This window comes from Kitasatospora sp. NPDC059646, from assembly GCF_042734615.1.
Classification (GTDB): Bacteria; Actinomycetota; Actinomycetes; order Streptomycetales; family Streptomycetaceae; genus Kitasatospora.
This window is the reverse complement of record NZ_JBHWDS010000022.1, coordinates 1-94,629: the sequence shown is the minus strand read 5'-3', so window position 1 is coordinate 94,629 and position 94,629 is coordinate 1. Positions and strand designations below refer to the sequence as shown.

84 protein-coding genes and 5 tRNA genes are annotated in these 94,629 nt (G+C 73.3%); 53 read left to right on the top strand and 36 right to left on the bottom strand.

Features of this window, described 5'->3' with window-relative positions:
- Positions 1 to 89 precede the first annotated feature (89 nt).
- Positions 90 to 1,016 (bottom strand): hypothetical protein, encoded by a 927-nt coding sequence (locus tag ACFV1L_RS18070; protein ID WP_380366940.1) that lies wholly within the window; start codon positions 1,014 to 1,016, stop codon positions 90 to 92.
- A gap of 573 nt (positions 1,017 to 1,589) precedes the next feature.
- On the opposite strand from ACFV1L_RS18070, the gene ACFV1L_RS18065 reads away from it, so the two are divergent.
- Together ACFV1L_RS18065 and ACFV1L_RS18060 are read left to right on the top strand one after the other, a co-directional pair.
- Complete coding sequence (locus tag ACFV1L_RS18065; RefSeq protein ID WP_380366938.1) at positions 1,590 to 2,069, top strand: hypothetical protein; 480 nt, start codon at positions 1,590 to 1,592, stop codon at positions 2,067 to 2,069.
- 58 nt (positions 2,070 to 2,127) lie between these two features.
- Entirely contained in the window at positions 2,128 to 4,311 is a 2,184-nt protein-coding gene (locus ACFV1L_RS18060) for a bifunctional polysaccharide deacetylase/glycosyltransferase family 2 protein (RefSeq protein ID WP_380366937.1), read from the top strand.
- A 112-nt stretch (positions 4,312 to 4,423) separates the two neighbouring features.
- Here ACFV1L_RS18060 and ACFV1L_RS18055 read toward each other — a convergent pair whose 3' ends face one another.
- Both ACFV1L_RS18055 and ACFV1L_RS18050 read right to left on the bottom strand, forming a co-directional pair.
- The gene (locus tag ACFV1L_RS18055) at positions 4,424 to 5,383 is read right to left on the bottom strand and encodes a pirin family protein (RefSeq protein WP_380366935.1); all 960 of its coding nucleotides are present in this window, start codon (positions 5,381 to 5,383) and stop codon (positions 4,424 to 4,426) included.
- A 125-nt stretch (positions 5,384 to 5,508) separates the two neighbouring features.
- Positions 5,509 to 5,997: an SseB family protein gene (locus ACFV1L_RS18050; protein ID WP_035864619.1), complete on the bottom strand. Its 489-nt coding sequence runs from the start codon at positions 5,995 to 5,997 to the stop codon at positions 5,509 to 5,511.
- Positions 5,998 to 6,208: 211 nt separating this feature from the next.
- On the opposite strand from ACFV1L_RS18050, the gene ACFV1L_RS18045 reads away from it, so the two are divergent.
- The gene (locus ACFV1L_RS18045; RefSeq protein WP_380366933.1) at positions 6,209 to 8,038 is read left to right on the top strand and encodes an acyl-CoA dehydrogenase; all 1,830 of its coding nucleotides are present in this window, start codon (positions 6,209 to 6,211) and stop codon (positions 8,036 to 8,038) included.
- 229 nt (positions 8,039 to 8,267) lie between these two features.
- Entirely contained in the window at positions 8,268 to 9,569 is a 1,302-nt protein-coding gene (locus tag ACFV1L_RS18040) for a M18 family aminopeptidase (protein ID WP_380366931.1), read from the top strand.
- 43 nt (positions 9,570 to 9,612) lie between these two features.
- Here the strand turns inward: ACFV1L_RS18040 and ACFV1L_RS18035 are convergent, their stop codons facing one another.
- The gene (locus tag ACFV1L_RS18035; protein ID WP_380366929.1) at positions 9,613 to 11,433 is read right to left on the bottom strand and encodes an NHL domain-containing thioredoxin family protein; all 1,821 of its coding nucleotides are present in this window, start codon (positions 11,431 to 11,433) and stop codon (positions 9,613 to 9,615) included.
- 67 nt (positions 11,434 to 11,500) lie between these two features.
- Here ACFV1L_RS18035 and ACFV1L_RS18030 point away from each other — a divergent pair, with 67 nt between their 5' ends.
- A complete protein-coding gene (locus ACFV1L_RS18030; RefSeq protein ID WP_380366927.1) occupies positions 11,501 to 12,181 on the top strand; it encodes a hypothetical protein in 681 nt (226 codons plus the stop codon).
- A gap of 6 nt (positions 12,182 to 12,187) precedes the next feature.
- On the opposite strand, the gene ACFV1L_RS18025 is transcribed toward ACFV1L_RS18030, so the two are convergent.
- Entirely contained in the window at positions 12,188 to 12,850 is a 663-nt protein-coding gene (locus ACFV1L_RS18025) for a phosphotransferase (RefSeq protein WP_380366925.1), read from the bottom strand.
- 146 nt (positions 12,851 to 12,996) lie between these two features.
- On the opposite strand from ACFV1L_RS18025, the gene ACFV1L_RS18020 reads away from it, so the two are divergent.
- From ACFV1L_RS18020 to ACFV1L_RS18010, 3 genes are all read left to right on the top strand, one after another.
- Positions 12,997 to 13,785, top strand: a complete 789-nt coding sequence (locus ACFV1L_RS18020; RefSeq protein ID WP_380366923.1) for an aminoglycoside 3'-phosphotransferase — start codon at positions 12,997 to 12,999, stop codon at positions 13,783 to 13,785.
- 65 nt (positions 13,786 to 13,850) lie between these two features.
- Complete coding sequence (locus ACFV1L_RS18015; RefSeq protein WP_380366921.1) at positions 13,851 to 14,342, top strand: LURP-one-related/scramblase family protein; 492 nt, start codon at positions 13,851 to 13,853, stop codon at positions 14,340 to 14,342.
- Positions 14,343 to 14,432: 90 nt separating this feature from the next.
- Positions 14,433 to 14,855, top strand: coding sequence for a DUF350 domain-containing protein (locus ACFV1L_RS18010; protein WP_380366919.1), 423 nt, complete (start codon positions 14,433 to 14,435; stop codon positions 14,853 to 14,855).
- A 22-nt stretch (positions 14,856 to 14,877) separates the two neighbouring features.
- Here the strand turns inward: ACFV1L_RS18010 and ACFV1L_RS18005 are convergent, their stop codons facing one another.
- Both ACFV1L_RS18005 and ACFV1L_RS18000 read right to left on the bottom strand, forming a co-directional pair.
- On the bottom strand, positions 14,878 to 15,471 hold the full coding sequence (locus ACFV1L_RS18005; protein WP_380366917.1) for a GNAT family N-acetyltransferase: 594 nt from the start codon (positions 15,469 to 15,471) through the stop codon (positions 14,878 to 14,880).
- Between the two features lie 124 nt (positions 15,472 to 15,595).
- Positions 15,596 to 16,879, bottom strand: a complete 1,284-nt coding sequence (locus ACFV1L_RS18000; protein ID WP_380366915.1) for an adenylosuccinate synthase — start codon at positions 16,877 to 16,879, stop codon at positions 15,596 to 15,598.
- 126 nt (positions 16,880 to 17,005) lie between these two features.
- On the opposite strand from ACFV1L_RS18000, the gene ACFV1L_RS17995 reads away from it, so the two are divergent.
- The 3 genes from ACFV1L_RS17995 (at position 17,006) to purM (ending at position 20,741) form a co-directional block, all read left to right on the top strand.
- On the top strand, positions 17,006 to 17,818 hold the full coding sequence (locus ACFV1L_RS17995; protein WP_380366913.1) for a diacylglycerol kinase: 813 nt from the start codon (positions 17,006 to 17,008) through the stop codon (positions 17,816 to 17,818).
- A 173-nt stretch (positions 17,819 to 17,991) separates the two neighbouring features.
- A complete protein-coding gene (gene purF / locus ACFV1L_RS17990) occupies positions 17,992 to 19,572 on the top strand; it encodes an amidophosphoribosyltransferase (protein WP_380366911.1) in 1,581 nt (526 codons plus the stop codon).
- Between the two features lie 92 nt (positions 19,573 to 19,664).
- Positions 19,665 to 20,741, top strand: coding sequence for a phosphoribosylformylglycinamidine cyclo-ligase (gene purM, locus ACFV1L_RS17985; protein ID WP_380366909.1), 1,077 nt, complete (start codon positions 19,665 to 19,667; stop codon positions 20,739 to 20,741).
- 132 nt (positions 20,742 to 20,873) lie between these two features.
- Here the strand turns inward: purM and ACFV1L_RS17980 are convergent, their stop codons facing one another.
- Positions 20,874 to 21,113: a DUF3073 domain-containing protein gene (locus tag ACFV1L_RS17980; RefSeq protein ID WP_035864640.1), complete on the bottom strand. Its 240-nt coding sequence runs from the start codon at positions 21,111 to 21,113 to the stop codon at positions 20,874 to 20,876.
- Between the two features lie 371 nt (positions 21,114 to 21,484).
- Positions 21,485 to 22,627, bottom strand: a complete 1,143-nt coding sequence (locus tag ACFV1L_RS17975; RefSeq protein ID WP_380366907.1) for a Glu/Leu/Phe/Val dehydrogenase dimerization domain-containing protein — start codon at positions 22,625 to 22,627, stop codon at positions 21,485 to 21,487.
- A gap of 171 nt (positions 22,628 to 22,798) precedes the next feature.
- On the opposite strand from ACFV1L_RS17975, the gene ACFV1L_RS17970 reads away from it, so the two are divergent.
- Together ACFV1L_RS17970 and bldC are read left to right on the top strand one after the other, a co-directional pair.
- Positions 22,799 to 23,701 (top strand): hypothetical protein, encoded by a 903-nt coding sequence (locus tag ACFV1L_RS17970; RefSeq protein ID WP_380366905.1) that lies wholly within the window; start codon positions 22,799 to 22,801, stop codon positions 23,699 to 23,701.
- Between the two features lie 497 nt (positions 23,702 to 24,198).
- Positions 24,199 to 24,405 carry a developmental transcriptional regulator BldC gene (gene bldC, locus ACFV1L_RS17965; protein WP_030459248.1) on the top strand — a complete coding sequence of 69 codons (207 nt, stop codon included), beginning with the start codon at positions 24,199 to 24,201 and terminating at the stop codon, positions 24,403 to 24,405.
- Positions 24,406 to 24,746: 341 nt separating this feature from the next.
- On the opposite strand, the gene ACFV1L_RS17960 is transcribed toward bldC, so the two are convergent.
- Together ACFV1L_RS17960 and hrpA are read right to left on the bottom strand one after the other, a co-directional pair.
- A tRNA-Asp gene (locus ACFV1L_RS17960) sits at positions 24,747 to 24,820 on the bottom strand.
- Between the two features lie 94 nt (positions 24,821 to 24,914).
- Positions 24,915 to 28,886 carry an ATP-dependent RNA helicase HrpA gene (hrpA, locus tag ACFV1L_RS17955; protein WP_380366903.1) on the bottom strand — a complete coding sequence of 1,324 codons (3,972 nt, stop codon included), beginning with the start codon at positions 28,884 to 28,886 and terminating at the stop codon, positions 24,915 to 24,917.
- A gap of 202 nt (positions 28,887 to 29,088) precedes the next feature.
- Between hrpA and ACFV1L_RS17950 the strand changes: the two genes are divergently transcribed.
- The 5 genes from ACFV1L_RS17950 (at position 29,089) to ACFV1L_RS17930 (ending at position 32,942) form a co-directional block, all read left to right on the top strand.
- Positions 29,089 to 29,454: a hypothetical protein gene (locus ACFV1L_RS17950; protein WP_035864646.1), complete on the top strand. Its 366-nt coding sequence runs from the start codon at positions 29,089 to 29,091 to the stop codon at positions 29,452 to 29,454.
- 67 nt (positions 29,455 to 29,521) lie between these two features.
- On the top strand, positions 29,522 to 30,628 hold the full coding sequence (locus ACFV1L_RS17945) for a hypothetical protein (protein WP_380366901.1): 1,107 nt from the start codon (positions 29,522 to 29,524) through the stop codon (positions 30,626 to 30,628).
- A gap of 138 nt (positions 30,629 to 30,766) precedes the next feature.
- On the top strand, positions 30,767 to 31,900 hold the full coding sequence (locus ACFV1L_RS17940; RefSeq protein ID WP_380366899.1) for a hypothetical protein: 1,134 nt from the start codon (positions 30,767 to 30,769) through the stop codon (positions 31,898 to 31,900).
- Positions 31,901 to 32,095: 195 nt separating this feature from the next.
- Positions 32,096 to 32,464 (top strand): VOC family protein, encoded by a 369-nt coding sequence (locus ACFV1L_RS17935; protein WP_380366897.1) that lies wholly within the window; start codon positions 32,096 to 32,098, stop codon positions 32,462 to 32,464.
- 43 nt (positions 32,465 to 32,507) lie between these two features.
- The gene (locus ACFV1L_RS17930) at positions 32,508 to 32,942 is read left to right on the top strand and encodes a PGPGW domain-containing protein (RefSeq protein ID WP_380366895.1); all 435 of its coding nucleotides are present in this window, start codon (positions 32,508 to 32,510) and stop codon (positions 32,940 to 32,942) included.
- An 89-nt stretch (positions 32,943 to 33,031) separates the two neighbouring features.
- On the opposite strand, the gene ACFV1L_RS17925 is transcribed toward ACFV1L_RS17930, so the two are convergent.
- The 4 genes from ACFV1L_RS17925 to ACFV1L_RS17910 form a co-directional block, all read right to left on the bottom strand.
- Entirely contained in the window at positions 33,032 to 33,721 is a 690-nt protein-coding gene (locus tag ACFV1L_RS17925) for a DUF2236 domain-containing protein (protein WP_380366894.1), read from the bottom strand.
- Complete coding sequence (locus ACFV1L_RS17920; RefSeq protein WP_380366892.1) at positions 33,718 to 34,950, bottom strand: MAB_1171c family putative transporter; 1,233 nt, start codon at positions 34,948 to 34,950, stop codon at positions 33,718 to 33,720. The genes ACFV1L_RS17925 and ACFV1L_RS17920 overlap by 4 nt, the downstream gene beginning before the upstream one ends.
- The gene (locus ACFV1L_RS17915) at positions 34,943 to 35,419 is read right to left on the bottom strand and encodes a hypothetical protein (protein ID WP_380366890.1); all 477 of its coding nucleotides are present in this window, start codon (positions 35,417 to 35,419) and stop codon (positions 34,943 to 34,945) included. Before ACFV1L_RS17915 ends, ACFV1L_RS17920 begins: the two co-directional genes overlap by 8 nt.
- Positions 35,420 to 35,514: 95 nt before the next feature.
- Positions 35,515 to 35,952: a helix-turn-helix domain-containing protein gene (locus tag ACFV1L_RS17910; protein ID WP_380366888.1), complete on the bottom strand. Its 438-nt coding sequence runs from the start codon at positions 35,950 to 35,952 to the stop codon at positions 35,515 to 35,517.
- A gap of 571 nt (positions 35,953 to 36,523) precedes the next feature.
- Here ACFV1L_RS17910 and ACFV1L_RS17905 point away from each other — a divergent pair.
- Positions 36,524 to 37,558 carry a glycosyltransferase family 2 protein gene (locus ACFV1L_RS17905; RefSeq protein ID WP_380366886.1) on the top strand — a complete coding sequence of 345 codons (1,035 nt, stop codon included), beginning with the start codon at positions 36,524 to 36,526 and terminating at the stop codon, positions 37,556 to 37,558.
- 474 nt (positions 37,559 to 38,032) lie between these two features.
- On the opposite strand, the gene ACFV1L_RS17900 is transcribed toward ACFV1L_RS17905, so the two are convergent.
- From ACFV1L_RS17900 to ACFV1L_RS17870, 7 genes are all read right to left on the bottom strand, one after another.
- The gene (locus ACFV1L_RS17900; RefSeq protein WP_380366885.1) at positions 38,033 to 39,190 is read right to left on the bottom strand and encodes an NADAR family protein; all 1,158 of its coding nucleotides are present in this window, start codon (positions 39,188 to 39,190) and stop codon (positions 38,033 to 38,035) included.
- Between the two features lie 34 nt (positions 39,191 to 39,224).
- The gene (locus ACFV1L_RS17895; RefSeq protein WP_380366883.1) at positions 39,225 to 39,938 is read right to left on the bottom strand and encodes an SMI1/KNR4 family protein; all 714 of its coding nucleotides are present in this window, start codon (positions 39,936 to 39,938) and stop codon (positions 39,225 to 39,227) included.
- Positions 39,935 to 40,759 (bottom strand): hypothetical protein, encoded by an 825-nt coding sequence (locus tag ACFV1L_RS17890; protein WP_380366881.1) that lies wholly within the window; start codon positions 40,757 to 40,759, stop codon positions 39,935 to 39,937. Before ACFV1L_RS17890 ends, ACFV1L_RS17895 begins: the two co-directional genes overlap by 4 nt.
- A gap of 224 nt (positions 40,760 to 40,983) precedes the next feature.
- Positions 40,984 to 41,057 (bottom strand) — tRNA-Phe (locus tag ACFV1L_RS17885).
- A gap of 27 nt (positions 41,058 to 41,084) precedes the next feature.
- Positions 41,085 to 41,158 (bottom strand) — tRNA-Asp (locus ACFV1L_RS17880).
- Between the two features lie 42 nt (positions 41,159 to 41,200).
- Positions 41,201 to 41,273: transfer RNA gene (locus ACFV1L_RS17875), tRNA-Glu, on the bottom strand.
- Positions 41,274 to 41,379: 106 nt separating this feature from the next.
- Positions 41,380 to 41,721, bottom strand: coding sequence for a metallopeptidase family protein (locus tag ACFV1L_RS17870; RefSeq protein ID WP_380366974.1), 342 nt, complete (start codon positions 41,719 to 41,721; stop codon positions 41,380 to 41,382).
- 180 nt (positions 41,722 to 41,901) lie between these two features.
- Between ACFV1L_RS17870 and ACFV1L_RS17865 the strand changes: the two genes are divergently transcribed.
- From ACFV1L_RS17865 to ACFV1L_RS17855, 3 genes are all read left to right on the top strand, one after another.
- Positions 41,902 to 42,423, top strand: coding sequence for a hypothetical protein (locus tag ACFV1L_RS17865; RefSeq protein WP_380366879.1), 522 nt, complete (start codon positions 41,902 to 41,904; stop codon positions 42,421 to 42,423).
- A gap of 249 nt (positions 42,424 to 42,672) precedes the next feature.
- Complete coding sequence (locus ACFV1L_RS17860) at positions 42,673 to 44,793, top strand: DEAD/DEAH box helicase (RefSeq protein ID WP_380366877.1); 2,121 nt, start codon at positions 42,673 to 42,675, stop codon at positions 44,791 to 44,793.
- A 113-nt stretch (positions 44,794 to 44,906) separates the two neighbouring features.
- Positions 44,907 to 45,722 (top strand): TIGR02452 family protein, encoded by an 816-nt coding sequence (locus tag ACFV1L_RS17855; RefSeq protein ID WP_380366875.1) that lies wholly within the window; start codon positions 44,907 to 44,909, stop codon positions 45,720 to 45,722.
- 7 nt (positions 45,723 to 45,729) lie between these two features.
- Here the strand turns inward: ACFV1L_RS17855 and ACFV1L_RS17850 are convergent, their stop codons facing one another.
- The 3 genes from ACFV1L_RS17850 to ACFV1L_RS17840 form a co-directional block, all read right to left on the bottom strand.
- On the bottom strand, positions 45,730 to 46,029 hold the full coding sequence (locus tag ACFV1L_RS17850) for a hypothetical protein (RefSeq protein ID WP_380366873.1): 300 nt from the start codon (positions 46,027 to 46,029) through the stop codon (positions 45,730 to 45,732).
- A 116-nt stretch (positions 46,030 to 46,145) separates the two neighbouring features.
- Positions 46,146 to 46,847, bottom strand: a complete 702-nt coding sequence (locus tag ACFV1L_RS17845; protein WP_380366871.1) for a tyrosine-protein phosphatase — start codon at positions 46,845 to 46,847, stop codon at positions 46,146 to 46,148.
- Positions 46,848 to 47,033: 186 nt separating this feature from the next.
- Positions 47,034 to 47,786 (bottom strand): SDR family oxidoreductase, encoded by a 753-nt coding sequence (locus tag ACFV1L_RS17840; protein ID WP_380366869.1) that lies wholly within the window; start codon positions 47,784 to 47,786, stop codon positions 47,034 to 47,036.
- Between the two features lie 101 nt (positions 47,787 to 47,887).
- Here ACFV1L_RS17840 and ACFV1L_RS17835 point away from each other — a divergent pair, with 101 nt between their 5' ends.
- Entirely contained in the window at positions 47,888 to 48,502 is a 615-nt protein-coding gene (locus tag ACFV1L_RS17835) for a transglutaminase family protein (protein WP_380366867.1), read from the top strand.
- On the opposite strand, the gene ACFV1L_RS17830 is transcribed toward ACFV1L_RS17835, so the two are convergent.
- Positions 48,469 to 49,683 carry a DNA glycosylase AlkZ-like family protein gene (locus tag ACFV1L_RS17830; RefSeq protein WP_380366865.1) on the bottom strand — a complete coding sequence of 405 codons (1,215 nt, stop codon included), beginning with the start codon at positions 49,681 to 49,683 and terminating at the stop codon, positions 48,469 to 48,471. The genes ACFV1L_RS17835 and ACFV1L_RS17830 overlap by 34 nt on opposite strands.
- A 180-nt stretch (positions 49,684 to 49,863) precedes the next feature.
- On the opposite strand from ACFV1L_RS17830, the gene ACFV1L_RS17825 reads away from it, so the two are divergent.
- Positions 49,864 to 50,535: a DNA polymerase beta superfamily protein gene (locus tag ACFV1L_RS17825; protein WP_380366864.1), complete on the top strand. Its 672-nt coding sequence runs from the start codon at positions 49,864 to 49,866 to the stop codon at positions 50,533 to 50,535.
- Positions 50,536 to 50,655: 120 nt separating this feature from the next.
- Positions 50,656 to 50,728: transfer RNA gene (locus tag ACFV1L_RS17820), tRNA-Lys, on the top strand.
- 421 nt (positions 50,729 to 51,149) lie between these two features.
- On the opposite strand, the gene ACFV1L_RS17815 is transcribed toward ACFV1L_RS17820, so the two are convergent.
- Both ACFV1L_RS17815 and sigK read right to left on the bottom strand, forming a co-directional pair.
- The gene (locus ACFV1L_RS17815) at positions 51,150 to 51,893 is read right to left on the bottom strand and encodes an anti-sigma factor domain-containing protein (RefSeq protein WP_380366862.1); all 744 of its coding nucleotides are present in this window, start codon (positions 51,891 to 51,893) and stop codon (positions 51,150 to 51,152) included.
- Complete coding sequence (sigK, locus tag ACFV1L_RS17810; RefSeq protein WP_380366860.1) at positions 51,890 to 52,474, bottom strand: ECF RNA polymerase sigma factor SigK; 585 nt, start codon at positions 52,472 to 52,474, stop codon at positions 51,890 to 51,892. Before sigK ends, ACFV1L_RS17815 begins: the two co-directional genes overlap by 4 nt.
- 332 nt (positions 52,475 to 52,806) lie before the next feature.
- Between sigK and ACFV1L_RS17805 the strand changes: the two genes are divergently transcribed.
- The 22 genes from ACFV1L_RS17805 to ACFV1L_RS17700 all read left to right on the top strand — a co-directional run bounded on the left by ACFV1L_RS17805 (position 52,807) and on the right by ACFV1L_RS17700 (position 78,709).
- A complete protein-coding gene (locus tag ACFV1L_RS17805) occupies positions 52,807 to 54,345 on the top strand; it encodes a molybdopterin-dependent oxidoreductase (RefSeq protein ID WP_380366858.1) in 1,539 nt (512 codons plus the stop codon).
- A gap of 61 nt (positions 54,346 to 54,406) precedes the next feature.
- Positions 54,407 to 55,054 carry a fasciclin domain-containing protein gene (locus tag ACFV1L_RS17800; protein WP_380366856.1) on the top strand — a complete coding sequence of 216 codons (648 nt, stop codon included), beginning with the start codon at positions 54,407 to 54,409 and terminating at the stop codon, positions 55,052 to 55,054.
- A gap of 401 nt (positions 55,055 to 55,455) precedes the next feature.
- Positions 55,456 to 56,985: an LCP family protein gene (locus ACFV1L_RS17795; protein WP_380366854.1), complete on the top strand. Its 1,530-nt coding sequence runs from the start codon at positions 55,456 to 55,458 to the stop codon at positions 56,983 to 56,985.
- A gap of 210 nt (positions 56,986 to 57,195) precedes the next feature.
- Positions 57,196 to 58,173, top strand: coding sequence for an ABC transporter ATP-binding protein (locus ACFV1L_RS17790; protein ID WP_380366852.1), 978 nt, complete (start codon positions 57,196 to 57,198; stop codon positions 58,171 to 58,173).
- Positions 58,173 to 58,967, top strand: a complete 795-nt coding sequence (locus ACFV1L_RS17785) for an ABC transporter permease (protein ID WP_380366850.1) — start codon at positions 58,173 to 58,175, stop codon at positions 58,965 to 58,967. The genes ACFV1L_RS17790 and ACFV1L_RS17785 overlap by 1 nt, the downstream gene beginning before the upstream one ends.
- Positions 58,968 to 59,043: 76 nt before the next feature.
- On the top strand, positions 59,044 to 59,985 hold the full coding sequence (locus ACFV1L_RS17780) for an ACP S-malonyltransferase (RefSeq protein ID WP_380366848.1): 942 nt from the start codon (positions 59,044 to 59,046) through the stop codon (positions 59,983 to 59,985).
- Complete coding sequence (locus ACFV1L_RS17775; RefSeq protein ID WP_380366846.1) at positions 59,972 to 61,516, top strand: class I adenylate-forming enzyme family protein; 1,545 nt, start codon at positions 59,972 to 59,974, stop codon at positions 61,514 to 61,516. Before ACFV1L_RS17780 ends, ACFV1L_RS17775 begins: the two co-directional genes overlap by 14 nt.
- Positions 61,497 to 61,745 (top strand): acyl carrier protein, encoded by a 249-nt coding sequence (locus tag ACFV1L_RS17770; RefSeq protein ID WP_035864761.1) that lies wholly within the window; start codon positions 61,497 to 61,499, stop codon positions 61,743 to 61,745. The genes ACFV1L_RS17775 and ACFV1L_RS17770 overlap by 20 nt, the downstream gene beginning before the upstream one ends.
- Before the next feature lie 13 nt (positions 61,746 to 61,758).
- Complete coding sequence (locus ACFV1L_RS17765) at positions 61,759 to 62,964, top strand: PLP-dependent aminotransferase family protein (protein ID WP_380366844.1); 1,206 nt, start codon at positions 61,759 to 61,761, stop codon at positions 62,962 to 62,964.
- Complete coding sequence (locus ACFV1L_RS17760) at positions 62,961 to 65,303, top strand: lantibiotic dehydratase (RefSeq protein WP_380366842.1); 2,343 nt, start codon at positions 62,961 to 62,963, stop codon at positions 65,301 to 65,303. Before ACFV1L_RS17765 ends, ACFV1L_RS17760 begins: the two co-directional genes overlap by 4 nt.
- Complete coding sequence (sbnA, locus tag ACFV1L_RS17755; protein ID WP_380366840.1) at positions 65,300 to 66,355, top strand: 2,3-diaminopropionate biosynthesis protein SbnA; 1,056 nt, start codon at positions 65,300 to 65,302, stop codon at positions 66,353 to 66,355. Before ACFV1L_RS17760 ends, sbnA begins: the two co-directional genes overlap by 4 nt.
- Positions 66,352 to 67,380: a 2,3-diaminopropionate biosynthesis protein SbnB gene (sbnB, locus tag ACFV1L_RS17750; RefSeq protein ID WP_380366838.1), complete on the top strand. Its 1,029-nt coding sequence runs from the start codon at positions 66,352 to 66,354 to the stop codon at positions 67,378 to 67,380. Before sbnA ends, sbnB begins: the two co-directional genes overlap by 4 nt.
- Complete coding sequence (fabG, locus tag ACFV1L_RS17745; RefSeq protein ID WP_380366837.1) at positions 67,377 to 68,129, top strand: 3-oxoacyl-ACP reductase FabG; 753 nt, start codon at positions 67,377 to 67,379, stop codon at positions 68,127 to 68,129. The genes sbnB and fabG overlap by 4 nt, the downstream gene beginning before the upstream one ends.
- A gap of 52 nt (positions 68,130 to 68,181) precedes the next feature.
- Positions 68,182 to 68,472, top strand: coding sequence for an acyl carrier protein (locus ACFV1L_RS17740; RefSeq protein ID WP_380366835.1), 291 nt, complete (start codon positions 68,182 to 68,184; stop codon positions 68,470 to 68,472).
- 2 nt (positions 68,473 to 68,474) lie between these two features.
- The gene (gene fabZ / locus ACFV1L_RS17735; protein ID WP_380366833.1) at positions 68,475 to 69,002 is read left to right on the top strand and encodes a 3-hydroxyacyl-ACP dehydratase FabZ; all 528 of its coding nucleotides are present in this window, start codon (positions 68,475 to 68,477) and stop codon (positions 69,000 to 69,002) included.
- Between the two features lie 43 nt (positions 69,003 to 69,045).
- Complete coding sequence (locus tag ACFV1L_RS17730) at positions 69,046 to 71,079, top strand: GNAT family N-acetyltransferase (protein ID WP_380366831.1); 2,034 nt, start codon at positions 69,046 to 69,048, stop codon at positions 71,077 to 71,079.
- Between the two features lie 36 nt (positions 71,080 to 71,115).
- A complete protein-coding gene (locus tag ACFV1L_RS17725; protein WP_380366829.1) occupies positions 71,116 to 72,153 on the top strand; it encodes an aminomethyl transferase family protein in 1,038 nt (345 codons plus the stop codon).
- Positions 72,153 to 74,474, top strand: a complete 2,322-nt coding sequence (locus ACFV1L_RS17720; RefSeq protein WP_380366827.1) for a beta-ketoacyl synthase N-terminal-like domain-containing protein — start codon at positions 72,153 to 72,155, stop codon at positions 74,472 to 74,474. The genes ACFV1L_RS17725 and ACFV1L_RS17720 overlap by 1 nt, the downstream gene beginning before the upstream one ends.
- Complete coding sequence (locus tag ACFV1L_RS17715) at positions 74,474 to 75,580, top strand: hypothetical protein (protein WP_380366825.1); 1,107 nt, start codon at positions 74,474 to 74,476, stop codon at positions 75,578 to 75,580. The genes ACFV1L_RS17720 and ACFV1L_RS17715 overlap by 1 nt, the downstream gene beginning before the upstream one ends.
- The gene (locus ACFV1L_RS17710; protein ID WP_380366823.1) at positions 75,577 to 75,819 is read left to right on the top strand and encodes a hypothetical protein; all 243 of its coding nucleotides are present in this window, start codon (positions 75,577 to 75,579) and stop codon (positions 75,817 to 75,819) included. Before ACFV1L_RS17715 ends, ACFV1L_RS17710 begins: the two co-directional genes overlap by 4 nt.
- Entirely contained in the window at positions 75,816 to 76,985 is a 1,170-nt protein-coding gene (locus tag ACFV1L_RS17705; RefSeq protein ID WP_380366821.1) for a hypothetical protein, read from the top strand. The genes ACFV1L_RS17710 and ACFV1L_RS17705 overlap by 4 nt, the downstream gene beginning before the upstream one ends.
- 41 nt (positions 76,986 to 77,026) lie before the next feature.
- Positions 77,027 to 78,709 carry a DHA2 family efflux MFS transporter permease subunit gene (locus ACFV1L_RS17700; protein WP_380366819.1) on the top strand — a complete coding sequence of 561 codons (1,683 nt, stop codon included), beginning with the start codon at positions 77,027 to 77,029 and terminating at the stop codon, positions 78,707 to 78,709.
- 24 nt (positions 78,710 to 78,733) lie between these two features.
- On the opposite strand, the gene ACFV1L_RS17695 is transcribed toward ACFV1L_RS17700, so the two are convergent.
- The 6 genes from ACFV1L_RS17695 to ACFV1L_RS17670 form a co-directional block, all read right to left on the bottom strand.
- A complete protein-coding gene (locus ACFV1L_RS17695; RefSeq protein ID WP_380366817.1) occupies positions 78,734 to 79,732 on the bottom strand; it encodes a LuxR C-terminal-related transcriptional regulator in 999 nt (332 codons plus the stop codon).
- Between the two features lie 156 nt (positions 79,733 to 79,888).
- Positions 79,889 to 81,727, bottom strand: coding sequence for a BTAD domain-containing putative transcriptional regulator (locus ACFV1L_RS17690; protein WP_380366973.1), 1,839 nt, complete (start codon positions 81,725 to 81,727; stop codon positions 79,889 to 79,891).
- A gap of 56 nt (positions 81,728 to 81,783) precedes the next feature.
- Positions 81,784 to 82,086: a hypothetical protein gene (locus ACFV1L_RS17685; RefSeq protein ID WP_380366815.1), complete on the bottom strand. Its 303-nt coding sequence runs from the start codon at positions 82,084 to 82,086 to the stop codon at positions 81,784 to 81,786.
- 169 nt (positions 82,087 to 82,255) lie between these two features.
- A complete protein-coding gene (locus tag ACFV1L_RS17680) occupies positions 82,256 to 82,459 on the bottom strand; it encodes a hypothetical protein (protein WP_380366814.1) in 204 nt (67 codons plus the stop codon).
- Between the two features lie 233 nt (positions 82,460 to 82,692).
- Positions 82,693 to 83,904, bottom strand: coding sequence for an ROK family protein (locus ACFV1L_RS17675; RefSeq protein ID WP_380366812.1), 1,212 nt, complete (start codon positions 83,902 to 83,904; stop codon positions 82,693 to 82,695).
- 181 nt (positions 83,905 to 84,085) lie between these two features.
- The gene (locus tag ACFV1L_RS17670; RefSeq protein WP_380366810.1) at positions 84,086 to 85,792 is read right to left on the bottom strand and encodes a carbohydrate binding domain-containing protein; all 1,707 of its coding nucleotides are present in this window, start codon (positions 85,790 to 85,792) and stop codon (positions 84,086 to 84,088) included.
- 310 nt (positions 85,793 to 86,102) lie between these two features.
- Between ACFV1L_RS17670 and ACFV1L_RS17665 the strand changes: the two genes are divergently transcribed.
- A complete protein-coding gene (locus ACFV1L_RS17665) occupies positions 86,103 to 86,987 on the top strand; it encodes a phosphotransferase family protein (protein ID WP_380366808.1) in 885 nt (294 codons plus the stop codon).
- A gap of 7 nt (positions 86,988 to 86,994) precedes the next feature.
- Here ACFV1L_RS17665 and ACFV1L_RS17660 read toward each other — a convergent pair whose 3' ends face one another.
- Together ACFV1L_RS17660 and ACFV1L_RS17655 are read right to left on the bottom strand one after the other, a co-directional pair.
- Positions 86,995 to 88,239, bottom strand: coding sequence for an LCP family protein (locus ACFV1L_RS17660; RefSeq protein WP_380366807.1), 1,245 nt, complete (start codon positions 88,237 to 88,239; stop codon positions 86,995 to 86,997).
- A 29-nt stretch (positions 88,240 to 88,268) separates the two neighbouring features.
- Complete coding sequence (locus tag ACFV1L_RS17655) at positions 88,269 to 88,808, bottom strand: SigE family RNA polymerase sigma factor (RefSeq protein ID WP_380366805.1); 540 nt, start codon at positions 88,806 to 88,808, stop codon at positions 88,269 to 88,271.
- A gap of 171 nt (positions 88,809 to 88,979) precedes the next feature.
- Between ACFV1L_RS17655 and ACFV1L_RS17650 the strand changes: the two genes are divergently transcribed.
- The 5 genes from ACFV1L_RS17650 (at position 88,980) to ACFV1L_RS17630 (ending at position 94,567) form a co-directional block, all read left to right on the top strand.
- Positions 88,980 to 89,531 carry a GNAT family N-acetyltransferase gene (locus ACFV1L_RS17650; protein WP_380366803.1) on the top strand — a complete coding sequence of 184 codons (552 nt, stop codon included), beginning with the start codon at positions 88,980 to 88,982 and terminating at the stop codon, positions 89,529 to 89,531.
- Positions 89,532 to 89,603: 72 nt separating this feature from the next.
- Positions 89,604 to 90,071 carry an SRPBCC domain-containing protein gene (locus ACFV1L_RS17645; protein WP_380366801.1) on the top strand — a complete coding sequence of 156 codons (468 nt, stop codon included), beginning with the start codon at positions 89,604 to 89,606 and terminating at the stop codon, positions 90,069 to 90,071.
- 73 nt (positions 90,072 to 90,144) lie between these two features.
- Entirely contained in the window at positions 90,145 to 90,891 is a 747-nt protein-coding gene (locus tag ACFV1L_RS17640; protein WP_380366800.1) for an HAD family hydrolase, read from the top strand.
- Positions 90,888 to 93,287, top strand: coding sequence for a glycoside hydrolase family 65 protein (locus ACFV1L_RS17635; protein WP_380366798.1), 2,400 nt, complete (start codon positions 90,888 to 90,890; stop codon positions 93,285 to 93,287). The genes ACFV1L_RS17640 and ACFV1L_RS17635 overlap by 4 nt, the downstream gene beginning before the upstream one ends.
- 113 nt (positions 93,288 to 93,400) lie before the next feature.
- A complete protein-coding gene (locus tag ACFV1L_RS17630) occupies positions 93,401 to 94,567 on the top strand; it encodes a peptidase S8 (protein ID WP_380366796.1) in 1,167 nt (388 codons plus the stop codon).
- Positions 94,568 to 94,629 lie beyond the last annotated feature (62 nt).

Genomic DNA, 94,629 nt, shown 5'->3' with positions numbered 1-94,629 from the left:
GACCAGAACACCCCCGCGCCCGCCTCCCCCCCCCCCCCGCCGCCCCGCCCCGGCTGCCGCCGGGGGGGCACGGCGGCCCGGCAGGTGGTTCACCGAGTGACGGAGAAGGGCGTCGACGGCAGCGGCTCGCCGTTCCCGTCGTGACCGGAGAGGTCGATGCCGACGACGGTCAGCCGTCCCCCGACCTCCATGACGGCGCGCGGGATGCGGCCGTCCGGGGCCGTGCCCTGCGGCTGCCAGCCGAGCGCCGTCGACCGGGCCCCGACCGGCCGGAAGCGGCCGTCGGCGTACACCGCGCCCACGACGGCGACTCCGCCCGCGGTGCGGGTGAGGCCGTTCGGCCGGCCGGCGCCGATGCCGGTCTCCTGGCGGGTCCGGCCGCGGCCGTCGTAGTGGACCACCAAGGCATGGTCGTCGGTGCGGGACATCCCGGTGTCCGTGCCGGACGCCCGGATGTCGTCCGGGCCCACCGCGACCACCTGGGTCAGCTCGCCGAAGCGCGAGTCCGGGTCCGGCGCGGCGACCTCGTTCCAGCCGCGGCCGTCGACGTGCAGCAGCAGCGGACGCGACCAGCCCTCCGGGGTGCCGATCCCGCCGACCGCCCAGACGTCGGAGGGGCCGGTGGCGACCACGTCGCGGAGCGTCCAGTAGTCGCTGTCGATCCTGGGGCCGTCGACCCGCTCCCAGGCCGTGCCGTTCCAGTGCTCGATCAGGCCGAGGAAGGTCAGGACGTCGTCCGGCTGGCAGTAGCCGACCGCACACACGTCGTCGGGGCCGCCGGCCGAGGCGACGGCGTTGATCCCGGCCGCCAGCGAGCGCTCCGGGGCGGGCGCGTCCTGCAACTGCCAGCGTCCGCCCCGGTAGCGGCCGGTCGGAATGCCGCCGGCGGTGCCGTACTTGAGACCTGTCGCCCAGGTGGCGCCGGCGCCGTCGGCGTCGACCGTGCGGGCGTGCAGGCCGTCCGGAAGGGCGAGTTCGGTCCAGTCCGCGCGGGTGCCGGCGCGGGCGAAGGCCACCGGCGGCCGCCTCCGGCGCGCTCGCCAGCGCCCCGATCCGCTGCGCCACCGACCACCGGCGCTGCTCCGCCCGGAAGGTGCGGGTCGGCACGGTGCGGGCGTCGGCGTCGAGGTTCTCCGTCCGGGACGCCCGCCGCCAGTGCGCGAACAGCTTGGCCGGCGTCGCCTGCGCCAGGTCCTCGGCCCGGTGCGCGTTCCCGCACAGCAGGTACGCCGTCCGGTACGGCCGCCGCGCCCGCGCCGCCGCGTACTCCTCGAAGCTCGACCCGCCGTGTCCGCGCATCCCACTCCTCCGCCCGTCTCGCGTCTCCCACCCGTCCTCAATGCGCGAGCCCGGCGAAAGGTTGAGCCCGGGGCGCGGATCGCTCCGGGGCACGGACCGGCCGCCCGTCGGCTGTGACACCACAGCGGGCACCGGCGCTGAAGGTCGTGAGATGAGCACTCGATCGGATCTTCGCCGGCGGGCCGGCCACCGCCCCGGACACGGCACCGCCGCCGCACACCCGCGGCGGCGCAGCGCGGCACGCGCCGCCGGCCCGAGAACCGGCGCCCTCCCACCGACCCGGAACCGCCATGAATGACGCCCCGCCGACGACCGCCCGGCACGCCGCCCCACCGCCCGCCGCCGGAGCGGGCGACCCGGCCGCACCGGTGTTCGTCGACAGCACCGGCCGCCGACAGCGCCGCTGGCGCCGGATCGGCCGGGTCCTGGCCGTGCCCGCCGCCGGCTACCTGGCGCTGGTGGCCAGCAGCGTGCTGGGCGGGCCGACCCTGAAGGCGCCGTTCCTGCCGCAGCCGGCCGCGCCCGCCCCCGCCGCCCCGGCGGCGCCGTCCGAGGCCGCCCCGAGCGCCGAGCCGGCCCGCTCCTCGGCCGCCCCCGGCCCGACGGCGCGGCCCGCCACCGCCCGTCCGCCCGGCCCCGCGACGCCGGCGGCACCGGGGACCGGCCCCGCGCCCACCACCGCCGCCGCCCCGCAACCGGACCCCACGGCCACCCACGGACGGCCCACCACCGCGCCGGGCAACAGCCGGAAGCCCACCAAGAACCCGTGAAGCCCGCCGGGACCGCCGAGCACCTCCCCGCACCCGCCTTCCGACCAGTGAGCCCCCGATGACACGACCCACCTCCACCCGCCGGCGCCCGGCGACGAACCCGCGCCCCCGCGGTCGGGGCCGCCGCGGCGTGGTGCGGCAGTCCGCGCCGCGCACCCACTGGCTGCTGCTCGCCGCGATGGTGGTCACCCTCGCCGCGGCCCTGCTGATGCAGGGGTACACCCGTCACACCTTCGGCACCGCGCCCGACGGCGCCCCACGGGCCGCCGCGGCCTCCGGCGCCGTCCCGCCGGAAGCCGCACACGGCGGACCGGTGATCGACGCCTCCGACGGGACTCCGCGCACCGCCCGGCCCGCCCCGCAGACCGTCGCGCTGACCTTCGACGACGGCCCGGACCCGGTCTGGACCCCGAAGATCCTGGACGTGCTGCGCCAGCAGGGCGTGCACGCCACCTTCTTCGTGGTCGGCACCCAGGTCGCCGACCATCCCGAGCTGGCCCGCCGGATCCTCGCCGAGGGCCACCAGCTCGGCATCCACACCTTCACCCACGCCGACCTCGGGCAGGCCGCGCCCTGGCGGCGCTCGCTGGAACTGCGCGAGACCCAGCTCGCGGTGGCCGGGGCGACCGGCACCACCACCGCACTGCTGCGGCCGCCGTACTCCTCGACCAACGACGCGCTGACCGACGCGGACTGGCAGGCCGTCCGGCAGGCCGGGCAGTCCGGCTACCTGACCGTGCTGACCACCCTCGACAGCGAGGACTGGCAGCGCCCCGGCGTCGAGCGGATCGTCGCCAACGCCACCCCCGGGGGCCCGGCCGGGCAGGTCCTGCTGATGCACGACGCCGGCGGCGACCGCTCGCAGACGGTGGCCGCGCTCGCCGAACTGCTGCCCCGGCTGAAGTCGGCCGGCTACCGGTTCGCGACCGTCTCCGAGGCCGCCTCGGCCCCCGGCGCGACCCGTCCGGCGAGCGGCGCCGAGCACTGGCAGGGCCGGGCGCTGATCCTCGCGCTGACCGTCGGCGACCGCGCGGTGGGCGCACTGGACTGGCTGCTGGTGGCCGCGGGCGCGATCAGCGTGCTGCGCGCCGCCGTCCTCACCGCGGCCGCCCGCCGGCACCGCCGCCTCCGGCGGCGCGGCTGGGGCCCGCCGGTGACCGACCCCGTCACGGTGATCGTGCCCGCGTACAACGAGCGGGCCGGCATCGAGGCGGCGGTGCGCTCCCTGGTCGCCTCCGACCACCCGGTGGAGGTGATCGTGGTCGACGACGGCTCCACCGACGGCACCGCGGACCTGGTCGAGTCGCTCCGGCTCCCCGGCGTCCGGGTGCTCCGGCAGGCCAACGCCGGCAAGCCCGCCGCGCTCAACAACGGCCTGCGGCATGCGAGTTGCGAACTGGTCGTGATGGTCGACGGCGACACCGTGTTCGAGCCGGACGCCGTCCGGCTGCTGGTGCAGCCGTTCGCCGACCGGCGGGTGGGCGCCGTCTCCGGCAACGCCAAGGTGATCAACCGCGGCGGTCTGCTGGGCCGTTGGCAGCACATCGAGTACGTGGTCGGGTTCAACCTGGACCGCCGCTTCTTCGACCTCGCCCAGTGCATGCCCACCGTGCCGGGTGCGGTCGGCGCGTTCCGCCGGTCCGCCCTGCTGCGGCTTGGCGGCGTCGCCGAGGAGACCCTCGCCGAGGACACCGACCTGACCATGGCGCTCTGCCGGGCGGGCTGGCGGGTGGTCTACGAGGAGCGCGCCATCGCCTGGACCGAGGCGCCCGCCTCGCTCTCCGCGCTGTGGCGTCAGCGCTACCGCTGGTGCTACGGCACCCTGCAGGCGATGTGGAAGCACCGCCGGGCGGTCACCCAGCGCGGCCAGGCCGGGAAGCTCGGCCGCCGGGGACTGCTGTACCTGCTGATGTTCCAGGTCCTGCTGCCGCTGCTCGCCCCGGCCGTCGACGTGTTCGCGGTCTACGGCCTGGTCTTCCTCGACCCGGTCCGGATCGCGGCCGTCTGGCTCGCCTTCCTCGCGGTGCAGACCGCCTGCGCCTGCTACGCGTTCCGGCTGGACCGCGAACGCCTCGGACCGCTCTGGTCGCTGCCGCTGCAGCAGCTGGTCTACCGCCAGCTGATGTACCTGGTGGTGATCCACTCGGTGTGGACGGCCCTGGCGGGCAATCGGCTGCGCTGGCAGCGGATGCAGCGCTACGGCTCCCTCCAGGCCCCGGCCGGCCGGGCCGGAGCCGCCTGACCCCGGGCCGGCGCGCCGGGGCGCGGGGCAGCACGGCGACGCCCCCGCCGCCCGCCCGCTGCGGCAGCGGCGTACGGGCGGCGGGGGCGTCGGCGTCCCGGGCGGGCGGCGGTCAGTGGCCGTCGGCGGGGACGGTGCCGAGGCGGCCGGCCTGGAAGTCCTCCATGGCCTGCTGGAGTTCGCGGTGGCTGTTCATCACGAACGGGCCGTACCAGGCGACGGGCTCGCGGATCGGCTGCCCGCCGAGCAGGACGAACTCGAAGCTGGCGGAGCGGGAGTCCTGCTTCTCGTCGGCGCGGATCGTCAGGCTGTCGCCGTCGCCGAAGACCACGGCCTGGCCCATGTGGAACGGCCGCTGCTCGGCGCCGGCCGAGCCGCTGCCGGCCAGGCCGTAGGCGAGCGCGTTGAAGTCGGAGCGCCAGGGCAGGGTGATCCGGGCGCCCGGGGTGAGCGAGACGTGGATCATGGTGATCGGGGTGTGCGTGGTGCCCGGGCCCTGGTGGCCGTCCATCTCGCCGGCGATCACCCGGATCAGCGCGCCGCCGTCCTCGGAGGTGAGGAGCTTGACGCTGCCGGAGCGGATGTCCTGGTACTTCGGGGTGATCATCTTGTCGGAGGCGGGCAGGTTGACCCACAGCTGCAGGCCGTGGAACAGGCCGCCGGACATGACCAGGGACTCCGGCGGGGTCTCGATGTGCAGCAGGCCGGAGCCGGCCGTCATCCACTGGGTGTCGCCGTCGGTGATGACGCCGCCGCCGCCGTGCGAGTCACGGTGGATGAAGGTGCCGTCGATGATGTAGGTGACGGTCTCGAAGCCGCGGTGCGGGTGCCAGGGGGTGCCCTTGGGCTCGCCGGCCTCGTAGTCCACCTCGCCCATCTGGTCCATCATGATGAACGGGTCCAGGAACTTGGTGTTGATCTTCGCGAAGGCGCGGCGGACGGGGAAGCCCTCGCCCTCGAAGCCCTCGGGTGCGGTGGCCACGGTGAGGACCGGCCGGGCGGTGCTGTGCACCGGGTCCGGCGTGGTGACGCGCGGCAGGGTCAGCGGGTTCTCGACGGTCACGGCGGGCATGTCGGCCTCCTTCGGCGGGTCTGTGGCCTACGTCCACCACAGTAGTTCAACTCTCAACCACTCGCAAGGTTGAACGTTGAACTATGTGGGCGCATTCCCGCCCGGGGGAAGAGGGGGAGCAGGCGTCAGCCGTACATCCGGCGCATGGTGAAGTCCACCATCTGCTCGACCGCACGGGCGTCGAACACCATCCGGTGCTCGCCCTCCATGTCCAGGGCGAAGCCGTAGCCGGTCGGCAGCAGGTCGAGCACCTCGGCGCCGGTCACCGAGAAGTGCTTGGACTCCTTGCCGGCGTACCGCTTCAGCTCCTTGAGCGAGCTGAACATCGGGATCACCGGGGTCGGGGTGTTGTGCAGCGCCAGGAAGCCGGGGCGGTCGCCGCGCGGGCAGTACACCTTCGAGGTGATGAAGATGGCCTGGAAGTCCTCCACCGGCATCGCGCCGGTGGTGAAGGCGCGCACCGCGTCGGCCAGCGAGGGCGGCGAGGGCTCGGGGTAGAGCGACTGCTGGGCGGCCTGCGGGTCGCCGTACCCGGGGCCGGGCATGCCGGGCATCCCCTGCTGCATCTGCTGCTGATAGGGGTCCTGGTAGGCGCTCTGCTCGTAGCCGTACACGGGACAAGGCTATCGGGCCGGGCCCCGCTTGGGGGCGGGTGATCCGCACAATCCGGCCGGGGGCCGCATTGTGGGACGTGACCACGTTCATAGCTGCTTCACGTTCGGGGGGTTGAACAAGTTACCAACGGGTAGCATCATGGGGCGTACTGGTGGGTAAGCGGTGCGCCGTAAGCGGCTCGCCCGTGGAAGACGAACCGGAGAAACGGTCATGGGTCACTACAAGTCCAACCTGCGGGACGTGGAGTTCAACCTCTTCGAGGTGTTCGGCCGCGACCAGGTGTACGGCACCGGTCCGTTCGCCGACATGGACGTCGACACCGCGAAGAACATCCTCAGCGAGATCTCCCGGCTGGCCGAGAACGACCTCGCCGCCTCCTTCGCCGACACCGACCGCAACCCGCCGGTGTTCGACCCGGAGACCAACACCGCTCCGATCCCGGAGACCTTCAAGAAGAGCTACCAGACCTTCATGGACGCCGAGTGGTGGCGCCTGGGCATCCCGGAGGGCATCGGCGGCCAGGTCACCCCGAACTCCCTGGTCTGGGCGTACGCGGAGCAGGTGCTCGGCTCCAACCCGGCGATCTGGATGTACTCCTCCGGTCCGGCCTTCGCCGGCGTCGTCTACGACGAGGGCACCGAGGAGCAGCAGAAGGTCGCCCAGCGCATGGTCGACGGCCTGTGGGGCGCCACCATGGTGCTGACCGAGCCCGACGCGGGCTCCGACGTGGGCGCCGGCCGCACCAAGGCGATCAAGCAGGAGGACGGCTCCTGGCACATCGAGGGCGTCAAGCGCTTCATCACCTCGGGCGAGCACGACATGTCCGAGAACATCATCCACCTGGTGCTGGCCCGCCCCGAGGGCGGCAAGCCGGGCACCAAGGGCCTCGGTCTGTACATCGTCCCGAAGTACGACTTCGACTGGGAGACCGGCGAGATCGGCGAGCGCAACGGCGCCTACGCCACCAACGTCGAGCACAAGATGGGCCTCAAGGCCTCCAACACGTGCGAGATGACCTTCGGCGCCAAGCACCCCGCCAAGGGCTGGCTGCTCGGCGAGAAGGTCGACGGCATCCGCCAGATGTTCAAGATCATCGAGTTCGCCCGGATGATGGTCGGCACGAAGGCCATCGCCACCCTCTCCACCGGCTACCTGAACGCGCTGGAGTACGCCAAGGAGCGCGTGCAGGGCGCCGACATCTCGCAGTTCATGGACAAGACCGCGCCGCGCGTCACCATCACCCACCACCCGGACGTGCGCCGCTCGCTGCTGACCCAGAAGGCGTACGCCGAGGGCATGCGCGCCCTGGTCCTCTACACCGCCTCGGTGCAGGACGACATGCTGGCCGCCCGCCTGCGCGGCGAGCACGACGCCGCCGCCGAGCGCCTGAACGACCTGCTGCTGCCGATCGTCAAGGGCTACGGCTCGGAGAAGTCCTACGAGCAGCTCGCCCAGTCGCTGCAGACCTTCGGCGGCTCCGGCTACCTGCAGGAGTACCCGATCGAGCAGTACATCCGGGACGCCAAGATCGACACCCTGTACGAGGGCACCACCGCCATCCAGGGCCAGGACTTCTTCTTCCGGAAGATCGTCAAGGACGGCGGCCAGGCGCTGACCGCGGTCAACGAGCAGATCCAGAAGTTCCTCGCCTCGAACGAGGGCGGCGAGGCGCTGGCCGCCGAGCGCGAGCTGCTCGCCAAGGCCGCCGGCGACCTGGAGGCCATCGTCGGCAAGCTGATCGCCGACCTGACGGCCGTCGAGCAGGACGTCAAGAACATGTACAAGGTGGGCCAGAACACCACCCGCCTGCTCATGGTCTCCGGCGACGTGGTGGTCGGCTGGCTGCTGCTCCGCCAGGCCGCCGTCGCGCTGGCCAAGCTGGAGGCCGGCGCCTCCGAGAAGGACGTCCCCTTCTACCAGGGCAAGGTCGCCGCGGCGAAGCACTTCGCCCGCACCGTGCTGCCGACCACCGCCCCGCAGCGCCAGATCGCCGAGGCCGTCGACAACGAGCTGATGGACCTCGCCGAGGAGGCGTTCTGATCCGGCACTGACCGACGCGGCCCCGATCCGGCCGCCCGATCGACCGCCTGACACACCCTCACACCGCGGGGCCCGGCTCACCACCGGGCCCCGCGGCGTTGTGTCGCGCCCCGCTCACTGTTGTGTCACCGTTGCGGACTTCACACGGCCCTGTCCGTGTACGGGCATATGCTCAGGGGGCGGGCCCGTAACCCCCATCAGGCCCGGCCGCCCTCAACCCAGGAGCAAAATGTCGACCGCCGCCCGCACGGCCCACTTCGACCGGAAGCACACGGACGACCTGATCGCCTTCCTCGCCGCGTCCCCCTCCCCGTACCACGCGGTGCAGAGCGCGGCCGAGCGGCTGGAGCGGGTCGGCTTCCGACGGGTCCGTGAGACGGACGCCTGGGACGGCGGCAGCGGCGGCCGCTACCTGGTGCGCGGCGGTGCCCTGATGGCCTGGTACGTGCCCGAGGGCGCCGGCCCCGCCACCCCCTACCGGGTGGTCGGCACCCACACCGACTCGCCGAACCTGCGGGTCAAGCCCGTCCCCGACACCGGCTCGGCCGGCTGGCGGCAGATCGCCGTCGAGATCTACGGCGGCGTCCCGCTCAACACCTGGCTCGACCGCGACCTCGGCCTCTCCGGCCGGCTCGCGCTCCGCGACGGCTCCACCCGCCTGGTCCACCTCGACGAGCCGCTGCTGCGCGTCCCGCAGCTCGCCATCCACCTCGACCGCGGCGTCAACGACGGCCTCAAGCTCGACCGGCAGCGCCACCTCACGCCGATCTGGGGCCTGGGCGACACCACCGAGGGCGCCCTGCTCGAGTACGTCGCCGAGAAGGCCGGCCTCGCCGCCGCCGACGTCACCGGCTGGGACCTGATGGCCCACGACGTCCAGCCGCCCGCCTACCTCGGCCGCGACCGCGAACTGCTGGCCGGCCCGCGCCTGGACAACCAGCTCTCCGTGCACGCCGCCACCGCCGCGCTCGCCGCCGTTGCCGAGGCCGGCGGCGACCTGCCGTACATCCCGGTGCTCGCCGCCTTCGACCACGAGGAGACCGGCAGCGAGTCCGACACCGGCGCGCAGAGCCCGCTGCTCGGCAACGTGCTGGAGCGCTCCTGCTACGCCCGCGGCGGCACCGCCGAGGACCGCGCCCGCGCGCTGGCCGGCACCGTCTGCCTGTCCTCCGACATGGGGCACGCCGTCCACCCCAACTACAGCGAGCGGCACGAGCCCGGCCACCACCCGCTGCCCAACGGCGGCCCCATCCTCAAGGTCAACGTCAACAACCGGTACGCCACCGACGGCGTCGGCCGGGCGGTGTTCACCGCCGCCTGCGAGAAGGCCGGCGTGCCCTGGCAGACCTTCGTCTCCAACAACGCGATGCCCTGCGGCACCACCATCGGCCCGATCACCGCCGCCCGCCTCGGCATCACCACCGTCGACTGCGGCATCGCGGCGCTGTCCATGCACTCCGCGCGCGAACTGTGCGGCGCCGAGGACCCGCACTACCTGGCCGGCGCCATCAAGGCGTTCCTGGAGGGCTGAGGGCACCTCAGGGTGTGGGCGGGGCCCACACCCTGACCGCGCGTCACTCCATCCCGGCCAGCACCAGCGGCAGCCGGCCCGCGCCCCCCGGCACCACCTTCACCGGCACGCCCCAGTCCTGCTGGTGCACGTGGCAGGCCGGGTACTCGATCGCCGGGTCGTCGTCGCAGGACGCCGCCATCGCCGACACGTGCAGCACGCCCTCCGTCACCTCGTCCGACAGCACCAGCTCGCGGTGCAGCGCGGTGTCCGCCCCCGCGCCGGAGACGAGCAGCTCCGGCGGGGTCGAGCTGACCAGCAGCCGGGTGGACGGGCCGTAGCGCTCGTCGAGCTTCTGGCCGGTCGGCGCGGAGAACACCACGTCCAGGCGCAGCGTGCCCGGGGCGACCTCGGTCGCGGCCCGCTGGGTGCGGTGCGCGACCGCCTCGACCCGGACGGCCTCCTCGGGCAGCCGCAGCCGGGTCAACCGGTGCCGGGCGGACTCCACCACCACGATGTCGCCGTCCACCACCACCGCGCCGGACGGCTCCCGCAGATCGGTGGCCAGCGTCGACACCTCGCCGCTCGCCGGGTCGAAGCGGCGCAGCGCGTGGTTGTAGGTGTCACTGACGGCGACCGAGCCGTCCGGGAGCACGGTGACGCCCAACGGGTGCTGGAACAGGGCCTGTTCGGCCGCCCCGTCACGGTGCCCGAAGTCGAACAGGCCGGTGCCGACGGCCGTGTGCACCTGGTGGCTCCCCCGGGCGACCCAGCGCAGCGCGGAGGTCTCCGAGTCGGCGACCCACAGCCGCTCGCCGTCCGCGGAGACCGCCAGCCCCGACGGCTGGGCGAACCACGCCTGCTCGGCCGGGCCGTCGACCAGACCCTCGTTGGTGGTGCCCGCCGCGACCCCGACCGTGCCCGCCGCCGGGTCGAACGACCACAGCTGGTGGACGCCCGCCATCGCGATCCACACCCGGCCGTCGAAGAACGCGACGTCCCACGGCGAGGACAGGTCCACGCCGGTGGCCGGCCCGGACGTCGGCGAGCCCTGCCACCACTGCCGGCCCGTGCCGGCCAGCGTGGTCACCGTGCCGTCGGCCAGCCGCACCCCGCGCAGCGCGTGGTTGACGGTGTCCGCCACCACCACGTCGTAGCCGAGGTCCAGCCCCGCCGGGACCAGCGCCAGACCCTGCGGCTCGCTGAACCGCGGCTCGGCGCCGTCCACCAGGCCGCGCACCCCGTCGCCGATCCGCCGCACCACCCGCTCGCCGTCCTCGGCGAGCTCCACCAGCGCGTGGTGCCCCGAGTCCGCGACCAGGTAGTGCCCGTTCGGCAGCCGCACCGCCTTCCCGGGGAAGCGCAGGTCACCGGCCTCCGGCTCGGGCGCCACGTACGGGCCGTCGCCGCGCCGCAGGGTGCCCTTCGCGGCGTGCTCCGCCTCCAGCTCCTCGACCAGCTTCCCGATCGCGTGCGCGTGCCCCTCGCCCGCGTGCTGGGCGACCACGTACCCCTCCGGGTCGATCACCACCAGCGTCGGCCAGGCCCGCACCGCGTACTGCTTCCACGTCGCCAGCTCCGGATCGTCCAGCACCGGGTGGTGCACCTCGTACCGGGCCACCGCGTCCACCACGGCCCGGTGGTCGGCCTCGTGCACGAACTTCGGCGAGTGCACGCCGACGATCACCACGGTGTCCCGGTGCTTCTCCTCCAACTCCCGCAGCTCGTCCAGGACATGGAGACAGTTGATGCAGCAGAAGGTCCAGAAGTCCGCGATCACGATCTTGCCGCGGAAGTCCGCCAGCGACAGGTCCTTGCCGCCGGTGTTCAGCCATCCGCCCCTGCCGACCAGTTCAGGGGCCCGGACACGTGCACGAGAAGTCATGACCCCAGTCAACCCCATCGGTCTGTGCCACCATTCCCCACGGCACCACGACCAGGGGGAGGCACCGATGGGCGCGGACGGCGACGGCAGGCCGGGCGCGGACGCCGCGGCACGCGCGCAGGAGAGCCGGAGGCGGTACGCGCAGGCGCTGGAGGACGTCGTGCGGACCCTCCGGCTGAGGGTCAGGGTCGGGCCGCGATACGACCTGACCAAGGACCGCCGCGTCATCATCAAGCTGGCCGAGGCGTGCCGGGCGGGCATGGAACTGCCCGAGGAGGCCTTCGACGTCCTCGTCCGGGCAGCCGTCCACGAACCGGATCCGAGCTACGACCGCTACTTCCTCGAACCGGCGCTGAGCGCGTTCGGGGTGCGGCGGGTCCGCACCGCGCTGTTCGACTACCTACGGACCGGCACCGACGAGGAACGCGCGGGCGCCGCACGGGCCTGGTACTGGGCGGCGGGACCGGGCCGCTACCCCCGGGTCACGGCCGCGGACCCGGCCTCGGCCCGGCGGAAGGAGGAGGACGACGCCTCCCACCTGGACCGCGAGTGGGACGAACTCGCGCTGCGGGAGTTCGTGGGCAACCCGGACGTGGGCGTCCGCCGCTGCCTCGTCCCGGGACTGACCCTCAGCAAGTCCGCGTACCCGCCGGAACTGCACGGGCTCGTCGACGAGGCGATGGCGATCGCCCGCTCCCACCCCGACCGCTGGATCCGCCACCGGGTGGAGGGCATGACCACCGAGTGACGGCTCCTAGCCCGCCGCGCAGCTGCGGACCAGGGCGACGGCGTCGTCGAGGAGGGCGGTCTCCTCGGGGGTCGTGGTCGGGTCGGCGGTGCGGCGGGCGCAGGCCTCGGCGAGGTGGTGGTCGGCGAGCGGGGGGAGGCCGCGCAGCAGGGGGACGAGGATCGCGGGGGCGGCCTCCGCGCCGCCCGGGCGGCCGAGCAGGGCCTGCGCCAGGATGACGGCGCTCATCGCGTCGTCGAGGCCCGGCTCGCCCTCGGCGGCGGTCGACCAGTCGATGACGACCGGGCCGTGCGCGGTCAGCAGGACGTTGTCGGGGTGCAGGTCGAGGTGGAGCACCCGGTCGCCGGGGCGGGCGGCGGCGCGCGGCGGGATCTCGTGCAGGCGGCGCAGCAGCTCGGCGAGCAGCTCCCCGGCCGCGGCCGGGCTGATCGCGCCGGAGACCAGCGACTGCAGCATGGTCGGGCCGCCGAGGCGTTCCATGATCAGGTCGCCGGGCCGTTCGGCGGCCCACACCGCGGGCACCGGGTAGCCGTGCTCGGCGAGGTGCATCATCGTGTCGGCCTCGCCGCCGGCGCTCAGCCCGTCCCGGTAGCGGCGCAGGACCCGCCCGTCGCCCAGTGCCCAGACGTCCGCGGTGCGGCCGGCCGCGATCAGTTCGCCGATCTCCATGCGAGCAGAAGCTAGCGCCCCCGGCCGATCCCCGGGAGGGGAACCGGAGGATCGTTGTGCGTCCGAGCCGTACCGCCGGCCGGATCCGGGCGCCGCCGCGGAAAAACCACGCGAACGCCGGCCGGTCGGTGCGCCACACTGGCCCGATGAGCGCCCCTGCCCCCGAGGACGTCGTCGCCGTTCCGCCCGCCGTCGCCGAACTGGCCCGCGGGGTGCCGCCGGTGCCCGTGTGGCGCAACCAACTGGGCGGGACGACGTTCCGGCTGGAGGACGGCCGGGGGCGGCGGTTCGTGAAGTGGGCGCCGACCGGCAGCGGGGCGGACCTCGACGCGGAGGCCGAACGGCTGCGCTGGGCGGGCGCGTTCACCACCGTCCCCGAGGTGCTCGGGACGGGCGGCGACGACACCGGGCGCTGGCTGCTGACGGCGGGTCTGCCGGGCCGCTCCGCCGTCGACCCCGGGCTGCGGGAGACGCCGGCGGTCGCCGTCCGGGCGATCGGCGAGGGGCTGCGCGCCTTCCACGAGGCGCTGCCGGTCGCCGACTGCCCGTACCGGTGGTCCGCGCGGGAACGGGTCGGCCGCGCCGTCGCCCTGCGCCGCGACCCGGCGGACTGGCATCCGGACCACCGCCACCACGGCACCGCGGAGCGGGCCCTCGCGCTGCTCGCCGACCCGCCGCCGGTGGACGTCGAAGTGGTCTGCCACGGCGACGCCTGCGCCCCCAACACCCTGGTCGGCGACGACGGCCGCGCCTCCGGCCACGTCGACCTGGGCGCCCTCGGCACGGCCGACCGCTGGGCCGACCTCGCGGTGGCGGCCTGGAGCACGGTGTGGAACTACGGCCCCGGCTGGGAGCGTCCCCTGCTGGAGGCGTACGGGGTCGACGAGGACCGTGAACGTCTCGCGTACTACCGCCTGTTGTGGGACCTCACGTAGCGCCGGCTGGCACCATGTCGAAGGCCGCCCGACGGCGGGCCGGCAAGCAGACGAGGAGTCGGGTCATGGGTCGCAAGTTCGTGGTCAAGGAGCGCCTGTTCGCGGTCGGCGACGACTACTGGGTCGAGGACGAGCACGGCGAGAAGTGCTTCCTGGTGGACGGCAAGGTGCTGCGCATGCGCGACACCTTCGAACTCCAGGACGCCGACGGCAACACGGTCGCCACCATCCGGGAGAAGGTGCTGACCGTCCGCGACGCGATGAAGATCGAGAACGCCGACGGGGACGTGGTCGCCACCGTCCGCAAGAAGCTGTTCACCCCGTTCCACGACAAGTACCGCGTGGAGCTGGAGAACGGCGGCGAGTGGGAGATCCACGGCGACCTGATCGACAAGGAGTACACCGTCAAGAGCGACGGGCACCGGCTCGGCGAGGTCTCCCGCAAGTGGTTCAGCATCCGCGACGCCTACGGCGTGGAGGTCGAGGACGGCGCCGACGTCCCGCTGATGATCGCCGTCGCGGTCTGCCTGGACCGCCTGGTCGAGCACAACGACTGAGCGACGCCGCGGCACCGCCTCCCGCCCCGTGCGCTATGTTGTGCCGGTCCTGGGCACGGGGCAGGCAGGCGGACAGAGGGGGCGGCACCGGTGAGCGACATCCTTCACCAGCTGGGCTACGCGGCGGCCTACGGCGGCATCGGCCTGGTCCTGCTGCTGCTCGGCGTCGTCCTGGTGGACGCGCTGACGCCCGGCCGGCTGCGCCACCAGATCTGGATCGAGCGCAACCGCAACGCGGCCGTGGTGCTCAGCTCCGCGCTGCTGTCGGTCGGCGCGATCGTGTTCACCGCGGTGATCTCCACCTACCAGGAGTTCGGCAAGGGCCTGGCCGCCGCCGCCGTCTTCGGCCTGTTCGGCCTGCTGCTGATGGCGGTCTCGTTCTGGGTGCTCGACCTGGTCACGCCCGGCCGGCTGGGCGAGCTGCTGGTCGACCCCGAGCCGCACCCGGCGGTCTGGGTGACCGCCGCCACCAACCTGGCCGTCGCGGCGATCGTCTCCGCCGCCATCTACTGACGGGCCCTCGGCACCCGTCCCGTCAGCCCGCCGCCAGCCGCTCGGTCAGCCGGGCCTTCGCGGCGGGCCACTCGTCGGCCAGCATCGAGAAGTACACGGTGTCCCGCCAGCTGCCGTCCGGGCGCTGCTTGTTGCGCCGGAAGGTGCCCTCGTAGGTCGCGCCGAGCCGGCGGATCGCGTTCTGCGAGCGCTCGTTGCGGATGTCGGTGCGCCAGGTGACCCGGCCCATGCCGAGGTCCTCGAAGGCGTGGGTGAGCAGCAGCAGCTTCGCCTCGGTGTTCACCGCCGTCCGCCACGCGGAGCGCGCGTACCAGGTCCCGCCGATCTCCACCTGCTCCTCGGCCGCGCTGGCGTCGAAGTAGCAGGTCACGCCGATCGCCCGCCCGTCGGCCGACGAGATCACCGCGTACGGCTCGCAGAGCGGGTCGGCCAGCCGGTCGTCGATCGTCCGCGCCATGTCCTCCAGGGTGCGCGGCAGCGGCACCGGCACCCAGCGCCACAGCTCCTCGTCGCCGCCGCCGGCGGCGAACAGGTCGGGGACGTGGGCGCGGGTCAGCGGCTCCAGGCGGAGGTGGCGGCCGGTCAGGACAACGGGGGCGGGCAGTTTCGCGGTCATGCGCACACCGTAGGGCCAGCTTTGAACTAGGCGCAAGCGATATCTGCACTAGTACAAAAGCCCGGCCGCATGCGAAAGGCCCGGCACCCCCGTGGCAGGGGCGCCGGGCCTCGCGGAGTCCGTCCTACAGGAAGGAGTTGATCTCGATGGTCTCGGTCCGGCCGGGGCCGACGCCGATCGCCGAGATCGGGGCACCCGACATCTCCTCCAGCGCCTTCACGTACGCCTGCGCGTTCTTCGGCAGGTCACCGAAGGTCTTCGCCTTCGAGATGTCCTCGCTCCAGCCCGGCAGGTTCTCGTAGATCGGCTTCGCGTGGTGGAAGTCCGACTGGTTGTACGGGAGTTCCTCGACCCGCCGGCCGTCGATCTCGTACGCCACGCAGACCGGGATCTGCTCCCAGCCGGTCAGCACGTCCAGCTTGGTCAGGAAGAAGTCGGTCAGGCCGTTGACCCGGGTCGCGTAGCGGGCGATCACCGCGTCGAACCAGCCGCAGCGCCGGTCGCGGCCGGTGGTCACACCGCGCTCGCCGCCGATCCGCCGCAGCGCCTCGCCGTCCGCGTCCAGCAGCTCGGTCGGGAACGGGCCCGAGCCGACGCGGGTGGTGTAGGCCTTGAGGATGCCGATCACCCGGTCGATCTTGGTGGGGCCGATGCCGGAGCCGGTGCAGGCGCCGCCCGAGGTCGGGTTCGACGAGGTGACGAACGGGTACGTGCCGTGGTCCACGTCCAGCAGGGTGCCCTGGCCGCCCTCCAGCAGCACGACCTTGCCGGCCTTCAGCGCCTCGTCCAGGACGAGCGTGGTGTCCGCCAGGTACGGCTTGATCTTGTCGGCGTAGCCCAGGTACTCCTCGAGCACCAGGTCGGCCGGGATCGCGCGGCGGTTGTACAGCTTGACCAGCAGCTGGTTCTTGTCGTGCAGCGCCGCCTCGATCTTCTGGCGCAGGATCGACTCGTCGAACAGGTCCTGCACCCGGATGCCGACGCGGTTGATCTTGTCCGCGTAGGCCGGGCCGATGCCGCGGCCGGTGGTGCCGATCCGGCGCTTGCCGAGGAAGCGCTCGGTGACCTTGTCCAGCGTCCGGTGGTACGGGGTGATCAGGTGGGCGTTGCCCGAGATCAGCAGCTTGGACGTGTCGATGCCGCGGTCGTCCAGGCCCTGCAGCTCGGAGAGCAGCACGCCCGGGTCGATCACCACGCCGTTGCCGATCACCGGCACCACGTTCGGGCTGAGGATGCCGGAAGGCAGCAGGTGGAGGGCGTACTTCTGGTCGCCGATGACCACCGTGTGACCGGCGTTGTTGCCGCCCTGGTAGCGGACGACGTAGTCGACGGAGCCGCCGAGCAGGTCGGTGGCCTTCCCCTTGCCCTCGTCTCCCCACTGGGCACCAACGAGCACGAGTGCCGGCACAGGCGTACACCCCTTCCGGTTGGGGCATCCTGCGAAGACCGCAGTCTGCCCCGAGATGGACGAAGCCCCTGGCGCAATGGCGCAAGGGGCTCTTGCACCGAGAGATTACCTGAGGAAGGACCGGTCGTGTCGTCGCTGTCCACGCCCGTATCCCGCCCCCCGGACGCCGAGGGGGCCGGGCCGCTCCTGGTGTTGCTCGACCCGTCGGCCAGGGAGGCGGACGGCGAATCGGTGCGGATCGCCAAGGATGTCCTGTGCGGCGGCGCCGACGTGAAGGTCACCCTGCCGGAGAGCCCGTCCGAGCTCGACCGGGTGCTGGCGCACCGGGGGAAGCGCCGCGCCGTGGTGATCGGCTCGGACCAGGCGCTGCAGCGGGTGCTGCAGGCCCTGCACCGGCAGCGGGAGCTGGACACCGACCCGGTCGGCCTGGTCCCGGTCGGCGGTCCGGTGGCCACCGCCACCGCCCGGCTGCTCGGGGTGCCGCCGGAGCCGGTCGCCGCCGCCAGGACGGTCCTGGCGGGCAGTGCCCGCCGGCTCGGCATGCTGCTCGACGACGGCGGCGGCGTGGTGCTCTCCGAGGTGCGGTTCACCGGCCCCCGGCAGGGCCGAACGGGTGGCTGGCGTTCGCTATGGGCGAAACTGGCTGCGGCCGAGCAGGCGAGCCCCACCGGATCGGAGGAGCTGCGCATCGAGGCCGACGGCCGGCTGCTGGCCGACGTCCACCAGCGGGTGCGCCACCTGCGGGTCGCCATGGTCGACGGCGCCATGGAGCTCGTCCTCGACCTGGACGGCCGCCCGCAGCGCCACCGGGCCGGCCGGCTGACCGTGGCCGGGCGCGGCTTCGGCTACGAGGCCGACGGCTGCCCGGTCGGCCCGGTCCGCCACCGCACCTGGACGGTCCGCCCGGACTCCTGGCGGCTGCTGCTGCCCGCCGGGTGAGCAGGCTCACAACACGTGCGCGCCCGGCCCGGCCGTCCGGCGTGCGAAGGCCTGATGACAAGGGCGTGAAGGCGGTCGCCGGCCCGGGGAAAAGCTGGTAAGGGGCGAGGTCTACGCGCGTACCGCGGGCCTGCCATCAGGGCGTTCCCGCCAACTGCCCTAGACTCGGAGACGTGCCACGTGGTGACGGACGACTCAACCACGATCTTCTTCCCGGCGAGAAAGGCCCCCAGGACGCTTGCGGCGTCTTCGGTGTCTGGGCTCCCGGCGAGGAGGTCGCAAAGCTCACGTACTTCGGCCTCTATGCCCTGCAGCACCGCGGACAGGAATCCGCGGGCATCGCAGTGAGCAACGGCTCCCAGATTCTCGTCTTCAAGGACATGGGACTCGTCTCCCAGGTCTTCGACGAGACCTCCCTGGGGTCGCTGCACGGGCATATCGCCGTCGGACATGCCCGCTACTCGACCACCGGGTCCTCGGTCTGGGAGAACGCCCAGCCGACCTTCCGGGCGACCGCCAACGGTTCGCTGGCCCTCGGCCACAACGGAAACCTGGTCAACACCGCCGAACTCGCGGCGATGGTCGCCGACCTGCCCGGCGAGGAGCACGTCTCCCGCTCCGGGCGCACCGCGGCGACCAACGACACCGACCTGCTGACCGCCCTGCTGGCCGGCCACCCCGAGCTGACCATCGAGGAAGCCGCGCAGCAGGTGCTGCCGGGCGTCAAGGGCGCGTTCTCGCTGGTCTTCATGGACGAGCACACGCTCTACGCCGCCCGCGACCCGCAGGGCATCCGCCCGCTGGTGCTCGGCCGGATCGAGCGCGGCTGGGTGGTCGCCTCCGAAACCTCGGCCCTCGACATCGTCGGCGCCAGCTTCATCCGCGAGGTGGAGCCCGGCGAGCTGATCGCCATCGACGAGAACGGCATGCGCACCTCGCGCTTCGCCGAGGCCAAGCCCAAGGGCTGCGTCTTCGAGTACGTGTACCTGGCCCGCCCGGACACCACCATCGCCGGCCGCAACGTGCACCTCTCCCGGGTGGAGATGGGCCGCAAGCTGGCCGCCGAGGCGCCGGTCGAGGCCGACCTGGTGATAGCGACCCCCGAGTCCGGCACCCCCGCCGCGATCGGCTACGCCGAGGCCAGCGGCATCCCGTTCGGCGCCGGCCTGGTGAAGAACGCCTACGTGGGCCGCACCTTCATCCAGCCCAACCAGACCATCCGCCAGCTGGGCATCCGGCTCAAGCTGAACCCGCTGCGCGAGGTCATCCGGGGCAAGCGCCTGGTGGTCGTGGACGACTCCATCGTCCGCGGCAACACCCAGCGCGCCCTGGTGCGGATGCTCCGCGAGGCCGGGGCGGCCGAGGTCCACATCCGGATCTCCTCGCCGCCGGTGAAGTGGCCGTGCTTCTTCGGCATCGACTTCGCCACCCGCGCCGAGCTGATCGCCAACGGCCTGTCGGTCGACGAGATCGGCCGCTCGCTGGGCGCCGACTCGCTGGCCTACATCTCCATCGACGGGATGATCGAGGCCACCAAGCAGCCGAAGGACAAGCTCTGCCGGGCCTGCTTCGACGGCGAGTACCCGATGGAGCTGCCGGACCCGGCACTGCTCGGCAAGCTGCTGCTGGAGGCGGAGATCGCCGGCGGCCAGGCCAAGCAGCCGGTCCGCGGCGGCAAGCAGACCAGCGACCTCGACGGCGTGCAGTCGCTGCTGGGCGGCGCCGGCGCGGCGGACGCGCTGCGACGCCCGTAACCGTGCGCACCGCCCCCGGCACGGGCCGGGGGCGCCCCGCCCCGGCTCCGGCCGGGGGAGGCAGCACCACCACATCGAAAGGGCCACACCAGGTGACCAGCAACGAGACCGGGGCGACCTACGCCGCCGCGGGTGTCGACATCGAGGCCGGCGACCGTGCCGTCGAGCTGATGAAGCAGTGGGTGAAGAAGACCAACCGCCCCGAGGTGCTGGGCGGCCTGGGCGGCTTCGCCGGACTGTTCGACGCCTCCGCCTTCAAGCGCTACGAGCGCCCGCTGCTGGCCTCCGCCACCGACGGCGTGGGCACCAAGGTGGCCATCGCCCAGGCCATGGACAAGCACGACACCATCGGCCACGACCTGGTCGGCATGGTCGTCGACGACCTCGTGGTGTGCGGGGCCGAGCCGCTGTTCATGACCGACTACATCTGCGTCGGCAAGGTCGTCCCGGAGCGGGTCGCCGCCATCGTCAAGGGCATCGCCGAGGGCTGCACGCTGGCCGGCTGCTCGCTGATCGGCGGCGAGACCGCCGAGCACCCGGGCCTGCTCGGCCCCGACGAGTACGACGTGGCGGGCGCCGGCACCGGTGTGGTCGAGGCCGACGCGCTGCTCGGCGCGGACCGGGTCCGGGCCGGCGACGTGGTGATCGCGATGGCCGCGTCCGGCCTGCACTCCAACGGCTACTCGCTGGTCCGGCACGTGCTGCTGAACCAGGCCGGCTGGAAGCTCGACCGCCAGGTCGAGGAGTTCGGCCGCACCCTCGGCGAGGAGCTGCTGGAGCCGACCCGGATCTACACCCTGGACTGCCTGGCACTCACCCGCGCCACCGAGATCCACGCCTTCTCGCACGTCACCGGCGGCGGCCTGGCCGCCAACCTGGCCCGGGTCATCCCGGACCACCTGCACGCCCGCCTGGACCGCGGCACCTGGACCCCGCTGCCGGTGTTCCGGACCGTCGCCGAGGTCGGCGCGATGCAGACCCTGGAGATCGAGAAGACCCTCAACATGGGCGTCGGCATGGTCGCCGTCGTCCCGCCGGAGTCGGTCGACGTGGTGCTGTCGGTGCTGGAGGACCGCGGCGTCGAGGCGTGGCTGCTCGGCGACGTGGTCGACCGCGACGCGGAGCACGACGGCGGCGCGGCGCTGTACAACGCCTACGAGGCGTTCTGATCCACGGCACGCTGAAGGGCCCCGCCGCGGCGGGGCCTTTCCCGTGCCCACCGGCACTGCTCGCGGAACAGGTACGCCGAAAACCGGCCCGGCGCCCACGGGGAGCGCCCGGACCGGTCCGGTCGAAGAACGTTACGCGCGGCGACGAGCCGGAGGGGTGTCCTCGTCGTCGTCATCGTCGTCGTTGTACATGTCCGCGTACGCCGCGTAGGGGTCGTCCTCGTCGTCGTCCTCGATCGGCTCAGGCTCGATCGCGGTGGACGGAGATACACCCAGCTCGTGAGACAGACGGTTAGCGTCGAACCCGCCGCTGTTGTACTTCAGCTCGCGGGCGACCTTCGTCTGCTTGGCCTTGGCCCGGCCGCGCCCCATGGGTCGACCCCCTCAACGGTGGGGCTCACGGCCCCGAGTCTGACACGTGTTGATGATCAGGTCCGGCCTGCCCGAAGTGGGAAACCGTCCCTTGGAGCATTAACGGTACCTGTTTCCGCCGCCGGACGGTACGTCGCCCGTGTGACGTGGCGCGCACCCAAGCCCCCTCGAACCAGGTCCGCCCAGGTCAGAGGGGAATTTCGGGGCTTTTGCAGGCTGTCCGGCGCGGGGCCGGTTCCGTCGTTCCTGCAGAGATTATCCCCCGAAGGAGGCGCTGCATCGCCCGATCGGGGGACAGACTGAGAATCCGGTTCCACATCGTGATGCGCGGGGCCCGGCGGTGCCGGCCCCGCGCACCACGATCGGCGGCGTCAGCCCCGGCGGGCGGCCGGCAGCAGGACGGAGCGCAGCGCGCTGATCTCCCGCATGCGCTTCTCGGCGAGCCGGTCGGCGGCGACCGCCGGCGGGATGCCGTCCGCGGCGGCCCGGGTGAAGATCTCCAGCGTGGTGTCGAAGATCTTCGTGGCCTTGTTCTTGGCCCGGTCGAAGTTGAAGCCCTCGATCTCGTCGGCGACCTGGATCACGCCACCGGAGTTCACCAGGTAGTCGGGCGCGTACAGGATGCCGCGGTCGGCGAGGTCCTTCTCGACGCCCGGGTGGGCGAGCTGGTTGTTGGCCGCGCCGCAGACGATCGAGGTGCCGGCCGCGCCGAGCGCCCCCACCGTCTCGTCGGTGAGCGCGCCGCCGAGCGCGCACGGCGCGTACACGTCCAGGTCGGAGGCGAGCAGGGCGGCGGTGTCGGCCACCACCTCGACCCCGGGGTGGGCGGCCCGGACCCGGTTCACGGCGGCCTCGGAGACGTCCGTGACCACCACGGTGGCGCCGTCCGCGACCAGGTGGTCGACCAGGTAGTGGCCGACCTTGCCGACGCCCGCCACGCCGACCCGCTTGCCGCGCAGGGTGGGCTGGCCCCAGCGGGCCTGGGCGGAGGCGCGCATGCCCTGGAAGACGCCGAAGGAGGTGAGGACGGAGGAGTCGCCCGCGCCGCCCTGCTCGGGCGAGCGGCCGGTGACGAACTCGGTCTCCCGGGCGATCACGTCCATGTCCTGGACGTAGGTGCCGACGTCGCAGGCGGTGATGTAGCGGCCGCGCAGGGACTGCACGAAGCGCCCGTAGGCGCGCAGCATCGCCTCGTTCTTGACCTTGTTCGGGTCGCCGATGATCACGGCCTTGCCGCCGCCGAGGTCGAGCCCGGCGAGGGCGTTCTTGTAGCTCATTCCGCGGGAGAGGTTCAGCGCGTCGGTCAGCGCCTCCTCCTCGCTCGCGTACGCGAAGAACCGGGTGCCGCCGAGGGCCGGGCCGAGGGCGGTGGAGTGGATGGCGATGATCGCCTTGAGGCCGGTGGAACGGTCGTGGCAGAGCACGACCTGCTCGTGCCCGTCGCCCTCCTGGCCGGTGCCGAAGACTCGGCCCAGCACGCCTGGTGCGGGGTGCGTGGTGTGTACGTCGGTCACTGTGGTGACTCCAGCAATGAACGGCCCGCGACGGTGGTGCGGGCGACTGGTCGAAGCCTAGCTCTGGACCTGCCTTCGAATCTGCCCTCGGGCGGCCCCTGCGGAATAACGATCGAAGCCGTCTTCACGACACCCTGACGCGTCCCTGAGGCGCATGCGAACATGCGGAGCGTGACCGTGCCGCGCACCTCCGTGCTCCCTCCGTACACCGCCCAGTTGCGGGTCTACGAGCCGCTGGCCGCCTACCCCGAGCCCGACCGGGCCCGCTGGCAGGCCTACGCCGCCGCGAACGGCCCGGACGCCGACGGCCCGGGCCGGCCGGTGACCGGCGCCGCGCTCGCCGAGCAGCGCGCCGCCCTGGCCGCGGTGGCCGCCCTGACGCCCCGTCCGCTGCCCGACCAGGAGGACGGGCAGGCCTACGTGCGGGTGGCGGACGGCGTCACCTACATCTGTCCGTGGACGACCCGGCTGCGCGCCTGGCAGGCCCTGCAGGAGCTGCGCCGGACGCTGCCCGCGCACCTGGTCGACACCGTGCTGCCGCCCGCCCTGCGGGCCGCCGCCGAGGCCGACCGGGCGCAGTGGCAGCAGGACCACCCCGACGCCCGGCCGTGGATCCTGGCCAGCCGCTGGGAGGTGCCGCTGCACTGGTTCCTGGCCTTCGGCGAGGAGGACCGCCACCACCAGCCGGCCGGCGAGTACGGCTCCGCCGGGGACGGCGAACGGTCGGAGCCGGCCGCGCTGTTCTACCTGACGCCGATGGTGCAGGCCCGCCGCCGGATCGCCCGGGCCTACCGGGCGCTGCGCGAGCGGGCGGCGGGCGCGGCGCTCGCGGAGGGCGCGGAGGAGGTCGGGCGCTGGCTGGAGGAGTTCCACCCGCGCTCCCTGGTGGAGCTGGACTACGGCGGCCTGGTGCAGCTGCTCGGCCCGCGGGCGCTGGCCGAGGAGCGGTCGGTGGGTCAACTCGCGGACGGCCTGGCGGCCTTGCGGGCCGGGGAGGCGACGGCCGCGCTGCGCATGTACGAGGACCTGGCGGCGCGCTGGCGGCGGGTGCTGGCACTGCGGCACGCGTCCTGAGCGTGATCGGCCCGGGGACGGGGGAGGCTCAGAGGGGCTGAGGGGCCGTCAGAAAATGCCCCCTGGTCGAAAACCGGTGCGACGGGAGAGGATGGTCCATACCATTGGGACAGTTTTTGGGACCATGGTCCCGGATCGGGTCAATAGCCGAGGAACGTGACACTACTCACCGTTGACGCGAACTCAGACCTATGTGCCAAAATGGGACAACCAGCCCAAGCTCACTCAGGCGTGCCGCACCGTGACCGGACGTCACCACTGCGTGACTGTCCGCTATGGGGTGGTCCATGGCCATCCGTCGCCCTTGAACCCGTGAGGGGTCAATTTTGACGGTTTGGCCGATAGGGCTGGACGGATGGTGTAGTTGTAGACACCAGGACAAGCCGTTCGTCCTATAACCGACTCGGCCCGTCCGTGCCATTTCGGGCATCGCGGGTCAAGGTGCAGAATTTGAAGGATAGAACCGCCCTGGTTCGGTTCTCCCGAGGAGGCCGCTCATGACCGCTCGTACCCCTGACGCCGAGCCCCTGCTGACGCCGGCAGAGGTCGCCACCATGTTCCGCGTGGACCCGAAGACGGTGACCCGCTGGGCCAAGGCCGGCAAGCTCACGTCGATTCGGACCCTCGGCGGCCACCGCCGCTACCGCGAGGCGGAGGTGCGTGCCCTGCTGGCCGGTATTCCGGCCCAGCGCACCGAGGTCTGATTCCCCGTTCTTCCCCGGGTTGCGCCCCCGACTCCGCCGGGTCGGGACCGCGTCCGGCAGGTCCGAAGGGCCGCCTCCCCGACTCCGCCGGGTCGGGGGTGCGGCCCTTCGGCGTGTCCGGACCCGGAATGCGGGATTCCCGTGGGGCCGGTGGGAGAGGGGGGAATTTCAGGGAATGGCAGTACAATTTTACATATTAAATAAGGGTGCTTTGCCGGGATGCTCCGGAAGTGGTCTTCCGAAAGGGCGTCAGTGACGGTGATCACAGCACCGTTATCTTGTGCCCGCGCCGGAAAATGCGATAGGGCCCGGAACTCGAAGTTCCGGGCCCTGCGCTCCTGCGATCCCGACGGGACTTGAACCCGCGACCTCCACCTTGACAGGGTGGCGAGCTAACCAACTGCTCCACGGGACCAGTGATCTGATCCTTGCCCGCCTGCTCTCGCCTGCGAACAAGACAGATCGTACTGCATCGCGACCCCCCAGGTCGAACCGGCTCCGGACCGGCCTCAGAGGGTCGCCGCGGCGGCGTCCATCGCCTTCAGGATGCGCTTCTCCGAGACCGGACTCGGCGTGCCGAGACCCTGCGCGAAGAAGCTCACCCGCAGCTCCTCGATCATCCAGCGGACCGCCTCGACCTCCGGCGACGGCTCCCGGCCGGCCGGCACCTTCGCCAGCAGCTCGCCGTACGCCTGCTGCACCGCCTGCACCTTCTGCAGGTTCTGCAGGTCGCGCTGCGGGTGGTCGGGCAGCGCCTCCAGGCGGCGGTCCACCGCGATCAGATACCGCTTCAGGTCGCCCAGTCGCTGCCAGCCGGTGTCCGTGACGAAGCCCGGGTGCACCAGCGACGCCAGGTGCAGGCGGACGTCGTTCACGGCGGACAGCAGCACCGGACTGGAGACCGACTTCAGCCGGTTCGACGCCTTGTGGAAGGCGATCAGCGCCGCCGCCGTCTTCAGCGTGGTGTCCGCCGACAGCTCGTAGAGGTCCGCCCGGACCTTGTCGTACAGCGCCGTGAACGCCTCCGCGTCCCAGGCGACGCCGCCCGCCAGCGTCATCAGCCGGTCGGTGGCCGCCGCCACCACGTCCTCGAACAGCGCCGGGATCGAACCGTGCGGGTTGTAGGACAGCGCCAGCTTCGCCTGGTTGCCCAGCCGACCCTGGATCGACTTGGCGGGCGAGTTGATCTGCAGCATCAGCAGCCGGCGGGTGCCCGCCCACATGGCGCGCTGCTGGGCCTCCGGAGTGTCGAACAGCTTGATGCCGACCGTGGTGCCCTCGTCCACCAGCGCCGGGTAGGCACGCAGCGAATGGCCTCGGGTGCGCTGCTCGAAGGTCCGCTGCAGGACCGGCAGATCGGCCGGCCAGGCGGTCAGGCCGGTGCGTTCGATGCCGCGGCCGGACGCCGCGCTGGACAGCGTCGCGGACAGCTTCGGGCGAAGCCCCTGGCGCAGCTCCTCCAGGTCCTTGGACTCGGCGAGCTTCCGCTTGCCGTCCACCACCCGGAAGGTGACCTTCAGGTGGTCCGGGATCCGCTCCTCGTCCCACGCCTCCGGCGGGATCGGCAGGCCGGACATCCGGTGCAGCACCCGCTCCAGGGTCGGCAGCAGCGGTTCCTGGCGGTCCGTCAGCTCGCGCATCGCGGCCCGCGCGTAGTCCGGGGCGGGCACGAAGTTGCGGCGGATCGCCTTCGGCAGCGAACGGATCCAGGCCGTCACCAACTCCTCGCGCAGGCCCGGGATCTGCCAGTCGAAGCCGTCCGCGACCACCTGGTTGAGCACCGCGAGCGGGATGTGCACCGTCACGCCGTCCGCGTCGCTGCCCGGCTCGAACTGGTACGTCAGCGGGAAGCGGAGCTTGCCCTGCTGCCAGACGTCCGGGTAGTCGGCCTCGGTGACGCCGTCCGCGGAGTCGTTGATCAGCATCGACTTCTCGAAGTTGAGCAGGTCGGGCTGGTCGCGCCGGGTCTTCTTCCACCAGGCGTCGAAGTGCCGGGCGGAGACGACGTCCTCCGGCAGGCGGGCGTCGTAGAAGTCGAACAGGGTCTGGTCGTCCACCAGGATGTCGCGGCGGCGGGCCCGGTTCTCCAGCTCCTCGACCTCGTCGAGCAGCTTGCGGTTCTCCGCGAAGAACCGGTGGTGGGTCTCCCAGTCGCCCTCCACCAGGGCGGAGCGGATGAACAGCTCCCGGCACAGCTCGGGCTCGATCCGGCCGTAGTTGACCTTGCGCTGGGCGACGATCGGCAGGCCGTACAGCGTCACCTTCTCGTAGGCCAGCACCGCGCCGGCCTTCTTCTCCCAGTGCGGCTCGCTGTAGGTGCGCTTGATCAGGTGCGGGGCGAGCGGCTCCACCCACTCCGGCTCGATCTTCGCGTTGATCCGGGCCCACAGCCGGGAGGTCTCCACCAGCTCGGCCGACATCACCCAGCGCGGCGGCTTCTTGAACAGGCCCGAGCCCGGGAACACCGCGAACCGGGCGCCGCGCGCGCCGGCGTACTCACGCTTCTCCACGTCGAACAGGCCCAGGTGGGAGAGCAGGCCCGACAGCAGCGCCTGGTGGATGCGGTCCGCGTCCGGCTCGGCGTCGTCGTGCGGCTCGTCGATCGTCACGCCGAGCTGCTTGGCGATGGTGCGCAGCTGGACGTAGACGTCCTGCCACTCCCGTATCCGCAGGTAGTTGAGGAACTCGGACTTGCACATCCGGCGGAACGCCGACGAGGACAGCTCCTTCTGCTGCTCCCTGACGTACCGCCACATCGCCAGGTAGGACAGGAAGTCGGAGGTCTCCGAGTGGAAGCGGCGGTGCCGCTCGTCGGCGGCCTGGCGCTTCTCCGCGGGGCGCTCGCGCGGGTCCTGGATGGACAGCGCGGCGGCGATCACCATCACGTCGCGGACGCAGCCGAGGCGGTCGGCCTCCAGCACCATGCGGGCCATCCGCGGGTCGACCGGGAGCTGGGCGAGCTTGCGGCCCAGCGGGGTCAGCCGCTTGCGGTGGTCCTTCTCGGCCGGGTCGAGCGCGCCCAGCTCGTGCAGCAGGTTGACGCCGTCCTTGATGTTGCGGGAGTCCGGCGGGTCGAGGAACGGGAACGCGGCGATGTCGCCCAGGCCCGCCGCGGTCATCTGCAGGATGACCGAGGCCAGGTTGGTGCGGAGGATCTCCGCGTCGGTGAACTCGGGGCGGGAGAGGAAGTCCTCCTCCGAGTACAGCCGGATGCAGATGCCGTCCGAGGTGCGGCCGCAGCGGCCCTTGCGCTGGTTGGCGCTGGCCTGGCTGATCGCCTCGATCGGCAGGCGCTGGACCTTGGTGCGGTGGCTGTAGCGGGAGATCCGGGCGGTGCCCGGGTCGATCACGTACTTGATGCCGGGGACGGTCAGCGAGGTCTCGGCGACGTTGGTGGCCAGCACCACGCGGCGCTGCGAGGAGCGCTGGAAGACCCGGTGCTGCTCGGCGGAGGAGAGCCGGGCGTACAGCGGCAGGATCTCGGTGGACTTCAGTTTCAGCTTGGTCAGCGCGTCGGCGGTGTCGCGGATCTCCCGCTCGCCGGAGAGGAACACCAGGATGTCGCCGGGGCCCTCGGCCTGGAGCTCCTCGACGGCGTCGCAGATGCCCTGGATCTGGTCGCGGTCGCGGTCCGCCGCTTCGTCGTCGCCGTCCGCGTCGTCGTCCTCGGCGAGCGGCCGGTACCGGACCTCGACCGGATAGGTGCGGCCGGAGACCTCGATGATCGGGGCGCCGTCGAAGTGCTCGGCGAAGCGCTCCGGGTCGATGGTGGCCGAGGTGATGATCACCTTGAGGTCGGGGCGGCGGGGCAGCAGCTGCTTGAGGTAGCCGAGCAGGAAGTCGATGTTCAGGCTGCGCTCGTGCGCTTCGTCGATGATCAGGGTGTCGTACTGGTGGAGGTCCCGGTCGGTCTGGATCTCGGCCAGCAGGATGCCGTCCGTCATCAGCTTCACCAGGGTGTCCTGGCCGGCCTGGTCGGTGAACCGGACCTTCCAGCCGACGGCCTCGCCGAGCGGGGTGTCCAGCTCCTCGGCGACGCGCTCGGCGACCGTGCGGGCGGCGATCCGGCGGGGCTGGGTGTGGCCGATCAGACCGCGGACGCCGCGGCCCAGCTCCAGGCAGATCTTCGGGATCTGGGTGGTCTTGCCGGAACCGGTCTCGCCCGCCACGATCACCACCTGGTGGTCGCGGACGGCCGCCAGGATCTCGTCCTTCTTCTGCGCGACCGGCAGTTCCTGCGGGTAGCGGATCTCGGGAACGGCCGCCCGGCGGTCGGTCACCCGCAGTTCGGAGCGGTCGAAGTCGGCGGCCAGTTCGGCCAGGATCTTCTGCCGGGCCTCGGCCGACCGGACCTTGCGGGTGCCCTCCAGTCGGCGGCCCAGGCGCTGCGCGTCGCGCAGCATCAGGCCGGGCAGCCGGGCGGCCAGCTCCGCGAGCGTGGGGGCGGGCTGCGGGGCTACGGGAGAACTCACTGCGGGCATCCCTCTAGGTTGCATAAAGGCGGGGCCGGGGCGCACCTCGGTTTTTGTTGCGGGCTTCCAGTGTCACAGGCGCGGCGGGCGGACCGCGAACAGCCGCCCGGACGGTCAACAGAAGGTATTGACGGGCACCCGCCCGTTTCGCTCGAACGCCGTACTGACTAGCCTGGGGGGAACGCTTTAACGGGGAACAGGGGGAGTTCTGATGGGTCTTCTGGACGGCGTGGGACACCTGATCAGCGACGTCGGTCACGTGGTCGGCGACGTGGTCGAGGTCGGCAAGGACATCGTCATGGCGCCCGCCGAGATCGCGCACTGGGCGCTCAGCAAGATGTTCGGGGACGCCGACGCCGAGCTGAACAAGATCGCGCAGGAGCTGGCCGAGATGGCCAAGCAGGTCGAGCAGCTGGGCGGCGAGGTGAACTCGGTCCTGTCGAACATGTCCTGGCACGGTGCGGCGGCGGACGCGTTCACCGCGCACGCGCAGGGCCGGGTGCGGGAGCTGAACGGGGTCGCGGACGAGCTCGGTCAGCTCGGCGACTCGGTGAAGCGCCTCGCCAACGTCCTGTGACCGGGGGCCGGACGGTGAAGAGCGTGCCGGGCCCGGCCGCGGGCGGAGAACGAGGGGGCGTCCTTCGATGACGGGGAACCAGTTCGGCTTCCATCCGGAAGAACTGCTGAAGATCCAGCGCGACTTCGAGCAGATCAACCAGCGCATGGAAGAGATGACCAGGCAGGTAGGGCACATCAAGGCGACGGTGGCCAAGGCCGCCGCCACCGACGTGTTCTCCGGCTCGATCCTCGGGATCGTCGGGGCCGGCGCGGTGCTGGCGGAGGTCCACCGGGACGTCTCCGAGATCAGCCAGCGCGCCGAGGCGCTGATGAAGACCAAGGAGAAGCTCACCCAGGAGCTCGGCCAGGACGCGGCCAAGATCAAGCAGGTCATCGCGCGGTACGCGGCGGCGGAGAAGAAGGTCGCCGAGGAGCTGAACAAGCCCAAGGGCGAGGGCAAGCCGCAGCCGAAGTCGCCGCACACCGGGATCGACAGCACCGGCGGTGGCGGTGGCAGCGGCAGTGGCAGCGGTTCGGGCGGTGGCGGAAGTCACACCCCGCAGCCGAAGTCCCCGCACACCGGCACCGACAGCACCGGCGGCGGTGGCGACGGCGGCACCGGCACGCCGTCGGGCGGGCCCGGCGGCAAGCACGACGGGCCGAAGCTCAAGGACCACTCGACCGGCGACTGGAAGACCAAGATCATCAACGGTAGTGGCTGGGACTCCTGGTCCGACCACCGCCACAAGCGCAACGGCGAAGGCCTCGGCGTGAAGGCACGGCCCAAGCTGGAAGGGCTGTCGCCGGAGCGCAGGGCCATGGTCGAACGCGCCCTGGAGCGCGCCGAGCACAAGCTCGGCTACAGCCAGGGCGCCGTCACCAACGGCTACCGGGTCGACTGCTCGGGCCTGGTGTCCTGCGCCTGGGGCCTGCCCGGCCCCGGCCTGAACACCATCGGCCTGATGAAGGGCAGCGTGTCGCACCACATCGGCAAGGGCGACCTGCAGCCGGGCGACGCGCTGATCTCCAACGACCACACGGTGCTGTTCGCGGGCTGGGCGGACGCCGCCCACACCCGCTACATCGGCATCGAGGACAGCGGCGACGCGGGCATGGTCTCCCGGGAGATCCCCTACCCGTACTTCCACGGCGGCTCCGCCTACCAGCCGTACCGCCGCAACGGCATCGACTGACGCCCACTCACCGCAACGGGCCCGGCCGGGGGTTGAGCACCCCCGGCCGGGCCCTTCGCCGTTCACCGGTGCGGTATTGAAATAGTCTTGGGACGACCGGCCAGGGGGGCCGTGGGTCGACGAGGGGGGCGAAACACGATGGCAGGCAACCAGTTCGGCTTCCATCCGGAAGAACTGCTGAAGATCCAGCGCGACTTCGCGCAGATCAACCAGCGGATGGAGGAGATGACCAAGCAGGCCGCGCACATCAAGGAGACGGTCGCGAAGGCGGCGGCCACCGATGTGTTCTCCGGCGCGATCCTCGGGATCGTCGGGGCCGGCGCGGTGCTGGCGCAGGTCCACCGGGACGTCGCCGACATCAGCAGCCGGGCGGACGCGCTGATGAAGACCAAGGAGAAGCTCACCCAGGAGCTCGGCCAGGACGCGGCGAAGATCAAGCAGCTCATCGAGCGGTACGCCGCGGTGGACAAGCAGATCGCCGACGACATGAACAAGCCCAAGGGCGAGGACAAGCCGCAGCCCAAGTCGCCGAGCACCGGCATCGACGGAGTCGGCGGCCACGGCGGCGGTGGCAGCGGCAGTGGTGGTGGCAGCGGCTCGGGCGGCGGCGGGAGCCACGCGCCGCAGCCGTCCTCGCCGAACACCGGCGGCAGCGACACCAGCGGCAGTGACGGCTCCGGGATCTCCACCCGGCCGGGCGGCCTGCACGACGGCCCGAAGATCAAGGACCGCTCCAGCGGCGACTGGAAGACCACGCTCATCAACGGCCGCAGCTGGGACGCCTGGGCGCACGGTCGGCCGCACCCCACCAACGGCCACGGCGTCGGCGTGGTGGACCGGCCGAACCTGGACGGTGTCTCCGACGAGCGCCGGGCGATGGTCGAACGGGCGATGGAGCGGGTCGAGCGCAAGCTCGGCTACAGCCAGGGCGCCGTCACCAACGGCTACCGGGTCGACTGCTCCGGCTTCGTCTCCGCGGCCTGGGGCCTGTCCACCGCGGGCGGCGGCACCTCCACCGGTCCGCTGATCAGCGAGAGCGCGGGCATCGCGCACCACATCAGCAAGAGCGACCTGATGCCCGGCGACGCCCTGGTCATCCACCACGAGGGCGGCGACAACAACCAGCACGTGGTGCTGTTCGGCGGCTGGGCGGACGCCGCCCACACCAAGGCGATCATCCTGGAGGACTCCGGCAGCAACGGCTGCATCTCGCACGAGGTGCCGATGTCGAAGCTGTCCGGCTACACCGCGATCCGCAAGAACGGCATGTGACCGGGTGGGCGGTCCCCCGGCCCGGCCGCCGGGGGACCGCCCGTCGCCGGGACCGCTCCCGCCGCCGGTACCGCCCCCCGCCGGGCGGTCCGTCGCCGGGTGGGCCTTGGCCTCCGCCTTGACCTCAAGCGCGCTTGAGGTCCTACCGTCGGGACGAGAGAGGTCACCCCGCCCCGGAACGAGAGGCAGTGCACCATGCCCGTCGAGCTCAACCACACCATCGTGGCCGCCACGGACCGGCAGGCCACCGCCGCCTTCCTCACCGAACTGCTCGGCCTGCCCGAAGCCGAAGTCCACGAGCCGTTCCTCGCCGTGCAGTTGGGAAACCGGGTGACGCTCGACGTGATGACCGCGACCGGCCCGATCACCCCGCAGCACTACGCCTTCCTGGTCTCCGAGGACGAGTTCGACGCCGTCCTCGCCCGCATCACCACCCGCGGACTGCCCTACTGGGCCGACCCGTTTTCCCGGCAGCCCGGCCGGATCAACCACTGGAACGGCGGCCGCGGCGTCTACGTCAAGGACCCGGACGGGCACAGCATCGAGGCGCTCACCAGGCCCTGAGCGCTGCCGCCGGTTCGCTCCGCGCCCCGGTTAGGGTGGAGCGATGAACGAGCAGCAGCGGCCGGACTTCGAAGCGGACCCGGGCAACGTCCACCCGGTGGCCAGGGTGGTTCTCGGAGTGGCCGGAGTCACGCTGATCGGCATCGGCGTGGTGCTGCTGGTGCTGCCCGGACCGGGCATGCTGCTCCTGCTGGCCGGAATGGTGCTGCTGGCCCGGGCGATCCCCGCGTTCTCCCGCTTCGTCGAACCGGTCCGGCTCAAGGCGATGCAGGGTGCGGAGGCGAGCGTCGCCTCCCGCTGGCGGATCGCCGGCTCGGTGCTCGCAGGGCTCGGACTGATCGGCGCGGGCGTCGTCGCCGTCCTGGTGCCCAGCCTGCCGCTGGCGGGCTGGGCGACCGGGCTCAGCCTGGTGCTGTCCGGCCTGATCCTGTTCGCCCTGCTGATCTGGAGCCACCGCCGGGTGCACGGCGGCCGCTGAGCCCGCGCCCCGCGCACGGCGGGCGCCGGATTCGCGCCCCGCGCACGGCGGACGCCGGGCCACGCCCCCGCGCCCGGCCTGACGTGCCGTCAGCGGGCCAGCCGGAACGCGGTGGCGGCGGCCGCCCGCAACGGCCAGGCGGGCCGGGGGACGTCGAAGGCGGCCCGCAGCGGGGCGTCCAGCAGGGCCGTGGCGAACGCCGGGGCGTGCCGGGCCAGCGGGCCGGGCAGGCGGGCCGCGAACAGGCCGGAGACGGCCCCCCACAGGGCCTGACCGGCCGGGCTCGGGGCGAACCGGGCGGCCTCGAACTCCCGCATCCAGGCAGCGACCGCGTCCAGTCCCGGACCGGGCAGCGCCGGCAGCTCCAGGGCGGCTGCCAGGGAAGCCTGGAAGGCGAACGCGGCAGCCCGCTCGGCGGGCGACACCCCGCCGTTGCGGGCGGTGAACTCCACCGGGCAGACGGTGAAGCAGGCCAGCACATAGCGCATCAAGTCCGCGTCCACGCCTGGCAGTCGGTGCAGCGCGGCGAGCTCGGCGACGATCGCCCGGCCCGCCTCGCTGTCCACCCCGTGCCCGATCAGGGCGAACATCATCGCGCCGGTGGCCTTGGCCCGGGCCTTCGGCGCGGACGCCAGCTTCCCGGTGCCGGCCAGCACCTCGGCGATCTCCGGGACGGCGAAGGTGCGCACGAACCCGAGCGTCAGCCCGACCCGGGACCGCTGCGGGGCCCGCTGCAGCACCAGCGCGGCGAACGCGTCCCGGGGCGGCCCCCCGGTCACGACTGCTCGGCCAAGGCCCGCTCCAGCAACGGCGAGTGCAGGAACGACGCGACCAGCACCAGGTGCGCGCGCTCCTCGGCCGGGTCGGTGTCCAGGCCGGGCAGCACCGGCTGCTTCTCGCGCGGCCGCGGCACCGCCCCCGCCGCCAGCCCGTCGACCGCGGAGCGCAGCGCGGCGGCGACCACCAGCGCGTCCCGTTCGCCCGGGCCCAGCGCGGCCCGCTGCGCGAACCGCTCCGCGCGGCCGACCGCGGCCGGGTCGATCCACGGACGGAGCGTCAGCTGGCCGTCCCGGATCTCCAGTCCGCGCCGGGTGGTGCGCCACTCCAGGTCGCGCAGTGCGGCCCGCTCGCGCCAGGCGGGGGACGGCGGTCCCTCCAGGGCGAGCCGCCGGTCCGCCCGGTACACCAGGTCCCACAGCGGTCGCAGCGCGCGGAAGTCGCTGCGGCGGCGGGTCCAGGCGGCGACCGCCGGGCCGGCGAAGCCGAGGGTGATGCCGACCGCGCCGAGCGCGGCGAACGCCGGGCCGAGCGCGGTGCTCAGCCACTCGGCGCCGCCGACGCCGACGTACGCCAGCGCGATCGCGGCCAGCTTGCACACCACGTAGCCGCAGGCGGTGAGCGCCCCGGCGGCCAGCAGCCGGATGCCGCGGCGCAGCCAGCCCGCCGGGAGCCGGGCGGCGTGCCCGAGGCAGACCCGGCCGATGTCGATCAGCGCGTAGGCGAAGAGGCCCTGATAGAGCATCAGGAACAGCGCGGTGGCGGCCCGCGGCGCGAACGTGGTGTCGAAGGTGAGCGGCGTCTCCGGCCGGTACGGGCCGCCGGCCAGGAACAGCGCCGCCAGCACCGGCACCAGCGCGACGAACACCGCGGTGCGGCGGCGCACCCGCTGCCGCAGCCGGTCGTCCAGCGGCGCCCACTTCTCGGCGCCGACCCGCTCCTCCGGCGGCGTCCAGACCAGCGCGAGCACCACCGCGGCGGCGGAGAACCCGACGATGCCCAGGTAGACGAAGAGGGTGGCCAGGTTGCCGACACCGGTGAGGTGACCGATCGCCCGGTACACCAGCGGCGCGGCCAGCAGGAACGCGGTGGACGGCGAGGCGATCGCCAGCGCGACCACCAGCAGGCCGAACGACGGGTCGCGCCGCCAGGCCCGCAGCTTCAGCCCGGCGACCACCCAGGCGGCGCTGCCGATACCCAAGTAGACCAGGTTGTACGGCAGTTCAGACATGCTGTCCCTTGCGGTGCTCCAGCGCGGGGGCGAGCTGCGAGGTGGTGCCGGCGCCCGGGGCGAGCACCAGGATGCGCATCAGCTCGGCGCCCAGCACCTCCGCCTCCTCCTCGGCGACGTCGTCGTAGTGCGAGCGGCCCAGCACCAGGCGGAGCATCTCCGGGTCGATCGTGGGCAGTTCGACCAGCGAGGGGTCCTCGTCCGGCGGCGCCGGCTCGCTCAGGTGCCCGCACAGCAGGTGCGCCAGCTCGTGGCAGACGATGTGCGCGCGGTGCAGCCCGGAGGTCTCCTGCTCGACGTGGATCACGTCCTCGGCGGGCAGCCGCTCCACGAAGCCGGACGGTTCGCCGACCCGCATCCGGCGCGGGGCGATCCGGATCGGCCGGTCCAGGTGCGCGGAGACCGCCCCGCACAGCTCCTCCACCGTGCTCAGCGGCGGCAGGCGCAGCTCGCGCGCGACCGCCCGCATCCGGCGGCGGGTCCGACCGAGCCCGCTTCCCACACCCCGCACGTCGACCCCCTCCGGAAGCCGCCAGTGTCCCAGCGGCACCTGTTGGCGCTCCGTCACGTCACCGGGCCGGCCTCGTCCGGCTGGCCGGCGGGCAGGCCGACCGCCCGCCGCAACTGCTCCACAATAGTGAGTGCGGCGTCCTGCATCTCGGGCGGCAGCCCGGCCGCCCGCATGGCGATCCGCTCCACCCGGGCGTCGCGCAGCGCCTCGATCTTGCGCAGGTCGCGCTCGACCGCGCAGGCGGTCTCCGAGTCGGAGAAGTAGTCCAGCGGGACACCGAAGAACTTGGCGATCCGGACGGCGTTCTCCAGGCTCGGCTTCTGGGTGCCCTTGCGCAGGTTGCCGATGTACGTGCCGCTCAGCCCGGTGCCTTCGGCGATCTCGGAGTCCCGCCAGGGCCGGCCGAGGTCCTTCGGGTAGATCACCGCTATCAGGCGCCGGAAACGACTGGCGAAGTCCGGTGCTTCGGCGCGGGAAGAGTCCGTGGGCATGTGCCGGATCATAGATGGTCCTTACCCCCGGGCGTATCCCTCGATCGCCCTGTTCTGCACGATCGTTGGGGAATTCGTGCCGAAATCGTGGGGGCAGGCCACTGGTCGCGCCCGCCCGTCACTCTCGAATCCACGATAGTTGACACACCGTGGCCGAGGTCGGCAGGATCGGCACCCTGATGCTCGGGCGCCGTTGCCCCACGGGGGTGGGCAGCGGCGCTCGTTCACTCGCGTGGGCGGCCGCAGTGCGGGGCCCTGCTGGAGCGCGGGGCCTTGCCGCGTCCCCGTGCCGTGCCGCTGTGCGGGGGCCGTGCCGCAGCGTGGGGCCTTCTCGGAGCGCGGTGCCTTCCGGGGCGGCGGCCGCAGCGCTCGTTCCTTCCGTCCTGTGCGCCGGGCGCGCGGAACCCCGGTGCGCACTCCCCCACGAAGCGGACGTCGCCGCCGCGCTGCCGGGGCGTCACCTTCCGTTTCCGGACCGGCCGTTCCGCGTCGATAGCTTTCCCGCGACCTCGCCAGGCGCCCGTCCGCCAGCACCACTCGGGCGCGCCCCGCCCGAAAGGCCGCGCAGCCGATGGCCCCCCGCCTCTCCGTCGTCGTCCCGGTGTACAACGTCGAGCGGTACCTCGCCGAATGCCTGGACTCGATCGCCGCCCAGAGCTTCACCGACTTCGAATGCGTCCTGGTGGACGACGGCTCCACCGACACCAGCGCCGACATCGCCGAGCAGTACACCGCACGCGACCCGCGCTTCCGCCTGGTCCGCCAGCCCAACCGCGGCCTCGGCGCCGCCCGCAACACCGGCGTGCGCCACCTCGCCGACGACACCGAGTACCTCGCCTTCGTCGACAGCGACGACACCCTCCCCCCGCACGCCTACCGGCTGATGATCTCCACCCTGGACGGGACCGGCTCCGACTTCGCCGCCGGCAACGCCCTCCGGCTGCGCACCACCGGACTCGAACCCTCGCACGCCCACCGCCGGCCGTTCGCCGAGACCCGGCTGCGCACCCACGTCTCCGAACTCCCCGCCCTGGTCACCGACCGCACCGCCTGGAACAAGGTCTACCGCCGCAGCTTCTGGGCCACGGCCGGCCTCGAGTACCCCGAAGGCATGCTCTACGAGGACGCGCCGGTCAGCGTCCCGCACCACTTCCTCGCCGAACACGTCGACGTGCTGTCCGAACCCGTCTACCACTGGCGGATCCGCGAGGACGGCGAACGGTCCATCACCCAGCGCCGCACCGACCCGCGCGGCCTGGCCGACCGGGTCCGCTCCATCGAACTCGTCCGCGGCTGGCTGCTCGACCAGCCCGACCCGGTCTTCCGCGAACACCTGCGGGCCTACGACCACAACACCCTGGTCGAGGAGATCCCGATGTTCTTCTGGACCGTCTCCGACGGCGACCGCGACTACCGCCACGCCTACCACCGGCACGTCACCCGCCTGCTCAGCGCCATCGGCCCCGACCGCCTGGCCACCCTCCCGCCGGTCCTCCGCCTCAAGTACCGCCTCACCGTCGCCGGCCGCCTCCACGCCCTCTCCACCGTCCAACGCGCCCACCGCCGCATCCGCACCACCCGCAAGGCCCTGCGCCGCACCCCGTAGACACAGAGAAGCCCCCGAGCGCTTCGCGCTCGAGGGCTTCCTCACTGCTGTGGCCAGGGCCGGGGTCGAACCGGCGACCTTCCGCCTTTCAGGCCAAGCCGTGGTGTCGAGATGCCCCATTTTGAGTGATTCTGCCATCCGTGGAAGGCTGCCGTCGGACGCCATCGTTCGGGCCGGTTGGGCCGTGCGACGGGTGAGGTTGCCTCTACGAGTCCTTCTGCGAAAACAGCCAGGTCTCAAAGCCGGACAGGAACTCACCCATCGCCCCGAGCGATGAGGGGTCCGCCTCCAGGAGTCTGATGCGGTCGAGGGTGGAGGTCGACGACCGGGACTTGGCCGCGTACCTGGCCATCCAGGCGTTCATCGAGATCCGATCCCTGGCCGGCCGCGCTCGGCGGTCGCCGGAGGAGGTCCCGTCCGCCGAGTCCCCTGAACGGGTACGCCCGGCTGCGGGTGATCTTGTGGACTTTCTGATCATTGCTGTGACAGCTCGGGATCACGGTGGCCGGTGAGCGATGGCCCGGCGACGAGTTCGGATCGGACCAGTTCGAGCAGGCGCCCCATCCAGTTCCGCCCCCGGCTGTCGGGGGCGTCCCGCCAGAAGGGGGAGTCCGAGAAGCCGGTGTAACTGATCCTCGCGTCTGCGGTGGAGCGAAGGACGTCGGCGAGCTCGGGGTGCTGGGTGAACTTCGCGCGCAGCAGTCCGGCCATGACCGCGAGCCGCAGGGTGGGCCAATCTGCCCGCTGGGCCGCCCGGCCACCCAGGTCGTGTGCTTCCCGACCGGACGGCGCCTCCCGGATCCGCAGACGATCGGTGTCGTCGGCTGCCGACAGGGCCCAGTAGCCGTGGAGTACAGAGGGGTAGGTCTCGCCGGCGAAGACGACCTGTACGGGGTAGTCGTTGCGCAGCACGAACAGGTCCAGCACCTCGGGCCAGCCCTGCGGATAGATCGTCTGGTGGGAGATCACGGCTGCTCGGCCGGGCCCGGTCGGATCATCGGCGTATTGGACAGCGCGCCGGTCTTCTTCGCGGGCGACACCGTCGTAAACGCGGTGGAAGTAGTCCAGCACTTCCCGGTGCATGGCCGCCGTCACCACCGGACCGTCGCCGTCCACGGCCTCACCCACGTCGGTGAGCAGGATCCGCAGGGGGCGGTCCTGGCGGTCCATGTCGCCGAGGATGTAGATCCTGCGGTGCGGCGGGACGGCCAGGTAGGCATCCCGCAGCAGTCCGCGGTTCGGCTCGCCGGGTTCCTGCTGGTAGCGCTGGATCGCCTCCCAGCAACGCTGAACGGCGGTTGGTCGGCCGTTGAGCTCCTCGATCTTGTCGGCGACCTCGCTCAGGAAGCCCTCCGGGGTCAACGGTTCACCGCGGCGGGAGCGCCACTTCGAGGGGTCGTCAGGAAGAGCGGGAGCACCGGGCCGTGTCACGGAGATTCGGCCCGAGGCCAGGAGCTTCTCCAGGCCGGCCAGGTCAGTCCGGTCCTGACACCTGACGGCGCCGTCCGCGAAGACGATCAGGTCGTCGACGTAGTACTCGGCATCCCATCGACTGCGCTGCCAGACGTGGCACCAGGCCCCGTCGATTCTCTCCCCGTCCACCGTTCGATACGTCGGCCCCCGCCACGTCATGGGTGCACGCTACTCGGTAGGGCCGTCTTGGTACTCACCGACCGCAAGCTTGGCTGGTTGCCATGGCCAGCCAGTCCAGGTACCACTCGCCGAAGCTGACGCGGTGACCGGCGGCGGAGAGCGGTTGGAGGAGGCCGTCGCAGGCCCGCAAGTCCTCCCAGAGGGTCCCACGTTCGGGCCCGGTCACGACGAGCCAGGTGTAGTAGCCGCATCCCTCATGGCTGAGGCATATCGCCCCGGCGGTCATCTCGTCGTTGAGCTCCTCCCACTCGTCGTCCCAGGCGCGGTACGCCGTGAGGTAGGACTGCTCGTCAGAGAAGCTGTCCTTGACGGGTTCGCGAGCGTCGAGTTCCTCCGACCAGCGGGCCCGCTCCTCCACGGAAGGGAACGGCTTGCCCAGGAGCGCATTGTCGCTTCGGACCTTGCCGTGCTTCGACCAGTGCCAGCCCTGCCCGTCCCGCCGCAGCGGGAAGAGCCCGTAGAAGGGGCCGGCCCCGCCCGCGCCCACTTTGAGGAGGAAGGTGCGGTAGTCGGACGGAAGGATGACGCCAAGCTGCTCCTCGACTTCTGTCAGCTCGGCCTCACTGAGCGACGGCTCCAGTAGGAAGTCATGCCCGGAGCCCTGCCAACGAGCCCCGAAGACCTTTTCCGCGAACGGGGCGTCCCGCAGGGCCGCTACCCGCTCACGAACTCCCGACCAGTCCACTCCTGAGCCGGAGGCCGCGAGCGCCTGCTCATCGCTTGTCATGCTCTTTTTTCCTCGTGATCTTTTGCCGAGTCAGGGCCGATCTGCCGAACTCCCGTACAGGCCACCAGCGAACCGCCGTCAGCGGCGAGCAAGACCACGAAGTGCCACGAGCCGTCCGGACTGTCGACGGACCCCAGCCGTACCGGCCGGTCACCGTAGTTGCTCAGGGCCGCCACGCTTTCCGACAGCCCGATGGTCTTGATGTCCTTGGCCCGTGTGAGCTTGAGCCGGACGGCGTAGGTGCCAGCCAGCGCCTCTGCGGGCACCGCCCCATCTCCGATCCGGCAAACGCCGCCTGCGAGCACCGCCTCCCGTGTCGCCCTACAGGCCGGAGTCTGATCCGAAAGGACGCGGAGCAGGGCCTTGGACGAGTGGATGGGATCCAGCGGATCAAGATCCAGGTCATCCTCCCAGCCCACAGACAGCCCGGTTGCTGTGACGACCAGGTCATCAGCCAGGGCGAGAATCCGAACGCTTCCCGCAGGGAATGTCGCCTGGAAGCCGACTCGGCTGTCGATGGACCGCTGTCGGATGTGCTGGACGGAGACGACCTTGCTGCCTGCGAACGGTGCCAGAGGGAACTCGTCCGGTGCGTCGCTGACCGTGACATGCCCGAGCATGTCCATGTCGTAGGAGTCGTGGGGCTCTTCGATCCGGAGATCGAGTATGTGGTCCAGCGTGTGGAATCGGACCGGGCCGAGGCCCTCCACGTGCAGCCACATGTGCAACAGCTCGGACTCACCACCGCCGTCGTGGGTGTGGAACCACGAGCACGTCACGCGTTGCACTTGCCGACCGACGAGGTCCTCCGGAGTTACCACCGGGCGATCGTGTCAGCCTTGGCTGGAGGGGATCAACGGGATTCTGCCGACGCCGGTCACCCCTGTAGAGCAGTGCCCTGTGATTGGCGGCACGTGCCCCCATTGCCGGTATCAGCCACGTTGGCTACTCAGATCCAGAGCGATTCGGGGCCGTTGGCGTCAAACAACGCGAAAATGCCCCCGAAGCGATCTGCTTCAGGGGCATCGTGCCTGGTCAGGCTATGTGGCCAGGGCCGGGGTCGAACCGGCGACCTTCCGCTTTTCAGGCGGACGCTCGTACCAACTGAGCTACCTGGCCGTACTGCACCGTCTCTTGCGAGACGAGCGATCCCGACGGGACTTGAACCCGCGACCTCCACCTTGACAGGGTGGCGAGCTAACCAACTGCTCCACGGGACCTCATGCGGATTGCTCCGCACAGGACCTTACTACGGTACTGCGTGCCCCCAACGGGATTCGAACCCGTGCTACCGCCTTGAAAGGGCGGCGTCCTGGGCCACTAGACGATGAGGGCTTGCGGCCCTTCCGGCCGGTTCATCCGGCGTTCGGGGACGTCGAGAAGCATATGGGATGCCGGGCGGGAACACCAAAACGGTTTCCGGAGGTGGGCGCGGCGGGGGTCAGGACCAGCCGAGCTCGTGGAGTTCGTCGTCGTTGAAGCCGAAGTGGTGGGCGACCTCGTGGATCACCGTGATGCGGACCTCCTCGACCGCCTCCTCGCGGGTGTCGCAGTGGCGGAGGGTCGGGCCCATGTAGATCAGGATGCGGTCGGGCAGGACGCCGGCGTACCACTCGCCGCGCTCGGTGAGCGGGATGCCTTCGTAGAGGCCGAAGAGGTCGGGCGTGGCGGGGTCCGGCTCGTCCTCGACGAAGATCGCCACGTTGTCCATCATCGCGGCCAGCTTCGGCGGAATCCGGTCCAGCGCGTCGGACACCAGCACCTCGAAGTCGTCCCTGGTCATCTCCACCCGCCCATTGTCGGAGGTCCGTTGACGGGACGCCAGATCATCCGGCCGGTGCGCCGGGCGGCAGGCGAAGAGGCTGATGGTGGGCGGCCACCCGTGTCCCGGCGGGGCGGACGCGCGTTGGGCACCCGAGAACGATGTGGCGGCCCTGGCGGCCGTGCGGGAGGTGGCTCGGTGATGGCGGTTGGGTCGGCGCAGCGGCGGGTGGCGGCGAGGGCGGCATGGGCGGCGGTCGCCCTGCTCGGACTGAGCGGCTGCATGTCGGTGGGCGCGCAGTCGCCCGACGGGTCGGACGAGGTGAAGCCGAGCGGCGCCGCGACGGCGACCACCCTCAAGGCCGGGGTCGGCACCGGGGGCCACCAGGGCGGGCCGCGCGGAGAGCACGGCGGCGCGCAGGGCTCTGACGGCGCGTCACCCGGTGCCGCGCCCTCCCCGGGCGGGCACGCGCCCGGTCCCACGCCGCCGGCCGCGGTCGTCCCGGGCACGCCGGTGCAGGTTCCGGGGTCGGGTGCGGGCACTCCCGCGCCGGCCACCACGCCCACCGGGCCGGCCGCGCCCGCTTCGACGCCGACCGGTGGCGGTGCCGCGTCCTCGCCGGCGCCGCAGCCCAGCAGCCCCGAGCCGTCGCGGTCGGTGAAGCCCTCGCCCACGCCCAGCGGAACCTCCGCGCAGCCGCACGAGTCGCCGTCCGCGCACTGACGCCGGGGGGAGGAGCCCCGCTCGGAGGGGGCGGTGGAGCCTTGGTTCACGGGCGCTGGCCAGGGGATTTGCCTCTGATCCGCAGGTTCCCCTATGGTGGTAGATCGTTCGTTTGATCCTATTTGGCTGGCGCTCCTCACACCTTTGAGCGCCCTTGGCGCGTTCCGGCGATCCGTGGCTGACCGCATAGAGGCGGTATTTCCAACAGACCCCCGGACTTTGGCGCGTGCCACTTCCGGAAGGTTTTGCATGTCTCTCGTTGACGACGCCCGCTTCGCCATGCCCGCGAACGGGTCCGACGCCGCCGACACCGACTCCCTCGACACCGACACGCTGGACGCGGAGCTCGCCGAGCTCACCGAAGGCGCCACCGACACCGACGCCGACACCGCGGACGCCGAGCCCACCATCACCTTCGGTGACCTGGGCCTGCACGACGAGGTCGTCCGGGCGCTCGCCAAGCGCGGCGTCACCACCCCGTTCCCGATCCAGGCCGCGACCATCCCGGACGCGCTGGCCGGCAAGGACGTCCTGGGCCGCGGCCGTACCGGCTCCGGAAAGACCCTGAGCTTCGGCCTGCCGCTGCTGACGCGCCTGGCGGGCGGCGAGCGCACCAAGGCCAAGCACCCGCGCGGCCTGATCCTGGTCCCGACCCGCGAGCTGGCCATGCAGGTCGCCGACGCGCTGGAGCCGTTCGGCTCGGTGCTCGGCCTGCGCCTGAAGGTGGTCTGCGGCGGCACCTCGATGTCCAACCAGATCTACGCCCTGGAGCGCGGCGTGGACGTGCTGGTGGCCACCCCCGGCCGCCTGCGCGACCTGATCAACCGCGGCTCCGCGAAGATGGACGAGGTCGAGATCGCCGTCCTCGACGAGGCCGACCAGATGGCCGACATGGGCTTCCTGCCCGAGGTCACCGAGATCCTCGACCTGGTGCCGGCCGGCGGCCAGCGCCTGCTGTTCTCCGCCACCCTGGAGAACGAGATCGACACCCTGGTCAAGCGCTACCTGAAGAGCCCGGTCACCCACGAGGTCGACCCGTCGGCCGGCGCGGTGACCACCATGACCCACCACATCCTGGTCGTGAAGCCCAAGGACAAGGCGCCGATCACCAACGCGATCGCCGCCCGCAAGGGCCGCACCATCATCTTCGTCCGCACCCAGATGGGCGCGGACCGGGTCGCCCAGCAGCTGCTGGAGGCCGGGGTGAAGGCCGACGCGCTGCACGGCGGCATGACCCAGGGCGCCCGTACCCGCGTCCTCGGCGACTTCAAGGACGGCTACCTGAACGTGGTCGTCGCCACCGACGTCGCCGCCCGCGGCATCCACGTCGACGGCATCGACCTGGTGCTGAACGTCGACCCGGCGGGCGACCACAAGGACTACCTGCACCGCTCCGGCCGCACCGCCCGGGCCGGCCGCTCCGGCACCGTCGTCACCCTGGTGCTGCCGCACCAGCGCCGCGGCGTGTTCCGGCTGATGGAGGACGCGGGCGTGGACGCCTCGCGCCACATCCTCGACCACGCCTTCGACGCCGAGGTGGCCCGGATCACCGGCGCCCGCTCGCTGGTCGAGGTCCAGGCCGAGAGCGCGTCCGGCATCGCCGGCGCCGCCGAGCGCGAGGTCGCCGAGCTCACCCGTGAGCTGGAGCGCGCCCAGCGCCGCGCCACCGAGCTGCGCGAGGAGGCCGACCGCCTGTCCGCCCGCGCCGCCCGCGAGCGTGCCGAGCTGGGCATCGAGGACGAGGTCGAGACGGACGAGGCGACCGCCGAGGCCGGCGCCGAGACCGCCGAGCAGCCGGCCGCCGAGGCCGCGCCGGCGGCCGAGGAGCGCGCCCCGTCCTACCGCGAGGCGCGCAGCGAGCGCCCCGCCTACAACCGTGACCGCGACCGCGACGACCGCGGTGGCCGTGGCGGTTTCAACCGTGACGACCGCGGTGGCCGCTCGTTCGGCGACCGTGACCGTGGTGGCTTCAACCGCGAGGAGCGGGGCGGCCGTTCGTTCGGCGACCGCGAGCGCGGCGGCTTCAACCGTGACGACCGCGGCGGCCGCTCCTTCGGCAGCCGTCCGCAGGGTGGCTTCAACCGTGACGACCGCGGTGGCCGCTCGTTCGGCGACCGTGACCGCGGTGGCTTCAACCGCGAGGAGCGGGGCGGCCGTTCGTTCGGCGACCGCGAGCGCGGTGGCTTCAACCGTGACGACCGCGGCGGCCGCTCGTTCGGCGACCGTGACCGCGGCGGCCGTCCGCAGGGCGGTTTCAACCGTGACGACCGCGGTGGCCGCTCCTTCGGCGACCGTGACCGCGGCGGCTTCAACCGCGAGGACCGCGGCGGCTACAACGGCGGCGACCGCAAGCCGCGTTGGAAGAACTGACGCTGCGGCAGTGACGCACTGACCGGGCCCGCTCCACTTCGGTGGGGCGGGCCCGTCCGCGTTCCCGGCAAATCCGTTGGTGGCAGCGGGAGCCGGGAGCTAGCGTGCCGGACATGACCAACAGGCAGCGGGCACTCGCCACGCAGAACGAGGAGATCGCCGACCGGGGCGAGTACCGGTGCGCCGACGGGACGCCGGTGCGGATCGCCGACGAACTGGCCGAGGCGCGTGCCGGAACGGTGTCGTACGCGCCGGACGCGGCCTTCGGGGCCGGCCCGGGGCCGCTCCGTACGGCGGCCGAGGTGACCGGCGAGGGCAGCATGCAGGCCGCCCAGCGGTTGGTCGAGGACGGCGGGAAGAGCGTCGCGGTGCTGAACTTCGCGTCCGCGCGCAACCCCGGCGGCGGGTACCTGCGCGGCGCGAAGGCCCAGGAGGAGGACGTGTGCCGCACCGCGCTGCTGTACCGCTGCCTGCTGGAGGCCCCCGACTACTACGAGGCGCACCGCGCCTCCACCGACCTGCACTACAGCCACCGGGTGATCTGGTCGCCCGGCGTGCCGGTGATCCGGGACGGGCGCGGAGAGCTGCTGGCCCGCCCGCACCGGGTCGGCTTCCTCACCTCGCCGGCCCCCAACGCCGGTCAGCTGGCGCTGCGTTCGCCCGGTAAGCCGCTCGACCTGCGGCCGGTGCTGGCCGAACGGGCCGCCCGGGTGCTGGCGGTCGCCGCCCGGCACGAGGTCCGCGAACTGGTGCTGGGCGCCTGGGGGTGCGGCGTGTTCCGCAACGACCCGGTCGAGGTGGCGGACGCGTTCGGGCAGGCCCTGGACGCGTGGGGCGCGGCCTTCGACCGGGTGGTCTTCGGGGTCTGGGACCGCAGCGTGCCCTCGGCGAACCGGGCCGCCTTCGAGGCGCGGTTCGCCGCCGCCTGACGGGCGGCTACTCGCCGGTGGCCAGCGCCGAGGCGGCGGCGACCACGCCGGTGACGGTGAGGACGGCCGGCCAGGCGCCGATCTTCTTCGCCAGCGGGTGCGAGCCGCCGAACGCCGCCAGGTACAGCACGGTCAGACCGGCCGCGGCCGGCGTGCCCGCGCGGCGGTGCCAGCGCACGGCGGCCGTCGTCCCGGCCGCGGCCAGGACGGCGCCGCCCAGCTCGCGCCGCCCACTGAACCGGGCGGTGGCGTAGCCGCCGATCAGACCGGCGGCGGCGACGGCGGCGGTGGCGGGGAAGCGGGCCATGGGAGGGACTCCTTACGACGGCTGGCGGCCGGTGCCCGGCCGGTGGGCGCACCGCCCACGGTAACCCGCCCGACGAGCCGGGCCGCCGGGAGGGAGCGGTACCGTCCGTCCCCGGCTCACTCCGGGCGCAGCGCACGGAGCGCGGCGAGCTCCTCCGCGGTCGCGCCGTGGTTGAGCAGGTAGGCGTCGAGGGTGCCGTGGAGCTCCACGATGCGGCGCAGCGCGGAGGAGAGGTGCCCGGCCTCGACCGGGCGGGAGAGTCGCTCCACGCCCGCCTGGTCCAGGTACGGGACGGGGCCCTTGTCCAGGCCGAGGCCGAGGTTGGAGCGGAGGAAGTCGGCGGTGACGGCGGCCTCCGGCAGGCCGGCCAGGGTCTGCAGGACGGCGATGGTCAGGCCGGTGCGGTCCTTGCCGACCGCGCAGTGCACCAGCACCGGGGCGCCGGTGGCGAGCGCGCGGACGGCGGCGGCGACGGCGACCCCGCCGGTCTCCGCCATGAACGGGTAGAGCGCCGCCTGGTCCTCCGGCCAGGCCCGGTCGGTGGTGGCCGGGTCCGGCAGCATCGGCAGGTGCAGGTACTGGACGTCCGGTCCGGCCGGGCGGTCCGGCCAGAACTCGGTCTCGGCGGCGCTGCGCAGGTCGAGGACCGTCCGGATGCCGAGTTCCGCCAGGCGCTCCGCGCCCTCGTCGGTGAGCCGGTTGAGGCTCGCCGAACGGTAGAGCAGCCCGGGGCGGTAGACGCCCGCTCCGGCGTCGCGGAGGTTGAGCACGTCGGGGATGTCGAGGAACGGCGCGACGGCGATTTCGGTCTCGGTCATGCCGCCCACCGTAGGGGCGGTGGGCGGCGGCACGCCGGGGCGTTGACCGAACCGGTATCGGTGCACCCCGTGATGTTCACGTCCGGGCGGCGGCCGCCGCCGGGGCGCGCGCCTGGTGTCCAGCAGCGTCGACGAGACGCTGATGGGCCGCGGGGCCGGCAGCCGCCGGGCCGACGTCGGTCGGGATCAGCGGCCGCCGGCCGCCTCCAGGAACGAGCCAGTGATGTACGAGGCCCCGGGCGAGAGGAGGTACAGGATCGCCTCCGCGACCTCCTCGGGCTGCCCGCCGCGCCCCATCGGCAGCTGGGGGCCGATCCGGTCGACCCGGCCGGGTTCGCCGCCGAGCGCGTGGATGCCGGTGTGGATCAGCCCGGGCCGGACGGCGTTGACCCGGATGCCCTCGGCCGCGACCTCCAGCGCGAGCCCGCGGGTCATCGAGTCCAGCGCGCCCTTGGACGCCGCGTAGTCCACGTACTCGCCCGGCGACCCGAGCCGGGACGCCGCCGAGCCGACGTTGACGATCGCCCCGCCGCGCCCGCCGTAGCGGGTGGACATCCGGCGGACCGCCGCGGCCGCGCACAGGAACGGGCCGGTGATGTTGGCCGCCCAGATCCGGTTCAGCCGGGCCTCGTCGAGCTCGTCCAGCCGGCACTGCTTCTCCAGCGTGCCCGCGTTGTTCACCAGGGCGGTCAGCGGCCCGAGTTCGCGTTCCGCGGTGTCGAACAGGCGGTCCACCTCGGCGGTGGTGCTGACGTCCGCCCGCACCGCGACGGCCGTGCCGCCCGCCGCGCGGATCCGCTCCACCACGCCGTCCGCGGCGGCGCTGTCGGCCCGGTAGTTGACGCACACCCGGTAACCGCGTTCGGCCGCGAGCAGCGCGGTGGCCGCCCCGATGCCGCGCCCGCCACCGGTGACCACCAGTACCTCGTCCTGCGTCATGCCGTCCGTCCCTTCGTCCACGGAACCCTGTCCCGCCGACGGTAGTCCATGGAGTGAAATCCCTTTGCCCGGAGGGGAGTCGGCGGCGCAGCATCACCGGCATGGACCCCTCCGTCTCCCCGCACGGCCCGCTCCGGCCCGACCAGTCCGACCTCGACGCGTACCTGGCCGCCGACGAGGTGATCGACCACCGGCACCCCGCCGTGGTGGAGCGCGCCGCCGCACTGCGGCAGGCCGACCCGGTGGCGACCGCCGAGGCGGTGTTCGCCTTCGTCCGCGACCGGATCGACCACTCGGCGGACGTCGGCCGCTGGTCCGCCGCCCACCGGGCCTCGGACGTGCTGGCCGCCGGCAACGCGATCTGCCACGGCAAGTCCCACCTGCTGGCCGCGCTGCTGCGCGCCAACGGCATCCCGGCCGGTCTGTGCTACCAGCGACTGGAGGTGCTGCACGGCCTCAACGGCGTGCTGCTGCCCGGCAGTTCGTGGTGGGTCCGGTTGGACGGCCGGGGCAACCGGAACGGCGCGGACGGGCAGTTCGCCACCACCCCGGCCGGCGAGCGGCCCGCCTGGGCCAACGACCCGGCACGCGGCGAGCACCACTACCCGACGGTGTACGCCGCCACGCCGCCGGTCCTGCTGGACGGCTTGCGCCGGGCCCGGCCGGGAGGCGTCGGATTCGGCTACCTGCCGCTCGAACTCCCGGGCATCGCGTAGCGGTTGGCGGTGCGCAGGGCCGTGAGCCGCGGGGCGCGGCTCTTCGGCGAGTCCGGGCCGAAGGCCCGGGCGTCGCCCAGGTCCTCGCGGACGAAGGCCTCGGTGGCGTCGATCGCGGCCCGCAGCGCGGCGTTCATCGGCACGAACAACTGGTGCACCAGCTCCCGCTGTTCGAGGTCGTACTCCCACAGGCCGACGATCCGGCCGCGGTCCACCACCAGGTGGGTCCGCGGGTCGGCCTCGCCGCCGAGGCTCCGCCCCGTCCGGGACGCCGGGTCGGGGCGGTCGGCGTCCTGCGGGTCGAGCAGCCGCGCCAGGTCGCGGTGCAGCAGGTGCAGGCCGTCGACCGGCGCGACCAGGGCGTACGCGGGCTCCGGCGGGACGGTGAACCGGTCGAACCCGTCGGCCAGTTCGGCGGGCAGCAGCAGGTCGGTGCCGGGCAGCCGGACCAGGTCCAGCGGGGCCAGCGCGGCCTTCGCGGTCGCCGCGTTGAAACCGGAGAACCAGCGGAAGTGCCGCACCGAGGCGGGCGCCGCCCAGGAGAAGTAGCGCCGCGCCAGGTCGGCGGCCTCGCCGTGCACCGCCCGGTCCCACCGCAGGTAGCCGTAACGCTGCTGGTCCAGACGGCCGTTGACCGGCACCCGGCGGATCAGTCCGCGCGCCTGCAGCAGCCCCAGCGCCAGCGGCAGCGTGGTCGAAACGCCGCGCCTGCGCCCCGCCTCGCCCAGCGGCCGCGCCGCCGGACCGGCCAGCACCCGGATCCGCTGCGGCTCCAACGGCTCGGTGGCGGACAGCAGTTCGGACACCCGCAGGCACAGCTGCTCGACCTCGTCCCGGGTCACCCCGAGGTGGCGCACCGCCGCCGCGATCTCCGCCTCCGCGACGCCCGCGCCCGCCGCCAGGCCCAGCGCGAAGTCGTCCGCCGGCAGCACGTACGTGCAGCCGCGGGCGGCGGGCAGCTCCTGCACCTCCACGGCGGCGACCGCCGCGTCCACCGCGGCCCGGCCCAGCCCCGCGCGGGCGAACAGCCCCAGGTACGGCGCCGTGCCGCCGACCGAACGCGCCCAGCCCGTCGCCGCCAGCACCTGGGCCGGGGACGCGCCCCGGTGCCCGCCGTCCAGCCACTGCCGGTGCGCCCACCAGGCCCGGAGCTTCGCCGCCGGGATCTCGCCGTTCGCCATGCGGCCAGTATCGGCGCGGCGGGCGGCCCGACCGAGCACCGGCGGCACGGCCGTGTCGGGGTGACCGTACGCCGGGTTCGGTCTCCCGCACCGACCGCCTCGAACGAGCGGGAATTCGCTCGCGGGTACGGGTCGTTCGGGGCGAGACTGCGGGGACAGCTCCGAGGAGGCGACCCCACCATGCACGTCCTGCTCTCCGGCATCGTCGGCTCCACCGCGTACGGCCTGGCCCACGCCGGCTCCGACCTCGACCGGCTCGGCCTGTTCGCCGCCCCGACCGTCGCCTTCCACGGCCTGCACCGGCCCGTCGAGTCGCACGTCACCACCGCCCCGGACCGCACCCTGCACGAGGCCGCGAAGTGGTGCCGCCTGGCCCTGTCCGGCAACCCGACCGCCTCCGAACTGGTCTGGCTGCCCGACGAGTTGTACGAGGTGCGGACACCGCTCGGCGAGGAGCTGATCGGCCTGCGGGAGGCCTTCCTCAGCGGGCCCGCGGTGCGCGGCTCCTACCTCGGCTACGCCCGCCAGCAGTTCCGCAAGCTCAACTCCCGCGACCGCAGCGACACCGCGGGCCTCGCCCGCGCGGCCAAGCACGCCCGCCACCTGGTCCGGCTGGTCCACCAGGGCGTCACCCTGCACGAGACCGGCCGCCTGGAGATCCGGCTGCCCGACCCGGATGAAGTGCGCGCCCTCGGCGAGCGCTACGCCGAGCGGCCCGAGGACGCGACCGCGCTGCTCGCCGACGCCGAGGCCCGGCTCGACCGCCCCGGCGTGCTGCCCGCCGAGCCCGACGAACGCCCCGTCGAGAGCTGGCTCCGCCGGGTCCGCGCCGCCCACCTGCCCACCACCTGACCGGCCGTCCGCTTCCGCCCGCGTCCTGCGACCCGCCCGGTAATCCGCTGGCCATCTCCCGCCGGGCACCAGGTAGGATCACCCCGGCAGGCGCTGTCCCACGAGGCCCACGTCTGCCGCGGGCCGCTAGCTCAATTGGCAGAGCTGCGGACTTTTAATCCGTAGGTTCAGGGTTCGAGCCCCTGGCGGCCCACGTGGAACGAAGGGGCGACACCCCTTCCGACGTGCAGTGCGGCACCCCGGCTGATTCTCCTGGCCGGGGTGCCGTCGTGCTTCTGAGGGTGTGTGCGCCAGCGGGCGGGCCCGACGGCGCGTTCAGCAGCGCGGCGGTCGGACGCACGGCCGGCGCGCAGTTCGCACGGATTGACGTGGTGACCGCCGCGGCGGAGGCGGAGAGCGCCGGGACGGCGGCATCTGAACGCGCTCGTCGGGCGAAAGCCCAAGGCGGTACGGCTCCCTGCGGGCGTCGAGGGCACGCCACACCGCCGTGCTCGGGCCGGTGCGGTCCGGATGCGGCGATCCGGGGCCCCGTGTGCACGCCACGGCGGGGGCCCTCAAGAGCGGCGCGGTGCCGCAGGCGAGGGGCCCGGCCGGCGCTGACGGCTCCTCAGGCGTCAGGTCAGTGGCAGGAGGAGGAGAGGGGAGCCGGTGGGGTGCGGGGAGCCGCCCGCCGGTTCCGCGGTGACGCCGACTCCGGAGGCCGCGTTGACGGGGCCGGCCAGGACCAGCGCGCCGTCGGAGGGGAGCAGTCCGGCGGGGCGCATGGTGCCCGCGTCGTCGAACCAGAGCTGGTAGACGCGGTCGTCGGGCAGGGCGGGTAGGCCGGAGGCCCAGAACCCTGCCCGGCCGAGCGCGGGCGACCACACCGCGGTGCCGGTTCCGCCGCCGGTCACGGGTCCGCTGGCGAGGTGGGCGTCGGGAGCGGTGAGCAGGGTCGTGAGGGCGGCCTGTTGCTGTCGTGCCGCCGCCGCTTCCGTCCGGGTCCGCTCGGTCTCCCGGTGCTGTTGAACGGCCACCGCACCCGCGCCGACCGCGACGGCGAGGCAGGCGGCCAGGGCGAATCCCTGCCAACGCCGGGGGAGTCGGCGACCCGCGCGCGGACCGGGTGCCGGGGTGCCCCGTGGGGCGTCCTGCCGGGTGGTGGGCAGCGCCGCCATGACCCGGGCCTTCAGACGGGGCGGGGGAGTGGCGGCTTCGGCGGTGCCGAGCCTGGCGAGGGTGGCGGCGAACTCGGCGACCTCCTGCGTACAGGGCGCGCAGTGCGCCAAGTGGTGCTCGAAGGCGGCGCGTTCGGTCTCGTCGAGGGCGTGGGCGGCATAGGCGCCGGTGAGGGTGTGCAGGTCGGCGGTGGCGTTCATGAGCCCACTCCCAGGCAGTCACGCATGCGGATCAGGGCGTCGCGCATGCGGGTCTTCACGGTACCGAGCGGGGCCCCGAGGACCTCGGCGACCTGCGGATAGGTGTAGCCGCGGTAGTAGGCCAGGGTGAGGGACTCCCGCTGGAGTTCGGTCAGCATCCTCATGCAGCGGCGCACCTGCTCGCGCTCCAGGCGCCCCTCGACCTGTTCGGCGACCTCGTCGAAGGCCGTTGTGTGGGCGGTGGCCGCCGCCCGCCGGTCGCGGTCGGCCGCGGCTTGGGCGGCCCGGACGCGGTCGACCGCGCGGTGGTGGGCGATGGTCATCACCCACGGCATGACGTTGCCGCTCTCCGGCCGGTAGCGAGGAGCGGTGCGCCACACCTCCAGCATGACCTCCTGGGCGACCTCCTCGGACTGCGCGGGGTCGCGCAGCACCCGTCGCACCAGCCCGAGCACGGGCCCGGCCACCGCGTCGTAGAGGCGCGAGAAGGCGTCCTGGTCGCCGAGGGCGATCCGGTCGATCAGCTCCTGGAGGTCGGGTCCGGGACGGCCGGGATCGGGAAGGCGGACGACCGCGCTCACCACGGAGCGCCTCCGAGGTGTCGGGCGGGGAGTGCTCCCGGGGCGATGGGTGACATGGGTGCCTTCCGTCGAAGGGCCGCCTCGGGCGGCTCGGGTGCCAGTGAGCGGGTGCCTGCTCGTATGTGCTGTTCGACGCCGTGCGGTGCGCGGATTGGTCTCCCCGCGGACCGGAGCGCCATCGTCTCCCCCGGGGTTCTGACGGCCTCACCCGATCGGGTGAGCGGGGGAGTCCGGCCAATCCGGGCACGTCCAGGACCCGAACCGGGGGTGTGAGCAACCAACCGACTCCTTCCTCCGCACCCTCCCGAGGGCCGGCCCGCGGACTGCTGCGGATGGCCGGCGCGGCCGCGATCGGGCTGACATCGGCGGTGGCGGCGCTCGGGGCGGGCGAGTCGGCCGCGTACGCGACGGGAGCTCCGACCGCGCCGGTGGTCGCGGTGGGGGCGGCGGTGATCGACCTGACGCCGACACCGCTCAAGGAGTACGCGGTGCGCACCTTCGGCACCCACGACAAGCCGGTGCTGCTGGGCGGGATCTACCTGACGACGGCCCTGCTCGCCGCACTGGCCGGGTGGTCGGCGGTGCGCCGCCCCTTCGCCGGGGCTGCGGTCTTCGGCGCGTTCGGCGCGCTCGGCGCCTGGGCGGCGCTGTCCCGTCCCGGTGCCGCCGCTGCCGACTGCATACCGTCACTGGTCGCCGGGCTGGTCGGTGCGGTCACCGTCTGGTTCCTGGCCCGGCTGTGGCGCGGGCTGCCCGGCGGCCGCCCCGGGCAGCCCGCAGCACCGGACGGCGCAGCCGTGACGAGTCGCCGGACGGTGCTGACGGCCACCGCCGCCACCCTCACGGCGGGCGCCCTGGCCGGGGCAGCGGGTCGGATCCTGACGGACCGACGCTACGACGTCGCCGCCGCGCGCGACGCCGTCCGCCTTCCGCCCCCCGCCGTCCCACGGCCACCGCTGCCCTCCGCCGTCCACCCGGACGTCCCGGGCCTGTCCCCGTTCACCACGCCGAACGGCGACTTCTACCGGGTCGACACCGCACTCACCCTGCCCCGGATCGACCCCCGCGCCTGGACGCTGCGCATCCACGGCCTGGTCGACCGGCCCCAGCTGCTCACCTTCGACGACCTGCTGCGCGAACCCCTGGAGGAGCTCGACCACACCCTGTCCTGCGTCTCCAACGAGGTCGGCGGTCCCTACGTCGGAACCGCCCGCTGGCTCGGTGTCGCGCTGCCCGCGCTCCTGCGCCGCGCCGGAGTCCGCTCCGGGGCCGACCAGTTGGTGGGGCGCTCGCAGGACGGCATGACGATCGGCACCCCCCTGGAGTCCGTCCTGGACGGTCGGCGGGCGCTGCTGGCGGTAGCCATGAACGGCGAGGCGCTGCCGCTCGCGCACGGCTTCCCGTGCCGCACCGTCGTCCCCGGCTTCTACGGCTACACCTCCGCCACCAAGTGGCTCGTCGACCTGGAGGTCACCAACTTCACCGCCTTCGACCCCTACTGGGTGCAACGCGGCTGGGACCGCACCGGCGCCGTGCGGACCGCCTCCCGGATCGAGGTCCCCGCGCCGTTCGCGAAGGTCCCCGCCGGTGACGTCGATCTCGCGGGCACCGCCTGGGCGACCCACCGCGGCATCGCCGCCGTCGAGCTCCGCATCGACGAAGGCCCTTGGCAACAGGCCGAGTTGGCGGCAGACGCCGGGCCCGACCTGTGGCGCCAGTGGTCCTACCGCTGGCCCGCCGCACCCCCCGGCACGCACCGCATCGAGGTGCGCGCCACCGACACCGCCGGCGCCGTGCAGCCCGAGAGCCGGGCCGCGCCCTTCCCCGCCGGGGCGACGGGCCGGCACAGCACCGTCGTCACCGTCACCTGAGCCCCCACAGCCATCCGACCGGCAGTACCACTTCACCCCGAGCACCGAGGAGAGATCCGCCATGTCCGCATCCACCCGCAACCGTCGCCGCACCGCCACCGCCCTGCTCGCCGCCGGAGCCCTGGCCCTGACCCTGGGCGCGTGCAGCAGCAGCGACGGCTCCGGTTCCTCGTCCGCCGCCGCTTCTTCCTCGTCCGCGGCGACGTTCGGCAGCACCGCCCCGGCGGCGATGGCGGACGCCCCGTTCGGCGCTGCCTGCGCCGCGGTGCCCGAGGACGGTGCCGGATCGTTCTCCGGCATGGCGAAGGACCCGGTCGCCACCGCGGCCTCGAACAACCCGCTGCTGTCCACCCTGGTGGCCGCCGTCAAGCAGGCCGGACTGGTCGACACCCTCAACTCCGCGCAGAACATCACCGTCTTCGCGCCCACCAACGACGCCTTCGCCAAGGTCCCCAAGGCCGACCTGGACGCGCTGCTGGCCGACAAGGCCAAGCTCACCAAGGTCCTCACCTACCACGTCACCCCCGAGCGCCTGGCCCCGAACTCGCTGGCCGGCACCCACCGGACCCTGGAGGGCAGCAACCTCACCGTCACCGGCTCCCAGCCCGACTTCACCGTCAACGGCAACTCCAAGGTGCTGTGCGGCAACGTCCAGACCGCCAATGCCACCGTCTACATCGTCGACACCGTCCTGATGCCGGCGTCCTGACCGCCCGTCACGCCGAGGGCCCCGGCCGGGACAGGCCGGGGCCCTCGTGCCGTCCACGGGGCACGGTTCGGGCCCGTGGACGGCGGTCGGCCGATGGGGCGCGGGAGGCGCCGGACGTCGGGTTCACGGGCGAGGGACTCGGCGGCCCGGTGGGGATGTTGGCACCCCGAGTGCAACAACTACGGCCGGTCGTGCATCTATTAGGGGGAAGAAAGCTCGGAAGGGCCGGGCGACGGGGGTGCGATGTGATACGCGGACAGGCCGGGAGCGTCGAGGTGGCGGCGGACGGGTCCGAGGGCACGGCGCCCCGGCCGCCGGCGGAGGACGGGGGGCGGGCCGCCGCGCGGCGGGCGGCGAAGCGGGGACGCGGGCGGCGGGGACTGAAGATCGCCGCCTGGAGCGTGGCCGGGCTGGTGGTGGTGACCGTCGGGACGGGCGGGTACCTGTACGTCCGGTACAACGGGAACATCAAGTCCGCGCCGCTGTACGCCGGGGAGAGCGGCGACGCCGGGCACGAGGTACCGGACGAGTTCGGGCGCACCCCGATCAACGTGCTGGTGATCGGCTCGGACGGGCGCGACAACCCGGAGGACTGCGAGATCGGCGGCAGCGACTGCGGCACCGGCGCCAACGCCGACGTCCAACTGCTGCTGCACGTCTCGGCGGACCGCTCCAACGCCACCGTGATGAGCATCCCGCGCGACCTGATGACCAACCTGCCGGGCTGCGTGGACAAGGAGCACAAGACCTCGTCTAAGGCGGGCCGCGGGCAGATCAACTCCACGCTGCAGTACGGCCCCGGCTGCACGGTGGCCGCCGTGCACCAGCTCACCGACATACCGATCGACCACTTCATCAAGGTCGACTTCGTCGGCGTGATCAAGATGTCGGACGCGGTGGGCGGCGTGCCGGTGTGCGTCAGCGACGACGTGTACGACCCGTACTCGCACCTCAAGCTGGCCAAGGGCTCGCACACCCTGAAGGGCATGGCGGCGCTGCAGTTCGTCCGCACCCGGCACGGCTTCGGGGACGGCGGCGACCTCGGGCGGGCGGGCGCGCAGCACGCGTTCCTCGGGTCGATGATCCGTCAGCTGAAGAGCGCCGGGACGCTCACCGACCCGGGCAAGGTGCTGTCGCTGGCCGACGCCGCCACCAAGGCGCTCACCGTCGACCCCGGCCTGGACGGGATCACCAAGCTGGTCGGCCTGGCCGACGACCTGAACAAGGTGCCGCCGTCCCGGGTCACCTTCACCACCATGCAGACCGAGGCCGACCCGAAGGACGAGAACCGGCTGGTGGCCGGCCCGGACGCGAAGAAGCTGTTCACGACGATCAAGAACGACCAGTCGCTCAGCGCCGACCCGAACGGCGCGGCCACCGCACCGTCCTCGCCGCCGCCCGCCCCGCCCTCCTCCAGCGCACCGGCCGCGCCGCCCGCGGACGCGACGCCGCGCCGGAACATCGCCGTGGTGGTGCGCAACGGAAGCGGCGCGGCGCACCGCGCCACCGCGCTGGCCGACGCGCTCAAGTCGGCCGGCTTCTCCCGCGAGACCTCCACGGGCAAGGACACCACCGCCGACCGCACCGCGATCCGCCACCCGGCCGGGAAGGCGGCCGAGGCCAAGCAGGTGGCCGCCGCGCTCGGCGTGCCGGAGAGCGCCGTCGAGGCCGGCACCGGCAGTGCGATCGAGCTGGTGATCGGCGCCGACTGGACGCAGGGCACCAGCTACCCCGCCGGTGCGAACGGCGCCCCGACCGCCCCCGCGGACCCGGCCGCCGCGCTCAAGGGCGCCGACGCCGTCACCGCCGACAACGAGAGCAACTGCACCCAGGTCAGCCACGAGAAGACCGTGAGCCTGCCCGGCCTGGGCAGCATGACGCCGGTGCAGGCGTTCGCCCGCAGCAAGGACGTACCGGTCTCGGCGCCCTGACGCGCTGTCAAGACCGCGTCCGGCGGCGCCGGTGGGAGCGCCGCCGCCGGGGCGGTGGGAGCTGCTCCCGCCCCGGGCGACCTGCGGAAAGGGCGGGAGCGGGGAGCGGGATAGGAGTCCGATAGCCGGGCCGGTTCGGGGCGATAGGGGCAGCCGGGAGAGTTGAGCTCACAAGAGGCGAACCTCCGCCGAATCGTGAGGACTCGGATGATGATCGATTACCAGAACCGTACGGCGTCGAGGGGGACGACGTCGCCCCTGGCGGCTGAACTCTCCAGTGTGGTCAAGCGGTTCACCAACGCCAAGGGCGAGGTGTTCACCGCCGTCAACGGACTGGATCTGCGGATTCGGCGGGGCGAGGTGGTGGCGTTCCTCGGGCCGAACGGCGCGGGCAAGACCACCTCGATCGACATGCTGCTGGGGCTGACCCGGCCGGACGAGGGCGAGGTGCGGCTGTTCGGGGTGAGCCCCGAGCAGGCGGTGCGGGCCGGGCGGGTGGCGGCGGTGCTGCAGTCCGGCGGCCTGCTGCCGGACCTGACGGTCGAGGCGACGGTGCACATGCTGGCCTCGCTGCACCCGGGGGCCGACCCCGAGCGGTGCATGGCGCGGGCGAACATCACCGAGCTGCGGGCCCGCCGGGTGGCGGCCTGCTCGGGCGGTGAGCAGCAGCGGCTGCGGTTCGCGCTGGCGCTGCTGTCCCGGCCGGACTTCCTGGTGCTGGACGAGCCGACGGCCGGCATGGACGTGGTGGCCCGGCGGGACTTCTGGGCGGCCGTCCGGGAGGACGCGGCGCGCGGCATGACGGTCATGTTCGCCACCCACTACATGGAGGAGGCGGACCAGTTCGCCGACCGGGTCGTGATGATCAACAAGGGCGCGGTGGTGGCCGACGGCTCGGCCTCCTCGATCCGCGCCGCGACCAGCGGCCGGACCGTCTCCGCGGTGCTCAGCCCGTACGAGACGGGCGTGGTGTCCCGGACGCCGGGGGTGCGCTCCACCGCCGTCCGCGGCGACCGCACCTTCTTCACCTGCACCGACTCGGACGCGCTGCTGCGGGTGCTGGTCGGTGAGACGCAGGCGCGGGACATCGAGGTGGCGCCGCGCAGCCTGGAGGAGGCCTTCATGGCCATCACCGAGAACGCCGGCCGCGCCGAGAGCGTCGCCAACGCCCGTAAGGAGAACGTCTGATGGCCGCCGTCACGGCGCCCGCCGCCGCCCGCACCTCGGTCTTCAACGGGGTGAACCCGACCTTCGTCCGTTACGAGCTGCGCCGCCGGTTCAACCGGCAGACCACGATCTTCACCGTGCTGCTGCCCGCGGTGCTGTACCTGGCGCTGTTCCGCACCGCCCCGTCGGGCGGGGCGAACCTGCCGCACGGCAACTTCGCCGCCTGGATGATGATCGGTCAGGCGGTGTACGGCGCGGCCACAGCGGCCGTCAGCTCGGCCGCCACCATCTCGGTGGAGAAGTCCGTCGGCTGGATGCGGACCATCGCGATGAGCCCGCTCACCCCGCCCGGCTACCTGCTGGTCAAGGTGCTCTGCTCGGTGCTGATGGCCGGCGTGCCGGTCGCCATCGTGGGAGCGCTGGGTGCGCTGACGGGTGCTCACGCCGACGCGAACGTCTGGGTGGTCTCGCTGCTGGTGGCCTGGATCGGCGCCGCGGTGTTCGCCGCTCTCGGCATCGGCATGGGCCTGGCGATGAAGCCCGACGTGGTGATGCACATGCCGGGCCTGACCATGACCGCGCTCGCCTTCCTGGGCAACCTGTTCATCCCGCTCAGCGGCGTGATGCTGGAGGTCTCCCGCTACACCCCGATGTACGGGGTGGCGACGCTGGCCCGGTACCCGCTGAACGACGGCTTCTCGTTCCACGGGGAGCACTCCAGCGTGATCGGCGCGGTGTTCAACCTGCTGGCCTGGTTCGCCGGCTTCTCGTTCCTGGCGATCCGCCGCTTCCGCAAGTCCACCGGCCGCCCGTAACCGGCCGCACCGAACGCCCGCGGCGGGGCGGTCCCCCGCCCGGGCGCCGGCTCCACTCGAAAGGAGGTTCGAACTGATGTTCGCATTCATTGCGCCGGGCCAGGGCTCCCAGACCCCGGGCATGCTGGCCGCCTGGCTGCGCGACCCGGCCACCGCCGAGCGGGTGCGGGCCTGGTCCGAGGCCGCCGACCTCGACCTGGTCCACCTCGGAACCAAGGCCCCGGCCGCCGAGATCGCCCGCACCGAACACACCCAGCCGCTGCTGGTGGCCGCCGGACTGCTCGCCCACCACGCCCTGGCCGACGCCGTCCGGCCGGGCGGCGCGGTGGCGGCCGGCCACTCGGTCGGCGAGCTCACCGCCGCGGTCTACGCCGGCGTGCTGGAGCCCGCCGACGCGGTGCGGCTCGCCGCGGTCCGCGGCCGGGCGATGGCCGCGGCCTGCGCCGAGGCCCCGACTTCGATGGCCGCCGTGGTCGGCGGCGATCAGGACGAAGTCCTCGACCGGATCGCCGAGTGGGGGCTGACCCCGGCGACCTTCAACGGACCCGGCCAGATCGTCGCGGCCGGCCTCGCCGACGCCCTGGAGCAGCTGGCCGCCGCCCCGCCCGCCGGGGCCACCGTCAAGCCGCTCAGCGTGGCCGGCGCCTTCCACACCCCGTACATGGAGTCGGCCCGGAAGGCCTTCGAGGCCGCCGCCGAGGCGGTGCCGTTCGCCGCGCCGACGCAGCCGCTGCTGTCCAACGCGGACGGCGCGGCCGTCGACGACCCGGCCGAGATCCGCCGCCGGCTGGTGCGGCAGGTGGTCAGCCCGGTCCGCTGGGACCTGTGCCAGGACCGGCTGGGCGAGCTGGCACCCGGGCTGACCGTCTCGCTGCCGCCCGCCAAGACGCTCGCCAACCTGCTCAAGCGCCGGCACCCCGCGCTCGACGTGCTGTCCGTCAACACCGCCCGGGACGTCGCCCGGGCCCGGGAGCGGCTCGCCGCGCGCGAGGGAGTGGCCGTCCATGCCGGTGTCTGACCTGCTCGACCACCCGCTCGTCGGGCGGGCCGACCACCCCGCCGTGATCGACGCCGAAGGAACCCTGACCTACCGTCAGCTCGGCGCCGCCGTGGACCGCGCCGTCGGCTGGCTGCGCGGCCAGGGCCTCACCGCCGGCGATCGGGTGGTGTACTCCGGCGGCAACGACCGCTCGTTCCTGGCCCTGTTCTGGGCCACCCTGCGGATCGGGGCGATCTTCGTCCCCGTCCACCCCGACCTGACGGACCACCAGATCGACCACATCGTGGCCGACTCCGAGGCCGCCCTGGCCGTCTGCCGACCCGCGGCCGGCCGCCGCGCCGCCCGCACCGTCGGCGTCGAGGAGGCCTGGCGGCAGGTCCTCGCCAGCGCCGAGGACGGCCACCGCGCCGACCTCGACGAGGACGAGGTGGCGATGCTGATCTACACCTCCGGCACCACCGGCCGCCCGAAGGGCGTGGTCTGCCCGCACCGCCAGATGCTCGCCGCGCTGGACGCCATCCACGCCTGCCTCGGCTACCGCGAGGACGACGTGGTGCTGTGCCGGCTGCCGCTCTCCTTCGACTACGGCCTCTACCAGGCCCTGATGTCCGCCCTGGTCGGCGGCACCCTGGTGCTGGCCCGCCGCAGCGAGGACGTCGGGCTGCTCCGGCTGATCGAGCGCACCGGCGTCACCGTCGTGCCGCTGGTGCCCTCGCTGGCCCAGATGCTGACGCTGCTGCAGGGCAAGCTGCACCGGCCCACCCGGGTCCGGCTGTTCACCAACACCGGCGCCCGCCCCGGCCGCGCCGTGACGGCGGAGCTGCTGGAGGTCTTCCCCGGCTCCGAGTTCGCCTCGATGTACGGCATGACCGAGTGCAAGCGGATCTCCATCCTCGACCCGGCCGAGTACGCCGAGCACCCCGACTCGGTCGGCCCGCCGATCCCCGGCGACCGGGTCCGGATCCTCGCCGCCGACGGCACCGAGCTCGGCCCGCGGGAGACCGGCGAGATCGTGGTCGCCGGCCCGACCGTGATGGCCGGCTACTGGCGGATCCCGCTGGAGGAGCAGAACCGTTTCGTCCGCTGCCCCGACGGCTCGCTGGAGCTGCACACCGGTGACCGCGGCTGGCTCGACGAGGCCGGACGGCTGTACTTCGTCGGCCGCGACGACGACGTGATCAAGCGCCGCGGCATGCGGGTCGCCCTCACCGAGATCGAGGACGCCGCCGAACGCCTCCCCGGCGTCACCGCCGCCGTCGCGCTCCGCCCCGAACCCGAGGACGGCCCGCTGCTGCTGGCCGTGCACGGCACCCTCCCGCCGGAGCAGGTCCGGGCCGCCCTGGCCGGCCGGCTCGACCACAGCCGGATGCCCGACCGGGTCGTCCCGCTGGACACCGTCCCGCTGACCGCCAACGGCAAGCCCGACCGGGCCGCCGCCAAGCGCCTGGTCGACGCCGCCGCGGCGGCCGCCACGCCGGCGGACCACCACCGAAGCAACCGGACCACCACCGCATCCCCGAGGAGCAGCCATGAACCAGTCGCAGTTTGACCAGCTCGTCGAGCGGATCTGCTCCGTGCAGGTCACCGACTCCGAGACCCCGCTCGTCGACCTGGGCGTCGACTCGCTGCACACCATCGCCCTGGTGATGGCCGTCGAGGAGGAGTTCGGCATCGAGGTCGACCCCGACGCCCTCGCCGACCCGGCGCTGGCCTCCCCGGCCGGACTGTTCCGCTACGTGCAGGCCTGGGCCGCCGACGCCGCCCCGGCCCGAGTCTGAGGGAACGCCAGCCATGTGGACCGACACCAGACCCGCGGCCGAACTGCCCCGGCTGTTCGAGAAGGGCGGGGACGTCATATCCCTGGCGGGCGGACTGCCCGACCTGGACGTCCTCCCGCTGGGCGACATCTCCCAGCAACTCGCCCGGCTCGTCCGGCTCGGCGGAAAGCTCGCCCTGCAGTACACCACCCCGCACGTCGCCAAGGCCCTCGTCCCCGCCGTCGCCGACCTGATGGCCCGTGAGGACGGCCACGCCGACGCCGGCAACCTGATCCCCACCAGCGGCTCCCAGATGGGCCTCACCGCCGTCGCCCTGGCCCTCGGCACCCCCGGCGACACCATCCTGGTGCAGACCCCCGCCTACCCCGGCGCCACCGCCGCGTTCCGCACCGCCGGCCTCGACCTGCACGCCGTCGGCGAGGACGCCGACGGCCTCTGCCCGCAGCAACTGCGCACCACCGTCCGCGCGTTGCGGGCCGCCGGCCGCACCGTCCGACTGCTGTACGTCAACCCGACCTTCCAGAACCCGACCGGCGCCACCCTCTCCGTCCCGCGCCGCGCCGAGATCCTCACCGCCTGCCGCGAACTCGACCTGCTGCTGATCGAGGACAACCCGTACGGCCTGCTCGGCTTCGACGGCACCACCACCACGCTGTTCCAGGCCCTCGACCCGCAGCAGGTGGTCTACCTCGGCACCTTCTCCAAGATCTTCGCCCCCGGCCTGCGCTCCGGCTGGATCGCCGCCCCCGAACACCTGCGGTACGACCTCGCCCGGGTCGCCGAGATCATCTCGCTGTCGCCGTCCGCCCTCGCCCAGGGCGCCCTCGCCGCCTACTACTCCCGCTCCGGCTGGACCGGGCTGATCGACCGCTACCGGGACAGCTACCGCGAACGCTGCACCCTGATGGCCGACGCGCTGGACGCCGAACTCGGCGCCGACAGCCCCTGGACCTGGCAGCGCCCCGGCGGCGGCTTCTACCTCTGGCTGCGCCACCGCGACGGCGCCGACGCCACCCGCTACGCGCAGGCCGCCGCCGCCCACGGCGTGTCCTTCGTCCCCGGCGGCCACTTCTCGATCGACGGCGAGCACAACGACGGCCTGCGGCTGTGCTTCAGCAACGTGCCCCGCACGAAGATCACCGAAGCCGTCGCCCGGCTCGCCGCCGCACTGACCGAAACCCCGGACACCGCACGCGAGTCGGCGGAGGTGTCGGGATGACCGCCGCCGCCGTCGAGGCCGCCTGCGCCGTGGACTGGGCGGACTTCGGCCCGCTCCACCCGCTGGCCGGCTCCGACTGGCAGGTGTGGGGCGTCGGACTGCTCCGCAACGCCGGCTTCCCGGTCTCCGGCCTCGACCTGATCGGCGGCACCCGCGCCCCGGCCGCCGCCGCCCGGCTCGCCGCCGGCGACGGCACCGACGAGGACTTCGCCCTCGCCTACCGGGCCGACGTGGACGCCGAGGCCGCCCGGCTCGCCGCCCTCGCCACCGACCCCAAGCTCCGCCTCGCGATCGCCTGGCAGAACCGCACCGTCTTCCGCGTCCTCGACTCGCTCGCCGCCCCCGGCGGCAAGGAGACCAAGCGCCGCCAGCGCGAACGCACCCTCGCCATGTACTGGCTGCGCTACTGCGCCAAGGCCGAGACCATCGGCTTCTTCGGCCCCGGCGCCTGGATCGGCGTCGGCCGCACCCAGCAGGCCATCGGCATCGACCACGGCCCCGCCCTGGTCGCCGCCGCCCGCACCTCGCTGGAACGCTGGACGGTCGCCGCGATCGCCGACTGGATGGCCGAACAGCCCGGCGCCCGCTGGTGGTTCCCGCCGATGCTCCGCCCCGACGTCCACCTGGACGGCGAACAGCTGGTGCTCGCCAACCGCAAGACCGTCCGCCTCCGCCCCGAGGACGGTCAGGTGCTGCGGCTGGCCGACGGCGACCGCAACGCCGAGCAGATCGCCGACCTGCTGGTCGCCGACCACGGCTGGGACGCCGCGAGCGCCCGGGCCGACGTCGACAAGGTGCTCAACCGCCTGCTGCGGCAGCGGGTGCTCGGCTGGGACGCCAACATCCCGGTCGACGTCCGCGCCGAAGAGGTGCTGCGCCGCCGCGTCGACGCCATCGGCGACCCCGAACTGTTCGTCCGCTACGACGCGGTGCTCGCCGAACTCGCCCGCCACAAGGACGGGATCGACCGCGCGGAGACCGCCGAGCAGCTGGTCGCGGCACTGGACGCGCTGGACGCCTACTTCGTGGAGACGACCGGCCAGGCCGCCTCCCGCGAGGAGGGCAAGGCGTACGCCGGCCGCACCCTGCTCTACCAGGACACCCTGCGGGACTGCCGGATGGAGCTCGGCCGGGACTTCCTGGACGGCATCGCCCGCCCGCTCGCCCTGGTCGCCGACGCCGCCGACTGGTTCGGCAACCGGCTCGCCGAACTGGTCGAGGCCGAGGTCGTCGCCCTGGTCCGCAAGGCGGCCGCACGGCTGCGCCCCGGCACCGCCGTCACCCTGGCCGACGTCTGGCCGCAGACCCTGGCGCTGTTCTGGGGCGAGCACAACCACCCCGTCCAGCAGGCCGTCCGCGAGCTGGCGCTGAAATGGCGTCAGGTCATCGGCGAGGTGCCGGACGGCGCCACCCGGGTCGACCTGAGCGTCGACCGGATCGCCGACGCGGCGAAGCAGGTGTTCGCCACCGGACCGGTGCGCTCCCCGCACCTCGCGGTGCACAGCCCCGACCTGCAGGTGGTGGCCCGCTCGGCGGACGACGTCAACGCCGGCCGGCACCAGGTGGTGCTGGGCGAGCTGCACGCCTGCCTGGCCACCCTCGACCTGCCGTTCCTGGACTGGACCGCCGACAGCGGCACGCTCCGCGACAAGGTCAACCGGGCGATCGGCGGCGAACGGCTGGTGCCGCTGCTGCCGGTCGGCTGGAAGCGCAACAGCGGCCGCATGGTGCCCGCCCCGATCGGCGCCGGCGACCGGCTGATCGGCTTCACCCGCGCCCCGTTCGACCAGCGGGAGCGGATCGAGCCCGCCGTCGCCATCACCCTCACCGAGACCGACGGCACGCTCACCGCGACCACCTCCGACGGCCGCACCCGGACCCTCTCCGAACTGCTCGCGGTGCTGATCTCGATCATCGCCTGCGACGCGTTCAAGATCGGCCTGGACCGCCCGCACGCCCCCCGGGTCACCCTCGACGACCTGGTGCTGTTCCGGGAGACCTGGCGGCTGCCCGCCGCCGGCGTGGCCCTCGCGCCCAAGGCCGACCGGCACCGCGACTACCTGGCGGTGCGCCGCTGGGTCACCGGCAACGCCCTGCCCGACCGGGCCTTCGTCAAGTTCCCCGAGGAGACGAAGCCGTCCCTGGTCGACTTCACCAGCCCCACGCTGGTGCTCTCCTTCGCCAACCTCGTCCGCCGGGCGGTGCAGTCGGACCCCGACGCCAGGGTGACCGTCAGCGAACCGCTGCCGGCCCCCGAGGAGTCCTGGCTGCCCGACGCCGACGGCGAGCACTACGTCAGTGAGCTTCGGCTCCAGATCAGCCGAGAGGTGCCGGAATGACCGTGCTCGTCCCCGACGGCGCCGAGGTGCGGGCCCGCCCGCACCGTCCGTCGGACCCCGACATCGTCGCCACGATCGGCGGCACGCCGCTGGTGGCGCTGGACCGACTCTTCCCGCCCGCCCGCTTCCAGGTGTACGCCAAGTGCGAGCGGTTCAACCCCGGCGGCTCCATCAAGGACCGCGCCGCCAAGTCGATGGTCGAACAGGCCATCGCCACCGGCCGGATCGTCCCCGGGGTGTCCACCGTGGTGGAGTCCTCCTCCGGGAACCTGGGCATCGCGCTCGCCCAGCTGTGCAACTTCTACCGGCTCGGCCTGGTCATCGTGGTCGACCCGCGCACCACCCCGCAGAACCTCGCCATCATGCGGGCCTACGGCGCCCGGGTGGAGGTGGTCGAGCACCGCGACCCCGCCACCGGCGAGTTCCTGCCCGCCCGGATCGCCCGGGTCAAGCACCTGCTGGAGACCGTCCCCGACGCCTGGTGGCCCAACCAGTACGCCAACGAGGACAACTCGCGCGCCCACCGCGCCACCATGCGGGAGATCGTCGAGGCCCTCCCCGAGCCCCCCGACTACCTGTTCCTGGCCGCCGGCACCACCGGCACGCTGCGCGGCTGCGCCGAGTTCATCCACGACCAGGCCCTGCCCACCCGGGTGGTCGCCGTGGACGCCGTCGGCAGCGTGATCTTCGGCCCGCCGGAGCCCTGGGAGGCCTCGCACAAGCGCACCATCCCCGGCCACGGCGCGGCGGTCGTCCCGGCCCTGCTGCGCCCGGGCCTCGCGGACCGGGTGGTCAAGGTGACCGACTCGGAGTGCATCCGCGGCTGCCGCCGCCTGCTGGCCGAGGAGTCGATCCTGGCCGGCGGCTCGTCCGGCGCGGTGATCGCCGCGCTGACCCAGTCCGCGTCCTGGATCGAACCCGGCACCACCTGCGTCGCCGTGCTCCCGGACGGCGGAGACCGCTACCTCGACACCATCTACGACGACCAGTGGGTGGAGTCCTACCTCCGGCAGTACCTGCCGCAGACCGACCAAGAAAGGACCCAGTCATGAGGATCCTCGGCCGGGAGGACGTCCGGTCCGCGCTCGCGGACCTCGACTCCACCGTCGTCGACCTGGTCCGCAACGCCTACGTGCTGCACAGCCAGGGCAAGTCCGACCTCCCGTTCTCCACCTTCCTGCGCCCGCTGCACCGCTCCGACTCGCGGATCATCGCGCTGCCCGCCTACCTCGGCGGACCGGCCCCGGTGATGGGCCTGAAGTGGATCTCGTCGTTCCCGGAGAACGTCAACCGGGGCTTGCAGCGCGCCAGTTGCCTGTGCATCCTGAACGACCTGGAGTCCGGCTACCCGCTCGCCCTGATGGAGGGCAGCCAGATCTCCGCGGTCCGCACCGCGGCCGGCGCGGCGCTCGCCTCCGGGCTGCTGAACGCCGGGCGCGAGGTCCGCACGGTCGGCCTGGTCGGCTGCGGCACCATCAACAACCAGGTGGTGCACTTCCTCACCCAGGTGCACCAGGGCCTGCGGACGGTGCTGCTGCAGGACGCCTTCCCGGAGCGGGCCAGGGTGTTCGCCGCGGAGCTCGCCGCCGAGTACCCGGACGTCGAGTTCCGGGCGGTGACGCTGGGTCAGGCGCTGGCCGCCGACACGGTGTCGATCGCCACCACCGACTCCTCGTACTGGCTGGACCTCGCGGACCACCCGAACCGCCCCGACGGGCAGGTGATCCTGCACCTGTCGCTGCGCGACCTGTCGGTGGCCTCGGTGCTGGGCGCGGTCAACGTGGTCGACGACGCCGACCACGCGATCCGCGAGCAGACCTCGCTGCACAAGGCCGAGCAGCAGGCCGGGCACCGCCGCTTCGTCACCGCCGAGATCGGCGCGCTGCTCGACGGCACCGCCGAACTGCCCGACGCCCGCACCGTGGTGTTCTCCCCGTTCGGACTCGGCGTGCTGGACCTCGCGGTCGCCGAGGCGGTGCTGAACCACGCCGAGAAGCGCGGCCTGGGCACCGAGGTCGACGGCTTCGACCCGGGCAGCCACAAGGTCACCTCCAACCTCGCCGGGAGCGCGGCATGAGCCAGCTGTTCACCGAAGGCACCAGGGCCGTCGTCACCGGGGCGTCCCGGGGCATCGGCGCGGCGATCGCGCTGCACCTGGCCGAGCACGGCTGCGACGTCGCGCTCAACTACCGCTCCAGCGCCGGCAAGGCCGAGCAGCTGGCGGAGAAGATCGAGGGCCTCGGCCGCCGGGCGCTGCTGGTGCAGGCCGACGTCTCCGACGAGGCGCAGGTCGCCGCGATGTACAAGGAGATCCGCACCGCCTGGGGCGGTGTGGACGTCGCGGTCCTCAACTCGGGCATCACCGCCGACGGCCACTTCGCGGCGATGAGCGCCGCCAAGTGGCAGGAGGTGATCTCCACCAACCTGACCGGCGCGTTCCTGACGGCCCGTGAGGCCACCAAGCAGATGTACGCGAGCGGCGGGTCGATCGTCTTCATCGCCTCCACCTCGGGCATCGCCGGCCGGGTCGGCCAGGCCAACTACGCCGCCTCCAAGGGCGGGGTGATCGCGATGGCGAAGACCCTGGCCTACGAGGGCGCGCCCAAGGGGATCCGGGTCAACGTGGTGGCGCCGGGCTTCATCGACACCGACATGGTGAAGAAGGTGCCCCGCGCCCAGCTGAAGGAGGCCGCGGCGGCGATCCCGCTGGGCCGGATGGGCACCCCGGAGGAGGTCGCGCAGGCGGCGGTCTTCCTGGCCAGCCCGGCGGCCTCGTACATCACCGCCAAGGTGCTCACCGTCGACGGCGGGATGCTCTACAGCTGACCGCCCCGCAATCGAACTGACGTTCCATCAACTCCCAACGGAAAGGCACACCATGTCCACCGCCACCTTCGAGGACGTCCGGACCCAGGCCGAGCAGCGCCTGGAGAAGAACCTCAAGATCAAGTCGATGATCATCGACCGCCTGGGCCTGGACGCCGAGGCCGAGATCGTCTCCGACAACCAGCCGCTGTTCGGCCGCGGCCTGGAGATGGACTCGCTGGACACCCTGGAGATCGTCGTCATGATCAACAACGAGTACGACGTGCTGATCAGCGACGACGACTTCGAGGCCTTCGGCTCCATCAACGCCCTGGTCGACTTCATCGAAGCCCGCGAGGTCTGACCATGACCACCGCGATCGCCCCCGCCCGGGCCGCCGCCAAGGAGAAGCCGAAGACCTTCGCCTACTCCTCCGACGACATCAAGCGGATGCTGCCGCACCGCTGGCCGATGCTGATGATCGACCGCGCCTACGACGTGGTCCCCGGCGTCTCCGGACGCGGCGTCAAGAGCGTCTCGGTGAACGAGCCGTTCTTCGCCGGCCACTACCCCGACCACTCGATCATGCCGGGCGTGATGATCGTCGAGGCGATGGCCCAGCTGGTCGCCGTCGTCTACGTCGCCGAACTGCTGGAGGCCCCGGCGCCCGCCGCCGGGGACGAGCCCGCCGACCCGTCGGCCAGCGTCGGCTACCTCGGCTCGATCAGCTCGATGAAGTTCTCCCGGCTGGTCGTCCCCGGCGACCAGCTCACCCTGGAGGCCAAGCTCGGCCAGAAGCTCGGCGGCCTGCGCTCCGTCTCGGTCCGCGCCTCCGTCGGCACCGAACTCGCCGCCGCCGGCTCGCTGATCGTCACCACCGAACGCAAGGGCTGAGCCGCCCCCGTCCCCACGACCAGAGCAGACAAGGAGGTGTGGAATGTCCATCACGATCCGCCCGTACCAGGAGGGCGACGCGCATGACATCGCCGAGCTCTACAACCGTCACCGCGACAACCCCAACCCGGTGGCGGGCGGAATCACCGGCGACGAGCTCGAACGCGAACTCGCCGAACGCGACACCGCGACGTTCCTGATCGCCGTCGACGACGGCCGGGTGGTGGGCACCTTCGGGCTGTTCCACAGCACCGGACGGCGCTCCGCCCGGGCCGGCGAACTGATCGCCGACATGTTCTTCGTCGCCCCGGCCTACCGCAACGGCGTCATCACCGGACGGCTGTTCACCGAAGCCGTCGAATGGATGATGCGCTGCGGCTGCCTGGTGCTCCGACTGACCGTCAACCCGGCCAACACCGTGGCCTTCAAGCTCTACCGGCGGGTCGGCTGCGTCTCCGTCGGCGAGACCGTCCCCGGCGAGGACGGCAACGTCGAGCTGCACAACTACATCCCGCTGATCCTGCGCAGCGTCTTCCACGACCTCGACCCCGAGGCGCTGGCGGCGCTCGGACAGCTCAGCAGCTTCGGCAACGTCGCCGGCGGCCGGGACGACGAACTCCGGTCCGACGTACGGGTGGTGGACGGAATCCGGACCGTCGCCTACGCTCTGGCCCTCGGCGAGTTCAAGCTCACCGCCACCGTCGACGTGGACCGCGGCCTGATGCTCGACGCGGCGCTCACCACCCCCGACGGCGCCACCCGGCCGCTGCGGATCGCCGAACCGCCCTACGAGGTCCGGATCCAGGCGCCGGTCGAGCCGCACCGCTTCGGCGACAGCGGCCTCACCGCCGAACTGGACGCCGCCCAAGGCACCCTCACCGTGCACGCCGAGGGCCACCACGGACCGGTGTTCGTCTCCACCTGGCCCAGCGCCGAGGCCGACCGCTCGGCCGGCTGGCGCGAAGGCCAGGCCCGCGACCTGGAGATCCACCCCGTCGAACACGGCGTCCAGGTCCGCGAGACCACCGGCGGCAACCGGGTCACCGGCACCCTCACGCTCCACCGGGGCGTGCTGGAACAGCAGTTCACGTACACCACCCGGCCCGGCCGGATCTTCCAGACCGTCGGACTCCGCCAGGGCGACTTCACCCTGACCGGACCCGACACGACCACCGTCCGGCACCTGATCGGCACCGGCATCGGCGTCCGCGACACCTCCGAGGTGGTCGCCGCCGCGCAGACCGCCCCCGCCGGCTCCACCCTCGCCTGGACCGACGGCACCACCCGGATCACCCTCCCGGCCGGCCGGCCGGTCCGGCTGATCCACACCACCCTGGTCGAACGCCACCTGGAGCCCGACGCCGACGGCACCGCCCGCCTGCGCACCGAACTCCGCACCGGCGCCGGGCAGGAGAGCGCCACCGCAGTCCCCGCCACGCCCGAACCCGCCACCGGCGAACGGAAGCTGACCGTCAAGGCGAACGCCGGCGGGATCACCTCCTGGACCGAGAACGGCACGAAGGTGCTGCGCAGCCCCGCCCCCCGCACCCGCGCCTTCGGCTGCAACCCGCGCTGGAGCGCAGGCGCCTGGGTCACCCGGGAGCACCACCGGCACTCGCTCGCCACCGGCCTCGGCTGGGGCGTCCCGACCGCCCGCGAGTGGGAGCAGAAGCACCCGCTCGGCCTGGCCGCCCCGCAGGAGCGGATCAGCTGGGAGGTCACCGCCCCCGAGCAGGCCGCCGAGCCGGTCCGGATCGACGTCCACGCCCCGGGCGCGGACGAGGAGACGGTGCTCTGGCTCACCCCCGACACCCCGGCCGGCACCCCCGTGGTGCTGCACTCCGCCGGAACGCGCCGCGAGCTCGACTCCGCCGCCTTCCGGCAGGTCTGGGCGTCCACCGCAGCGGTCCGCCTCGGCAGCGACCACTGGCTGCACCTCGCGCCCGCCGACCCCGGCGCGCCCGGCGCGCCCGAGATCGTCCTGCGCACCACCTCCTCCGGACTGCTGATCGGCTGCGCGACCGCCGCCGGCGAGGCCGCCTGGCAGCTGTCCGTCCACCCCGCACCCGCGATCTGACACCCCAACAGCACCCTCGAAAGGACCACCGAAGCCATGACCACCACCGTTGCCGTGCGCACCGCGCAGGACGACTACACCACCGTCCGCACCGCCGTCGGCGTCTACCCGATCACCGCCCCGCTGGTCCGGATCTCCGGCGGCGACCGCTACGAGTTCCTCGACCTGTTCCTGGCCAAGTCCAGCGAGTACGTCGAGCCGGACACCGTCCGCGAGGCGCTGGCGCTGAACCAGGACGGCTCGCCGTTCGCGATCCTGCTGCACTTCGAGATCGGCGACGACTCCTGGCTGCTGCCCCGCACCCCGGTCTCCGCCGACGCCCTGACCGACTACCTGGAGGCGCTGGAGGCGCCGGCCGACGTCACCGTCGAGATCGCCCCCGAGGGCTGGGGCGCCACCGCCTTCGAAGGCCCGCAGGCCTGGGCCGCGGCGGCCGCGTTCGTCGAGTTCGACATCTCCGGCCTGACCCTGCACGGCGTCACCGAGGCCGTCGTCCCCGGGGCGGACGCCGCGCTCGCCCACCTCGCCCGGGTCGGCACCACCGGCGAGTACGGCTACCTGCTGCTGTCCAACGACCCCGAGGCCGGCCACCGCGCCGCCGTCGAGGCGGTCCTCGCCCAGGACGGCGCCGAGGTCGGCCCCGAGGGCCTGGCCCGGGTCCAGGCCGAGGCCGGCATGGCCGTCTACGCCGCGGGCTTCGCCGGCCTGCCGGTGCACGAGGCCGACCTGGCCTGGATGGTCGACTGGAACCGGATCGGCGAGTTCCTCGGCTCGGAGGAACTGGTCAAGCCCACCGCCGGGACCGCCCGCATCACCGCCCTCGCCGCCCCCGTCGGCGCCGCCTTCACCGCCGGCACCCCCGTCACCGCCGGCGGGCAGCAGGTCGGCACCGTGATCTGGCAGGCCCCGTCCGCCAACGCCGACGAGGAACTGGTCGTCGCCCTGCTCGACGCCCCGTTCTGGGTCCCCGGCCTGGAGCTCTCCGCCGACAACGAGAACGGCGCCGCCACCCCGGTGCGCACCGTCACCCAGCCCCGCGTCATCGCCCGCTCGCTGACCACCCGGATCCACTGATGACCAAGACGACCGAACGCATCGCCCTCACCGGCCTGGGCCTGATCACCGGCGCCGGCGACGACGTCGAGAAGAGCTGGGCCGCCATCTCCCAGGGCGTCTCCGGCATCCGGACCAACACCCTCTTCGACACCACCGAACTGCTCACCGACTGGGCGGGCATGGTCACCGCCGAGCAGCCCGCCGACCTGGACCGCTGCTACGCCCTGGCCGCCACCGCGATCCGCGAGGCACTGCGCAACTCCGGCCTCGACCTGGACACCGTGGACCGCGACCGGGTCGCCGTGGTGGTCGGCTCCAGCCTCGGCGCGATGCCCACCCTGGAGACCGTGCACAGCGGCCTGGTCAAGGACGGCGTGCTCGACGCCGTCCAGGCCGCCGGCTCCCAACTCCCGTGCGTGGGCGACTACATCGCCGCCGAGTTCGACCTGCGCGGCCCCCGCGTGGTGCTGTCCAACGCCTGCGCGGCCAGCGCCGTCGCCCTCGGCTACGCCGCCGAACTGCTCTGGAAGGGCGAGGTCGACTACGTCATCTGCGGCGGCGTCGACCCGCTGGCCCAGCTCTCCGCGTACGGCTTCTCCGCCCTCGGCGCGCTCGACCCCGAGCCGTGCGCGCCGATGTCCGCCTCCACCGGGCTCACCCTCGGCGAGGGCGCCGGCTTCATGGTGCTGGAGTCCGCCGAGCGGGCCGCCGAACGCGGCGCCGCACCGCTCGCCGAACTCGGCGGCTACGGCCTCTCCTGCGACGGCTACCACCAGACCGCCCCCGACCCCAGCGGCAAGGGCGCGGCCGCCGCGATGGCCCAGGCCCTGCAGACCGCCGGACTCGCGCCGGAGGACGTCGACTACGTCAACCTGCACGGCACCGGCACCCCCGCCAACGACGTGTCCGAGCCCAAGGCCGTGAAGCTGCTGTTCGGCGCCGAGGTGCCGCCCGCCAGCTCCACCAAGTCGATGCTCGGCCACACCCTGGGCGCGGCCGGCGCGGTCGAGGCCATCGTCTCCACCATGGCGATCGACCGGGGCGTCATCCCGCCGACCGTCAGCACCCGCGGCGTCGACTCACCGTTCGGGCTCGACATCGTCCCGAACACCGGCCGGCCCGCCCCGCTCGAAGTGGTCGCCTCCAACTCCTTCGCGTTCGGCGGCAACAACGCCACCGTCGTCCTCAACAAGCCCGGCCGGCCCGCCCGTTCGGCCCGCCACACGCAGCCCGTGCACCACGTGGTGGTCACCGGCGTGGCCGGCCTGGCCGGCTCGGCCGGCTCCACCGCCGAGCTGACCGCCGCCCTCGCCGAAGGACGGGTCGGCTTCGACACCCTGGAGCAGGTCGCCGGCCTCGGCGAGCGCCCGATCGGCCGGATCGACGTCAAGGCCGTCGCCAAGCGCCTCAACCCCAGCAAGGCCCGCCGGATGGACCCGCTGGGCGTGCTCGCCGCCGGCGCCGTCGGCGACCTGTACGAGCGGTACGGCAAGCCGTCCCGCGCCGAGGCCGAGGGCACCGGCATCGTGTTCGCCACCGGCTACGGCCCGGTCACCTCGGTGCTGGACTTCCACCGCGGCGTCCTCACCAAGGGCATCACCGGCGCCAACCCGGCGACCTTCGCCAACACCGTGGTCAACGCCGCCGCGGGGCACGTCGCGATGCTGCACCGCTACCGCGGCTACACCGCCACCATCGCCAACGGTGGCACCTCGTCCGTCCTCGCCCTCCAACTGGCCGCCCGGGTGATCGCCCGCGGCATGGCCGACCGGATCATGGTCGTGGTCGCCGACGAGTTCCCCGAGCAGGCCCTGGCCACCCAGGCCCGGCTGCCCGGATACGCGAAGACCGCGCACGTCGTCCCCGGCGGCGGCACCGGCACCGTGCTCTCCGAGGGCGCGGCCGCCATCCTGCTGGAGTCCGAGGCCTCCGCCGCCGCCCGCGGCGCGAACGTCCTCGCGGACGTGCGGGGCTTCGGCGCCTCCGGCGAACCGGCCGGCATCGGACGGATCGGCCGAGACGGCGAGGCCTGGGCCCGCGCCCTGCGCGCCGCCCTCGCCGAGGCCGACTCCGCACCCGGGCAGATCGACACCGTGGTCTCCGCCGCCTCCGGCTACCGCCTGGTCGACGTCGCCCAGTCCCGGGCCCTGGCCCTGGCCGGCCTCGCCGACCGCCCCACGGCCACCCCCAAGGCGCTGATCGGCGAGACCTACGGCTCGGCCGGCGCCCTCGGCCTGGTCGCCGCCCTGGCCGGCGACGCCCCCGCCGGACGCCTGCTGCTGTCCAGCTTCGCCTACGGCGGCTCCTACGCTGCCGCGGTGCTCGACGCGAGGCCGTGATGGGCGCCGTACGAGAGGCCCTGCGGGCAGCGGGGAGCTGGCTGGACGGCGGCACGCCGACCGACCCGCTGCCCTGGGCCCGCCAGTTGGGCCCGGTGCTCGCCGCGGCGGGACGGGCCGGCGAAGGACCGGCCGCCACCGCGGCGGGAATCCGGCCGGCCCGCACCGCCCCGCGGGCCGGCGGGGACTGGCTGGAGGAGCAGCGCCCGGAGACCGACCTGGTCGAACTCCGCGCCACCGGCGGCGCGGCCCCCGCGACGGCGGCCGCGCCCTCCCGGACGCCGGAGCCGGTGCCCGGCGGGGCCCCGGACTCCGGCCGGGTGCCGGGCGGCGGCCCGGCACCCACCCCGACGCCCCGTCAGCCCGTGCTGGCCGCATTTGGTCTGACGGTCCGGAGGGCGACGGCGCAGGCGCTGTCCCGCCCCGCGCAGCCCGGCCGCCCGTCCCCCGCCCGCCCCGCGCCGCTCACCACCGCGGCCCGGCGCGGGAACCCGGACGAGGAGGCGGCCATCGACTGCCTCGTCACCCGGCACCCGCACCTGCCGCGCGACCGGATGGGCCACCGGCTGAACGACGCCGGCCGGTGGCTGATCACCGAGGCCGTGGCGAGCCTGCACGGGGTCCGGCCGAGCCCTCGCGAGCTTGCCCGCGACGAGCACCGCCGGTGGAGCCTGCCGGACCTCGGCCTGACCGCCTCGGTCGCGCACTGCGCCGAGTACTCGACCGTGGCGCTGGTGTCCGGCCAGACCGTCGGCGTGGACCTCCAGGACCACCGGGACCGCCCGTACGCGATGCAGTGGCTGGGCGCGCTGCTCGGCCGCCCGGACGGCGAGCCCGCCACCATGCGGGACTTCGCCGAGTGCGAGGCGCTGATCAAGGCCTCGCACCTGCGCAAGGAGACCTTCGCCGGCGTCCGGCTGCCGGACTGGCGGCCGGGCTGGCGCCCCACCAACACCGGCCACCTGGTGCGCTCCGCCGACCTCGGCCACGGCCTGCACCTGGCCCTGGCCACCGACGCCCCCGCCGCCGTCCGCTGGTGGTGGCAGCCGGAGCCGTCCGCCCCCGCCGTCCGCACCGAGGCGGTCACCGTGGAGGCCGCCGCGTGAACGCCACGGCCGACGCGGACGCCGGGGGAGCGGTCGCGGCCCGCGCCTGCTCGCGGTGGGACTGCTCGACCGAAGCCGCCGGCCCGCAGCCCGGCGCCGGTTCGGCCCCGGCACCGGCCGGAGCCGGCCCCGCCCGGCGCGAGGCGGCCGCCGGCGCCTGTTCGCGGTGGGACTGCCTGCCCGTACCCGCCACCCCGACCGAGGACCTCGCCGCCCCGACCCTGGAGCCCGTCGCATGACCCCGACCGCCACCGCCGCCCCCGCCCCGGCCCGTGCCTACACCCGGCGGATCTCGCAGATCGAGCGCGGCTACCTGAACGCCAACGCCACCGGCACCCCGCAGCTGATCCAGATGGTGATCGAGGGCGAGGGGCGCATCGACCCGGACCGGCTCGCCGACGCCGTGCGGCGGTCCACCGCCGCCAACCCCGGTCTCGCGGTCCGCCGCAAGGGCCCCAACTGGCGGGCCGGGGAGACCCTGCCGCCGATCACCGCGCTGCCCGCCGACGCCGGCTTCGACCACCCGTTCTTCCACCGCGACCTGGACGTGGTCGCCGGACCGGTCTGCGAACTCGGTCTCGCCGACGGGCCGGTGACCCGCCTGGTGGTGCGCGCCAGCCACATCGTCACCGACGGCCGGGGCCTGCGGCACTGGATCGAGGACCTGTTCCGCGCGCTGCGCGGCGAGGACACCGTCGGCGCGGACTCCACCGTCGACGACACCCACTTCCGCACCGCCGCCGCCCCCGTACCGGCCGCCCCCGTCCCGGCCCGGGTGGAAGGGTTCCCGGCGATCCTCGGGCAGGGTCCGGCGGACGGCACCGCGCTGTGGCTGCGCCGCTCCGTCGCGGCGGCCCCGTCCGCCGTCACCGCCCGGATCGGCGCGGCCGTGTCCCGCCTGCTGGCCGGCGACAGCGGCCGGCTGATCATCCCGGTGGACCTGCGCCGCCACGACCGCGAGGTGCGCTCCACCGCCAACCTGACCTCCCAGCTGGTGCTCGACCTGCACCGCGAGGACCGCTGGAACCGGCTGCACAGCCAGCTGCTGGCCGCGATGCTCCGCAAGCGCGAAGTCGCCTCCCTGGAACGGGACTTCCTGCGCAACAACCCGTTCGCGAACTCGCTGCGGGAGGCCCAGGAGCTGGACGGCACCCGCTTCCCGTGCACCGCGATCCTCACCGACCACGGCCGGATCGACACCGAGCTGTACCGCACGCCGGACTTCCGTCCCACCGACTGCTTCACGCTGCCGATGCTCGTCCCGTACGCCGAGATGTTCCTCAGCACCTGCCAGCTCGACGGCCGCACCGAACTCACCCTCTCCTGCCGCAACCGGCCCGACGCCCGCCCGGCCGCCGAGGCCGTCCTGGACGAGGTCGAACGCGCCCTGCTCGCGGCCGAGTGACCCGGCCGACCCCTCCTCCCGCCGATGAAGGACCTGCGAAGATGCCCACCAAGCAGCCCGCCCGCAGCACGGTGAACGCGGCCAAGGGCAAGACCCGCCGCAAGCCGGGCCCGGCCCGCAAGCCCGCCGCGAAGCCCGCCACCGCCACCGCCACCGCCGCGAAGCCCGCCGCCACCGCCGCGAAGAAGCCCGCCACCCCGAGGACGGCCGCCGCCTCCCGGCCGGCCGCCGAGCCCGCGCCCGAGGAGGCCGGCACCGCCGTCGCCGTCGCGGAGCCCGGGACGGCCCCCGCCGCCGAACCGCCGGCCGGGCCGCCCCCCGGCCAGGGCGACGCCCCGTCGAAGACCGCGCTGATCACGATGGCCGTCGCCATCGCCGGCGGCTTCATCGCGCTGCTGGACACCACCATCGTCAACGTCTCCATGCAGGAGACCACCGCCCGGTTCGGCGGCATCAACCAGGTGCAGTGGGTGGTGACGGCCTACCTGCTGGCGCTGGCCGCGACCATGCCCGCCACCGGCTGGCTGGCCACCCGGTTCGGCACCAAGCGGGTGTTCGCCGCGGCGACCGCCCTGTTCGCCCTCGGCTCGCTGGGCTGCGCCGCCGCCCAGTCGCTGGACCAGCTGATCGCGGCCCGCGGCCTGTCCGGCGCCGCGGCCGGCATCCTGACCCCGGCCTCGACGATCCTGCTGACCCGCGGCGTGCCGCGCGAGCACCTGGCCAAGGTGCAGGGCCTGAACGGCTCGGTGATGCTGATCGGCCCGCTGCTCGGTCCGACCATCGGCGGCCTGCTGGTGGCCTGGGGCGGCTGGTCGGCGGTGTACGTGGTGAACATCCCGTTCTGCGCGCTCCTGCTGTTCGCCGCCGTCCGCCGGGTCCGCAAGGACGCCCCGCCGGCCGGCAGCGCCAAGCCGCTGGACCTGCTGGGCCTGGTCTCCTCGGCGACCGCCACCGTCTCGCTGGTGCTGGCCATCCACGAGTACGCCGAGCAGGGAGCGAAGGCGACCGCGGCGCTGCTGGTGCCGCTCGGCCTGGCGGTGGTCGGCGCGGCGGTGTTCGTGCGGCGCGAGCTGACGGCGAAGCACCCGCTGCTCGACCTGCGGCTGTTCCGCATCCCGGTGTACGCGACCGCCGTGGTGAACATCTTCTGCCTGGGCTTCGTCCTGTACTCGCCGATGATGCTGATCCCGCTGTACTTCGAGGACGCCCGCGGCGAGTCCGCGGTGGCCACCGGCCTGCTGATGTCCACCGGCGGCCTGGGCGTGGTGACCGCCGCCTGGCTGTCCCGGGTGCTGCTGCGGAAGATCGGCGGCGGTGCGACCGTGCTGATCGGCATCTGCCTGACGATGGTCGCCACCGTGCCGATGACCGGCCTGACCGGCACCACCGCCTACCCGCTGATCTGCGGCAGCCTGGTGATCCGCGGCCTGGGCACCGGCCTGACCATCGTGCCGACCATGACCCGGGCGTTCCAGTCGATCCGTCAGGAGTCCATCCCGGACGCCTCCTCCCAGCTCAACCTGACCCAGCGGATCGGCGGCGCGCTGGCCATCGCGGTGGTCACCGTGGTGCTCACCGACTCCGCCCGCAGCCACCACGGCATGGTGCCGGCGGCGTTCGCGCACTCCTTCGGCTGGCTGCTCGGGGTCTACGGGCTGACCCTGCTGCCCGCCCTGGCGCTGCTCCTGGCGGACCGCCGGGAGAAGCGCCGGCAGGCGGCCTGACGGAACGTCGGCGGACGCCCGCGGTCAGCGCGTGGCGGGGAGCCAGCCGTCCTGGACGGCGTGCACCCCGGCCTCGAACCGGCTGCGGGCGTCCAGGCGTTCCATCAGGTTGGCGGCGAACCGGCGGGCGGTGCGCGGGGAGACGCCCATCCGCTTGGCGATCGCCTCGTCGGTGTGGCCCTGGGCGAGCATCTTCAGCACGGCCAGCTCGTGCGGGGGCATCTCGTTCTCGTCGCAGCACCGGGGCGCGTCGCCGACCGGGACGGCGTTCGCCCACACGCCCTCGAACAGGGCGCACAGCGCGGCCACCGTGCCCGCGCCGCGCAGCACCACCGCGCCGGCCCGGGCGTCCTCGGTGTCGATCGGCAGCACCGCCTGCTGCCGGTCGAAGATGATCATGCGGATGGGGAGCTCCGGCACCGTGCGGACCTGGCCGCCCTGCAGGTTCAGCCAGGTCACGTGGTCCAGGGTCGGCCGGTGGTTGCGGACGCTGTCCAGGTAGACGGTGCGCATCTGCACGCCGCGCTCCAGCAGCGCCGCGTTCGGCTGCCGGCTGGCCCGCAGGTCCTCCTCGCTGTGGGCGCCGCCGGGGGCGAAGGTCGCCACCTCCTGGCGCACCGACCCGGCCAGTTCGGCCAGCCGCTCGCGGATCATCTCCGGCCCGGCCAACTGCTCGGAGGACGCGTCGGTGGCGGTCGGCCGGAACGCCGAGCACTCCGCGATCAGCTGGGCCGCCGCGGCCCGCGAGGCCTCCACCCGCAGCTGCTGGGCGGCCAGTTCGGCCTGCTGACGGGCCAGCAGGACCTCCATCGCCGTCTCCGGGCCGACCGCCCGGAACCCGATGCCCTCCCGGGCCGACGGCTGGATCAGGGCCAGTTCGCTGAGCCGGTCGAGTCCGGTGCGGACTCTGTCCTCGCTCAGCCCCAGGGCTCTCGCGAGCGCGGCCACCCCGGCCTGCGGATCGGCCAGCATCCGGCGGTAGATGGACTCGGCCTCCGCATCGAGCCCCAGAACGTCCAGCATGGATCGGTCCCCGTTTCGATCAGCGCCAGTAGATGAGGTCTACATCATTTCCTGAGCTTACTGACACACGGCAACCACATACCGGCCCTTGTCTTCCGGTGAGATGTCAGGACAACGGCGGCCGGGACACGACCGGATGAAACGTTCGGAGGCCCGTCAGGCCGCTGCGGTGACCGGCAGTTGACTGCCCGTCACGACGTCGCCGTCGGCCGGCTCCGGCAGCAGCCGGGAGCAGTCCCGGACCAGGCTGTGGAACGAGAACAGCGCCGCCGCCTCCTGCCGGACCAGGTTGTTCTCGAACAGCGCGTCGAGGCAGCACTCCACCTCGTCCGCGCTCAGCCCGGTCACCGCCGCCGCCCGGTCCACGTCGAACGAGCCCGCGGGCTGACGGCACATCAGGCGGCTGAAGCGCCGCTGCGCCAGATCCAGGTACTGGTACGAGGCGCGCAGCAGTGCCATCAGGTCGCGGTCCGCGGTGCGCAGGCAGCGCGCCCGCCGGTCCGGGTCGGCCAGCCGCTCCGCCAGGTCCGCCACCGTCCAGGCCGGACGGTCCCGCAACCGGGTCGCGGCGATCCGCACCGCCAGCGGCAGGTAGCCGCACAGCGCCACCGCCTCCGCCGCCCGGGCCGGCTCCCGGCCCACCCGGCGCTCCCCGGCCACCCGGGCGAACAGCTCCACCGCGTCGCCCGGCGGCAGCACGTCCAGCGGCAGTGCCACCGAGCCGTCCAGCGCGCTCAGCTTGCGGCGGCTGGTCACCAGCACCAGCGTCTCGCCGGCGCCCGGAAGCAGCGGGCGCACCTGCGCGCTGTCGGCCGCGTCGTCGAGCACCAGCAGGCAGCGCCGGCCGGCCAGCCGGGAACGCCACAGCGCCGAGCGCTCGTCCAGCGACGCCGGGATCTGCTCCTGCCGCAGGCCGTCCGCGCGCAGCAGCGCGGCCAGCGCCCGCAGCGGCGACACCGGCGGCCGGGTCTCGTCGAAGCCGTCCAGGGCGGCGAAGAACTGGCCGTCCGGGAAGTCCCCGGTGGTCCGGTGCGCCAGGCGCACCGCCAGCGTGGTCTTGCCGACCCCGCCCATCCCGTCGATCGCGAGCATCAGCGGCGAACCCGCCGTCCGGCGCGCCACCGCCTCCTGCAGCAGCGCCAGTTCGGCGGACCGGCCGGTGAAGTCCGCCAGGTCGTGCGGCAGGCAGTTCGGGTGCGGGCCCGGCGCCGCGTCCTCGGCGGCCGGCGCGCGCACCTCCACCGGGCCGGGCGCGTCGTGCACGCCGGGCGCGTCCGCGAGGATCTCCGCCTGCAGCGCCCGCAGTTGGGGGCTGGGCTCCAGGCCGAGCTCGTCCGCCAGGAAGCGGCGGCCCTCGTCGTACACCGCCAGCGCGTGCGCCTGCCGGCCGCTGCGGCACAGCGCCGTCATCAGGCTCCGCCGCAGCGAGTCGCGCAGCGGGTACTCGGCCAGCAGCGCCGTCAACTCGCCCACCAGCGAAGAGGTCTCACCGACCTTCAGGCGCAGCGCCATCAGGTCCTCGAGCGCGGTCAGCCGCTGCTCGTTCAGTTTCACGGCCGCGCTGGTCACCGCCGGGCAGTGGATGCCGGCGAAGGCCTCGCCGCGCCACAGGTCCACCGCGGACTGCAGCAGCCGGATCGCCTCCGGGAACCGCCCGTCCCGCTCGGCGGCCCGGGCCTCCCGCACCTTGCGGGTGAACCGGTGCGCGTCCACCGCGTCCTCGGGCACCACCAGCCGGTACCCGACGTCCACCGTCACCAGCCGGTGCTCGCCGACGGCCAGCACCCGTCTCAGGTCGCGGATCGCGTTGTGCACCTGCGGTCTGGCCGACGGCGGCGGGTCCTCCCACAGCTCGTCCACCAGAAAGTCCATCGGCACCACCCGGCCGGTGTTCAGGAGCAGCAGCGCCAGGAGTCTCTGCTGCCGCATGCCCCGGACGTCCACCAGGACGCCGCCCTGGCGCGTCTCCAGCGCGCCCAGGACCAGGAATTCCATCGTCTTCACCCCCGTGAGTGCGATCGGTCGGACGGTTCGGATGTGCTGCGCGGGGCTCAGCCGCCCCAGGTGACGTCGCCGTTCGGGCCGACGACCGGGCTCGGGGCGTCCACGGCGGCCGCCACGGCCGGGCCGGGGTTGCCGGGGGCCCGGCCCCAGGTGACGTCGCCGTTCGGGCCCACGACCTGGTCCGGGCCGTCCGCGGCGGCCTTCACGGTCAGGCCGGGGTCCGCGGGCAGCTGGCCCCAGGTGACGTCGCCGGCGACATTCCCGGAGTATTCCACCGACGTCGCCGAAATGGCCACGGCGGCAATTGTGGCGACCGAGAAAGCGACCAGCTTCGAGACACGGGTGACCATCACGGGAATTCTCCTGAAGGCTTGTGGTGATTTCCTCCGGGGTGGTTTCCCGGAGTTCCGGCCGGCGGCTGCTCCCGCCGACGACCACTACTGTGCTGCACCCGCGGCCCGGAGGGAACAGGTGTCGGCTGGACGGAACATGCACTGTCCTAAGCCGTCCACGGTCCGGCTACTCGAACCCCCACCAAGGCCCCGGTACAAGGGCCGCCCCCACCGTCAGCACGGCGAAACCGGCCAGCCCGGGCTCCGCCTCCACCGCCCGCAGGACCACCCGCGCGGCCCGGCCCTCCGCCTCCGCCAGGCTCTCGGCCAGGCTGAACACCCCCACCGTGACCTCCCCCGACGCCGCCGGGTGGACGCTCACGTGCTCCACCGCGTCCCGGTCCTCCGCATGGGAGCGGACCAATTCCGCCAGGTCCGGAGGAACACCTCGGCCGGCCGGTGCGCGAAGCCTCGCATGAACCAGATACATGCTCCCATAGTGGGCTCCGCCATTAGGTGCGCGAACGATTTCGCGCTGGTCGCTTTATGCCATGTCATAAACCGACCAGGGGAACACAGGTGAAAACTGCGGGAAGATCGCGGGACGGGGCGGTGCCCCGCAGCTCAGTGCGCCCCGGTGCCGCCGCTCTCCAGGAACCGGCCGAGCGGCAGCGTCGCCGCGCCCAGCGTCACCGCGTCCGGGCCCAGCTCGCTGAGGGCGACGACGGTGCGGGAGCGCGGGAAGGCGAGGGCGTGGCGGGTCGCGGACTCCTGGATCGCGGGGAGCAGGCGGGGGCCGAGCAGCAGGCCGGCCCAGCCGCCGATGACGACGCGCTCGGGGGCGAAGAGGTTGACCAGGTCGGCGACGGACGCGCCGAGCAGTTCGGCGGCCTCGTCCAGCAGGGCGACCGCGTCGGGCCGGCCGGCGTCGGCGGCGCGCAGCAGGGCGGCGAGGCCGGCCTTGTCGCCGGTGCCGGGGAGGGTGCCGTCCCAGCGCTCGACCAGCGCGGCGGCGCCGACGTACGCCTCCAGGCAGCCGCGGGAGCCGCACCGGCAGGGGCGGCCGCCGACGTGCACCTTGGTGTGGCCCCACTCGCCCGCCGAGCTGCTCGCGCCGCGGAAGCGGCGGCCGTCCGCCACGACGCACGCGCCGATGCCGGAGCCGACCAGCGCGACCACGGCGTCCCGGCAGCCGCGGCCCGCCCCGAACCACATCTCGGCCTGGCCGAGGGTCTTGGCGCCGTTGTCGACGTGCAGCGGCAGCGGGGTGCGGGCGCGCAGCAGGCGGCCGAGCGGGACGGCGTCCCAGCCGAAGGTCTGGCCGTGCACGACGGCGTCCGCGCCGGGGTCGGCACCGTCGCCCTGTTCGACGATGCCGGGGACTCCGATGCCGACCCCGAGCACGCTCCGGGCGGGGACGCCCGCGGCGTCCAGGACGTGCGCGAGGCCGGCGGCGATCAGCCGGACCACCCGGCCGGGGTCCGGTGCGTCGGCCGACGGCCGGTCGGCGGAGGCGAGTTCGTTCAGCGCGAGGTCGAACAGGGTGACCCGGACCTGGGTCTCGCCGACGTCGACGCCGATCAGGTGGGCCCGGCCGGGGGAGACCCGGAGCAGGATCCGCGGCCGCTTGCCGTCGGACTCGACGGAGCCGCACTCCTCGATCAGCCCGTCGGCGAGCAGGTCCCCCGTCACGTTGGTGATCGACCCGGCACTGAGCCGGGTGGCGCACCCGAGTTCCTGCCGGCTGAGCGGACCGTGGAAGTACAGGTGGCGCAGCAGCGTCGAGCGGCTGGCGCGGCGCAGGTCGCGGACGGTCTGCTGGCCTCGGGTTGTCATGGGTGTGGTGTCCTCCTCCGGCGCGAATCTACGCGTTCGCGCCGCCCGGCCCGACGCCGCGGGCCGCCCGCCCGACGGGCGGCGCCCGGACGCCGGCGGGCCCCGGGAGCGGGGTGCGCTCCCGGGGCCCGGTCGCGAGGCGACTGTCCACAGGCCTGTGGACGACTCCTCCGGCGGAGGGTCAGCGGCCCTGGAGGGCCTTGACGTTGTCGCCGAAGGTCCAGCCCTTCGAGCCGTCCCAGTTGATCGACCAGTCCATCAGGCCCTTCAGCTGGCCGTTGAAGGCGCTCCAGGACTGGCTGACCAGGCTGGGGGCCATGTAGCCGCCGCCCGCGCCGGGCTGGGCGGGCAGGCCCGGGACCTGCTTGTCGTACGGGACCTTGATGGTGGTGCCCTGGATGGTCAGGCCGTTGTTCAGGCAGGTGGTCTGCGCGGTGAAGCCCTGCACGGTGCCGGCCGAGTAGGAGTCGCCGGAGCAGCCGTACATCGAGCCGTTGTAGTACTGCATGTTCAGCCACCAGAGCCGGCCGTTGTCCACGTACTTCTTGATGATCGGCAGGTACGCGCCCCAGATCGAGCCGTAGGTGACGCTGCCGCCGGTGACGTACGCGGTCTCGGGCGCCATGGTCAGGCCGAAGCCGGCCGGCATCTGGGCCAGCACGCCGTCGATGATGCGGATCAGGTTGGACTGCGAGGCGGACAGCGTGCCGATGCTGCCGCTGCCGGACAGGCCGGTCTCGATGTCGATGTCGATGCCGTCGAAGTTGTACTTCTTCAGGATCGGCACGACGGTCGCCACGAACCGGTCGGCGACCGCGCTGGAGCTCAGGTCGATGCCCGCGGCGGCGCCGCCGATCGACATCAGGATGGTCGCGCCGGAGGCCTTGGCCTGGCACATCTCGGCGGGGGTGGAGACCTTGACGCCGGCGTCCATGCCGTCCTGCCACAGCACGGTGCCGTCCGAGAGGATCACCGGGAACGCGGCGTTGATGACGTTGTAGCCGTGCGCGGCCATCCGGCTGTCCGTGATCGGGGTCCACCCCATGCCCGGGTGCACGCCGTTGGAGGCGCCGTCCCAGTTCTCCCAGTAGCCCTGCAGCACCTTTCCGGCCGGCCGGGGCTTGGTCGGGCAGGTGGCGTCACCGGAGGTCGGGCTGCCGGACGGGCTCGACGACGGGCTGCCCGAGGCGCTGCCCGAGGGGCTGCTCGACGGGCTTCCGGAGGGGCTCGACGACGGGCTCGACGACGGGCTGGACGAAGGGCTGCCGGACGGGCTGCTGCTCGGCGAGGGGCTGCTGCCGCCGGGGCCGACCAGCGAGACGTCGTCCGCGTAGTAGGCGGGCTGGCCGTACCAGCCGTGCACGTAGACCGTCACCGAGGTGGTGCTCGCGCCGGTGGTGAAGCCGACGCTGAGCTGGCCGTACGAGGCGTTGCCGGCCGTCCAGGTGGACGGGGCGGTGGTGAGGCCGGTGCCGGTCGCGCCCAGGTAGACGTAGCTGCCCTGGACGAAGGCGCTCAGCGTGTACTGCGAGTTCGGCTGGACGCTGACGGTCTGGCTGCACTGGGCGGTGTCCTGGCCGGTGGGGGTGGCCTTGAGCGCGGAACTGCCGGAGTGCACGGGGCTGCTGACGGCCGAGCCGGAGCCGCCGGTGCAGGTCCAGCCGGAAAGGCCGTCCTCGAAGCCGGAGTTGGCCACCAGGTTGGTGGTGGCGGCGCCGGCCGTGACCGAGCCGGCCACGGCGAGGCCGGTGCCGACGACGGCGGCCGCGCACACCCCGGCGAGGGAGCGCTTCAGCACGGTCGGGCCGGACTGCGGGCGGTGCGGGTGCACTGCGCGTGCCACGGCCGCCTGCTGCGGGCGTGGGGAACGCGACCTCCGACGGAACATGTGGTGCTCCCTTCCCGCCGAGCGCCATGGGCGTGGCCATGCGCGTGGGGGCGTGACGCCCGGCTCTGGGTGAGGTGGGGGACAGGTGGGGCTGTGCGACCGGATCGTAAAAGCGCTGGCAAGACGCGTCAATAGGTCTGGACCAAAGGCAAGGGTGGTCTGGACCATGCGCGAGGGGCAGGTCGCTTCCGCCCCGAAGTGCCCTGCCGCACAAGCAGCGTGGACCCTGCTTCCGTGCGCCCTTGGGGCGCTTCGGCGCGCTGCGGCAAGCTGGCAACGGCCCCGGACACCGAATGGAAGAGCCCCGGACGTGGACTGCCGCAACCCCGCCGGCCTGCTGGCCGAAGCCTGCTCCGCCGCCGGCCGCCCGAGCGCCGGCGCGGAACTCATCCGGGCCGGTGAGAACACCCTGTGGCGGCTGCCCGGCAAGGTCGTCGCCAGGGTCGGCCGCGTCGGCCAGACCGCCGTCGCGGCACGGGAGTTGGCGGTGGCCCGCTGGCTGCACCGGCACCGCGTCCCGGCCGTCCGGCCGCTCGCCGAACCGCCCGGCCCGATCGAGGTCCACGGCCGGCCCGTCACCTTCTGGCACGAACTGCCTCCGCACCGGCACGCGACCGCCCCCGAACTGGCGGCCGCCCTCCGCCGGCTCCACGAACTGCCGCCGCCCGCCGGGGGGTTGGAACCGATCGACCCGTTCGTCCGGCTCGCCGCCCGGATCGACGGCGCGGCCACCCTCGGCGCCCCGCAGCGCCACTGGCTGCACGACCGGCTCGCCGACCTCCGCACCGCCTGGCACGAACTCGACCGGGCGCCGACCCCGTCGACCGTGGTGCACGGCGACGCCTGGGGCGGCAACCTGGCCGTCACCGCCACCGCCGCGCACCTGCTGGACTTCGAACGGACCGCCCTCGGCCCGCCCGCCTGGGACCTCACGTCCACCGCCGTCGCCCACGACTCCTTCGGCACCCTCGCCGCCCCCGGCTACGCGGCCTTCTGCGCCGCCTACGGCGCGGACGTCACCGAGTGGCCGGGCTACCCGGTGTACCGGGCCATCCGCGAACTCCGGGTCGCCTGCTACGCGTTGCAGCAGGCCGCCGCCGACCCCGGCCGCCACCGCGCGCAGGCCCACTACCGGCTGGCCTGCCTGCGCGGCGAGCACGGACCCCGGCCCTGGCGGTGGACCGCGATCGACTGACGCCCGGTCAGTCCACGCAGGGCACCCCGTCCCACTCCAGCGGCGCGGGCTGCAGGGTCGCCGCCGACCCGGGCCGCTCCCCCGACGAGGCGGACGGGGCCGGACCGCTCGGCGTCCCACCGAGCAGCCACTGCTTCGCCGCCCCCGGCACGGCCCGCAGCCGGGCCCCGTCGGCGGTGACCGGCAGGGTCGCGGCGGTGCCCCGCCCGGCCGCCAGCGCCGGCACCTGACGGACGAACTCCAGCTGGCTCCAGCCCTGATCGGTCACCAACTGGCCGGAGAGCGCGTCGTACAGCGCGCCCAGCCGCGCCGGGTCCGACAGCACCCCGCCGGACCGCAGCTTCGCCACCACCCCGGCCAGCAGGGCCTGGGCCCGGACGGTCCGCTGGAGGTCCGAACCGTTGCCGACCCCGTGCCGCTGCCGGACGAACGCCAACGCCTGCGCAGGCCCCAGCTCCTGGTGCCCGGCGGGCAGATCGATCCCGCTCCAGTCGTCCCGCACGCGGTGGTTCAGGCAGACCGGCACCCCGCCCACGGCCTGCACGGCCCGGTGGAACCCGGCCATCGACAGCTCCGCGTAGTGGTCCACGGGCACCTCGGAGAGCTGCTCCACCGCCCTCAGCAGCGCGGTCCGCCCCGCGCCCCGGCCGCGCTCCAGCAGTTCGGACTCGGACACGCCCTCCTTGCGCAGCCGGTCCCGCTCGGCCGTCTCCGCCGCCGGGTACACCGAGTTGATCTGCGCCTGCCCGCCGTGGCCGTCCGGCACCAGCACGTCCCGGGGGATCGACAGCTGCCGGACCTCGCCGCCCCCGGCCGGGATCCGCACCAGCATCAGCGTGTCGGTGGTGTCCCGGTCCAGCACCCCGGCATGCAGGTCTCCGTGCACCAACTCGGCCGGCGCCGGCCGGCTCTGCGCGTCGACGGTGGAGTCCAGGCCCACCAGCAGCACCGTCACGCCCTTCTCCAGCGGCTGCGGGGGCGGCGGCGAGGCCGAATGGGCCGCGTCCAGCACGTCCGACCGCTGCCCCGGCACGCCGTGCGGCACCGTCAGCACCCCCGCGCCGACCACCACCGCGGCGGTCAGCGCACTCGCCAGCAGCACCGCGCGCCGCCGCCGGGCCCGCCGGCGCCGGCGGCCGATTTCCAGACCGCCGTCCACCAGCCGGGCCGTCACCTCCGGTCCCGGCCCGCCCCCCGCCTGCCCGAAGGCCGCCCCCAACTGCACCTCGAACTCCCCGTCCCCGCCGTCCACGTCGCCACTCCCTCGCCCGAGATCCCCGCTCACCGCGCCACCAGCTCCGCCAACTCCGGCCCCAGCACCGTCCGCAGCTTGGCCAGCGCCCTCGAACACCGGGTCCGGACGGCCGCCGAACTGTCCCGCACCATCGCCGCGGTCTCCTCCACGCTGCGGTCCTCCCAGTACCGCAGCACCACCACCGCCCGGTCCCGCGGCGGCAGTTGGCTCAGCGCGTCGACCAGCGTCAGCCGCAGCGCCGAGTCCGGCGCCTGCTCCGCGACCTCCGGCAGCACCTGGCTCGGCCGCTCACTGCTGCTGCGCCGCCGCTGGTGGGTCAGGTACGCCCGCACCAGCACCGTCTGCGCGTACCCCGCCGGATTGTCGATCCGGCCCGCCCAGCTCGGCCGGTGCAGCCGGTGCCACTGGGCGTACATCTGACCGAGCGTCTCCTGCACCAGGTCCTCGGACAGGTGCGCGTCCCCGCCGGTGAGGAAGTACGCCGAGCGGTAGAGCTGCCCGGACCGGGCCGTCGCGAACGCGACGAACTCCTCCTCCAGGGCCGCCCGCCGTCGAGCTGTGGCCACGTTTCCTCTCCCCTCGCCGAGTCCGCCCTATGACGGTCCGACGGGTCCAGGATGTTTCATTCGACTTCGGGAGCGTTCCGGACCCCGTCCGGTAACGGACGGCCCCCGCGACCCCGCCCGCTGGAAGGATGGAACGGCACCGCCGTTCGCCACCCGCACGGGAGTTCCCCCATGACGCTCGACCACGACCCGCTCACCGGCAGACTCGTCCGGCTCAGAGAACTCCGCGAGGCCGACCTGCCGCGGCTCACCTCCTGGTGGCGCGAGCCCGGCCTCGCCATCCAGCAGGTCACCGGACCCGTCCACCCGCAGCCCGACGGGCGGCTCGCCGAGATGTTCCGCTCCTGGAGCCAGAACACCGGCACCGACCTCGGCCTCTCCGTCGAGACCCTCGACGGCGGGGACCTCGCCGGACACGTCACCCTCTACGGCGCCACCCCCAAGGACCGCTGCGCCACCCTCGCCATCATCATCGGACCGCCCCACCAGGACCGCGGCCTCGGCACCGACGTCCTGCGCACCACCATCCGCTACGGGTTCGAGGAACTCGGCCTGCACCGGATAGAACTCACCGTCAACAGCTACAACACCCGCGCCCTCGCCGCGTACCGCCGCGCCGGCTTCACCGAGGAGGGCCGCCGCCGCGAAGCCGTCTTCCGCGCCGGCAGCTGGCACGACCAGGTCCAGATGGGCGTCCTCAGCACGGAGTGGCGGGACGGGTAGCCGCCGGCCCCGCGCCCCCGACGGTTGCCCGCCCCGCGGGCGGGCGGGATCGTGGGGGTTGAGGTGAGTGCGATGGCCGAGATCGCCCTGCAGATCGACGTCGCGGCGTCCCGGGCCCGCCTGCTGGCGGCGTTGGACACGCAGGTCGGGCTGACGTCGTGGTGGAGCACCGGGATCGAACGGGACGGGGACGACCTGCTGGTCACCGTCCCGGACGCCCCGCAACCGCTGCGGCTGCGCCGGGAGCGGGCCGACCAGGACCGGGTGGCCTGGCGCAGCGTCGGCGTGTACCCGCCGTCCTGGCAGGGCACCACCGTGACCTGGGACCTCTTCGACCATCCGGACGGGCCCCGGCACACCCTCCTGCTGCTGCGCCACCTCGGCTGGGCGGCGGACGCCGCGGCCTCGGTGCCGGCCGCGGCGGGCGGCTGGGCGGAGGCGATCGTCCGCCTGAAGGACTACGCGCAGAGCGGCCGCCCGCAGCCGCTGCACGTGCCGACCGGCCACCCGCACCCGGGGGTGCACGCCGCCGCCGACTAGCGCACGGTCCCCGCGACGCGCCGTTTCCGGCGATGACCGGCATGGAGCGGCGGCGGCGGGTCAGACTGACGTCATGTTGGGAGTTCCGGACCGCATCAAGGCCTTCCTGTTCGACCTGGACGGGGTGCTGACCCAGACCGCGAAGGTGCACGCGGCCGCGTGGAAGGACATGTTCGACGCCTTCCTGCGGTCCGAAGCGGCGCGCACCGGAGCGGAGTTCGTCCCGTTCGACCCGGTCGCCGACTACGACCGGTACGTGGACGGCCGGCCCCGGCTGGACGGCACCCGGCAGTTCCTGTCCTCCCGCGGCATCGACCTGCCGGAGGGCACCCCGCAGGACCCGCCCGGCACCCGCACGGTCAACGGGCTGTCCGCGGCGAAGAACGACACCGTGCTGCGGATGATCCACGAGCAGGGCGTGCAGCCCTACCCGGGCTCGGTGGCGTACCTGCACCGCCTGCGGGACCTCGGGCTGCCGCGCGCGGTGGTCTCCTCCAGCGCGAACTGCCGGGACGTGCTGCGGGCCGCCGGCATCGACGACCTGTTCGACGTGGTGGTGGACGGCATCACCGCGGCCCGCGACCACCTGGCGGGCAAGCCCGCGCCGGACACGTTCCTGGCCGCCGCCCGGCAGCTGGACACCGCACCCGGGCACGCGGCGGTGTTCGAGGACGCGCTGGCGGGCGTCGCCGCCGGCCGGGCCGGCGGCTTCGGCACGGTGGTCGGGGTGAACCGCACCGGGCAGGCCGCGGCCCTGCGCGAGCACGGCGCGGACCTGGTGGTGGACGACCTGGCCGAGTTGATCGGGGAGCGCGGATGAGCCCGTCCGAGGCGTTCACCGTCGATCCGTGGGGGATCGGCGAACACGGACTCGACCTGCCCGGGCAGGCCCGCGCCGAGTCGGTGTTCGCGCTCTCCAACGGCCACATCGGGCTGCGCGGCAACCTGGACGAGGGCGAGCCGCACGGCCTGCCCGGCACCTACCTGAACGGCGTGTTCGAGCTGCGCCCGCTGCCGTACGCGGAGAGCGGCTACGGCTTCCCGGAGTCCGGGCAGAGCGTCATCAACGTCACCAACGGCAAGCTGATCCGGCTGCTGGTCGACGACGAGCCGTTCGACCTGCGGTACGGCGAACTGCGCAGCCACCGGCGCAGCCTGGACTTCCGGGACGGCCTGCTGCGCCGCGAGGCCGAGTGGACCTCCCCGGCCGGCCGGACGGTGCGGGTCAGTTCGCGCCGCCTGGTGTCGCTGACCCAGCGGGCGGTGTGCGCGATCCACTACACGGTGGAGGCCGTGGACGGCCCGGTGCGGATCGTCCTGCAGTCCGAGCTGGTCGCCAACGAGCAGCTGCCGGGCGGCGGGGACGGCGACCCGCGGGCGGCGGCCGTGCTGGAGGCCCCGCTGACGGCCGAACTGCGGCACGCCGACGGCACGAAGGGCGTGCTGGTGCACCGCACCCGGTTCTCCGGGCTGCGGGTCGCCGCGGGGATCGACCACGCCATCGACGGACCGGAGCGGATCGACACCGCCGCCGAGTCCTCCGACGACCAGGCCCGGATCACCGTCACCACCGTGCTGAACGCCGGTCAGCGACTGCGCCTGGTCAAGTTCGTGGCGTACGGCTGGTCGGCGACCCGCTCGCTGCCCGCCGTCCGCGACCAGGTCGAGGCCGCGCTGACCGCCGCCCGGTACACCGGCTGGGACGGTCTGGTCGCCGAGCAGAAGGAGTTCCTGGGCAGGTTCTGGGGCGACAACGACGTCGAGATCGAGGGCGACGTCGAACTCCAGCAGGCCGTCCGGTTCGCGCTGTTCCACGTCCTGCAGGCCGGCGCCCGCAGCGAGGAACGGGCCATCCCCGCCAAGGGGTTGACCGGACCCGGCTACGACGGCCACTCGTTCTGGGACACCGAGACCTTCGTGCTGCCGGTGCTCACCTACTGCCTGCCCGAGGCCGTCAAGCAGGCGCTGCGCTGGCGGCACACCACCCTCCCGATGGCCCGCGAACGGGCAGCCCAACTCGGCCTGGCCGGCGCGGTGTTCCCGTGGCGGACGATCCGCGGCGAGGAGTGCTCCGGATACTGGCCGGCCGGCACCGCCGCCTTCCACATCGGCGCGGACATCGCCGCCGCCGTGGTCCGCTACGTCCGGGCCACCGGCGACACCGAGTTCGAACGCACCCACGGCCTGGAGCTGCTGGTGGAGACCGCCCGGATGTGGCGCTCGCTCGGCCACCACGACGCCAAGGGCAACTTCCGGATCGAGGGCGTCACCGGCCCCGACGAGTACAGCGCGGTCGCCGACAACAACGTCTTCACCAACCTGATGGCGCAGTCGAACCTGTGGAACGCCGCCGACACCGCGCTCCGGCACCTGCACGAGGCCTCGCTGCTCGGCGTGGACACCGAGGAGGCCGCCGCCTGGCGCGACGCCGCCGACAAGATGTTCGTCCCCTACGACGAACAGCTGGGCGTGCACCCGCAGGCCGACGGCTTCACCGACCACCAGCTGTGGGACTTCGACGCCACCCCGCCCGAGAAGTACCCGCTGCTGCTGCACTACCCGTACTTCGACCTGTACCGGAAGCAGGTCGTCAAGCAGGCCGACCTGGTGCTCGCCATGCAGACCCGCGGAGACGTCTTCACCCCCGAGCAGAAGGCCCGCAACTTCGCCTACTACGAACGCCTGACGGTCCGTGACTCCTCGCTGTCCGCCTGCACCCAGGCCGTCATCGCCGCCGAGGTCGGCCACCTCGACCTGGCCTACGACTACACCGCCGAAGCCGCCCTGATGGACCTGCACGACCTCGGCGGCAACACCCGCGACGGCCTGCACATGGCCTCGCTGGCCGGCGCCTGCATCGCCCTGGTCGCCGGCTTCGGCGGCCTGCGCGACCACGGCGAGCGGCTGTCCTTCCGGCCCCGGCTGCCCGCCGGGCTGCAACGGCTGTGCTTCTCCATGAGCGTGCGGGAACACCTGCTGCGGGTCGACATCACCCACGCCACCACCACCTACACGCTGCGCCGCGGCAGCGTGCTGCAGATCCTGCACGACGACGAACCGCTGCGGATCGAAGCCGGCAAGTCCGTCGCCCGGCCCACCGCCAGGATCACCGCCCCCACCGAACGGCCCACCCAGCCGCCCGGCCGCGAACCCGCCCGCCGGCACAGCCAGGCCGGCGTCCAGGTCGGCAGCGTCGACCATCTGCCGGCCGAGTGAGAGGACGCATAAAAGGCTGACGCGGCGTCAACACTCCCTGCACGAACCGTGACCGGCGGTGCAGGGGTTCCACTCGTCGCCTCCGGCCAGCCGCCCCGACCGGAGGCCCGCTCTTGCGCACCCTCGCCCTCACCGCCGCCGCCCTGCTCACCCCCCTCGTCGCCGCCGCGCCCGTGCACGCCGACAGCACCCGCTGGGTGCACAGCTGCGCCGCCCCCACCCGGGCCGACACCGCCACCTGCAACGCCCTGCGCGTCGTCGGCGGCTCCGCCGGCGCCTTCGCCGCCCAGCAGGGCTACGGCCCCGCCGACCTGCGCTCCGCCTACGGGCTGCCCGCCGACGGAGGCGCGGGCACCACCATCGCCGTCGTCGACGCCTACGACAACCCGAAGGCCGAAGCCGACCTCGGCGTCTACCGCAGCCACTACGGCCTGCCCGCCTGCACCACCGCCGGCGGCTGCTTCCGCAAGGTCGACCAGCGCGGCGGCAACCGGATCCCGCGCGGCGACACCTCCTGGGCCGGCGAGACGGCGCTCGACCTCGCCATGGTCTCCGCGATCGCCCCGCGCGCCAAGCTGCTCCTGGTCGAGGCCGACAGCGCCTCCGTCAGCGACCTCGGCACCGCCGTCAACACCGCCGTCTCGCTGGGCGCCAAGTACGTCTCGATCAGCTGGGGCGCACCCGAGAACTCCAACGCCGCCACCTACGACAAGAGCTACTTCACCCACCCCGGCGTGGTCATCGCGGTCGCCTCCGGCGACGCCGGGTACGGCGTCAACTTCCCCGCCTCCTCGCCGCACGTCACCGCCGTCGGCGGCACCACGCTGCGCCGCGACAGCTCGGCCCGCGGCTGGAGCGAGAGCGTCTGGTCCACCACCTCCACCGAGGGCACCGCGAGCGGCTGCTCCGGCCGGCTCCCCAAGCCCGCCTGGCAGACCGACAGCGGCTGTCCCCGCCGCACCGTCGCCGACGTGGCGGCCGTCGCCGACCCCGCGACCGGCGTCGCCGTCTACCAGACCTACGGCGGCAACGGCTGGTACGTCTACGGCGGCACCTCCGCCTCCGCCCCGATCATCGCCGCGACCTACGCCCTGGCCGGCGCCCCGCCGAGCGGCAGCAGCCCGGCGAGCTTCCCGTACGCGCACCCCGCCGCGCTCAACGACGTGACCGTCGGGTCCACCGCCACCTGCAACCCGGCCTACCTGTGCACGGCCGGCACCGGGTACGACGGTCCGACGGGGCTCGGCACCCCGGCCGGCGTCGCCGCGTTCCGCGGGTAGCCGTCCGGACCGGAGGCGCCCGCCGCCCGGGCCGCGACGCACGGCGACGACCCGCGCGTGCG

What these genes read in the sequence shown, in the direction of transcription:
- ACFV1L_RS17640 (WP_380366800.1), top strand. Translation starts at nt 90,145, where the DNA reads ATGTTGGGAGTTCCGGACCGCATCAAGGCCTTCCTGTTCGACCTGGAC.
- ACFV1L_RS17730 (WP_380366831.1), top strand. Translation starts at nt 69,046, where the DNA reads ATGTCCATCACGATCCGCCCGTACCAGGAGGGCGACGCGCATGACATC.
- ACFV1L_RS17940 (WP_380366899.1), top strand. Translation starts at nt 30,767, where the DNA reads ATGGCAGGCAACCAGTTCGGCTTCCATCCGGAAGAACTGCTGAAGATC.
- ACFV1L_RS17760 (WP_380366842.1), top strand. Translation starts at nt 62,961, where the DNA reads ATGACCGCCGCCGCCGTCGAGGCCGCCTGCGCCGTGGACTGGGCGGAC.
- ACFV1L_RS17855 (WP_380366875.1), top strand. Translation starts at nt 44,907, where the DNA reads ATGACCAACAGGCAGCGGGCACTCGCCACGCAGAACGAGGAGATCGCC.
- ACFV1L_RS17790 (WP_380366852.1), top strand. Translation starts at nt 57,196, where the DNA reads ATGATCGATTACCAGAACCGTACGGCGTCGAGGGGGACGACGTCGCCC.
- ACFV1L_RS17930 (WP_380366895.1), top strand. Translation starts at nt 32,508, where the DNA reads ATGAACGAGCAGCAGCGGCCGGACTTCGAAGCGGACCCGGGCAACGTC.
- sbnB (WP_380366838.1), top strand. Translation starts at nt 66,352, where the DNA reads ATGAGGATCCTCGGCCGGGAGGACGTCCGGTCCGCGCTCGCGGACCTC.
- ACFV1L_RS17800 (WP_380366856.1), top strand. Translation starts at nt 54,407, where the DNA reads ATGTCCGCATCCACCCGCAACCGTCGCCGCACCGCCACCGCCCTGCTC.
- sbnA (WP_380366840.1), top strand. Translation starts at nt 65,300, where the DNA reads ATGACCGTGCTCGTCCCCGACGGCGCCGAGGTGCGGGCCCGCCCGCAC.
- ACFV1L_RS17725 (WP_380366829.1), top strand. Translation starts at nt 71,116, where the DNA reads ATGACCACCACCGTTGCCGTGCGCACCGCGCAGGACGACTACACCACC.
- ACFV1L_RS17905 (WP_380366886.1), top strand. Translation starts at nt 36,524, where the DNA reads ATGGCCCCCCGCCTCTCCGTCGTCGTCCCGGTGTACAACGTCGAGCGG.
- fabG (WP_380366837.1), top strand. Translation starts at nt 67,377, where the DNA reads ATGAGCCAGCTGTTCACCGAAGGCACCAGGGCCGTCGTCACCGGGGCG.
- ACFV1L_RS17675 (WP_380366812.1), bottom strand. Translation starts at nt 83,904, where the DNA reads ATGACAACCCGAGGCCAGCAGACCGTCCGCGACCTGCGCCGCGCCAGC.
- ACFV1L_RS17870 (WP_380366974.1), bottom strand. Translation starts at nt 41,721, where the DNA reads ATGACCAGGGACGACTTCGAGGTGCTGGTGTCCGACGCGCTGGACCGG.
- ACFV1L_RS17700 (WP_380366819.1), top strand. Translation starts at nt 77,027, where the DNA reads ATGCCCACCAAGCAGCCCGCCCGCAGCACGGTGAACGCGGCCAAGGGC.
- ACFV1L_RS17650 (WP_380366803.1), top strand. Translation starts at nt 88,980, where the DNA reads ATGACGCTCGACCACGACCCGCTCACCGGCAGACTCGTCCGGCTCAGA.
- ACFV1L_RS17920 (WP_380366892.1), bottom strand. Translation starts at nt 34,950, where the DNA reads ATGTCTGAACTGCCGTACAACCTGGTCTACTTGGGTATCGGCAGCGCC.
- ACFV1L_RS17900 (WP_380366885.1), bottom strand. Translation starts at nt 39,190, where the DNA reads ATGACGTGGCGGGGGCCGACGTATCGAACGGTGGACGGGGAGAGAATC.
- ACFV1L_RS17670 (WP_380366810.1), bottom strand. Translation starts at nt 85,792, where the DNA reads ATGTTCCGTCGGAGGTCGCGTTCCCCACGCCCGCAGCAGGCGGCCGTG.
- ACFV1L_RS17720 (WP_380366827.1), top strand. Translation starts at nt 72,153, where the DNA reads ATGACCAAGACGACCGAACGCATCGCCCTCACCGGCCTGGGCCTGATC.
- ACFV1L_RS17705 (WP_380366821.1), top strand. Translation starts at nt 75,816, where the DNA reads ATGACCCCGACCGCCACCGCCGCCCCCGCCCCGGCCCGTGCCTACACC.
- ACFV1L_RS17910 (WP_380366888.1), bottom strand. Translation starts at nt 35,952, where the DNA reads ATGCCCACGGACTCTTCCCGCGCCGAAGCACCGGACTTCGCCAGTCGT.
- ACFV1L_RS18025 (WP_380366925.1), bottom strand. Translation starts at nt 12,850, where the DNA reads ATGGAGATCGGCGAACTGATCGCGGCCGGCCGCACCGCGGACGTCTGG.
- ACFV1L_RS17895 (WP_380366883.1), bottom strand. Translation starts at nt 39,938, where the DNA reads ATGACAAGCGATGAGCAGGCGCTCGCGGCCTCCGGCTCAGGAGTGGAC.
- ACFV1L_RS18035 (WP_380366929.1), bottom strand. Translation starts at nt 11,433, where the DNA reads ATGACTTCTCGTGCACGTGTCCGGGCCCCTGAACTGGTCGGCAGGGGC.
- ACFV1L_RS18055 (WP_380366935.1), bottom strand. Translation starts at nt 5,383, where the DNA reads ATGCCCGCCGTGACCGTCGAGAACCCGCTGACCCTGCCGCGCGTCACC.
- bldC (WP_030459248.1), top strand. Translation starts at nt 24,199, where the DNA reads ATGACCGCTCGTACCCCTGACGCCGAGCCCCTGCTGACGCCGGCAGAG.
- hrpA (WP_380366903.1), bottom strand. Translation starts at nt 28,886, where the DNA reads ATGCCCGCAGTGAGTTCTCCCGTAGCCCCGCAGCCCGCCCCCACGCTC.
- ACFV1L_RS17825 (WP_380366864.1), top strand. Translation starts at nt 49,864, where the DNA reads ATGCACGTCCTGCTCTCCGGCATCGTCGGCTCCACCGCGTACGGCCTG.
- ACFV1L_RS17815 (WP_380366862.1), bottom strand. Translation starts at nt 51,893, where the DNA reads ATGAACGCCACCGCCGACCTGCACACCCTCACCGGCGCCTATGCCGCC.
- ACFV1L_RS17865 (WP_380366879.1), top strand. Translation starts at nt 41,902, where the DNA reads ATGGCGGTTGGGTCGGCGCAGCGGCGGGTGGCGGCGAGGGCGGCATGG.
- ACFV1L_RS17740 (WP_380366835.1), top strand. Translation starts at nt 68,182, where the DNA reads ATGTCCACCGCCACCTTCGAGGACGTCCGGACCCAGGCCGAGCAGCGC.
- ACFV1L_RS18020 (WP_380366923.1), top strand. Translation starts at nt 12,997, where the DNA reads ATGAGCGCCCCTGCCCCCGAGGACGTCGTCGCCGTTCCGCCCGCCGTC.
- fabZ (WP_380366833.1), top strand. Translation starts at nt 68,475, where the DNA reads ATGACCACCGCGATCGCCCCCGCCCGGGCCGCCGCCAAGGAGAAGCCG.
- ACFV1L_RS18030 (WP_380366927.1), top strand. Translation starts at nt 11,501, where the DNA reads ATGGGCGCGGACGGCGACGGCAGGCCGGGCGCGGACGCCGCGGCACGC.
- ACFV1L_RS18045 (WP_380366933.1), top strand. Translation starts at nt 6,209, where the DNA reads ATGGGTCACTACAAGTCCAACCTGCGGGACGTGGAGTTCAACCTCTTC.
- ACFV1L_RS17775 (WP_380366846.1), top strand. Translation starts at nt 59,972, where the DNA reads ATGCCGGTGTCTGACCTGCTCGACCACCCGCTCGTCGGGCGGGCCGAC.
- ACFV1L_RS17805 (WP_380366858.1), top strand. Translation starts at nt 52,807, where the DNA reads ATGGCCGGCGCGGCCGCGATCGGGCTGACATCGGCGGTGGCGGCGCTC.
- ACFV1L_RS18065 (WP_380366938.1), top strand. Translation starts at nt 1,590, where the DNA reads ATGAATGACGCCCCGCCGACGACCGCCCGGCACGCCGCCCCACCGCCC.
- ACFV1L_RS17980 (WP_035864640.1), bottom strand. Translation starts at nt 21,113, where the DNA reads ATGGGGCGCGGCCGGGCCAAGGCCAAGCAGACGAAGGTCGCCCGCGAG.
- ACFV1L_RS17835 (WP_380366867.1), top strand. Translation starts at nt 47,888, where the DNA reads ATGGACCCCTCCGTCTCCCCGCACGGCCCGCTCCGGCCCGACCAGTCC.
- ACFV1L_RS17845 (WP_380366871.1), bottom strand. Translation starts at nt 46,847, where the DNA reads ATGACCGAGACCGAAATCGCCGTCGCGCCGTTCCTCGACATCCCCGAC.
- ACFV1L_RS17945 (WP_380366901.1), top strand. Translation starts at nt 29,522, where the DNA reads ATGACGGGGAACCAGTTCGGCTTCCATCCGGAAGAACTGCTGAAGATC.
- ACFV1L_RS17685 (WP_380366815.1), bottom strand. Translation starts at nt 82,086, where the DNA reads ATGGTCACCCGTGTCTCGAAGCTGGTCGCTTTCTCGGTCGCCACAATT.
- ACFV1L_RS17780 (WP_380366848.1), top strand. Translation starts at nt 59,044, where the DNA reads ATGTTCGCATTCATTGCGCCGGGCCAGGGCTCCCAGACCCCGGGCATG.
- ACFV1L_RS18040 (WP_380366931.1), top strand. Translation starts at nt 8,268, where the DNA reads ATGTCGACCGCCGCCCGCACGGCCCACTTCGACCGGAAGCACACGGAC.
- ACFV1L_RS17695 (WP_380366817.1), bottom strand. Translation starts at nt 79,732, where the DNA reads ATGCTGGACGTTCTGGGGCTCGATGCGGAGGCCGAGTCCATCTACCGC.
- ACFV1L_RS17915 (WP_380366890.1), bottom strand. Translation starts at nt 35,419, where the DNA reads ATGCGGGCGGTCGCGCGCGAGCTGCGCCTGCCGCCGCTGAGCACGGTG.
- ACFV1L_RS17715 (WP_380366825.1), top strand. Translation starts at nt 74,474, where the DNA reads ATGGGCGCCGTACGAGAGGCCCTGCGGGCAGCGGGGAGCTGGCTGGAC.
- ACFV1L_RS17950 (WP_035864646.1), top strand. Translation starts at nt 29,089, where the DNA reads ATGGGTCTTCTGGACGGCGTGGGACACCTGATCAGCGACGTCGGTCAC.
- ACFV1L_RS18015 (WP_380366921.1), top strand. Translation starts at nt 13,851, where the DNA reads ATGGGTCGCAAGTTCGTGGTCAAGGAGCGCCTGTTCGCGGTCGGCGAC.
- ACFV1L_RS17785 (WP_380366850.1), top strand. Translation starts at nt 58,173, where the DNA reads ATGGCCGCCGTCACGGCGCCCGCCGCCGCCCGCACCTCGGTCTTCAAC.
- ACFV1L_RS17645 (WP_380366801.1), top strand. Translation starts at nt 89,604, where the DNA reads ATGGCCGAGATCGCCCTGCAGATCGACGTCGCGGCGTCCCGGGCCCGC.
- ACFV1L_RS17765 (WP_380366844.1), top strand. Translation starts at nt 61,759, where the DNA reads ATGTGGACCGACACCAGACCCGCGGCCGAACTGCCCCGGCTGTTCGAG.
- ACFV1L_RS17935 (WP_380366897.1), top strand. Translation starts at nt 32,096, where the DNA reads ATGCCCGTCGAGCTCAACCACACCATCGTGGCCGCCACGGACCGGCAG.
- ACFV1L_RS17850 (WP_380366873.1), bottom strand. Translation starts at nt 46,029, where the DNA reads ATGGCCCGCTTCCCCGCCACCGCCGCCGTCGCCGCCGCCGGTCTGATC.
- ACFV1L_RS18005 (WP_380366917.1), bottom strand. Translation starts at nt 15,471, where the DNA reads ATGACCGCGAAACTGCCCGCCCCCGTTGTCCTGACCGGCCGCCACCTC.
- ACFV1L_RS17840 (WP_380366869.1), bottom strand. Translation starts at nt 47,786, where the DNA reads ATGACGCAGGACGAGGTACTGGTGGTCACCGGTGGCGGGCGCGGCATC.
- ACFV1L_RS18060 (WP_380366937.1), top strand. Translation starts at nt 2,128, where the DNA reads ATGACACGACCCACCTCCACCCGCCGGCGCCCGGCGACGAACCCGCGC.
- ACFV1L_RS17830 (WP_380366865.1), bottom strand. Translation starts at nt 49,683, where the DNA reads ATGGCGAACGGCGAGATCCCGGCGGCGAAGCTCCGGGCCTGGTGGGCG.
- ACFV1L_RS17770 (WP_035864761.1), top strand. Translation starts at nt 61,497, where the DNA reads ATGAACCAGTCGCAGTTTGACCAGCTCGTCGAGCGGATCTGCTCCGTG.
- ACFV1L_RS17860 (WP_380366877.1), top strand. Translation starts at nt 42,673, where the DNA reads ATGTCTCTCGTTGACGACGCCCGCTTCGCCATGCCCGCGAACGGGTCC.
- ACFV1L_RS17690 (WP_380366973.1), bottom strand. Translation starts at nt 81,727, where the DNA reads ATGGAATTCCTGGTCCTGGGCGCGCTGGAGACGCGCCAGGGCGGCGTC.
- ACFV1L_RS17635 (WP_380366798.1), top strand. Translation starts at nt 90,888, where the DNA reads ATGAGCCCGTCCGAGGCGTTCACCGTCGATCCGTGGGGGATCGGCGAA.